General features: G+C 38.9%; 102 protein-coding genes and 5 tRNA genes (2 of these 107 running past the window's edge). 61 read left to right on the forward strand and 46 right to left on the reverse strand.

What is annotated here, in order from left to right; genetic code table 11:
• From miaA to BWX39_RS05385, 12 genes are all read right to left on the reverse strand, one after another.
• Positions 1-117, reverse strand: the 5' portion of a protein-coding gene (gene miaA, locus BWX39_RS05330; protein WP_028906151.1) for a tRNA (adenosine(37)-N6)-dimethylallyltransferase MiaA. Its footprint begins 783 nt before the window's first position; only the first 117 of its 900 coding nucleotides appear in the window; it begins with the start codon at positions 115-117; its stop codon lies off the left edge, out of view.
• Positions 118-123: 6 nt separating this feature from the next.
• Positions 124-894, reverse strand: coding sequence for an acyl-ACP--UDP-N-acetylglucosamine O-acyltransferase (lpxA, locus tag BWX39_RS05335; protein WP_028906152.1), 771 nt, complete (start codon positions 892-894; stop codon positions 124-126).
• An 8-nt stretch (positions 895-902) separates the two neighbouring features.
• The gene (locus BWX39_RS05340) at positions 903-2,291 is read right to left on the reverse strand and encodes a bifunctional UDP-3-O-[3-hydroxymyristoyl] N-acetylglucosamine deacetylase/3-hydroxyacyl-ACP dehydratase (RefSeq protein ID WP_004363166.1); all 1,389 of its coding nucleotides are present in this window, start codon (positions 2,289-2,291) and stop codon (positions 903-905) included.
• Positions 2,292-2,296: 5 nt separating this feature from the next.
• Positions 2,297-3,337 carry a UDP-3-O-(3-hydroxymyristoyl)glucosamine N-acyltransferase gene (gene lpxD, locus BWX39_RS05345; protein WP_028906153.1) on the reverse strand — a complete coding sequence of 347 codons (1,041 nt, stop codon included), beginning with the start codon at positions 3,335-3,337 and terminating at the stop codon, positions 2,297-2,299.
• 51 nt (positions 3,338-3,388) lie between these two features.
• On the reverse strand, positions 3,389-4,609 hold the full coding sequence (locus tag BWX39_RS05350; protein WP_023924657.1) for an HD domain-containing protein: 1,221 nt from the start codon (positions 4,607-4,609) through the stop codon (positions 3,389-3,391).
• A gap of 19 nt (positions 4,610-4,628) precedes the next feature.
• Positions 4,629-5,456: an orotidine-5'-phosphate decarboxylase gene (pyrF, locus tag BWX39_RS05355; protein ID WP_028906154.1), complete on the reverse strand. Its 828-nt coding sequence runs from the start codon at positions 5,454-5,456 to the stop codon at positions 4,629-4,631.
• Between the two features lie 246 nt (positions 5,457-5,702).
• Entirely contained in the window at positions 5,703-6,815 is a 1,113-nt protein-coding gene (prfA, locus tag BWX39_RS05360; RefSeq protein WP_028906155.1) for a peptide chain release factor 1, read from the reverse strand.
• Positions 6,816-6,835: 20 nt separating this feature from the next.
• Entirely contained in the window at positions 6,836-7,999 is a 1,164-nt protein-coding gene (locus tag BWX39_RS05365) for an AIR synthase-related protein (protein ID WP_028906156.1), read from the reverse strand.
• Between the two features lie 21 nt (positions 8,000-8,020).
• The gene (locus BWX39_RS05370; RefSeq protein WP_028906157.1) at positions 8,021-8,773 is read right to left on the reverse strand and encodes a shikimate dehydrogenase family protein; all 753 of its coding nucleotides are present in this window, start codon (positions 8,771-8,773) and stop codon (positions 8,021-8,023) included.
• Between the two features lie 13 nt (positions 8,774-8,786).
• Positions 8,787-9,521, reverse strand: coding sequence for a bifunctional demethylmenaquinone methyltransferase/2-methoxy-6-polyprenyl-1,4-benzoquinol methylase UbiE (gene ubiE / locus BWX39_RS05375; protein WP_023924649.1), 735 nt, complete (start codon positions 9,519-9,521; stop codon positions 8,787-8,789).
• Positions 9,522-9,564: 43 nt separating this feature from the next.
• Positions 9,565-10,515 carry a phosphoribosylaminoimidazolesuccinocarboxamide synthase gene (locus BWX39_RS05380; protein ID WP_028906158.1) on the reverse strand — a complete coding sequence of 317 codons (951 nt, stop codon included), beginning with the start codon at positions 10,513-10,515 and terminating at the stop codon, positions 9,565-9,567.
• A gap of 13 nt (positions 10,516-10,528) precedes the next feature.
• The gene (locus tag BWX39_RS05385; RefSeq protein ID WP_028906159.1) at positions 10,529-11,488 is read right to left on the reverse strand and encodes a PhoH family protein; all 960 of its coding nucleotides are present in this window, start codon (positions 11,486-11,488) and stop codon (positions 10,529-10,531) included.
• Positions 11,489-11,605: 117 nt separating this feature from the next.
• On the opposite strand from BWX39_RS05385, the gene mtgA reads away from it, so the two are divergent.
• On the forward strand, positions 11,606-12,295 hold the full coding sequence (gene mtgA / locus BWX39_RS05390) for a monofunctional biosynthetic peptidoglycan transglycosylase (protein WP_028906160.1): 690 nt from the start codon (positions 11,606-11,608) through the stop codon (positions 12,293-12,295).
• A 22-nt stretch (positions 12,296-12,317) separates the two neighbouring features.
• Positions 12,318-14,753, forward strand: a complete 2,436-nt coding sequence (locus tag BWX39_RS05395) for an ATP-dependent helicase (RefSeq protein WP_028906161.1) — start codon at positions 12,318-12,320, stop codon at positions 14,751-14,753.
• 332 nt (positions 14,754-15,085) lie between these two features.
• Here BWX39_RS05395 and BWX39_RS05400 read toward each other — a convergent pair whose 3' ends face one another.
• Positions 15,086-17,947, reverse strand: a complete 2,862-nt coding sequence (locus tag BWX39_RS05400; RefSeq protein WP_028906162.1) for a PD-(D/E)XK nuclease family protein — start codon at positions 17,945-17,947, stop codon at positions 15,086-15,088.
• A 17-nt stretch (positions 17,948-17,964) separates the two neighbouring features.
• The gene (locus BWX39_RS05405) at positions 17,965-21,309 is read right to left on the reverse strand and encodes a UvrD-helicase domain-containing protein (protein ID WP_028906163.1); all 3,345 of its coding nucleotides are present in this window, start codon (positions 21,307-21,309) and stop codon (positions 17,965-17,967) included.
• Positions 21,310-21,825: 516 nt separating this feature from the next.
• Here BWX39_RS05405 and BWX39_RS05410 point away from each other — a divergent pair.
• From BWX39_RS05410 to BWX39_RS05430, 5 genes are all read left to right on the forward strand, one after another.
• Entirely contained in the window at positions 21,826-22,896 is a 1,071-nt protein-coding gene (locus tag BWX39_RS05410; RefSeq protein WP_028906164.1) for an agmatine deiminase family protein, read from the forward strand.
• A 51-nt stretch (positions 22,897-22,947) separates the two neighbouring features.
• A complete protein-coding gene (locus BWX39_RS05415; protein ID WP_028906165.1) occupies positions 22,948-23,832 on the forward strand; it encodes a carbon-nitrogen hydrolase in 885 nt (294 codons plus the stop codon).
• Between the two features lie 13 nt (positions 23,833-23,845).
• Positions 23,846-24,355 (forward strand): GNAT family N-acetyltransferase, encoded by a 510-nt coding sequence (locus BWX39_RS05420; RefSeq protein WP_028906166.1) that lies wholly within the window; start codon positions 23,846-23,848, stop codon positions 24,353-24,355.
• Positions 24,352-24,912: a sugar O-acetyltransferase gene (locus tag BWX39_RS05425; protein WP_023924681.1), complete on the forward strand. Its 561-nt coding sequence runs from the start codon at positions 24,352-24,354 to the stop codon at positions 24,910-24,912. Before BWX39_RS05420 ends, BWX39_RS05425 begins: the two co-directional genes overlap by 4 nt.
• Before the next feature lie 124 nt (positions 24,913-25,036).
• The gene (locus tag BWX39_RS05430) at positions 25,037-25,936 is read left to right on the forward strand and encodes an RluA family pseudouridine synthase (protein ID WP_028906167.1); all 900 of its coding nucleotides are present in this window, start codon (positions 25,037-25,039) and stop codon (positions 25,934-25,936) included.
• Positions 25,937-26,442: 506 nt separating this feature from the next.
• On the opposite strand, the gene BWX39_RS05435 is transcribed toward BWX39_RS05430, so the two are convergent.
• Entirely contained in the window at positions 26,443-27,096 is a 654-nt protein-coding gene (locus tag BWX39_RS05435) for a DnaJ domain-containing protein (RefSeq protein WP_028906168.1), read from the reverse strand.
• Positions 27,097-27,212: 116 nt separating this feature from the next.
• Positions 27,213-28,376, reverse strand: a complete 1,164-nt coding sequence (nspC, locus tag BWX39_RS05440) for a carboxynorspermidine decarboxylase (protein WP_028906169.1) — start codon at positions 28,374-28,376, stop codon at positions 27,213-27,215.
• 68 nt (positions 28,377-28,444) lie between these two features.
• Here nspC and BWX39_RS05445 point away from each other — a divergent pair, with 68 nt between their 5' ends.
• The 10 genes from BWX39_RS05445 (at position 28,445) to hisS (ending at position 38,816) form a co-directional block, all read left to right on the forward strand.
• Positions 28,445-29,056, forward strand: a complete 612-nt coding sequence (locus BWX39_RS05445) for a thiamine phosphate synthase (RefSeq protein ID WP_028906170.1) — start codon at positions 28,445-28,447, stop codon at positions 29,054-29,056.
• 34 nt (positions 29,057-29,090) lie between these two features.
• On the forward strand, positions 29,091-30,029 hold the full coding sequence (locus tag BWX39_RS05450; protein WP_028906171.1) for a ribose-phosphate pyrophosphokinase: 939 nt from the start codon (positions 29,091-29,093) through the stop codon (positions 30,027-30,029).
• 221 nt (positions 30,030-30,250) lie between these two features.
• Positions 30,251-30,628 (forward strand): DUF2141 domain-containing protein, encoded by a 378-nt coding sequence (locus BWX39_RS05455; RefSeq protein WP_028906172.1) that lies wholly within the window; start codon positions 30,251-30,253, stop codon positions 30,626-30,628.
• Positions 30,629-30,693: 65 nt separating this feature from the next.
• A complete protein-coding gene (locus BWX39_RS05460; RefSeq protein WP_028906173.1) occupies positions 30,694-32,805 on the forward strand; it encodes an outer membrane beta-barrel family protein in 2,112 nt (703 codons plus the stop codon).
• Positions 32,802-33,422: a hypothetical protein gene (locus BWX39_RS05465; protein ID WP_028906174.1), complete on the forward strand. Its 621-nt coding sequence runs from the start codon at positions 32,802-32,804 to the stop codon at positions 33,420-33,422. The genes BWX39_RS05460 and BWX39_RS05465 overlap by 4 nt, the downstream gene beginning before the upstream one ends.
• Positions 33,412-33,714: a winged helix-turn-helix domain-containing protein gene (locus BWX39_RS05470; RefSeq protein WP_023924583.1), complete on the forward strand. Its 303-nt coding sequence runs from the start codon at positions 33,412-33,414 to the stop codon at positions 33,712-33,714. Before BWX39_RS05465 ends, BWX39_RS05470 begins: the two co-directional genes overlap by 11 nt.
• A 64-nt stretch (positions 33,715-33,778) precedes the next feature.
• On the forward strand, positions 33,779-35,056 hold the full coding sequence (locus tag BWX39_RS05475) for a S41 family peptidase (RefSeq protein WP_244271455.1): 1,278 nt from the start codon (positions 33,779-33,781) through the stop codon (positions 35,054-35,056).
• Positions 35,057-35,675: 619 nt separating this feature from the next.
• Entirely contained in the window at positions 35,676-36,173 is a 498-nt protein-coding gene (locus BWX39_RS05480) for a Fur family transcriptional regulator (protein ID WP_028906176.1), read from the forward strand.
• Complete coding sequence (locus tag BWX39_RS05485) at positions 36,160-37,437, forward strand: adenylosuccinate synthase (RefSeq protein WP_028906177.1); 1,278 nt, start codon at positions 36,160-36,162, stop codon at positions 37,435-37,437. Before BWX39_RS05480 ends, BWX39_RS05485 begins: the two co-directional genes overlap by 14 nt.
• Positions 37,438-37,442: 5 nt before the next feature.
• Complete coding sequence (gene hisS, locus BWX39_RS05490; protein WP_028906178.1) at positions 37,443-38,816, forward strand: histidine--tRNA ligase; 1,374 nt, start codon at positions 37,443-37,445, stop codon at positions 38,814-38,816.
• A 168-nt stretch (positions 38,817-38,984) separates the two neighbouring features.
• Here hisS and BWX39_RS05495 read toward each other — a convergent pair whose 3' ends face one another.
• The gene (locus BWX39_RS05495) at positions 38,985-39,206 is read right to left on the reverse strand and encodes a hypothetical protein (RefSeq protein WP_004362704.1); all 222 of its coding nucleotides are present in this window, start codon (positions 39,204-39,206) and stop codon (positions 38,985-38,987) included.
• A 116-nt stretch (positions 39,207-39,322) separates the two neighbouring features.
• On the opposite strand from BWX39_RS05495, the gene nth reads away from it, so the two are divergent.
• Positions 39,323-39,976: an endonuclease III gene (nth, locus tag BWX39_RS05500; RefSeq protein WP_004366229.1), complete on the forward strand. Its 654-nt coding sequence runs from the start codon at positions 39,323-39,325 to the stop codon at positions 39,974-39,976.
• 6 nt (positions 39,977-39,982) lie between these two features.
• Positions 39,983-40,693 (forward strand): DUF2461 domain-containing protein, encoded by a 711-nt coding sequence (locus tag BWX39_RS05505; RefSeq protein ID WP_028906179.1) that lies wholly within the window; start codon positions 39,983-39,985, stop codon positions 40,691-40,693.
• A 403-nt stretch (positions 40,694-41,096) separates the two neighbouring features.
• Here BWX39_RS05505 and BWX39_RS05515 read toward each other — a convergent pair whose 3' ends face one another.
• The gene (locus BWX39_RS05515) at positions 41,097-41,909 is read right to left on the reverse strand and encodes a hypothetical protein (RefSeq protein ID WP_014710111.1); all 813 of its coding nucleotides are present in this window, start codon (positions 41,907-41,909) and stop codon (positions 41,097-41,099) included.
• Positions 41,910-41,946: 37 nt separating this feature from the next.
• Positions 41,947-43,011 (reverse strand): LacI family DNA-binding transcriptional regulator, encoded by a 1,065-nt coding sequence (locus BWX39_RS05520; protein ID WP_028906180.1) that lies wholly within the window; start codon positions 43,009-43,011, stop codon positions 41,947-41,949.
• A 261-nt stretch (positions 43,012-43,272) separates the two neighbouring features.
• Between BWX39_RS05520 and BWX39_RS05525 the strand changes: the two genes are divergently transcribed.
• From BWX39_RS05525 to BWX39_RS12440, 17 genes are all read left to right on the forward strand, one after another.
• Positions 43,273-46,737: an ATP-binding protein gene (locus tag BWX39_RS05525; RefSeq protein ID WP_244271456.1), complete on the forward strand. Its 3,465-nt coding sequence runs from the start codon at positions 43,273-43,275 to the stop codon at positions 46,735-46,737.
• A 6-nt stretch (positions 46,738-46,743) separates the two neighbouring features.
• Positions 46,744-47,469: a DUF5932 domain-containing protein gene (locus BWX39_RS05530; RefSeq protein WP_014710109.1), complete on the forward strand. Its 726-nt coding sequence runs from the start codon at positions 46,744-46,746 to the stop codon at positions 47,467-47,469.
• Positions 47,459-48,094 (forward strand): hypothetical protein, encoded by a 636-nt coding sequence (locus tag BWX39_RS05535; RefSeq protein WP_028906182.1) that lies wholly within the window; start codon positions 47,459-47,461, stop codon positions 48,092-48,094. The genes BWX39_RS05530 and BWX39_RS05535 overlap by 11 nt, the downstream gene beginning before the upstream one ends.
• 682 nt (positions 48,095-48,776) lie before the next feature.
• A tRNA-Pro gene (locus BWX39_RS05540) sits at positions 48,777-48,850 on the forward strand.
• Between the two features lie 32 nt (positions 48,851-48,882).
• Positions 48,883-48,955: transfer RNA gene (locus BWX39_RS05545), tRNA-Gly, on the forward strand.
• Between the two features lie 47 nt (positions 48,956-49,002).
• Positions 49,003-49,082, forward strand: a tRNA-Leu gene (locus tag BWX39_RS05550).
• A 25-nt stretch (positions 49,083-49,107) separates the two neighbouring features.
• Positions 49,108-49,191: transfer RNA gene (locus BWX39_RS05555), tRNA-Leu, on the forward strand.
• Between the two features lie 27 nt (positions 49,192-49,218).
• A tRNA-Gly gene (locus BWX39_RS05560) sits at positions 49,219-49,291 on the forward strand.
• A gap of 33 nt (positions 49,292-49,324) precedes the next feature.
• Complete coding sequence (locus tag BWX39_RS05565; RefSeq protein WP_076123256.1) at positions 49,325-49,861, forward strand: hypothetical protein; 537 nt, start codon at positions 49,325-49,327, stop codon at positions 49,859-49,861.
• 35 nt (positions 49,862-49,896) lie between these two features.
• A complete protein-coding gene (locus BWX39_RS05570; protein WP_028906183.1) occupies positions 49,897-50,307 on the forward strand; it encodes a single-stranded DNA-binding protein in 411 nt (136 codons plus the stop codon).
• Positions 50,308-51,621: a gliding motility-associated protein GldE gene (gene gldE, locus BWX39_RS05575; protein ID WP_028906184.1), complete on the forward strand. Its 1,314-nt coding sequence runs from the start codon at positions 50,308-50,310 to the stop codon at positions 51,619-51,621. It begins immediately after the preceding gene.
• Positions 51,611-52,123 carry a 4'-phosphopantetheinyl transferase family protein gene (locus BWX39_RS05580; protein ID WP_028906185.1) on the forward strand — a complete coding sequence of 171 codons (513 nt, stop codon included), beginning with the start codon at positions 51,611-51,613 and terminating at the stop codon, positions 52,121-52,123. Before gldE ends, BWX39_RS05580 begins: the two co-directional genes overlap by 11 nt.
• 72 nt (positions 52,124-52,195) lie before the next feature.
• Positions 52,196-53,308 carry an MORN repeat-containing protein gene (locus BWX39_RS05585; RefSeq protein ID WP_028906186.1) on the forward strand — a complete coding sequence of 371 codons (1,113 nt, stop codon included), beginning with the start codon at positions 52,196-52,198 and terminating at the stop codon, positions 53,306-53,308.
• A gap of 18 nt (positions 53,309-53,326) precedes the next feature.
• Positions 53,327-55,390 (forward strand): alpha amylase C-terminal domain-containing protein, encoded by a 2,064-nt coding sequence (locus tag BWX39_RS05590; protein WP_028906187.1) that lies wholly within the window; start codon positions 53,327-53,329, stop codon positions 55,388-55,390.
• A gap of 5 nt (positions 55,391-55,395) precedes the next feature.
• On the forward strand, positions 55,396-56,361 hold the full coding sequence (locus BWX39_RS05595) for a hypothetical protein (protein ID WP_028906188.1): 966 nt from the start codon (positions 55,396-55,398) through the stop codon (positions 56,359-56,361).
• Positions 56,361-57,482 carry a glycerate kinase gene (locus BWX39_RS05600; RefSeq protein ID WP_028906189.1) on the forward strand — a complete coding sequence of 374 codons (1,122 nt, stop codon included), beginning with the start codon at positions 56,361-56,363 and terminating at the stop codon, positions 57,480-57,482. Before BWX39_RS05595 ends, BWX39_RS05600 begins: the two co-directional genes overlap by 1 nt.
• Before the next feature lie 250 nt (positions 57,483-57,732).
• Entirely contained in the window at positions 57,733-57,951 is a 219-nt protein-coding gene (locus BWX39_RS12440; protein WP_076123258.1) for a hypothetical protein, read from the forward strand.
• A gap of 103 nt (positions 57,952-58,054) precedes the next feature.
• Here the strand turns inward: BWX39_RS12440 and mltG are convergent, their stop codons facing one another.
• Complete coding sequence (gene mltG, locus BWX39_RS05610) at positions 58,055-59,089, reverse strand: endolytic transglycosylase MltG (RefSeq protein WP_028906190.1); 1,035 nt, start codon at positions 59,087-59,089, stop codon at positions 58,055-58,057.
• Between the two features lie 315 nt (positions 59,090-59,404).
• Here mltG and BWX39_RS05615 point away from each other — a divergent pair, with 315 nt between their 5' ends.
• The 9 genes from BWX39_RS05615 (at position 59,405) to rplT (ending at position 65,928) form a co-directional block, all read left to right on the forward strand.
• On the forward strand, positions 59,405-60,949 hold the full coding sequence (locus tag BWX39_RS05615) for a sensor histidine kinase (RefSeq protein ID WP_028906191.1): 1,545 nt from the start codon (positions 59,405-59,407) through the stop codon (positions 60,947-60,949).
• Positions 60,950-60,985: 36 nt separating this feature from the next.
• On the forward strand, positions 60,986-61,693 hold the full coding sequence (gene rprY, locus BWX39_RS05620) for a response regulator transcription factor RprY (protein WP_014710097.1): 708 nt from the start codon (positions 60,986-60,988) through the stop codon (positions 61,691-61,693).
• Between the two features lie 345 nt (positions 61,694-62,038).
• Positions 62,039-62,383 carry a 30S ribosomal protein S6 gene (gene rpsF, locus BWX39_RS05630; RefSeq protein WP_024998795.1) on the forward strand — a complete coding sequence of 115 codons (345 nt, stop codon included), beginning with the start codon at positions 62,039-62,041 and terminating at the stop codon, positions 62,381-62,383.
• 2 nt (positions 62,384-62,385) lie between these two features.
• The gene (rpsR, locus tag BWX39_RS05635) at positions 62,386-62,658 is read left to right on the forward strand and encodes a 30S ribosomal protein S18 (protein WP_004364847.1); all 273 of its coding nucleotides are present in this window, start codon (positions 62,386-62,388) and stop codon (positions 62,656-62,658) included.
• A gap of 17 nt (positions 62,659-62,675) precedes the next feature.
• Complete coding sequence (gene rplI, locus BWX39_RS05640) at positions 62,676-63,212, forward strand: 50S ribosomal protein L9 (protein WP_028906192.1); 537 nt, start codon at positions 62,676-62,678, stop codon at positions 63,210-63,212.
• A gap of 98 nt (positions 63,213-63,310) precedes the next feature.
• Positions 63,311-64,384: an AAA family ATPase gene (locus BWX39_RS05645; RefSeq protein WP_028906193.1), complete on the forward strand. Its 1,074-nt coding sequence runs from the start codon at positions 63,311-63,313 to the stop codon at positions 64,382-64,384.
• A gap of 162 nt (positions 64,385-64,546) precedes the next feature.
• On the forward strand, positions 64,547-65,236 hold the full coding sequence (gene infC, locus BWX39_RS05650; RefSeq protein WP_014710092.1) for a translation initiation factor IF-3: 690 nt from the start codon (positions 64,547-64,549) through the stop codon (positions 65,234-65,236).
• 112 nt (positions 65,237-65,348) lie between these two features.
• Positions 65,349-65,546, forward strand: a complete 198-nt coding sequence (rpmI, locus tag BWX39_RS05655; RefSeq protein WP_014710091.1) for a 50S ribosomal protein L35 — start codon at positions 65,349-65,351, stop codon at positions 65,544-65,546.
• A 37-nt stretch (positions 65,547-65,583) separates the two neighbouring features.
• A complete protein-coding gene (gene rplT / locus BWX39_RS05660; RefSeq protein ID WP_014710090.1) occupies positions 65,584-65,928 on the forward strand; it encodes a 50S ribosomal protein L20 in 345 nt (114 codons plus the stop codon).
• Positions 65,929-66,017: 89 nt separating this feature from the next.
• Here the strand turns inward: rplT and BWX39_RS05665 are convergent, their stop codons facing one another.
• Entirely contained in the window at positions 66,018-68,171 is a 2,154-nt protein-coding gene (locus BWX39_RS05665) for a Tex family protein (RefSeq protein WP_028906194.1), read from the reverse strand.
• 554 nt (positions 68,172-68,725) lie between these two features.
• Here BWX39_RS05665 and abc-f point away from each other — a divergent pair.
• The 10 genes from abc-f to BWX39_RS05715 all read left to right on the forward strand — a co-directional run bounded on the left by abc-f (position 68,726) and on the right by BWX39_RS05715 (position 82,421).
• Complete coding sequence (gene abc-f, locus BWX39_RS05675; RefSeq protein WP_028906195.1) at positions 68,726-70,693, forward strand: ribosomal protection-like ABC-F family protein; 1,968 nt, start codon at positions 68,726-68,728, stop codon at positions 70,691-70,693.
• Positions 70,694-70,816: 123 nt separating this feature from the next.
• A complete protein-coding gene (locus tag BWX39_RS05680) occupies positions 70,817-72,850 on the forward strand; it encodes a M13 family metallopeptidase (protein WP_028906196.1) in 2,034 nt (677 codons plus the stop codon).
• Between the two features lie 489 nt (positions 72,851-73,339).
• Positions 73,340-73,507: a hypothetical protein gene (locus BWX39_RS12235; protein WP_162147726.1), complete on the forward strand. Its 168-nt coding sequence runs from the start codon at positions 73,340-73,342 to the stop codon at positions 73,505-73,507.
• A 24-nt stretch (positions 73,508-73,531) separates the two neighbouring features.
• Positions 73,532-75,115, forward strand: a complete 1,584-nt coding sequence (locus tag BWX39_RS05685; protein WP_244271457.1) for a hypothetical protein — start codon at positions 73,532-73,534, stop codon at positions 75,113-75,115.
• Between the two features lie 353 nt (positions 75,116-75,468).
• On the forward strand, positions 75,469-75,891 hold the full coding sequence (locus BWX39_RS05690; protein ID WP_028906198.1) for an HU family DNA-binding protein: 423 nt from the start codon (positions 75,469-75,471) through the stop codon (positions 75,889-75,891).
• 198 nt (positions 75,892-76,089) lie between these two features.
• Positions 76,090-77,712, forward strand: a complete 1,623-nt coding sequence (locus tag BWX39_RS05695) for an ABC-F family ATP-binding cassette domain-containing protein (RefSeq protein WP_004364227.1) — start codon at positions 76,090-76,092, stop codon at positions 77,710-77,712.
• 109 nt (positions 77,713-77,821) lie between these two features.
• The gene (locus BWX39_RS05700) at positions 77,822-78,424 is read left to right on the forward strand and encodes a nucleotide exchange factor GrpE (RefSeq protein ID WP_028906199.1); all 603 of its coding nucleotides are present in this window, start codon (positions 77,822-77,824) and stop codon (positions 78,422-78,424) included.
• A gap of 71 nt (positions 78,425-78,495) precedes the next feature.
• Positions 78,496-79,653 carry a molecular chaperone DnaJ gene (dnaJ, locus tag BWX39_RS05705; RefSeq protein ID WP_028906200.1) on the forward strand — a complete coding sequence of 386 codons (1,158 nt, stop codon included), beginning with the start codon at positions 78,496-78,498 and terminating at the stop codon, positions 79,651-79,653.
• A 26-nt stretch (positions 79,654-79,679) separates the two neighbouring features.
• Complete coding sequence (locus tag BWX39_RS05710; protein WP_028906201.1) at positions 79,680-80,963, forward strand: bifunctional folylpolyglutamate synthase/dihydrofolate synthase; 1,284 nt, start codon at positions 79,680-79,682, stop codon at positions 80,961-80,963.
• 144 nt (positions 80,964-81,107) lie between these two features.
• Positions 81,108-82,421 carry an MFS transporter gene (locus BWX39_RS05715; protein ID WP_028906202.1) on the forward strand — a complete coding sequence of 438 codons (1,314 nt, stop codon included), beginning with the start codon at positions 81,108-81,110 and terminating at the stop codon, positions 82,419-82,421.
• 136 nt (positions 82,422-82,557) lie between these two features.
• Here BWX39_RS05715 and BWX39_RS12450 read toward each other — a convergent pair whose 3' ends face one another.
• On the reverse strand, positions 82,558-82,743 hold the full coding sequence (locus BWX39_RS12450) for a hypothetical protein (protein WP_076123262.1): 186 nt from the start codon (positions 82,741-82,743) through the stop codon (positions 82,558-82,560).
• 311 nt (positions 82,744-83,054) lie between these two features.
• On the opposite strand from BWX39_RS12450, the gene BWX39_RS05725 reads away from it, so the two are divergent.
• From BWX39_RS05725 to BWX39_RS05740, 4 genes are all read left to right on the forward strand, one after another.
• Positions 83,055-83,624, forward strand: a complete 570-nt coding sequence (locus tag BWX39_RS05725; protein WP_028906203.1) for an L-threonylcarbamoyladenylate synthase — start codon at positions 83,055-83,057, stop codon at positions 83,622-83,624.
• A 54-nt stretch (positions 83,625-83,678) separates the two neighbouring features.
• A complete protein-coding gene (locus tag BWX39_RS05730; protein ID WP_028906204.1) occupies positions 83,679-85,475 on the forward strand; it encodes a chloride channel protein in 1,797 nt (598 codons plus the stop codon).
• 36 nt (positions 85,476-85,511) lie between these two features.
• On the forward strand, positions 85,512-86,534 hold the full coding sequence (fmt, locus tag BWX39_RS05735) for a methionyl-tRNA formyltransferase (protein WP_028906205.1): 1,023 nt from the start codon (positions 85,512-85,514) through the stop codon (positions 86,532-86,534).
• A gap of 113 nt (positions 86,535-86,647) precedes the next feature.
• Positions 86,648-88,564 (forward strand): polysaccharide biosynthesis protein, encoded by a 1,917-nt coding sequence (locus BWX39_RS05740; protein WP_028906206.1) that lies wholly within the window; start codon positions 86,648-86,650, stop codon positions 88,562-88,564.
• Between the two features lie 541 nt (positions 88,565-89,105).
• On the opposite strand, the gene BWX39_RS05745 is transcribed toward BWX39_RS05740, so the two are convergent.
• The 24 genes from BWX39_RS05745 to BWX39_RS12765 all read right to left on the reverse strand — a co-directional run bounded on the left by BWX39_RS05745 (position 89,106) and on the right by BWX39_RS12765 (position 114,284).
• The gene (locus tag BWX39_RS05745; protein ID WP_028906207.1) at positions 89,106-90,215 is read right to left on the reverse strand and encodes a nucleotidyltransferase domain-containing protein; all 1,110 of its coding nucleotides are present in this window, start codon (positions 90,213-90,215) and stop codon (positions 89,106-89,108) included.
• 28 nt (positions 90,216-90,243) lie between these two features.
• The gene (locus BWX39_RS05750; RefSeq protein WP_028906208.1) at positions 90,244-91,590 is read right to left on the reverse strand and encodes a DegT/DnrJ/EryC1/StrS family aminotransferase; all 1,347 of its coding nucleotides are present in this window, start codon (positions 91,588-91,590) and stop codon (positions 90,244-90,246) included.
• Positions 91,591-91,599: 9 nt separating this feature from the next.
• Positions 91,600-92,664, reverse strand: a complete 1,065-nt coding sequence (locus BWX39_RS05755; protein ID WP_028906209.1) for a GNAT family N-acetyltransferase — start codon at positions 92,662-92,664, stop codon at positions 91,600-91,602.
• A gap of 13 nt (positions 92,665-92,677) precedes the next feature.
• On the reverse strand, positions 92,678-93,739 hold the full coding sequence (locus tag BWX39_RS05760) for a hypothetical protein (RefSeq protein WP_028906210.1): 1,062 nt from the start codon (positions 93,737-93,739) through the stop codon (positions 92,678-92,680).
• 1 nt (position 93,740) lies between these two features.
• Positions 93,741-94,379: a sugar transferase gene (locus BWX39_RS05765; RefSeq protein ID WP_028906211.1), complete on the reverse strand. Its 639-nt coding sequence runs from the start codon at positions 94,377-94,379 to the stop codon at positions 93,741-93,743.
• A gap of 8 nt (positions 94,380-94,387) precedes the next feature.
• A complete protein-coding gene (locus tag BWX39_RS05770; RefSeq protein ID WP_028906212.1) occupies positions 94,388-95,593 on the reverse strand; it encodes a glycosyltransferase family 4 protein in 1,206 nt (401 codons plus the stop codon).
• A 20-nt stretch (positions 95,594-95,613) separates the two neighbouring features.
• Entirely contained in the window at positions 95,614-96,726 is a 1,113-nt protein-coding gene (locus BWX39_RS05775; RefSeq protein WP_028906213.1) for a glycosyltransferase, read from the reverse strand.
• Between the two features lie 295 nt (positions 96,727-97,021).
• Positions 97,022-97,906, reverse strand: coding sequence for a glycosyltransferase family 2 protein (locus BWX39_RS05780; RefSeq protein ID WP_028906214.1), 885 nt, complete (start codon positions 97,904-97,906; stop codon positions 97,022-97,024).
• A 6-nt stretch (positions 97,907-97,912) separates the two neighbouring features.
• Positions 97,913-99,055: an EpsG family protein gene (locus BWX39_RS05785; RefSeq protein WP_028906215.1), complete on the reverse strand. Its 1,143-nt coding sequence runs from the start codon at positions 99,053-99,055 to the stop codon at positions 97,913-97,915.
• 175 nt (positions 99,056-99,230) lie between these two features.
• Positions 99,231-100,145, reverse strand: coding sequence for a glycosyltransferase (locus BWX39_RS05790; protein ID WP_244271458.1), 915 nt, complete (start codon positions 100,143-100,145; stop codon positions 99,231-99,233).
• A 102-nt stretch (positions 100,146-100,247) separates the two neighbouring features.
• A complete protein-coding gene (locus tag BWX39_RS05795) occupies positions 100,248-101,195 on the reverse strand; it encodes a glycosyltransferase family 2 protein (RefSeq protein WP_028906217.1) in 948 nt (315 codons plus the stop codon).
• Positions 101,192-101,770, reverse strand: a complete 579-nt coding sequence (locus BWX39_RS05800) for a serine O-acetyltransferase (RefSeq protein WP_028906218.1) — start codon at positions 101,768-101,770, stop codon at positions 101,192-101,194. Before BWX39_RS05800 ends, BWX39_RS05795 begins: the two co-directional genes overlap by 4 nt.
• A complete protein-coding gene (locus BWX39_RS05805; protein WP_028906219.1) occupies positions 101,770-102,873 on the reverse strand; it encodes a glycosyltransferase family 4 protein in 1,104 nt (367 codons plus the stop codon). The genes BWX39_RS05800 and BWX39_RS05805 overlap by 1 nt, the downstream gene beginning before the upstream one ends.
• The gene (locus tag BWX39_RS05810; RefSeq protein WP_028906220.1) at positions 102,870-103,904 is read right to left on the reverse strand and encodes a polysaccharide pyruvyl transferase family protein; all 1,035 of its coding nucleotides are present in this window, start codon (positions 103,902-103,904) and stop codon (positions 102,870-102,872) included. The genes BWX39_RS05805 and BWX39_RS05810 overlap by 4 nt, the downstream gene beginning before the upstream one ends.
• Positions 103,905-104,135: 231 nt before the next feature.
• A complete protein-coding gene (locus tag BWX39_RS12820) occupies positions 104,136-104,963 on the reverse strand; it encodes an acyltransferase family protein (RefSeq protein ID WP_076123264.1) in 828 nt (275 codons plus the stop codon).
• Positions 104,944-105,894 (reverse strand): glycosyltransferase family 2 protein, encoded by a 951-nt coding sequence (locus tag BWX39_RS05820; protein WP_244271459.1) that lies wholly within the window; start codon positions 105,892-105,894, stop codon positions 104,944-104,946. Before BWX39_RS05820 ends, BWX39_RS12820 begins: the two co-directional genes overlap by 20 nt.
• A gap of 351 nt (positions 105,895-106,245) precedes the next feature.
• A complete protein-coding gene (locus BWX39_RS05825) occupies positions 106,246-107,319 on the reverse strand; it encodes a polysaccharide pyruvyl transferase family protein (RefSeq protein ID WP_028906223.1) in 1,074 nt (357 codons plus the stop codon).
• Positions 107,316-108,482, reverse strand: coding sequence for a Coenzyme F420 hydrogenase/dehydrogenase, beta subunit C-terminal domain (locus tag BWX39_RS05830; RefSeq protein WP_080651571.1), 1,167 nt, complete (start codon positions 108,480-108,482; stop codon positions 107,316-107,318). Before BWX39_RS05830 ends, BWX39_RS05825 begins: the two co-directional genes overlap by 4 nt.
• Entirely contained in the window at positions 108,482-110,014 is a 1,533-nt protein-coding gene (locus BWX39_RS05835; protein ID WP_028906225.1) for an oligosaccharide flippase family protein, read from the reverse strand. The genes BWX39_RS05830 and BWX39_RS05835 overlap by 1 nt, the downstream gene beginning before the upstream one ends.
• Before the next feature lie 65 nt (positions 110,015-110,079).
• Complete coding sequence (locus tag BWX39_RS05840) at positions 110,080-110,268, reverse strand: hypothetical protein (RefSeq protein ID WP_028906226.1); 189 nt, start codon at positions 110,266-110,268, stop codon at positions 110,080-110,082.
• 29 nt (positions 110,269-110,297) lie between these two features.
• Complete coding sequence (locus tag BWX39_RS05845) at positions 110,298-111,551, reverse strand: hypothetical protein (protein ID WP_028906227.1); 1,254 nt, start codon at positions 111,549-111,551, stop codon at positions 110,298-110,300.
• A 13-nt stretch (positions 111,552-111,564) separates the two neighbouring features.
• On the reverse strand, positions 111,565-112,773 hold the full coding sequence (locus BWX39_RS05850; RefSeq protein WP_028906228.1) for a GDP-L-fucose synthase family protein: 1,209 nt from the start codon (positions 112,771-112,773) through the stop codon (positions 111,565-111,567).
• A 599-nt stretch (positions 112,774-113,372) separates the two neighbouring features.
• On the reverse strand, positions 113,373-113,882 hold the full coding sequence (locus tag BWX39_RS05855) for a hypothetical protein (protein WP_028906229.1): 510 nt from the start codon (positions 113,880-113,882) through the stop codon (positions 113,373-113,375).
• A gap of 222 nt (positions 113,883-114,104) precedes the next feature.
• Positions 114,105-114,284, reverse strand: a complete 180-nt coding sequence (locus tag BWX39_RS12765; protein WP_076123266.1) for a CIA30 family protein — start codon at positions 114,282-114,284, stop codon at positions 114,105-114,107.
• 220 nt (positions 114,285-114,504) lie between these two features.
• Here BWX39_RS12765 and BWX39_RS05865 point away from each other — a divergent pair, with 220 nt between their 5' ends.
• The gene (locus BWX39_RS05865) at positions 114,505-114,975 is read left to right on the forward strand and encodes a hypothetical protein (protein WP_244271460.1); all 471 of its coding nucleotides are present in this window, start codon (positions 114,505-114,507) and stop codon (positions 114,973-114,975) included.
• A gap of 66 nt (positions 114,976-115,041) precedes the next feature.
• Positions 115,042-115,343, forward strand: the 5' end (the start) of a protein-coding gene (locus tag BWX39_RS05870) for a DUF5715 family protein (protein ID WP_028906231.1). It continues 517 nt past the right edge of the window; only the first 302 of its 819 coding nucleotides appear in the window; the start codon lies at positions 115,042-115,044; the stop codon falls past the right edge of the window.

Below are 115,343 nucleotides of genomic sequence, written 5' to 3' on the forward strand. Positions count from 1 at the left end.
CTGTCTTGAATCAGCATTGATAATTTCTAAACCATAATGCTGTGCAATATCAAGTGTTAAAGCTGTTTTACCAACACCTGTTGGACCTGTCAATACGATAAGAGTTTGTATATTCAATGCTATTTACTTAATAATTCCTCTTGATGAAGCTTGGACAAATTCAATGATATGTTGGATTTCTTCTGTCATTGGTAAAGTTTCTTTTATCTTTTGGATATTTTCTTCGCGAGTACCTTCGCCATATAACAAACGATAAGCATTATGAATTTGGTCTATTTGTTCATTGGTAAATCCTTTGCGTCTTAGCCCAATGATATTAATACCTGCATATCGGATAGGCTCTTTGCCTGCAATAATATAAGGAGGAATGTCTTGAGAAAAACGACTTCCGCCTTGAATCATTACATTACAACCAATGTTACAGAACTGGTGGCAAAGAACGGAAGCAGAGATAATAGCATAATCCTCTACCTTAACTTCTCCTGCCAGCTTTGTTGAATTGCCGATAATGATATTTGAACCGACAATACAGTCATGGGCAATGTGCATGCTTTCCATAAAAAGATTGTTGCTGCCCACAATCGTTGTCCCCTTTGAAGCTGTACCACGCGAAATAGTTACGTTTTCACGTATAGAATTATTGTCGCCAATTTCGCAGAGACTTTCTTCACCACGAAATTTCAAATCTTGTGGTTTGGTAGAAATACTTGCTCCAGGGAAAAACTCGTTTCCATTGCCAATTCGTGCACCAGTGTGTATTGTAACACTATTCAGTAGTTTGTTGTTATCGCCAATTACGGTATTATCGTCAATATAACAAAATGGACCTATAATATTATTGTCGCCTATCTTTGCATTTGGATGTACGAATGCCAAAGGACTAATAGTATTCATAATTTTATTTATTTGTTTTTTACTATTTGTGCAGTGAATGTAGCTTCTGCTACAACATTGTCGCCTACAAACATATAACCTTGCATTGAACTGATGCCATGACGTACAGGGCTTAAAAGTTCGACACGGAACAACAGAGTATCGCCAGGAACAACTTTCTGACGGAACTTTACATTATCTATCTTTAAGAAATAGGTAGACCATCTTTCAGGCTCTTCTACTTGTGAAAGTACCAATAATCCGCCACACTGTGCCATAGCTTCTATCTGAAGAACACCTGGCATTACAGGCTCTTGTGGGAAATGTCCTTGAAAAAATGGCTCGTTAGCAGTAATATTCTTAACACCAACTATTGTTGTTGCTCCCATCGCTACTACTTTATCAACAAGTTGCATTGGATAACGATGGGGGAGAAGCTCGCGAATTCGGATATTATCCATTAACGGTTCATCGTTTGGGTCGTAAATAGGAGCTTGAATTTCGTGTTTGCGAATATCTTTACGAATCATTCTTGCAAACTTATTGTTTACGGTGTGGCCAGGTCGGGTTGCAACAATACGCCCTTTGATAGGTTTTCCTATTAAAGCCACATCGCCAATAATATCCAATAACTTATGTCTTGTACACTCATTATCCCAAATAAGAGGCTTGTTTTGTATATAGCCAATACTTGTAGCGTCCATATGTGGCACCTTAAGCAGGTCAGCCAATTGGTCAAGAGTGGGTTGGTCTACTTGTTTCTCATAAATAACAATCGCATTGTCGAGGTCTCCACCTTTTATAAGATTAGCTTGCAACAAAGGCATAATATCCCTAACAAATACAAAGGTTCGGGCAGGAGAAATCTCGTCAGCGAATTTATCAATATCGTCAAGTGTTGCAAATTGACTGCTAATGAACTTAGACTCAAAGGAACACATTGCTGTTATAGAGAACTGCTCATCAGGTAGGATTGTAATAATGCTACCACTTTCGTCCTTATACTCCATCTTTTTTCTAATGATGTAATAATCTTTTGGAGCATTTTGGTCTACGATACCTATTTCTCTAATCTTTTCAACGTACATTGCTGCTGAGCCATCAAGAATAGGAAATTCTGGACCGTTAATTTGAATTAAACAATTGTCTATTCCCATTGCATATAGAGCTGCCATACCGTGTTCGATAGTACTGACACGGGCTTCTCCTTTCGCTATTACCGTACCACGTTGGGTATCAATAACATTTTCTGCAATAGCATCAATGATGGGCTGTCCCTCCAAATCAATTCGTTGAATCTTGTATCCTGTATTATCTGGAGCTGGATTAAAAGTAACAGTAAGGCTTAATCCTGTGTGTAAACCTTTTCCAAAGAGGGAAAAGCTTCCCTTCAGTGTTTTCTGTTTTGTTGTTTCCATATATATTATTTATTCTTTTTCAATTCATCAACTTCTTTCTGTAAAGCATCTATCTGCTTATAAATCTCAGGAAGTCTTTGGAATATGACTTGTGATTTAAAATAGTTGCGTGGCTCAATTGCAGGGCTTCCCATAAGCGACTGATTATCTTTTAACTTGCTCAATACACCAGACTGTGCACCAAGGAAGACTTTATTACCAATATTTAAGTGCCCAGATATTCCAACCTGTCCACCAAACATACACCATTCTCCAACTTTAGTAGAGCCCGCAATACCAACTTGTGCGCTCATAACAGTGTTTTCGCCAATATCAGTATTATGTGCTATCTGCACAAGGTTGTCGAGTTTTACGCCTTTACGCACATACGTGCTTCCCATAGTTGAACGGTCAATACACGTGTTTGCTCCTATTTCAACATCGTCTTCTATAGTAACAATACCAATTTGTGGGATTTTATCATAGTTGTTTGTTTCTGCATTTGGGGCAAAGCCAAAACCATCTGCACCTATGACACTGCCAGAATGACAAATAACATTATTACCGATTTTACAATTATGGTAGATGCTGGCATTAGGATAAATGATGCAATTGTTTCCTAAAGTTGTATTGTCCATAATGGTTGTATGAGGATAAATCATACAGTTATCTCCAACAACCACTCCATCGCCTATATATGCAAAAGCACCAATATAGACATTCTTTCCTATTGTTGCTTTTGGAGAAATAAACGCTAACGAATCTATTCCTTGTTTTCTAGGCTTCATACTTTCATAAAGCTGAAGAAGCTTTGCAACACAGTCGCGTGCATTTTTTACACGTATTAATGTCGCTTTCGTTGGCTTCTTAATCTTTATGCTTTCGTCTACAAGAACTATAGAACATTCAGTTTCGTATATATAATGAGTATATTTCGGGTTTGCTAAAAAACTTATAGCACCATGCTTTCCTTCCTCTATTTTTGCGAAAGTACTAATGGTTGCTTCTTCATCGCCTTCTATGCTTCCTTGTATATATTCTGCGATTTGTTTTGCGTTAAATTCCATTCTATATAATAAATGATAAATGCTTGTTCGTGCAAAGATAACAAACTTTTGTTAGATTCTGTGATAACAAAAGTAATATTTACGAATTTTTTTAGATAATAGTTCTACGTTCAAAATCTCTGAAGCCTCTGTTATGTCTTTTAAACTACCATCTTTTGATAATATGCTAATACGGTCGTCGTTGATATCGTACATATCTTTTTGAACAGTATCAATCTGCATCAAGTAGCTGCTATCTTCTTCAGTAACGCCTAAGAAGTGGCAAATTCGTTCCTTACATTCGCCTATTTGTTCTTGTGAAATTGGTTCATCGTGAATTTCGACCTTGAAAAGTTTGCGATTGATAAAATCATCGGCAAGGAGTGATAGTATTTTATCTTCTGATTTTTGCCATACTTTTATAGCACTCCATAAGTCGCTGTCATCTAAACTCAAGTAATGTTTCAGTGTTTCTTCATTATTTTTGAAGTATTCTGCATTTACGTCGTTGTCAAGAAAGAAAGCTAAAGCAGGAGAGGCAAATAGTTTATATCCATCTTTCAGTAACTTTTTAGCTCTAAGCAATAAACTGATTAAGAGTTTTTCGTACCCAACCGTGGCTTTATGTAAATATACTTGCCAATACATTAAGCGGCGCGATGTAAGGAAATTCTCTATTGAATAAATACCTTTAGCATCTATTACCAAGGTATCGTCTACGACATTCAGCATTTTTATAATTCGTGCCGAACCTATGTTGCCTTCCGTTACACCTGTAAAAAAGCTATCTCGTTTCAGATAGTCCAACCTGTCCATATCAAGTTGGCTACTGATTAATTGATGAAGAAAACGCTTGGGGTATTCATTCTTGAAAATCTTAATAGCAAGATTAAGCTCACCATTCATTTCTTGGTTGATGCAATTCATTACCATTAAAGATATTTCTTCGTGGGTAATTCCTTTGATTAATGTATTCTCGAGCACGTGGGAGAAAGGACCGTGTCCGATGTCGTGCATCAAAATGGCTGCTTGAACTGCTTCTGCTTCGCTATCGAAAATGAAAACACCCTTTTGCTGCAGCGACAAGGTTGCCTCACTCATTAGGTGGAAAGCTCCCAATGAGTGCTGAAACCTTGTATGTTGAGCACCAGGGTAAACAACTGTAGTTAGTCCTAATTGTTTTATACGGGTTAAGCGTTGCATAAATGGGTGCTTAACAATATTCAAAAGAAGCCCCGATGGAATCCTGATAAATCCAAATACGGGGTCGCTTATAATCTTACTGCCACTCATGGAACGCTTCTCTTTTGAATTATTCTTTTAGTTTGTCAAGCTCTTTTTCCATTTCTTGCTGCAATTCTTTCGCCTTTTCTCCTGCAATTTCTGCAAAGTTTGCTTCTGAACTTGCATAGATAATACCTCGTGATGAATTGACCAAAAGACCGCAGTCCTTATTCATACCATATTTACAAACTTCTTGCAAACTTCCACCTTGTGCGCCAACTCCTGGTACTAAGAGGAAACTATCAGGGGCTAATTTTCGTATATCGGCAAACAAGCTTCCTTGTGTTGCACCGACAACAAACATTAAATTCTCTGTTGTGCCCCATTCTTGCGCCTTGCTCAGTATTCGCTCGAATAAGCGTACGCCATCTTTGTCTTCAAATAACTGAAAGTCGTGGCTTCCTTTATTGCTTGTTAGTGCAAGAAGAATAACCCATTTCCCCTCATATTCCAAGAAAGGCTTTACAGAATCTTCTCCCATATATGGAGCTATGGTAAGCGCATCAACATTATATTCTTTAAAGAATGTTTGTGCATACATCTTTGATGTGTTTCCAATATCTCCACGCTTGGCATCGGCTATTATGAAGTGATTTGGATATTTCTCTTTCAGATATGTTATTGTCTTTTCAAACGCCTCCATACCCTTCAACCCATAGCACTCATAAAATGCCAAGTTAGGTTTGTATGCTACACAATAAGGAGCTGTTCTGTCAATTATGGCTTTATTAAAAGAAAAAATAGGGTCTTCTTCGTTTAACAGAAACTTAGGAACCTTGTTTAAATCGGTATCAAGCCCGACGCAAAGAAACGATTTCTTTGTAAATATTTGCTCTATTAATTGTTTTCTCTCCATACTTATTTATGTTTATTCTTTAGTTTCAAACCACGAAATGGTATTTATTATTAACGTGGGTTTGACGAATTGTTTACAGACTTGAATGTTTATACTCAAAAATGGGGGCAAATGTTAATAATGACGAAAGTATATATTGTGCCCCACGAAAGTATATATTGTGCCCCACGAAAGTATATATTGTCGCATTCTCTGTCTACTATACCTGTGGAGATTAAATTTCTTCTTCTGTATTATGCCAATAACTTACAATTCTGTTTCTTTTAATTTTTCTGCGTTTTCTGCAACAATCAGTGCATCTATCATATCTTGGATTTCACCATTCATAAAACCAGGCAAATCGTGAGTCGTAAAACCTATGCGATGGTCGGTTACTCGACCTTGTGGATAGTTGTAAGTACGAATTTTAGCTGAACGGTCTCCCGTAGAAACAAGACTCTTACGTCTGCTTGCAATGTCGTTTACATATTTTTGATGCTCACGGTCATATATAAATGTACGCAATCTCGATAAAGCTCTTTCCTTATTCTTAGGTTGGTCGCGGGTTTCGGTACATTCTATTAGGATTTCTTCCACCTCTCCTGTATTAGGATTTTTCCACGGATAGCGCAATCGAACGCCCGATTCCACCTTGTTCACATTTTGACCACCTGCACCGCTCGAACGGAAAGTATCCCATTTTATGTCGCCTTCATTAATGTTTACTTCAAATTTATCGGCTTCCGGAAGTACGGCAACTGTCGCTGCCGACGTCTGCATACGACCTTGTGTATCGGTAGACGGAACACGTTGCACGCGGTGGACACCTGATTCGTATTTAAGAATGCCATATACGCCAGCACCTGCTACGGCAAAGTCTATTTCTTTAAAACCGCCAACAGTTCCTTCCGAAACCGATGTGATAGACAGTGTCCAACCTTTCTTGTCGCAGTAACGTTTATACATATTGAAAATATCGCCTGCAAATAATGCAGCTTCGTCGCCACCTGCTCCTGCTCTGATTTCCATTTGCACATTCTTGTCGTCTTCAGGGTCTTTAGGAACAAGTAAAAGCTTAATCTCTTCTTCAAGTTTTGGCTGCAACTCTTCATTCTCACTCAGTTCCAACCTTGCCATTTCTTTCATTTCAGGGTCGGTTTCATTGGTAAGAATATCTTTAGCTTCGTTTATTGTAGTAAGGCAATTTATATATCGTTTTCGAGCATTCATAATATCACCAAGGTCTTTATATTCCTTGGTGAGCTTGACATATCTTTGTTGATCGCTTATCACGTCTGGGTCGGTAATGAGCGTAGAAACCTCTTCGAAACGTGCTTCAAGTCCATCGAGCTTCTCTAATATACTATTCTTTTCGGGCATATATTTATTTCTGTTGTTGTTTAATAATTAAATTCTCCAAATTCGCTTTTGATAGTTAAGCTCTTTTCGCCTTCTTCAATATGACCGATAACTTGTGCATCGATATTGAATTCCTTGCTAATAGCAATAATCGAGTTTGCCATTTCGGGGCAGACATAAACTTCCATTCTGTGTCCCATATTGAACACTTGATACATTTCTTTCCAATCCGTACCGCTACATTCCTTTATAGCTTTAAACAAAGGAGGAACTGGGAACATATTGTCTTTTACTACTTTACAATTATCATTTACAAAGTGCAATACCTTTGTTTGTGCTCCGCCCGTGCAATGTACCATTCCGTGTATTTCGCTACGATATTCATCGAGTATTCGCTTAATTACAGGGGCATAGGTGCGGGTAGGGGAGAGTACCAACTCTCCTGCATTCAGAGGACTGCCTTCTACCGTATCGGTCAGTTTGTATTTGCCACTATAAACAAGTTCGTTGGGCACAGTGTGGTCGAAACTCTCTGGATATTTTTCAGCTAAATACTTTGAAAAAACATCATGGCGCGCACTTGTAAGGCCATTGCTGCCCATTCCGCCATTGTACTTCTTTTCATAGGTTGATTGTCCTGTCGAACTTAAACCAACGATAACATCGCCAGGGCGAATATTCGCATTGTCAATAACGTCAGAGCGTTTCATTCTGCAAGTAACGGTGGAATCGACAATGATAGTACGCACCAAGTCGCCAACATCTGCTGTTTCTCCACCAGTAGGATAAATGCCTATTCCCATCTCTCTCATTTCTGCCAGCAACTCATCAGTGCCGTTAATTATGGCAGATATAACTTCGCCTGGAACAAGCATCTTGTTGCGTCCGATAGTAGATGATACTAAAATATTGTCTACTGCACCAACACACAACAAATCGTCGGTATTCATAACTATGGCGTCCTGTGCAATACCCTTCCATACACTTAAATCGCCAGTTTCTTTCCAGTACATATAAGCTAAGGAGGATTTTGTACCTGCACCATCAGCATGCATTATATTGCAGTATTCCTCGCTACCTCCTAAGATGTCTGGAATGATTTTGCAAAAAGCCTGTGGGAAAATTCCCTTGTCTATATTCTTTATAGCGTTGTGTACATCTTCTTTGGCAGCACTAACGCCACGCATTGCATATCTGTTATTCATTGTCTCGACTATATTTTCAGATTATTTATCTTCTTTATCATTCCAAATATCCCAGCTTGCAAATGCTTGCAAAAGTAACATTTCCAATCCGTTCTTAACAACCGCACCATTCTCTTTGCCTTTTTCCATAAAGCGAGTTACGTTAGGATTGTAAAGCAAATCATATAAAAGTGTATGGCTATCCATGGCTTCGTATGGAAGTGGCAAACATTCCTCCACGTTTGGATACATTCCTACAGGTGTGCAATTTACAATTACATTAAACTCTTTTATTATCTTGGGAGACAAATCATTATAGGTCAAGACGTCTATGTTTTTGCGTCTTGAAACACATTTAGTCTCAATACCTAAAGATTTCAATCCATAGCATACAGCTTTAGAAGCACCACCTGTTCCTAATACAAGTGCTTTCTTATGATAGCGTTCCAATAAAGGCTCTATGCTTTTTGTGAAGCCTATAACATCGCTATTATAGCCTTTGAGATATGTTTTGTTGCCTATGTGTTCTATACGAATGACATTTACAGCACCGATAGCTTTTGCTTCAGGACTCAAAGCATCAAGATACTTAATAACTTGCTTTTTATAAGGTATGGTAACATTAAGTCCTTTCAATTCCGGATTCGTATCAATAATCTCCAAAAGGCTTTCAATAGATGAAATTTCATAATTATTGTACTCGGCATCAATGCCTTCGTTTTGAAATTTCTCATTAAAATATCCTTTGGAAAAAGAATGCTCTAACGGATAACCTATCAATCCATATTTGTCCATAAGTAACTAAATTTTATTTTTCAGCAATATACATTGTGCAGATACCAAAAGTCAAACGCTTAAAAGAGGTTTTAGCGAAACCAGCTTTCTGAAGAATTTTCATCATAGTTTCACCTTGTGGAAATGCAGCAATCGTTTTGTTCAAATAATCGTATGCGCTGCTATCTTTTGAAATCAAGCGTCCGTAAAATGGTAAAACCACCTTTGAATACACTTTAAAGAGTTGCTTCATAGGGAATGATATTGGTGTAGTGAGTTCTATAATACACAAATGCCCACCTTTCTTCAAAACCCTGTACATTTCTACAAGCCCTCTCTCAAGGTCTTGAAAATTACGAATGCCGAAAGCAGCTGTTACCGCTTCGAATGTATCGGAAGGGAAAGTAAGATTTAAACAATCTTCTTTTTGAAATGATATAATGCCTTCCAGCCCTTCATTTTTTACCTTTTGTCGCCCAATTTCCATCATTCCTTCGGAAATATCAGCACCTATAAGTGTATCAGGTAAAAGCATTTTGGCTGACAAAATAGCAAAATCGCCAGTCCCCGTTGCAATGTCAAGTATTGTTTTGGGCTTAAACGGTGAAAGTTGCTTTATAGCTTTCTTGCGCCAACTTTTGTCTATATTCCATGACAGCCTGTGATTTAAGGTGTCGTAGGTTGGGGCTATGTTGTCAAACATTTCCTCAACCACTTTCCCTTTTTCGTCCGTGCTGTTATAGGGCTTTATTTTTTCTTGATTATACACTTTGATGCCGATTGGTTTCTTGCGACTATTATCTTGAAGCCTTTTATTTTCTTGAAGCCAAATACTGGCTTACATTCTTTTCAATGCGTCCTGCCAAGTCAATTTCGTTATCAACTTTTACAAACGTTTCTCCTATGATATGCTCATAGAGCTCAATGTATCTGTCGCCTACGCTTGCTGCATACTCATCAGTTATTTCGGGCATAGTCTGTCCTGGCTCGTTCATAAAGTTGTGTTCTATCAGCCATTGGCGAACAAACTCCTTTGAAAGCTGTTTTTGTGGTTCGCCTTTTGCCAGCTTCTCTTCATAGCCGTCAGCATAGAAGTAGCGACTTGAGTCTGGCGTATGTATTTCGTCTATTAGGTAGCATTTGCCATCACGCTTACCAAATTCATACTTGGTATCAACAAGAATAAGTCCTTTTTGAGCGGCAATTTCCTGTCCGCGTGCAAAAAGTTTTCTTGTCCAATCTTCAATCGTATTGTAATCTTCTTCTGAAACGATACCTTGCTTGATGATTTCTTCTTTAGAAATGTTCATATCGTGGCCTTCGTCAGCCTTGGTGGTTGGCGTGATGATAGGCTCGGGGAAGCGTTCGTTTTCTTTCATTCCATTTGGAAGTTTCACACCACAAAGTTCTCTGCAGCCAGCTTTATATTCTCTCCAAGCCGAACCTGTAAGAATAGAACGGATAATCATCTCCACCTTAAAGCCTTCGCACTTCAATCCCACTGTAACCATTGGGTCTGGAGTCGCCAATTTCCAGTTAGGGCAAATGTCTGAAGTAAGGTCTAAAAACTTTGAAGCTATCTGGTTTAAAACCTGTCCTTTGAAAGGAATACCTTTAGGCAAAACTACATCGAAGGCTGAAATACGGTCGGTTGCGACCATTACTATTAAATCATCGTTAATATCGTAGACATCACGAACTTTTCCGTGATAAACATTTCTTTGTCCTTCGAACTTAAAATCGGTTTTAGTCAATGCATTCATAATTTTTATTGTTTTATGGAGTAGTTTTACTTTTCTTTGTTTTATCGTATGTATCGTAAGCAGTAACAATTCTCGTTACAAGCTTATGTCTTACAATATCTTTTTGGTCGAGCTTCACAACAGCTATTCCTTCTGTTCCAGAAAGTATTTCTATTGCTTCTTTCAGTCCGCTTTTCTGATTGTAGGGGAGGTCTATCTGTGTTAAATCGCCTGTTATTATCATCTTCGAGTTCATTCCCAATCGTGTAAGAAACATTCTGATTTGGGCTGTCGATGTGTTTTGGGCTTCATCAAGTATGACAATGGCATCGTTCAACGTTCTTCCTCGCATAAATGCAAGCGGAGCTATTTGTATGACGTGCTTGTCCATCATATCTTGAAGTTTAACTGCAGGAATCATATCTTCAAGCGAATCATACAAAGGTTGCAGATAGGGGTCTATCTTTTCTTTCATGTCGCCAGGCAGAAAGCCTAATTTTTCTCCAGCTTCGACCGCAGGGCGAGAGAGAATAATTTTCTTAACCTCTTTTGCTTTCAATGCTTTTACAGCAAGTGCAATACTCAAATAGGTTTTACCTGTACCTGCCGGACCTACCGCAAACACCATATCGTTCTTGTTGAAGGCATCAACCAATAGTTGCTGATTGTGAGAGCGACTTTTTATAGGCTTTCCCGAAACAGAGTAAACCAATACTCCTTTGCCTGCATCTGTTTTGGTTTGTCTTCCGTTTACAATGTCAAGAATATCTTCTTCGCTTATAACATTATACTTTAAAATATGTTTGCGCATATTCTCAACATCTTCTTCTAATTTTGTCATCTGCTCTTCGTCGCCCAATACCTTTATTACATTGTCGCGAGCAACGACTCTCACTTTTGGGAAGAGAGATTTTATCATTTGCAGATGTATATTACCAACGCCATAGAACACTACGGGGTCAATATCATCAAGAACAATATGTTTTTCTATCAATTTCTTTCACCTATTTTAATACTGCTGCAAAGTTAATATAAAAACGTGAACCACGCAAATAAATATCAAATCTTGTAAGTCGATTTAATCAAAAAATTACTACCTTTGTACTTCGGTATGGTAAAGAAAGTAATTAAGTTTGTTAAATGGATAGCAGCAATGTTGTTTGCTTCTACTATATTGGGTGTGGTGGCTTATCGCTTCATACCCGTTTATTTTACGCCCCTGATGTTTTCTCGCTGCTTCGAACAGATAATGAATGGTGAGAAAATAAAGTTGTACCACGATTGGATTTCTTTAGAAGAAATGCCAAAATCAATGCCTGTTGCTGTGATAGCAAGCGAAGACCAGCGTTTTCTCAGCCACCACGGATTCGACTATAAAGCGATAGAACAAGCTGCTAAAGAACACCTAAACGGTGGGAAGAAGCTGCGAGGAGGTTCTACCATATCGCAACAAACCGCCAAAAATGTATTTCTATGGCAGGGACGTTCTTGGGTGCGCAAAGGTTTAGAAGCCTATTTTACTTTTCTTATTGAGTTGTTCTGGAGCAAGGAACGCATCATGGAAGTTTACCTGAACTCCATAGAAATGGGCGATGGCATTTACGGCGTGCAGGCTTGTGCGGAGAGAAACTTCGATGTAGACGCCAAAAATCTGACTCGGTCGGACTGCGCCTTAATTGCTGCAACGCTGCCCAACCCTCGAAGATTCTCATCGAAATCGCCAGGACCGTATATGCGGAAGCGTTTAAAGCAAATAGAAGTCCAGATGAAACACATACCTGCATTCCCATTAAACAAGTAAGAAAGGATTATAGATTATTGCAATGCAAGAGAATACGGAAGAAAAGATAGAAGAACTGTTGTCGCAACTAAACGAGAACCAGCGCGAGGCAGTGGAATATTGCAACGGTGCATCGTTGGTTGTTGCAGGGGCAGGGTCTGGAAAGACGCGCGTTCTTACCTACAAGATTGCTTATTTAATAATGTATGGCGTTTTACCCTACCGCATTCTTGCGCTTACCTTTACCAATAAAGCTGCCCGCGAAATGAAGAGTCGTATCGGCTCGTTGGTCGACTATGAGAAGGCAAACCAACTGTATATGGGCACGTTCCACTCGGTTTTCTCTCGCATTCTCAGGGCAGAAGCACAGCATATAGGCTACAACAGCAATTTTACCATTTACGATGAAAACGACTCTCGCTCGCTTTTAAAATCCATTATCAAGACATTGGGCTTAGATGATAAGAAATATAAGCCTGCCACGGTGCACAACATCATCTCAATGGCGAAGAACCAGCTTATCACGGCAGATGCCTATGCCAACGACAAAGCTATCTGGGACCGTGATAGAAATATGAAACTGCCTGCCATTTCGCAAATATACACATCCTATCAGGCACGTTGCCGCCAGGCAAATGCAATGGATTTCGACGATTTGTTGGTGAATACGTTCCGCTTGTTCAACGATAATGCCGACATCTGCAATAAATATGCAGAACGCTTCCAGTACATTCTTGTCGATGAGTATCAAGATACGAACTATGTACAGGTGGCTATTGTGAAACTCTTGGCTGCACAACATCAGCGTGTTTGTGTGGTAGGCGACGACTATCAGAGCATTTATTCGTTCCGTGGAGCTAATATCGATAACATTCTCGACTTTCAAAACAAGTTCGACGATGTGCGAGTTTTCAAATTGGAACGAAACTATCGGTCTACGCAAAAGATAGTGGAAGCTGCCAATTCGCTTATGAAACACAACGCCCAACAGATACCGAAAGAAGTCTATTCGGAAGAAAACGAAGGAGCAAAAATAAGCTATCGACCCTGTTACAGCGACAAGGAAGAAGCTATGGTCGTTGTGAAGGAAATAAGCAAACTGAAGCGTTCGCAATCGTTTGAATATGATAGCTTTGCCATTCTTTATAGAACCAATGCTCAAAGTCGTAGTTTCGAGGACGAGCTGCGCAAGGCTTTAATTCCTTACAAGATATATGGCGGACTTTCGTTCTATCAGCGCAAGGAGATAAAAGACATTATAGCCTACTTCCGTTTGGTGGCTAATCCGAACGATGAGGAGGCTTTCAAACGCATCATAAATTACCCTGCACGTGGAATTGGCAATGCAACATTGCAGAAAATCATAGACTGTGCAAACAAGAATGAGGCAAGTTTGTGGGACGTAGTGGGCGATGTGCAGCATTACGGATTAGATGTGAATAAAGGAACGGCGACGAAACTAACTGATTTTGTAGAATTAATCAACGACTTTATTCGCCGGTTGGCTATGTCAGATGCCTATACCTTGGGTTCAGAAATTATAAGAGAAAGCGGTATTTCTGCCGATTTGGCACAGGGAACAATGCCAGAAGACGTGTCGCGACGCGAAAACTTGGAGGAACTTCTTGCAGGAATACAAGCATTTGTGGAGGACAGAAGGGAGGAAGGGCGTGAAGAAGAAACCTTCTTGACCGACTTTTTGCAGGAAGTGGCACTCTATTCTGACCTTGACAAGAAGGACGACGACAGCCCCAAAGTGTCGCTTATGACCATTCACTCTGCAAAAGGATTGGAATTTCCCGTAGTGTTTGTTGTTGGTTTAGAGGAAAACATCTTCCCCAATGCAATGGCTGCAAGCTCTCGTCGTGAGATAGAAGAAGAACGCCGACTGCTTTATGTTGCCATTACACGTGCCGAACGTTTTTGCTTTCTTACCAATGCGAAGAACCGTTACCACTTCGGAACGATACAGTTTAACAATCCGAGCCGTTTCCTGAAAGATATTGACGACGCTTATATAGAAACCGAAAGCGGACCATCGGTAGGCGGAGGTGGTAGAATGCCTTGGGATAAGCCCTATACAGACAGCCGTTGGCAGAACTCAAACCCTGTTGCAAGTCAGTTTAAGGCTGACCCTAAGCCCAAGATTACTGCACGCAAAATGCCCGAACGCGCCGTAGACCCTCTGTCGGAACGCACCAAGCAGCGACTGATGAGCGAAGGGGGAAACTTCAAAAGATTGTCGGCAGCAATTTCAAATGGTGGCAGACAATATGCAACAACTTCTCAGACAACCGCTTCAAACACTATTGCAGGGAATGGACTTACAGTTGGAGCAACTATTGAGCACCAACGTTTCGGTATAGGCGTGGTAGAAGCGATAGAGGGAACAGGAGAAAATGCAAAAGCAACCGTAGCGTTCCGCAATGCAGGAACGAAACAATTGCTTCTAAAGTTTGCTAAATATAAAGTATTGTAGGTAGATTCTAAAAATACTTTTGAAGGTTTTTAGCTTTTCTGTAAAGCGTTTTAGGTCAGTAAAAACATAACGGCTAAAACTTACCTTAATAACGAAAAGAAAGCGATAAAACTGTAAATATTTTTCACAAGCATAGCTATTGTGTAACTATCTTGTTATCAGTGTTTTGCAAAAGCTATTGTTTTGCATTCCAAAAGCGGCTGTTTTGCATGGTAAAAGCGTAGGTTTTGCGTTGCAAAACAGTCGCTTTCGCAATGCCAAAACGCAATTACTACTTTTTAAAGAAATAATCTTTACAAAACAGAAGGTGTTTTCAGCAACAACTTTAAGCGTTAGCCTCGCCCACAGAGTTGGCAATATGGGCAGAGAGAACACATTTTTAAGTCGGCTGTTGGTTCAAATGTTTCTTTCACAAATATCTCTTCCAATTTGTTTTTCAAGAAGTTATCGAAATCCTCTGCGTATACTATAGCATTCGTAATAGGCTTTCCGCCTAAGGTCAGTATAGGCGAATAGTCGTCAGCATTGGCGTGTTGAATGAAGAGCAGAGCAGGACTAACGGGTTTGTGGTTAGGGTTGTTGTCTGCATCTTCGGTCTGTTCGATAATGCTGTACAGTACCGCTTGGAAGATGTAATCGCTCTTGTCGGTCAATATTTTCTTCGAATCGAATATGGCTTCTATGTCTTTAAGCTGTTTTGCAACTTTGTTGCCCGTCTTGTAATCGACTACACGGAGCTGTTCTTGCGCTGTGCCTAACTTTACTTCGTCTAAACGGTCGATGCGTCCTCCCACCGAAATGGCTTTCTTCTTGCCGTTTACATCAATCGTTATAGTTTTGTAAACATCGAACTCGTGGCGTATTACACGTAGCGGGGCAGTGTGTGCATCGATGCGAAGAAGTTGGCGAAGAAACCTCTCTATCACTTCTTGGTTGATGAGTTGGAGTCCGTTCAGCTTCGGGTGTTTGGTACTGCCAGGTTTCTGAAGGAATAGTTCGCGGGCGAAAGCCTCGCTCACAATGTCGCTCATTGTAGCGTTCGCATTGCCTGTTGTGGGCGATTGTGCCGATTTTCCAGTCTTTAAAACATACTCGATATTCTCACGTGTTATGACCTCACGAGGCAAAAGCCGCTCGTACATCAGTTGTGCTGCGCAGTGGAAAATGTTTCCAAATACACGTCCGTCTACATCATCTTCGTCGTTGTCGTCGCTTTCCATCAGTTCAGCCACATATTTATAATAGAACTTAAGTTGGCAACTTTGGTAGGTATTGATGGCTGTTGGCGAGAAGTAAGAAATGCGATTGAGTTTGTTTTGCACTACTTCGTCCTTGATAATTATCGGTGTTGTCAGCTGCATTGGCTCTTGTCCAGCTTGCAGTGCCCACTGTTTAATGTTGAGTTTGCTCTCTACCAGCAGTTGCAACATAAAGCGGCTCATTTCGCCAGTCTTCGTTCCTTGGGTAGAATTGTTGTAGAGCAGTGTAATGTGTTTGGCGCGTTGCAACAGTCGATGGAAGTAATAACTGAAGATAGCGACCTTGTTGTCGATGGTGGTAAGACCGTAAGCCTTCCTTACAAAGTGCGGAATAAACGATACATCGTTTACACCTTTGGGCATATTACCCTCGTTGCAAGAAAGCAGCAATACATTGTCGAAGTCGAGATTGCGTGTTTCCAACACACCCATTATCTGCACTCCGCGAGCTGGTTCGCCGTGGAAAGGAATGCTTGTTGAGGCGATAAGCTGACTGAACAAACGGCGGAAGATAACGAAATCGGCTATTAAGTCGCCATCTTTCACCAGTTCCAAGAGTTTGTTCAAGAGTGTATACATACGGAAAGTAGATTCTTGGAACAGCTGGTCGTCGCTTTCTGCACCGTTGGTTGCAATTGTTCTGACCATATTAGACAGCCACGCCACCAATGCTGTTACAGGTGTACTTATGTGTTGTAGGCGTGTGCGTTCCACCTTTATATAATATTGCTTCTCCGCTTTTAGCTCTGCAAGCAGGTTGGCAGCATCTATGTTGAGGTATTTTCCGTAGGGGTGGCGCAACACGTGGGACAGATGTTGCAAGCGGTAAGCACCTTCTTGCGCAGAATAGCCCTCTGTTTGCAGTGCTATAAGTTGCCAAACCATAGAGGTGATAGGTGTTTGCGAAAGTGGGTAACCTGTTGTAACGTTCAGCAAATCGACCTCTGTTGGTATGCAGTGGATAACGGTTTGCAGCAACGCTTCGTTGCACATAACCACTGCTGTACGCTTCCCTGCTTGATAACGGTTGTTTTCGAGCAGCCATTCTGATATGTAACGAGCCTGCAAATTCTCGGTGGGTGCTGAAATATAACGCACTTCCTTTTCTTGTTCAAAACAATTGTAGAGTTCGTTTTCAGCATCAAATTCGTTGGGAAACTTGTCGAACCATTTATTAATATAGACACCAGCTTCGTTGGTTGCCTTCATATAATAGTGGTCGTAGTCCCAATAGAAGCGTGCTTTGCCTTCCTTCTTCAATGCCGAGAAGAGTTTTTGTTCCACCGCTTGCAAGACATTGAAGCCCACAAAAACGTAGGTATCGTACCGATTGGGAATGTTGTTGCGCTCTATAACATCGCGATAGAGCATACCTTCGTAGGCGAGTTCTTCAGCTTGCAGTTTTGCCTTGAAGTCGGAATAGACATCGTAAAGTTTGCTCCATAGATTGAGAAAGCGCTCTTTCAGTACGCTCGAATCGCCTGTGAAGTTGGCAAAAAATCGACTTAGTTCAGCTTTCTGTGTTTCAGTGAGATAGTCTATCGAGTCTAATTCGTGCAAATCGCGAATGTTGCGGAACACCTTTTCGGCGTCTGCCATATTCTTGTCTATGTCGTCGAAATCAGCTAAAAGCAACTGCCCCCAGCCGTAGAACTCGTCGAGAGTTTCGTTTCTGCCCGTCTTTTCTATGTATGCTTTATGGAGAACACAAAGACTTTTTATTGAGTCGGCTACGGTAAGGTTGGACTGTTGGCGGAATAGTTCGGAGATAGTGATGTAAGACGGACTCCAAATAGGGCCGTCGGAAAGCTTTGCCAACTCTTGATTAAGGAATAAGGAAGCTCTCTTGTTTGGAAAGACAATGGCTATATGTGCTAAGTCGTTGCCGTATTTTGCGATTAAATCTTTTGCTACTTCTTGCAGGAAAGTCTTCATATCATCAAGCATTTACATTAAACATTTACTTTAACAATGGTGTTGGTAATAACATACCACAAGTATCCTGAAACATTATTGCTGCCCATTTGCTTCAGTATTTCCATATAGCGTTGCACTTGTTGTTTGTATTCCTCGCGTTCTTTTCCAAACTTAAAATCGACCACTATTATTTCTTCTCCATTCGTCATAACACGGTCGGGACGATGTTCTCGCATTTCGTCCGTGTCTGAATCATATTCTAAAATGGTGCATTCGTTATAGAGTTTCCACTTATCGGAGAACCATTCCTGCACCTGTTCGTTCTTTATTGCATCTTCAATCTTTGTGCGTAGCTGTGCCGAAGTGATTTCGTCGTTGTATATAATGCCCTCTTGTTCTAATTCATTCAACTTCAAGGGTATGTCTGCCGTTGTGTAAATGGTAGAGAATAGTTGGTGCAGAACATTTCCAATCTTAATGTAACGCATCTTGTCTGTTGGGTCTATGTCTTCTCCTTTTATAAACTCTCTACTCTTATTACTTTGTCGGAAGTTTGCAGCCTGTGGGTATGTGGCAATGTTTACAATATGCTTTTCGGGCATAACGAGGAATGGATTGTCTCCCTTTTGCTTTTCTTCGGTTTCCGTTGCATTATCTAAAGTACCGTATTCAAAATGGATAGGGCTCTTTACATCGTCGGGGAAGTCTAATGAACTGCCCTCTAACAGTTCGCTTATTCTTTCCAAAACGACTTCAATCGCTTGTGAACGATTTTTTGACGGTGCATTGTTCTTTCTGTCTTTGAGTGCCGTTTCGCCCATTCTGCTACCTGAAATGAATAAGTTTTTCGATGCACGGGTGAAGGCAACGTAAAGCATATTCATATTGTCGATGGTATTCTGGAAATGCTCTTCTTTATAATCGTCCTCAAATATCGTACCGAGCAATCCTGTTTTAGTAAAGTCTATCGGCAGCAACGGTAGTTTATTGAAAGGTTTTGGTTTATTTGCCGTTTCGCACCAAAGTGTGTATGACTTCTCCAATTGCCAATCGCAGAACGGAATAATGATATTCTCAAACTCCAATCCCTTGCTTTTGTGAATGGTCATAATGCGTATTCCTTCTATCTCGTCGCTCTGAATGGTCTTGGACGACAGTGTATTTTCCCATTCTTTAATAAAGTCGTCGATGTCGGCAGTATGGTCTTGCAAGTAGTCGTTCAGTGTGTCGTACAGGGTGCAGATATACGAGCTCTGTCCTTCTAATTGGTCAAGGTTGAATAGCATAAAGAGTTTGTCTACCAAATCGATAATGGGCATTCCTAAAAGAAGTTCTCTGTTTTCAACATATTCCTTCGGTAATGCGCTGTTTAACTTCTCTACTTGTTGTTCGTAAGCTAATCTGCGCCTTTCTTTCTTGTCGGTTATTTCAGTGTCAGTATCGTCGTGGGTTGGCAACGAAACCAATAGGTCGGTATCGTTTATAGGCTTTTTCTGCACTTCTTGGTTGTAGAGTTTTACCAACTTTCCACGCGTAAGATTGTCTTCGGGGTGGGTGAGAAGGTGCAATGCGCTGATGATAACATTCACTGCCAACGATGCGTCCAAGCGGAAAGCCTCGTCGGAAACGATGTTTACTTCGCTGCCAAATGCTTCCAAAAGACGATTGACAATGTCTTGAATGACGTTGTTTGAACGAATAAGAATGGCTATTTTGCTCTGTTTCTTGCCCGAATATCCTTTGTCGAATAATTCACGAATGGTTTCTACAAGTTGGTTCAAGATGCCTTCTCTGTAATCCTTGCTTGGTAGCAGGTCTATTTTTACATAGCCTGAATCTTTTATTTTATGCGTTTTCTGTGCTACGTCTTCGTATGCTTTCCGCACGATTTCAGCCTTTTCTATCTTGCTTTGCTCCAGTTCTTCTGCTGTATCATTGACACATTCTTTCCAAAATGCGTTGTTGAAGTCGATAATTCGCTTTTCCGACCTGTAATTGTAATCAAGTGTTTGCAAGTCGATTTTTTGATTTGGAAATTCGTTTTCTATATCGTTCAATATGCGCCAATCGCCCTGTCGCCATCTGTATATGCTCTGTTTGATGTCGCCGACGATAAGATTTTGCGATAGTTCTTGCGCCATACAGTTGTTCAGCAGTGCCAGAAAGTTTTTCCATTGGATAGTACTTGTGTCTTGAAACTCGTCTATCATAATATGTTTAAGGCGCGCACCAATCTTTTCAAAGATAAAGGGAGTGTCGCTGTCGGAGATTAATTCCTTGAGCAACGTCTGTGTGTTGCTGAGCATAAACCTGTTTGAATCCTTGTTCAAGTTGTCTACCGCATCTGCAATGGCGTGCAATAAGCGTAGTTGCGACAGGTGCGACAAGGTTAATCGGATAGACTGGAACTCATTCCAATGCTCATCGTTATATTCTACCAACTCCTTCAGCTTGTTGCAAAGCGAACTTGCTGCAAGTGCTTTTATTATTTCCTTGTCGGCCTTTTCGCACTTGCTGCTTGCCCATTTGTCGGGATTTTCCATTGCTTTTTCCACGGCAGCTTTAAGTGCTTCGTTGGAAAGCGATGCCGTCGCGCAGGCTTCGATATAGGAATAAAGTCCGCGTGCAAAGTTGGCAGGTATGTCTTCGTTGGCATTTCTGAGGCTGTTCAGAATGTCTTTTGCAATTTCGTTGAACTCGTTTTTAATGGCATTTCTGCGGTTTCGCAGTTCCTTTTCATATTTTCCGAAGTCTTCGGTATCGCTCAGCAACACTTTCAATTCGGCTTCGTGCGCTTTGTAGAAGTCTTTGAATATGTTCAGACCAAATCTTTTTATCTTGCCGATGATGTTCCAACCCATATTGTCCTCAATGCTATTGTTGATGTAACTGCTAATCCATTGCAACACGGGCTGTCCTTGTTCAAGGCTTTCTATCATTTGGTCTACTGCCTTTCCTTCTATCTGTTCGTTGTCAAGGTCTATTCTCAGGTTGGCAGTTTGTCCTAATTCGTGCGCAAGATTGCGCAGTACCTGCTGAAAGAAGGCATCAATCGTTTGAATTCTGAAGTTGTTGTACTTGTGTATAAGCAGTGTCAGTGCAAAACGTGCATTGTTTCTAATCACGACATCGGGCATTCCCGTCTTTTCTCTAACCTTTTCAAAGTATTGTGCAGATGATTCCAATCCGTTTGCAATGCCATAAAGCTGCGAAAGTATTCGTATTTTCATTTCTTGTGTAGCCTTATTCGTGAAAGTTACCGCAAGGATTTGTCGGTAATTCTCAGGGTCTTTTACAAGTAATGAAATGTATTCAACGGCAAGGGTAAATGTTTTTCCTGACCCTGCTGATGCTTTATAGACAGTTAAATGTTTTTCCATTCTGCTTATGCGATTAATATAATAATTCAGTTGTAAAGTTAAGCATAAAAATTGAAATACTAAAAACAAACCGTATTTTATGTCTAAATAAGGGGGATAAAAGTGCCTTTTGGTAGGTTTTTTCGCTAAGATTTTGGAAACGTAACTACGTTCTACTAAAAAAGTATATAGGTTTTAATTGAAAAGTATATACTTTTTGTCGAAAAGGTATATACTTTTTTGCAAGAAAGTATATATTTTTTATGCAAAAAGTATATAGGTTTTTATTTGATGGGTTTTAGGAAGGTGTAGGAACGGTATTTCAAAAGCTGTGAAAGTAAAATGCTTTTGCAAATTTGTAGTTGAAAATCAGGTGTTTATGGTTAATCTTATAGGGCGAAAATAATATAAAAAAGCTATTCGGGTGAATAAAAGTATATAAAAAACTTGTTCACGATTTTATGTTGTTGTATCTTTGCAGTAAACGAACCAAAAAGCAATTGTTCGTTTGTGTATAACTTATTTAGACAACATAAGGTGAACAGAGTGAATAAATATACTTTCAGACTTCCTGCAGAGTGGGAAAAACAAAGTGGCATTATGTTGATTTGGCCACATAAAGAAACAGATTGGCAATCCTATCTGGAGGAAATAACAACAACTTATCTTGAACTCGCTGATGTTATAACACGGTACGAGAAGCTGTTGGTAGTGGCACAATACATAGAAGATGTGAAGGAACTGCTTGCAAGGCATCTGAAAGCAGAGCAATTCCAGCGAATAATCTTTCGCCAATGCAGCAATAACGACACGTGGGCAAGAGACGTTGCACCCATAACATTGCTTCCCGTGGCAGAAAACCTGAAGACGAGCATGGCTCCTCATCTGTTGGATTTCTGTTTTAATGGTTGGGGAGAAAAGTTTAAGTCGGATAAAGACAACTGTATTAACAGGCAACTTTACTTTATGGAAACCTTCAACGGAGTGTTGGAAAACCATAAAGACTTTGTTTTGGAGGGAGGTTCAATAGAAAGCGATGGCAAGCACACCTTGTTTACTACAACCTTGTGTCTGAATGCACCCCACAGAAACCAACCTTTGGCACAGGACGATATTGAAAGGCGTTTGCTTGAAATCTTTCCCGATATGCACCGTGTTGTCTGGATTGAACACGGAGAATTGCAAGGCGACGATACCGATGGGCACATAGATACCATATTCCGTTGTGCGCCCAACGATACATTGCTCTATATTGGCACCGACGATGTTGATGACATACACTACAACGACCTCAAAGCACTCGACCAACAAGTACAATCGTTGAGAACCTTGGAAGGAAAACCTTACCGTCTTTACAAGTTACCTCTGCCCGAAGCTATTTACGACGAGGGCGAAAGATTGCCTGCAACTTATGCGAATTTCCTGATTCTTAACGGCGCAGTAATTGTTCCGACTTACAATCAGCCCGAGAACGACAAACAGGCTTTAGACATCATACAGGAAGCTTTCCCCGATTATGATGTTATCGGAGTCGATTCGCAAACCATTATACGCCAACACGGTTCCATTCATTGTATCACGATGCAGTTCCCCGAAGGTGTTTTATAAAGAAATAAACTTACTTTCTACATTGTTTTAAAATCAAAAGCGTTAGATATTATGAGAGAATTGAAAATAGGAATGCTTCAGCTACACAATACAGCTGACATACAAAAGAATATAGAAAACCTTATCGAAGGTATCAAGGATTTGGCAAATCGTGGTGCAGAACTTGTTGTTTTACAGGAATTGCACAACTCGCTCTACTTCTGTCAGGTAGAAGATGTAGACAACTTCAATCTTGCCGAGCCTATTCCCGGTCCATCAACGGAAATCTATGGTGCGTTGGCAAAAGAATGTGGAGTAGTGCTTGTAACCTCATTGTTCGAGAAACGTGCGGCAGGATTGTACCACAACACCGCAGTGGTATTTGAAAAAGATGGCACAATAGCAGGAAAATACAGGAAGATGCATATTCCTGACGACCCAGCCTATTACGAAAAGTTCTACTTTACGCCAGGCGATATAGGCTTTAAACCTATCAATACGAGCGTTGGACGCTTGGGCGTACTGGTTTGCTGGGACCAATGGTATCCCGAAGCAGCAAGGTTAATGGCTTTACAAGGTGCTGAAATCTTGATTTATCCTACCGCAATCGGCTACGAAAGCAGCGATAGCGAGGAGGAACAGGAACGTCAGCGCGAGGCTTGGACAACAGTGATGCGTGGACACGCTGTGGCAAACGGTTTACCAGTAGTTGCTGTAAATCGGGTAGGGTATGAGCCAGACCCAAGCCAACAAACGAACGGAATACAGTTTTGGGGCAGTAGCTTTGTAGCAGGCCCGCAAGGAGAGCTTCACTATCGGGCTTGTACAGACGACGAAGAAAGCATCATCGTAAATATAGACCTTGAACGAAGCGAGAATGTGCGTCGTTGGTGGCCTTTCCTTCGCGACAGGCGTATCGACAGTTATGGCGAAATAACCAAGCGTTTTATCGATTGAAAAGGCAGAAAGTATGGGAATGATAAGGAAAGCACTGTTATCAGATTTGCCGATTGTCTTGTCAATAATACAGTATGGCAGAGAAAAAATGATAGCATCGGGCAACTCTCATCAATGGGGAAGTACGCACCCTTCTGACGAACAAATAAAGACGGATATAGAAAAAGGAGACAGTTATCTTGTCCTGTCAGACGATGGCTCGCCCATTGCAACCTTTGCTTTCATTCAAGGCACAGACCCAACTTACCTTAAAATAGAAGGAGAAGGGTGGCTGAACAACGAACCCTATGGTACCATTCACCGCATTGCATCTGTTCCAAACGTTCACGGCGTTCTTTCGGCGGTGATGGAATATTGCTTTCAAAAGGTTGAGAACATCAGAATAGACACCCACGAAGAGAATGTTATTATGCGCAATGCATTGAAGAAATTAGGTTTTACCTATTGTGGCATAATATATTTGGAGAACGGAGACCCACGATTGGCATTCCAAAGAACCATTGACAACAGCAGAAGTATATGACGGAAAAAGAGAAACAAGAGCAAGGGCTGCCTTATTACGGCTTAGACCCAGAAGTGTTGAAAGGACTGAGCGAGTGCGAGGAAGAGTGTTTTTACTTAAATCATCTCTCTCCTTCCAAGCGTGAGGAACGCACCGAACGGTTGAGAAAGTTATTGGGCAAGACCGGAAGTTGGTTTAGAATAATCCAGCCTTTCTTTTGCGACTATGGCTTCAATATAGAAATAGGCGAGAAGTTCTTTGCCAATACGAACCTTGTTATATTGGACGAAGCGAAGGTAACGTTTGGCGACAATGTTTATATTGCTCCGAACTGTTCCTTCTATACCGTTGGGCACGCCATCGACCCACAGGAAAGAAATGCAGAAATACAATATGCGTACCCCATAAAGGTTGGCAATAATGTTTGGATTGGTGGCAATGTAGTGGTTCTTCCCGGCGTTACCATTGGCAACAACGTAACCATTGGTGCAGGTTCGGTGGTAACAAAGGATATTCCCGATAATGTTGTTGCTGTTGGAAATCCGTGTAAAGTGATAAGGAAAATAGAGGTAAAATAAGAAAACTACTGTAAGTCTAAGCGTTGTTTACGATTGTTTTTCTACATTATATTAATAATCATTAACGCCTTCGGTAGTTACTATTCATTGTTTAAAACAGGAAACATTGTACCTTTGCGGCAGAATGAGGAAAGATAATTCATATAAGAAAAAGGAAAAGTACGTTCAGATGAACGTGCAAGACGATGCTCCGTTGTTGGAGTGGTTGTTGGAAAACGTAAAGCAAAGCAAGTCGAAAACAAAGGCAACACTTCAAAATCGTGGTATTAAAGTCAATAACAGAACCGTAACACAATTCGATTTTGCTTTGCATAAAGGCGATAAAGTATCTGTCAGCACAAGCAAAAAGAACGACCAATTTCAAAGTAAGTACGTAAAATTAGTTTACGAAGACAGATATTTGGTGGTGGTAGAGAAAAGCCACGGCATTCTTTCGATGGGTGTCGGACAGTCTTCTCTGAATGTAAAGACAATACTCGACGACTATTTCAAACGTTCTCGACAGAAGTGCACTGCACACGTGGTTCACCGTCTCGACCGTGAGACATCGGGTTTGCTGATTTATGCAAAAGATATGGAAACCCGCCAGCAGCTCGAACACGAATGGCATCATAGTGTTTACGACAGGCGTTACATCGCTGTGCTTAGCGGAAGAATAGAAGAGGAAGGCGGAACGGTAGCCAATTGGTTGAAGGAAAACAAACTGTACGTTACATACAGTTCGCCCGTAGACAATGGTGGCAAATACGCTGTTACGCATTTCCACGTTTTAAGAACCACCGATACACATTCGTTGGTAGAGTTTAAGTTGGAAACAGGGCGCAAAAATCAGATACGTGTACACGCTGCTGATATAAACCACCCTGTATGTGGCGATACAAAATATGGCAATGGCGACGACCCTCTGAAGCGTTTGTGTCTGCACGCTTACATTCTTTGTTTTTATCACCCCGTAACACATCAGCCTATGGAGTTTAGTACACAAATCCCAACAGGCTTTAAACGTATTTTTGGAAAGGACTAAGTAAATGGAAAATATAGGAAGCTATTTAGGCATAATTCTTCTTTTTATAGTTGGCGTAATCGTTGTAAAGAAGGTTACGAGCTGTGTTCTGAAATTGGTATTTGGTGTTTTGATACTACTTGTAGCACTTTGGCTTTTAAACGTTTTTAGTATATAAACGTTTTGGGTAGTCTACTTGCTGTCAGTATAACATAGTCTGCACTTACAATATACAGATAGTTGGACGACAGATTTTCACTTCGGTTTTGTAAAGATAAATCCGTTAAAAAGTGGTAACTGCGTTTTGACGTTGCGAAAGCGGCTGTTTTGCGATGCAAAACAGCCGCTTTTGGTTGGTAAAAGAGCCACTTTTGGATTGCAAAACAATAGGTTTTGCAAAGCATTGATAACGAAGTAGTTATGCAATGGTTGTGGCTATAAAAAATATTTACACTTTTTCTCCCTTTTTCGCTTGTATTGCTAAGATAATAGTTGTGCTTTGGCAGTTATCCTACGGCGATAGTTCATTATGCATTGTTGCGCATTTGTAGGAGATGCTCCTTTTGGTTTTCGGTCAAGACAGTAGGGAGCTTTACATTGTATTTCAATATTGTATCGCCCGAATTGTCTTTGCTTTTTATCCTAACCTTTGTGCCGTTCTGCGTGTAAGGCTTTACTTTCAGCTTCACTTTCTTGCCTTGTGGAAGCATAACGACAATCTCGCCACCGAGCAAAGCCGTGTATAGGTCGATGCTGACCTCTACTTCTTGAGATTGTGGAGCGGTTCTGCCATAGCTTGTCTGTTTTCTGAAGCCACCTCTCGAACCACCTCCGAACAAGTCTTGGAAGAAACTGCTGAAGCCGCCACCCATTCTGCCGAAGTCGAAACCCTCGAAGGCTGTATTGTAGTTGCCACTATTTTGCCAACCACCACCAAAACCTTCGTAGGCTTCGGCATTGCGCCACTGTTCGCCATACTTGTCGTATTTGGCACGCTTTTCGGGGTCGCCAATTACTTCGTAAGCCTCAGACAATGCCTGAAACTTTGCTTTTGCCTTTGCATCGTTAGGGTGAAGGTCGGGGTGAAATTGCTTTGCGCGCTTGCGATAGGCTGCGCGGACATCTTTTTGTGGTATGTCTTTCTTTACCCCTAATATCTTATAATAATCTATAAATGCCATTTTTACTTCCTCCTGCTTTATGTTTTCTTCATTATATGAAAGCAAAATATATGCCATAGCGTTTAAAATCAATATTTTGGCAGATGTTTTTATAAGAAAATAGCATTTACTTCGCCTTAATCCATACGTTGCTTATAGTCGTTGTAAGTAAAGTTGCGCAGTGTTTCCAACTCTCCGTCTTGTTTCAGTAAAGCAATGTCGGGGTGGGTGATGCCGTTGAACATATTGGTTTTAACGGTTGTGTAGTGCAGCATATCTTCAAAAACAATGTTTTCGCCTATCTGCAACTCGTGGTCAAACTTCCAATATCCCAACCAATCGCCGCTCAGGCAGCTGTTTCCTCCCAGACGATAAACGTTCTTTGCGTGCTGTTCGTTGTCTTCAACGTGCTTGGCTGTACGCACATCGGGGTAGTAGGGCATTTCCAAACAGTCGGGCATGTGGCAAGTAAAACTGACGTTTAAGATGGCAGTGCTTATCCCTTTGTCTTCTACAATGTCTACAACTTGCGATACAAGAGGGCCTGTTTGCCAAGTAAATGCACTGCCTGGTTCTAATATTACTTTAAGATGTGGATACTTTGTTTTGAACTTTTTCAGTATGCTGATTAATCGTTTTATGTCGTAATCCTTACGTGTCATAAGGTGTCCGCCACCGAAATTTATCCATTTAATCTGTTCGAACCATTGCGAAAACTTGTCCTCAATATGTTGCAGTGTACGTTCGAAGACGTCGCTACCATTTTCGCAGTGGCAGTGAATGTGGAAACCTTCAATGTCGGCAGGTAGCTGTGGGGGTAGCTTGTCGGCTGATACACCGAAGCGGGTGCCCGCTGCGCAGGGGTTGTAAAGTAATGTTTCTACTTCAGAATATTCTGGATTGACACGCAATCCAATACTTATGTTGCTGTTGGCTTGCTTTGCTCGTAGGTGAAACTGATTGAACTGCGAGAGCGAATTGAACACCAAATGCGATGAGCATTGTGCTATTTCGTCTATTTCGTAATCGGTATAAGCAGGCGAAAAGGTATGTGTAGGTGCGCCAAACTCGTTGTAGCCCAGCTTGGCTTCGTAAAGCGACGATGCTGTTGTGGCGTTAATATATTCGCGGAAAATAGGGAATGTCTTCCAAAGGGCATAGGCTTTGAAAGCCAAGATGATTTCAATATCAGCCTCTTTTGCTATGGACGATATAAGCGACAGGTTGTTGCGCAACTTCGCTTCTTCTAATACATAGACGGGGCGATGCAACTCTTCAAATGTTATTGTGTTTATTTTCATTTTGCAAATATACAGAAAAGTTTGTAAAACTCGGAAATAATATCTACCTTTGCAACAAATTACTGGGTATGAAACTGGTCGTTATGACTAAATCCACATATTTTGTGGAAGAAGATAAAATATTGACTGCACTCTTCGAGGAAGGACTTGACAATCTCCATATCTCGAAGACCGAGAAATCTACCCTCTATTTAGAGCGGTTGCTATCGCTTATTCCAAACACCTATCATAGGTACATCACTGTTCATCAGCATTATCACCTAAAAGCCGAAAAATCGTTGACAGGTATTCATCTCGATACCGAAAACGCTGTTCCACCTATCGGATACAAAGGACAAATAGGAAGAACGTGCAGAAATTCTATGTTGCTGAAAGAAATGCGGAGAAATTCTGACTACGTATTTTTAGCCAATATATATAACAGCGGGCGTAATAATTTCGACGAAGAACATACGTTTTCCGATTTGGAACTGAACGAACTGAAAGACCAAGGACTGCTTGGGAAACGTGTTTATGCTATGGGAGGAATAACTTTGGAACGGCTTCCAGATATAAAGCAATATGGATTTGGAGGCATCGTTGTAGGCGAAGAGTTTTGGAATCAGTTCGATTTGCATGCCGACATCGATTTTAAAGGTATCATAAAGTACTTTCAGAAACTTCAACAAGCAATAGAATAATCAACATAACACCTACATTTAACAACTAATAGAAATGAGTGAAGAAAACTCTTTTTTAGTATTCTCGGGAACAAAGACGAGATACTTGGCAGAAAAAATTTGTGCAAGTTTGGGTTGTCCTTTAGGCAATTCGTTAATGACACGCTTCTCTGATGGAGAGTTTGTAGTTTCTTACGAGCAAAGTATTCGTGGAAAAGACGTATATCTTGTGCAAAGTACATTCCCTAACTCTGACAATCTAATGGAGCTGCTCTTGATGATTGATGCAGCAAAGCGTGCATCTGCCCGCAACATCATTGCCGTTATTCCTTATTTTGGTTGGGCGCGTCAGGACAGAAAAGACAGACCACGTGTGAGCATTGGTGCAAAATTGGTTGCCGACTTGCTCAGTGTAGCAGGTATTGACCGTCTTATTACAATGGATTTACACGCAGACCAGATTCAAGGATTCTTCGATGTGCCTGTGGATCACCTCTATGCAAGCGGTGTGTTGCTTCCATATTTACAGAGCCTACGTTTGAAAGATATGGTAATAGCCAGTCCTGATGTTGGTGGTTCTAAGCGTGCAAACACATACGCAAAGTATCTTGGCTGTCCGTTGGTGCTTTGCAACAAAACACGTGCACGTGCCAATGAGGTTGCAACAATGCAGATTATCGGTGATGTAAAGGACAAGAACGTTGTTATTGTAGACGATATGGTAGACACCGCAGGCACTATGACGAAGGCTGCTGATATTATGAAGGAAGCGGGAGCGAAGAGTGTACGTGCTTGTGCATCGCACTGCGTGATGAGCGGACCTGCCAACGAACGTGTAGAAGCATCTGCAATAGAAGAGATTGTATTTACCGATTCTATTCCATACACCGACAGATGTTCAAAGGTTAAGCAGATTTCGGTTGCCGATATGTTTGCAGAAACAATCCGTCGCGTTGTGAACAACGAAAGTATATCAAACCAATACCTTATTTAATATATAGTATTTGGTAAGGTAACAGCTTGACTACTAATCTTCAGAAGTAGTCAGAAACAACATAAACAACAAGAGGATACACCGTTTAAATGGTGTGTCCTCTTGTCGTTTATGTGTGTTAAATAAAGTTATAACACTCTTGTAATCAGTTATTATATTTGGTTTATATTATAAACTACATTATATTTGCAGTGTAATTAATAAATTAAAGGAAACCAATTATGAGACGATTACTATTATCTATTATTACTTTTGCCGTATGCGCATTGTGTAGCGGTAAAACCGTAACGTTATCCATTAACGGGATTAGAGAAACAGAAGGGACGCTTTTAATAATGGTAGAGACTTTAGATGCGACCGATAATGCTGCTAAACCTGTAATGTTGATGCAAGCAGTGAGTGGGCACAAGATGGAAATAGCACTTGAAATGCCCGAGTGGAGTAAGTTTAAAGTAAGTGCTTTTATTGATGCGAATGGAAATAAACAGTTGGATAGGGACGAGTACGGCCGCCCAACGGAAGGGTTTATACTGCAGGTTTTCACTGAAAAAGATTTGAAGAAAGGCGTGCTTACTGCAAAAGTTACCTATCTTCAATAAAACCACTGAAAGGGTATCTTGAAAGAAAGATGTTTGAAAACATTTAATAAAAGAATGAAACGGCTATGCTATTTTTGAATATTATGCTCTCTGTGTTTGTGTCGTTCGCTGATACTGTTAATGTATCGAAGCAGCATTTGCTGCAGGAAGTTACTGTTGTTGCAAGCAGAACAATGAATAAAGGCAACAAGATAATCGTGCAAATGCGTGAAGACGAAAACAAAACAATGGACGAAGTGTTGGCATCTGTTCCTCACGTGGCAGTAACCGAGAGTGGTATTAGCATAGACGGAAGAGGGAAAGTGAAAGTCCTTTTCAATGGGCACGAGGTACGAATGGAAGGCGCAGCATTGATAAGCTACTTGCAAAGTCTGCGTTCTTCTGATGTCAGCAAGGTGGAAGTCCAGACGGTTGCCGATGCTTCGCAAGATGCCAACGTGCAGGGCGGAGTGATTAATATTGTTCTTCGGAAGCAGAAAGATAACGGAGTGAATGGCTCAATAGAAAACCGTTTGAACGTTGCCAACACATTTTTCCGCAATACTGCAGCCGTTTCGGTGTTTTCAAGATGGAACAACGTAAACCTGTATGCTTCGTTTTCCAACCCCATTACTGCCAAGAATAATGGCGAAGGGCGCATAAAGCGAGTTTTCAACCTACCTTCATACGATTATAATTCTATGAGTAACAATCGTATTCCAGCGAGAGACTATTATTGGAGAGTAGGCGGATTTGCCGATTTAAGCACTCGTTGGAATATCGGAACAGAGTATGCGTTCACGCTGAACCGTTTGAAAAGAACAACCAACGACCGCACATCTATGCAGACACCAGAGATAAATATGCACGATGTATTGAGTACTTACACGCAAAAGCTACGAAATCATTTGCATTCTCTGCAGGCAGATATTTCATATAAGGTAGATGATGAAGGCTCAAAAGTGAAGTTTTCTACTTCGTATGATGTCAGACGATTGCGTGGCGATAATGTAAATCTGTTTGAAAACAAGTGCGATTCGAGCAACACGGCATCTATATATAAGGTATTGGCAATGGATTTATCGGTGTTCAAACAGTTTACAAAGAACAGCAATCTGTTGTTTGGAGTGAAACACAATGCCATATCGGCAGACAACAATACGCTGTATGGCGGCGTTTCGTCAGACCAGAGCGGCAACAGCAATGCCGCTTTTGAGCAGAAAGAACGCATATTTGCAGGCTATGCACAGTTTACAGCTGCTTACAAGAAACTGAATTACGAAGTGGGACTGCGATATGAATATGTAGCCACCAAAGAGCTTCCTACGAACATAAAGCGAAATTACAGCGACTTGTTCCCTTTCGTTTCGATGGGCTATGACATAGACGAGTACGGCAAATGGAAAGTTATCGCATCGTATTCTCGAAAGATAGCCCGCCCATTGTTCAGTCAGCAAAACCCTACGAAGACGCAGACATCGTTGTTTACTTATACGATAGGCAATATTGCCTTGCGCCCTGAATACGTAAACAGCCTTCGTTCGACGCTCGTTTACAACAATGTGTATTCGCTGACGTTGGGTGTTGATATGCACAGCGACCTGATTAGAGAGTTCTCTTTTGAAACACCAGACAACCCTATGGACAGTTATGTTACTTACATCAACCACCATCAGGAAAACCATTGGTACGCTTATCTTAGCTTACCTTTCCAGCCTTGCTATTGGTTCAACATAAACTTCAATACGCTTCTGTGCTATCAAACCATTCAGATAACGAAGGGCGAAAGCATAAAAGGACATTTCCTATATATGAACAACACGAAGGCAACTTTCCGACTGCCGCACAATTTCAATGTGGAAGTATCGTTAAACGCCACTTCGCGCTTGCATTCGGGCAACTCCATGATTAGGTCTTATCAGCGTGTAGACCTACTGTTGTCGAAAGCTTTCAAGCCAAGAGTAAATCTTTCGTTGGCGGTGAAGAATGTATTCAACAAACAGTACGGATTCATTGAAGCGCACAGCCGTTACTCCAACTTCTACGATACGATGCAAGGAAGCAACAGTAGGAACATTCAACTTACGCTTACTTACAACTTTGGCAAAGGAAAAGGCGGCAGAAAGCTGAAGCGCGACGACAATGGCGAGGCGGAACGCTTGAACGATTTCAATAAAAACAACAATATAAAACTATGATTATGAAAGAAAAAGAACTAACAGCAGCAGAGAGTCTGAAACTCATTGAGAGAACGATAGAGCAGAGTAGGAGAGATGTTGCCAAGGCTTCGGCACAGCCGTTGCTTGTTTGGGGCGGATTGGTATTATCTACTTCCCTCATCATTTGGTTGCTCATAACGAACACACCAAAGGGAGAAGGCGGTGGTCGATGGTATTTGCTTTGGATATTGATGTCGCTGATAGGTGGCGTATATCAGTATAAATACAACCAGTTGCGTTCTGTTCCCGACAGCATCGTCAGCCGTACCATTGGTTATATGTGGGGCGTATTCGGAATATCGGTATTTGTCTTGTGGGCAATCAATATATGTGCGATAACTTTTGGTGGAATCTCCGTAAGGCAAGTCATACCGATGACGCCAACCATCATTCTGCTCATGGGTTTGTCGGTTGCTGTTACAGGATTGATGATGAATCGCTTGTTCATCTCCATTATTGGTGCGGTGGCGTGTGCGATATGTGCTTACTTCTCACTTGTTAATCAGGGTGTGAACGAATTGCTATGTGTAGCTGTTACAGCCGTGTTCACACTGATAGTTCCGGGTTTATATTTAAAGTTCAGCAATGGCAGATAACGATTTCCTCCCCCTCGACCCTTTGCTGAACAACGAATTGCGTTTGGCAATTATGTCGATACTGATGAGTGCCGACAGTGCCGACTTCACCTACATAAAGAACACTACGAAGGCTACATCGGGCAACATAAGTGTACAGATAGACAAGTTGGAAAAGGCGAAGTATATAAAGGTGAAGAAAGGCTACAAGGGCAAAGTTCCCCAAACCGTTTGCCGTATAACCCCACAAGGAATACAGGCATTGGCAAACCACGTACAGGCGTTAAAGTCGTATTTGAATTTAAACATATAATAATAGTATTGAAATGAAGCGTTTTTTCTTAATTCTTACATTCGTGCAAACATTTATTTGCACAATGAATGCTGGTAGTACAGACAATGGGAAACTGAGCAGACAGCAAGCCATTGACGACTTAGACAGTTTGGTTTATATGTTGTGTGAGGTGCACCCCAATGTGTTCTCTGTGTGTACACCTACCGCATTCCTTTCACAAGCGATTGCCATCAAGCAAGCATTCCCAGATAGTCTGACCACGCTCGACTTCTATCGGAATGTTGCACCCTTAGTGGCTGCCGTTGGCGATGGACATACAGCACTTTACTTTCCTTACAAAGATGCTTTCGAAAAGGATATGCCACGTTTTCCTTTAATGGTTTCAGTTGATGCCAACGATTCTACGATTACTACACGCGGAACCTTGTTCGGCGTTCCTGAAGGAGCGAAGATAGTTTCGATTAATGGAGTAAGCAGCAAGGAAATGATTGAAAAAATGCTACCTTATGCGTCAGGTGAACGGACTTTCTTTAGGCTAACAAATGTGAACAATGGGTTTCTTGCTTGGTTCTATATGTTGTATAATGCTGCTGAATATGACATACAATACATTGAGAATGGCAAAATTGTTAACCGAAAGATGCATAGCGTTTCGATAGAAGAGAAACAAAAGGAGATGAAACGTGGTATGAAAGAAGTACCACAGAATGATTTTGCGAGTTACCGCATTATCAATAAGAAAGCTGCTTTAATGACAGTTCCTCACTTTATGAATGCGCAAGAACTTGCAGATGTATGCCGTAAGATGGTGGCAGACTTGAATACACGCCATATTGAGAACCTGATAATCGATATTCGCAATAATGGCGGAGGAACTTCAATGGCAGGTGATACTTTGCTTTCATACATTGCAAAAACGCCATTTACGCAGTACGAAAAGGTCTGGACAAAAGTAACACCGATTACGCAAAAGATGACACGCCGACATTACAAGCAAGGAGTAAACTTCTATATAATTGATAAGAAAAAACAGCCACAAGCAAATGCTGCGCAACGTTTCAATGGGAAAGTATGGGTGCTTGTCAATCATCATTCTTTTTCAGCAGCAGCAAGTTTCGCTTGGACTGTCAAGGCTTTTAAAATCGGTACACTTGTAGGCGAAGAAGCAGGTGGAATGAATGTTTCCTATGGCGATGTGGTGGGTTATGTATTGCCCCATTCCAAATTACAACTCAGTATTTCTTTCAAACGTTTTTGGCTTTTCGGTGCTGATGAAAACAATATACACGGTGCATTGCCTGATATAGAAGTTGAAAGTAATAAGGCTTTAGAAGTCGTATTAGATAGGATTTCGCACTAATACAGATTGCTTATCTTCTTTTTCCGTGTTATCGACACCTATTTTAGTGCTATACACGCACTTGTTTCACGTTTCCAAACCTCATAGATATATAGGTTTGGAAACGTTTGTCGTATATATCTTCCCTTCCCATAAATAAGGACTTATTTTCTTTTTCTTATCTTTTGTACCTTCATTATTATATAGAAAAGAAGATAAGAAAGCTGTAAATATTTTTCAGTAGAACTTCTATTGTTTAACTCTCTTGTTATCAATGCTTTATAAAACCTATTGTTTTGCGTTCCAAAAGCGGCTGTTTTGCACGGTAAAAGCGTAGGTTTTGCCTCGCAAAACAGCCGCTTTCGCAATGCCAAATCGAAATTATCGTTTTTCTTTGGAATTATCTTTACAAAGACAGAGCAAATTTGAGGCATATCCTTGATAAGGGAAACAAAATATTTTTAAAGAATCTTATAACGATTGGAAAAAACTTTTTATTCTAAAGGATTAAACTGAATGGTAACTATTCGCCAAGTTTCCATTCTTCCATTTTGCCCCTATCTTTAACTTTTTTTTATTTCCCTTATTTAGATTTTGTTCAGAAAAAGCCTTAACTTTGTGGAAATTTAATCAGTGAATCGTGACTAAAGACATAGTCAAAGAAAAAGTTAGGGGCATACTTGATAGCTACCTTGAGATGAACAACCACAGAAAGACCACGGAAAGATTTGCCATTCTCGATGCGGTCTACGGTATGCAGGGGCACTTCTCGCTCGAAGAATTGGGCGAAAAAATGCTGGAAGAGAGCTTCAGAGTATCGCGCGCTACACTTTATAATACAATGCGTCTCTTTATAGAGTTGCGCTTGGTTGTGCGTCATCGTTTTATAGGGCAAACCAAATACGAGGCTTGCTACAATAACGACGACCACATACATCAGATATGTACCGTTTGTGGAGTTGTAACGGAGATAGAATCGACACCGATAACGGAGGCTATTGCCGAAACAAAGTTTACACGTTTTCGCAAAGACGGCTTCTCCTTATATATATACGGCGTCTGTTCACGTTGTCAGGCAAAGCTCTCACGCGAACGTAAAAAAGTAAAAAACAAGATAAAAACTAATGGAAACAGGTAAAGTTGATGTCCTATTGGGATTACAGTGGGGCGACGAAGGAAAGGGAAAGATAGTCGATGTGCTTACACCGCGCTACGATGTTGTGGCACGCTTTCAAGGAGGCCCTAATGCAGGGCACACTTTGGAGTTTGAAGGCGAGAAGTATGTGTTGCGCTCTATTCCCTCTGGCATCTTCCAAGGTGGAAAGACAAACATTATTGGCAATGGAGTTGTGCTTGCGCCAGACTTGTTTATGAAAGAAGCAGAAGACTTGGCTGCATCGGGACACCCACTCTTCGAACGACTTTACATTTCCAAGAAAGCCCACCTTATCATGCCTACCCACAGAATATTGGATAAGGCAAGCGAAGCTGCAAAGGGTAAGGAACTTGTGGGAACCACCGGTAAGGGCATCGGCCCTACCTATACGGACAAGACGAGCAGAAACGGTCTGCGTGTGGGCGATATACTAAACGACTTTGAGAATAAATATTTGAAGCACAAGGAACGCCACCTTAAATTGTTGAGTTCAATGGGTTGGACAGACTTTGAAGGTTTTGAGGAAACCGAAAAGCAATGGTTGGAAGGTGTGGAATATATGAAGAACTTCCGCTTTGTCGATTCGGAACACGAGATAAACCATACACTTCGTGCAGGCAAGCGCATTCTTTGCGAGGGTGCACAAGGCACAATGCTCGATATAGACTTTGGCTCTTATCCTTTCGTTACTTCGTCGAACACCATTTCAGCAGGTGCTTGCACGGGCTTGGGTATAGGGCCAAACAAGATAGGCAACGTGTTTGGCATTATGAAAGCCTACTGCACTCGAGTTGGTTCAGGACCTTTCCCAACCGAACTCTTCGATGAAACAGGCGACAAGCTGTGCGACTTAGGGCACGAATATGGTGCGGTTACTGGCAGAAAGCGTCGTTGCGGTTGGATAGACTTGGTGCAACTGCGCTATTCGATAATGGTGAATGGTGTAACAGAGCTCATTATGATGAAGAGCGATGTACTCGACACATTCGACACGATTAAGGCTTGCGTTGGCTACGAACTGCCAAATGGCGAAACCACCGACGAGCTGCCATACGATATCAGCAACGTAAAGCCAATTTACAAAGAACTGAAAGGCTGGAATACAGATATGACACGACTTACAGACGAAGCACAGTTCCCAAAGGAATTTAGCGATTATGTGAAGTTCCTTGAAGACTTCTTGGAAACAAGAATTGGTGTTATCTCAATAGGTCCAGACCGAGAACAAACTATAATAAGAAAATAACGACGATGGCAAACAAACCTTCTATCCCAAAGGGAACGCGCGATTTCGGTCCCGATGAGATGGCAAAACGAAATTATATATTCGATACCATAAAGAGCGTGTATGCGCTTTATGGTTTTCAACAGATAGAAACGCCTGCAATGGAAACGCTCCAAACCCTGATGGGAAAGTACGGAGAAGAGGGCGACAAGTTGCTTTTCAAGATTCTAAATTCAGGCGATTTCCTTAAAAGCACTACCGATGAGGAACTTTTAGCACGCAATCCGTTGAAGTTGCAGACCAAGCTTTCAGAGAAAGGATTGCGCTACGACCTTACCGTTCCTTTTGCACGATATGTTGTAATGCACCGCGAAGAGTTGCAAATGCCTTTCAAACGCTATCAGATACAACCCGTTTGGCGTGCCGACCGACCACAAAAGGGGCGTTATCGTGAATTTTATCAATGCGATGCCGACATTGTTGGTTCAGATTCCTTGCTCAATGAAGTGGAGTTGATGCAGATTATCGACACCGTTTTCACCAAGTTCGGAATCCGAGTACAGATAAAAATAAACAACCGCAAGATACTTTCAGGTATTGCAGAAGTCATTGGCGAGCAGGAAAAGATAGTCCAAATTACAACAGCCATCGATAAACTCGACAAGATTGGGCTTGAAGCGGTGAATGCCGAGCTTGAAAAAGAAGGATTGTCAAAGGCTTCCATAGAGAAACTGCAACCTATAATACAGTTAAGTGGCAGCAACGACGACAAGCTGGACACGATAGCCGAAGTGCTCGCAAATAGCGAAACAGGACTAAAGGGAGTGGAGGAAACAAGATACATTCTTGATGTTTTGAAGCAAATAGAGCTGAAAAATGAAATACAACTCGACCTGACTTTAGCGCGTGGACTGAACTATTATACAGGCGCAATATTTGAAGTGAAAGCTTTGGACGTTGAAATCGGTTCCATTACAGGTGGCGGACGCTACGATAATCTTACAGGAATATTCGGAATGCCTAACCTCTCGGGTGTTGGTTTCAGCTTTGGTGCAGACCGTATCTACGATGTTCTCAACACGTTAGACCTTTATCCGAAAGAAAGTATCAGCGATACACAGTTGTTGTTTATCAACTTTGGCGATAAGGAAACAAGCTACGTGTTGCCGTTTGTAGCGAAAGCACGGCAGGCAAATATCAGAACGGAGATTTTCCCCGACACTGCAAAGATGAAAAAACAAATGACTTATGCAAATGCAAAGCACATTCCGTTCGTTGTTCTTGCAGGCGACAACGAAATAGAACAAGGCAAAGTTACTTTGAAGAATATGAATACAGGCGAGCAAATACTCGTTTCACCCGACGATTTGATAGAGAAAGTAACATCAAGCAACCCTTGAGTCAAGGGACATAAGATTCTTTAGTACGAAAAGCCACCTGCTGTTTCTCGCCACAGAACTTGTAACTTTCAGAAATACAAAGAGCCGATTCTCAATAAGAGAGTCGGCTCTTTGTGTTTTGTTAGCTATAATAGCAACAAACACATTTGAAGGAAAGTGGAAGAAAGATTAAATAGACTCGTAGCCTCTTGTATAGTTTTTCTTCAGCAAGTCTTTCAAAGACAGTTCCTTGCCACCATCATGTTCGTATGCTTCACGCATCTCTTCATATCCTTCTTCTTCCTCTTTAGAGTGTGTAAACTCTATTGCTTTGCTTTTTGCTTCTGCTATTGCCCAACCGATTATTGCAATTACGAGTAAGGCAATCAATCCTATTATAGGTGTTGTCATAATGCTACGTTTTTATTATTTATACTGCAAAAGTACGTTAAGTTTACCAAAACACCAAATTTTCAATAACTTTTTGTACCTTTGTCTCACATTAGAAAGAAACTATAAACGACAAGATGACAAGAAAAGAACGCTATAACTACATATTGGATTATTTCAGGAAGAACGTTGGCGAAGTATCTACCGAATTGATGTTCGGTTCGGCTTTCCAGTTATTATGCGCAACTTTGCTTTCAGCACAATGCACCGACAAACGCATAAATGCCATTACTCCCGCTTTGTTTGCCAAGTTTCCCGATGCGAAAGCTATGGCTGCTGCCGAAGTAGAAGACGTTTTCGAGCTTGTGCGCAGCGTTTCTTACCCAAATTCAAAGGCAAAACATTTGATTGAAATGGCACGTATGGTTGTAGATGCATACGGTGGCGAAATACCTTCAGACCCTAATGAATTGGTGAAACTGCCTGGAGTAGGGAGGAAAACCGCAAATGTGTTGCAGGCAGTATGGTTCGGAAAGCCAACTTTGGCAGTAGACACGCACGTCTATCGTGTCAGTCATCGGTTGGGATTGGTGCCTGCCGATGCCAACACACCACGTAAGGTGGAAGACTATCTGATGCGTAACATTCCTTTGAACGAGGTGTCTTCAGCCCACCATTGGATACTCCTGCACGGCCGATATATCTGCAAGAGCCTGCGTCCGATGTGCGAAAAATGCCCATTTGAGTTTTTCTGCCCTAAGAATATGGATAATAGCAAACTAAATAAGTAAACGAAAATGAATACAAAAATAATATTGGCATTTTTAAAGAACATAGCTGCCAACAATAATAGAGAGTGGTTTCAAGAACATAAGTCTGAATATGAAGCCGTAAAAAAGGAGTTTGAGGCAGGCGTTGAAGAAGCTATAACAACCTTGACGACAATTGATAGCGAGATAGCCCACCTGAAAGTAAAGGATTGTACCTATCGTTTCTATCGTGATACACGCTTCTCGCCCGACAAGAGTCCGTACAAACGACACTTGGGTGCCTTTATTTGCGCAAAGGGACGAAAGGCTTTGCGAGGTGGCTATTACATTCATTTAGAACCGAACAACTGCTTGGTTGCGGTGGGTTCCTATTGGTTGCCAACCAACATACTAACCTCGTGCCGCAACGAAATAATGGCGAATATCGACCAATGGCGTAAGATTGTCGAAGACGGAAAGTTTATAAAGACTTTCGGTTATCCCAACGACGGACAATGGGAGAACGACGCTGTTTCTGAAAAAGGTTTTGGTTTGGCAGCTTTGAAAACAATTCCGAAAGGTTTTCCACGCGACTATGAGTTTGCTCAATATCTTCGTATGAAAGACTATTGTTGCTGGGTGAAAGTCCCCGATAGTTTCTTTGAAGGCAATGAATGGAAGGAGAAGCTAATCGAAATAGCTAAAACAGGAAAGCCAATGATGGATATGATGAACAACGTAATAGACGATTACGAGTAGAATATCAGCACATTATTGGAGAAACAGAGCTTCGGTGGGAGAGAATAGTATAGCTTGACCACACCATAAACAGAAAGAATCTTTCTTGTTTTATGGACGGGAATAAGGCGATAGGGGTGTAAATATTTTTCACAAGCATAACTATTGTGTAACTTACTTGTTATCAGTGCATTGCAAAATCTATTGTTTTGCATTCCAAAAGCGGCTGTTTTGCACGGTAAAAGCATAGGTTTTGCGTTGCAAAAGAGCCGCTTTCGCAATGTCAAAGCGCAGTTATCACTTTTTAAGAAAAAAATCTTTACTAAATTATCTCGTTTAAGCAACGAGAAGAAACGTTTATTATTAAAAAGGTACAGGGCAGTTTTGTCAATGCGTAAACATAGACATCGAAAGCAAAAGGGTATTATTCTTCTATCTCAGAGAGTCCTCTGATAAAGCCGTTAATAAAGTTGCTGGTTGTTTCCAATGGGGCATAGTTTATGTACTTGTAGCTTCTGCGAAGGTTTCTGCGCAACATCTTGCCATTGTTTTGCACAAAACCTGCAGAGTTCTGCCTAAAGTGCCATTCGCCCGCAGTATCTTTAACAAGGTTTGAGATTATCTTTATCGTCAGCTTGTAGGCTATTGGCTCTTCCTTTTTTACGAAGTCTATTTCGTCTTTTTCAAATCCAAATACTGCAATAAGAATGCTGCCTTGGAGTTGTGCCATACGCTGTAAATGGAGCGACGACAGCCAGCCTTCCAATTTCAAGAAGTCTACCTTGTCGCCTTTCTTCCTTAAATATTGTCCTAACCGTATGATGCTGTCAAGATTAATGCCGTGATTGAGCATTGCGTTAGTGTTGGAAACGATGAGTTTCAAAATGTCTAACGTTTCAACAGATGTGTCAATGCTGTGCAATTCGTTGTGGATTATCTTGTGATACTTCTTGTTTAGCAATCCGTTGCTAAGGTTTATACCGTTGTCGGTTGCCTTTCTTTCTTCTTGTTGGTCTAACTTCTTCTGAATTTCCTCTATAAGTTCGGCTGGTAAGTTCAAGTTCTTGTCGTTTGCGTAGTTGTTTACGCCACGCACAAAGTAGTCCAACACGTTTTGAAACAGCACAATTTCGTAAAGTCTTCTCCATTTAAATGGCGACATAACTTCAATAATCGACTTGTCGTCGAAAGCCCCCGAACGGATAAGTTTAAAGAAATTGCGTTGTATAATGTCCATTTTTATTCTCTTGGTTTATATCATTCAGATAGGAAATCTAAATTCGCGTGCGATGATAGAAGTCCATATTTTCTTTCGATAAAAGTTCTATCGACATATAGTTGATAGGACGAACGTCTTTCTTTAAGACAATCTTCTGAAACAATGTATCCACACTTGAAAAGCCTTGTTGGTAAGCGTGCTGTGCGATAAGGAAGGAAATACTGCCTTTTCGCATACATTCTGCGTTTCGGGGAACCATATCGTAGCCCATAATCTGCACGTTTTTTCGGTTTGTTTCTAAAATGAAATCGCCTACAATGTATGCCTTTGAATTGATGGTGAAACAATGATGAACATCAGGATTGGCAGTGAAAAAGTCTTCCAACATCGCATTGTAGGTTGCCTTGTTTTTACCCATAGGCAAATCCAGTACCTTTATTTCAACTTTCGGATAGAACTTTTCCATATAATTGCGAAATCCCACCTCGCGGTTCTCCTGCTGTCGGCTCGTAATTTTCCCTTCAAAGGTTTGCCTCATCAACATTATCGACTTTTCTTTTTGTGCAATCAGCATCAGCATCTTTGCAGCAAAATAGCCACTTTGAAACGAATCCTGTCCATAAAACGACAGTGGGTTCAAGTCGGGCATATACGAATCTAACAATACAAACGGGATATTGCACTTGTGGAGTTCGTCGGCAAAGACCTTTGTAGCCTCTAACGTTGTTGGAACCAATATAACTCCATCGGGCTTTTCGTCCAAACATCTTTGGCAAGTTTCCAAGTACGATTCTGGTTGGAGGCGGCTAAAATGCCTTAACTTTATGTTCAAATGAAAGTCGCGTCTGAATTCAACGGCCTTTATTGCTCCTATTTCAATCTCTTGCCAATAGGCTTCGCTCGTGTGTTTGGGCAATATGCAATATAAAGTATAGCTCTTGTTGTATGCCAATGCGCTTGCGTAAACATTGGGTTGGTAGTTTATTTCCTTCAAAACCTTCTCTACTTTCTCCAATGCAGACTTAGAAACATTAGGGCGTTTGTGCAGAACTCTATCCACAGTACCAACGCTCACGCCCGCCCTTGCAGCTATATCTTTTATTCTTATTCTATCACCCATACGGCGTTTCCTATTTTATTTCTTGCAAAAATAATAATAATAGTTGGGAATTAAGGTGTATTGAAGCCTCTTTTTCAGCCAAAGCAATATAAAAAATGAAACTATTTGGTATTTTATCCAATTATCTTTTGTATTTTTGTATCAAATATAAGAGTTATCTTACAAACGAGGAAACATAAACCAGGAACATACCTTATAATTATATTTATATTGGTTTTATGTTCTTTTCTTTCGGCTTGTTCACGAGTAGATACGGATAAAGTGGACAGGTTGAATAGTATTTCCTATTCTTACCACTATCGGAATATAGACACAGCATACGTGTATGCTAAACGTGCATTGGAACTTTCAAAAGGCTATGATGCAGGAAAGGCAGAGGCATTGAACAATCTGGCCTTTGTTGATATAGTAAGAATGAATTATAAAAGTGCCTATGAGAAGTTGGACAGTGTGCTTTCCATAACGAACAATCAGGTAGAACTTCTGATTGCCGATGTTCAGTTGATGCGTCTATGTCAGAGAGAATCGAAGAATAAAGACTTCTATGACTTCAGAGAAAAGGCGATTAGGCGGCAAAAGCGTATTGCTGAAGAGGAGAAACTGCTGACGGAGCATCAGCGAAAACGAATGGTTTATGCCAATTCCGAATTTAGTATTGTGTCTTCTACCTATTATTATTATGTGGGCTTGCGTGCACAATCGGCGCAAGCTATGGAAGATATAAACGAAGAACTGATAGCTCGTGACGATACGGCACAATATCTTAATTATCTTTATAATATTGGTGCCGGGGGCATTATAAACAAGGGGACACAGCAAGAAGTCAGCCAACAGGAGTTTGATTATTTGATGCGATGCTTCATAGCAGCACAACAGCATGGCTATATATACTGGCAGGCGAACTCGTTGCAAGGTTTAAGCGAACATCTTATTATATCTGAAATGCGTGATAAATTAATAGCAGACAATTATGCGTCTATCCGATTTATCAACGCAGATAATGTTCCTGACAGCTTGTTGGCAGGAAACTTAGCAGAAAGAGCTACCGATTTATTCATAAGATATGGTGATGTGTATCAAATTGCGGGTGCTTTTAGAACGTTGGCGTCGTGTTATTGGCAAATCAACAATTATCCATCTGCCATCATTTGTCTGCAAGATGCATTGGAAAAGAACAAAGCTATCAATCAAGCACCCGACTTGGTGGCTTCTATTCGCGAGCAGTTGAGCGTGGTTTATGCAGCTGTAAACGACAAGCAAGGCAGCGATTTTAACCGCAATATCTACCTCGACTTGCAGGAACAAACACGCCAAGATAGGTATTTGGAGTCGCGTGCAGGAATCCTTGAATCAACTTCGCAACAGCTGAATCTTATGATAGTTGCTGTCTTGGTAATGATAGCATTGGTGCTGGGCTTGCTTTTACTATTCCATTATCTAAAGAAAAGAAATACAAATGGCAACTCATTAGACGACCTACTGCTACCATTGAAAGAGTGGCAAGTGCAAAACGAGAAAGAACTTGAAGACCTTGAGGAAGAGTATCAGGAGGTACAAGAAGCCTCTTATATAACGCATACCAACGTAGTAAAGAATAAAAAGCGAAACATAGAAAAGCGTGCGAAACTGTTTCTTGTCAATACACTGAACCCTTTGATTGATAGAATGATTCACGAAATCAAACAATTGAAAACCAACAAAGGGACAGAGGCATTAAGAAACGAACGATATGCCTATATTGCAGAACTCACAGACGACATCAATAAATATAATAATGTATTGACGCAGTGGATTCAGTTGCAACAAGGAGAACTCTCTTTGCACATTGAGAGTTTCTCGTTGCAGCAAGTGTTTGATGTTGTAGCAAAGTCGAGAAAGGCTTTTGAACTGAAAGGTATAACATTAAACATAGAGCCAACGCAGAGTATAGTGAAAGCCGATAGGGTACTCACGTTGTTTATGATAAACACGTTGGCAGAAAATGCTCGCAAGTTTACGGCTGAAGGGGATATGGTTTCCATATCTTCAAAGGAAGAAACAGATTTCATTGAAATATCTGTGAAAGACACAGGGGTAGGGATTGAACCTGAAGCATTGCATCATATCTTCGACCGAAAGGTAATTGTGGACAATAAGGAAACAAACTCTCACGGCTTCGGGCTTATGAATTGCAATGGCATCATTAATAAATACAAGAAAGTAAGCAAGCTGTTTGCCATATGTTCGATAGGTGTAGACAGTAAATTGGGCGAAGGCAGCAGGTTCTATTTCCGTCTTCCGAAAGGAATTGCTCGCATTTTGGTATTGCTTTGCCTGCTCTCCACTTCTTTGCTTTCGTATGCCAACGAACCTGATATACCTGTAAATGCAGACGCAAGCGAGCAGAATAATTCTTTAAGAGAGTTGGACATTGCGAATATGTATGCCGATTCGGCTTACTTCAGTAATATAAAAGGAGATTATAAGCGAACTTTAGACTTTGCTGATACCTGTCGTTACTACTTGAACAAGTATTATTTGCGATTAAATCCGAATGGCAGACATCTGATGAAACGCATTGCCGACGACAACATTACGCCTGCAGAAGTGCAATGGCTGTACGATGATTTGCCAACAAACTTCAGTATTATACTTGACATTCGTAACGAAAGCGCAGTCGCAGCATTGGCTCTTCACGATTGGGCGTTGTACAGATACAACAACAATGTATATACATTATTATTTAAAGAAAACTCAGCCGACAAGAATTTGGGCGAGTATTGCCGTATGATGCAACGTTCGGAATCGAACAAAAACGTAGCTATTGTTTTATTGATATTGCTTCTTTTATCCATATTCCCGTTGTATTATTTTATGTATTATCGACAACGGTTCCGTTTTCAGTCATATGTTGAGAGCATTCGGCAGATAAACGCAATACTTTTAAGCAACGGAACGCCCGTCGAGAAACAGCAAATGATAAGTGCCATTGCAACAAACAAATTCCCAGAGAGCTTGAAAGAAATAACGCAGAAGATTAACGAGGCACTGAAAAAGTCTATTGAAAGTTATAATACAAGCTCAACAAACATAGAGTTGGCGCAAGACGAATTGCGAAGAATGGAGTTTGAAAACAACAAGCTGCACGTAAGTAACAATATATTAGATAATTGTCTTTCTACATTGAAGCACGAAACAATGTACTATCCATCAAGAATAAGTCAGCTTATTTCCGAGAAAGACGCCGAATTGGAAACGATTGACGAGCTATCCGTATATTATAAGGAACTCTATTCTATGCTGAGTATGCAGGCTATGCACCAAGTTTCGGTTATCAAACCAGTGTATAGGCGCATAGAAGTCAGCGAACTGCTTGCCAAAAATATGGAACTTTCATCGCCGGAAATGGGAAAGTTAGCCGTCTTGGGCGATGTAGATTTACTGAAATACCTATTTGAATTGTTACAGAAACAAGATGCTAACGAACGCATCAAAGTAGATGTGGAAAGTTTATCGCCCGAATATCTAACACTCCATTTATATATGTCGCAGTTGCAACTGTCCGATGAAGCCTGTGCAAACTTATTCGTTCCAAGCATCGAGCATTCACCTTATATGATATGCAGGCAGATTGTACGCGAGAATGGAGAATTTTTCAACCGCCACCGTTGTGGAATCATCGCCCACAACACCGACAGGGGGACCACATTGAGTATAACATTATCACAAGCAAAGAAAGAACAATAAAAAGATATGGAAGATTTTAAAGTAATTATTGTTGAGGACGTACCTTTAGAACTTAAAGGAACAGAAGGCATTTTTCGTAACGAAATACCAGAAGCGCATATTATAGGTACTGCCGAAAACGAAGTAGCTTATTGGAAACTGATGAAGGCTGAGTTGCCCGATTTGGTATTGTTGGACTTAGGTTTGGGTGGTTCGACGACAATCGGCGTAGAAATTTGCCGTCAGACAAAAGAGTTATATCCCAACCTAAAGGTATTGATTTTTACGGGCGAGATATTGAACGAGAAACTATGGGTAGACGTTTTAGATGCTGGAGCTGACGGAATTTGCCTGAAAAGTGGGGAACTTCTCACACGAGGCGATGTGTCAAGCGTTATGAGTGGAAAACGTTTGGTTTTCAATCAGCCTATTTTGCAAAAGATAGTAGAGAAGTTTAAATACAGCATTAACAACCAATTGATGCGCCAAGAGGCATTAATCGACTACGAAATAGACGAGTACGACGAGCGTTTCCTGCGCCATTTGGCTTTGGGTTACACCAAGGAACAGATTACAAATCTGCGTGGTATGCCTTTCGGGGTAAAGAGTTTGGAAAAACGCCAGAACGAACTCGTGCAGAAACTATTTGGCGACGACCGTAGAGGACAGAGTGTTAATGCTACTCGTTTGGTAGTGCGTGCGTTGGAATTACGGATTATAGACATAGACAACTTGTATTCAGATGAAGAATAAGTATGGAATTATAGCATTGGGCTTAATGATGATGCAGTTGCTAACCGTGTTTGGTTCATGGTTGGTAACTGCAGCATTCCCCGATGTCAATATTAATTCTTTACTCAGCGGCAGGGGCTTTCGATGGTTTGTAGGGCAGTTTACGAACAATCTGAAGAGTGATATGCTTGTGTGGCTGTTACTTTTTTCTATTGCTTGGGGCGTCTATAAAACAAGCGGACTCCACGATATGTTATGTAAATTGATATGCAGGAAAAATAAGTTTGCCGATTTCCGTTATAGAGAGAGGGTAGGGATAAGGCTTGCCTTGTTCGATTTCGTATTCTTCATAGCATTGAGCATCATCTTCACGATGTTGCCCGAATCCCCTTTGCTAAGTGTTACAGGAAGTCTGTTCCCCAGCAGTTTCTCTTTAGGACTTATTCCAGCCCTGTCTTCCATCGTCATTGTTTCTTCTTTATCGTATGGCGTTGCGTGCGGAAAACTGAAAACCCTGTCGGAAGCGTACGACTCTATTTCAAGTGGTTTGGTTTTTTGCAGCAAACTGTTTCCTATGTATATTTTAGTTGTTCAACTATTTTATATGATAGCCTACGTATTCAATTTGAACCTATCAATATATTAATATGGTATAAACGATTGTGCTTCCAATAAACAGTAATACTTGTCAGTGCTCGTTTTTCTAATTTTTTTGCTTCTTGGTTCATACACCATTATAATTTCGTTTATAGGGTATTGAATTTACCTTTTTTGCTCAATGCAGATGCTGGAAATAACTCTTACATTGTAAAGATAATTCTGAAGAAAAACGATAATTTCGATTTAGCATTGCGAAAGCGCCTGTTTTGCACGGTAAAAGCGTAGGTTTTGCATCGCAAAACAGCCGCTTTTGGAATGTAAAACAATAGCTTTTATAACGTGTTGATAATTAATGTATTACACAATAGTAAACCCTGTGAAAAATATTTACACTCTTTTTGTCTTCTTTTTCCCTATTAAATAACTTATTTACTAAAGTTTTACTCTTCATTGTCTACTCGGTTCTCCATAGCAAAAAATCTTCTGCGTTTTCAGTACAACAATACCATATAAAAACAGTGAAAACACTAAAATGAAGCCAAAGCAAGAATAAAATATGAAGTTTTTGTATTTGTATAACTTCCTCAAAACTACCAATATAGTTGAGAAAGCAGTTTTTATCCATAAAGAAAGTATGAAAAAAAGCGTAGTAAAATTTGGAGGAATAAAAAGAATACAGTACCTTTGCACTCGCAAATCAGAAATAGAGTAATCTATGAAGATAGCAGCGGGGTGTAGCGCAGCCCGGTAGCGCGCCTGGTTTGGGACCAGGTGGTCGCAGGTTCGAATCCTGTCGCCCCGACTATTTAAAGCATTTGGTGAAATGTTTGTTTTGCGGAAATAGCTCAGTTGGTAGAGCACAACCTTGCCAAGGTTGGGGTCGCGAGTTCGAGTCTCGTTTTCCGCTCTTTTTTGAAATATTGGTATAAGTAGATAGAGACCTGTTCTCAAAATGCCCAGGTGGCGGAATTGGTAGACGCGCACGTTTCAGGTGCGTGTGTTTATACGTGCAGGTTCGAGTCCTGTTCTGGGCACTACTACTTATATAGCAAAATACTTGGAGAGGTGGCGGAATTGGTAGACGCGCTACTTTGAGGGGGTAGTGAAAATTGCTTCGTGGGAGTTCGAGTCTCCTCCTCTTCACTTAATAAGAGAAATCTTATTTGTTTTGCGGAAATAGCTCAGTTGGTAGAGCACAACCTTGCCAAGGTTGGGGTCGCGAGTTCGAGTCTCGTTTTCCGCTCTTATTTTAGAGAAACATACTAACACCGACTAAATGAATTTATACTTAAGATATTTCGATAACGAAACATTAGCATATAATGTTGAAGAAGCTTTAGATTTTTTAGCATCAATTCCTGATATTCAGCTCACACCTGAATTGGAAGACGATATACGTTTATATGCCGAAAGCGATGTTTACTATCCAAAGCGTTACAAAGTACGCCCACGTATTTATTTCATTATCATTAAGACCGAAGCTGAAACAATGCTCGATTTCAAGCAGAAAAAAGCTGTAAGAACGGGTGGGGTGGCATTGAAGAAAGACAATCCAACCATAATGCATCTTAACGAAGAACGCGATGGCTGGTACGAAGGTACTCTGAGTTTCAAGCGTGTGGTTTATATTGCAGCAACAGGAAAGCACGAATATCGTGATACAACATTTGTAGCGCAGTGCAAATCTGTTTCTGGTATCGATTGCTGTAATCGTATTGTCGATTATCTGAAAGACCGTGTAGATTCTCGTAGCCAGTTCCCTTCTGCCAAAGGCAAGAACTTTAGCTTCAGATACCTTGGTATGTGGAAGTAATTCCCACTATCAAGTAAACAATAAAATATTCACCCATGAACAAGGTTATGTTAATAGGTCATGTAGGAAAAGACCCTGAAGTGCATTATTACGATGCCGATCAGTGTGTGGCGTCTTTCCCTTTGGCAACAACCGAAAGGGGCTACACTTTAGCAAATGGAACGAAAGTTCCCGATCATACCGACTGGCATAATATCGTATTGTTCAAGAGTTTGGGTAAGTATGCAGAGAAATACATTCATAAAGGCGACAAGCTGTATGTTGAAGGGCGTGTAAGATACCGAAGTTATGACGATAAGAAAGGTGTCCGACGACAGACTACGGAGATTTATGCCGACTCTTTGGAATGGTTAGCTGCACCTAAGAAAGCGGAAAGTTCTAATGTTGAGAGTGGAGAAACATTATCAACGATGGACGAAATGGAAAATTCCAAATTACCATTTTAAATGAACGATTTAGTTACATTTGTTACTTCCTCCGTAGAAATTCATACACCAACAGTAGGAGTTGTTATTGCAGCAATATTAGTGTGCCTGCTTCTTTATGTTTCAGGCTTTGCCAGTGGCTCTGAAATCGCTTTTTTCAGTTTGTCTCCAAACGATATTGACGAACTTGAACCAACAAAAAGTAGTACCGATAAGAATATTCAAATACTGCGAGACGATAGTGAGCGCACATTAGCAACTATCCTGATTTTAAACAACTTAGTGAATGTTACAATCGTTATGCTTTCAGGTTTCGTGCTGAGAGAGGTTGTTGAGTTCAAAGTTGCTTGGGTAGAAATATTGTGTGCTACCGTTCTGCTTACTTTCCTTCTTCTTCTTTTTGGCGAAATAATGCCGAAAGTGTACAGCAGTATGAATCCTTTAAGATTTTGTCGGCATGCAGTTGGTGGAATAATGGTTGCCCGCAAACTCTTTTGGCCAATCGAAAATGTATTGATGCGCAGCAGCATTCTTGCTGAGAAAATGCTGAAGCAAGAAAAGCGAAAGCTGTCAATGGGCGAAATAGAGCAGGCATTGGAATTGACAAACAAGAACGAAATAAGCAACGAGCAGGAAATGCTTGAAGGCATTATTCGTTTTGTTGATGAAACAGCCAAGGAGGTTATGACATCGCGTCGAGACATTGTAGACCTTGATATACGTTCCAACTATGCGGAAGTTTTGAAGTGTATAGTAGAAAACAACTACTCGCGAATACCTGTTTATCAAGATAACGAAGACAACATACGAGGAATCTTATATATCAAAGACCTTTTGCCGTACTTGAATAAGCCTGCTAATTTCAGGTGGCAGAGTTTGATACGTCCTCCTTATTTTGTTCCCGAAACTAAAAAAATCGATGATTTGTTGCGTGAGTTTCAAGATAATAAGGTGCATATAGCAATCGTTGTTGATGAGTTTGGAGGTACGAGCGGACTTGTAACGCTTGAAGATATACTCGAAGAAATTGTGGGCGAAATTAACGACGAGTTCGATGACGACAAATCGTTTTATCGGAAGCTATCGCCTGGAGTATATTTGTTTGAGGGAAAAACATCTATTGGCGACTTTACAAAGGTACTTGATTTAGACGATGATACATTTGAAGAACTGCAGGGTGATGCCGATTCTATGGCAGGATTGTTGCTTGAGTTGAAGGGCGAATTTCCTGTTCTGCACGAAAAACTAAGCTATAAGAACTTCCTTTTTGAAGTAATGGCTATTGAAAATCTTCGTATTAGCAAAATCAAAGTAACGATTCAAGATGAAAAGTAGCATTAGTTACCCTGCTGAAGATATTGTTTTAGGTATTCTTGAAATAGAAAACGGCAGGGAAGCAGAGAAGCAAGGCGAGCGAGAACTGCTTAAACAAATGTTAGGCTACGATGTTGTATTGAATCACAATGAAGATGGAAAGCCTTTTATAGAAGGATATAATATCAGTATTTCACATACGAAAGGCTTTGTTGTCATACTCTTGTCAAAGGGTTTAGAAGTAGGAATTGATATTGAATACCATTCGGACAGAATACAAAAGATAGCCCAAAGGTTTCTACGACCAGATGAAACATACACCACTACTTCCGATTTGTTAATTGCTTGGTGCGCTAAAGAAGCTGCATACAAGCTTTTTTCTGAAGAACATCTCACTTATCAGGAAATGAAAGTAAATATATCTGAGAACCAATTAATAGATTTAAAGACAACCGTTACCATAAATTTTATTCCTTTAATACATTCTGAATACGTAATTGTAATGTGTTGGGCAAATAAGTGAAAAAAAGTTTAGATTCTTGGAAAAGCCACTTGAAAAGCGTATCTTTGCAATTAGAGACAATTATAAATGCAAATGAGGAATCTATATATCACAATAATATTTTCAGTAATGCCATTCTTTGCTATGGCGCAAAGTGGAGAAGTAAAATCTATTGTTTCAAAAACTGGCGACCGATACAAAGGAAATGTTGCAAACGGCAAACCATCGGGACGTGGCAAGACAACTTATAAGAATGGTGATGTTTACGAAGGTGAATTTGTAAAAGGAAAACGCCAAGGAGAAGGTACTTATACTTTCTCAGACGGAGAGAAATATACAGGACAGTGGTTTCAAGACCAACAACACGGCAAAGGTGTATTTACATTTAAGAATGGAAATGTATATGACGGCCTTTGGTACAAGGATTATCAACAAGGACGTGGAATAATGCGCTATTACAATGGCGATGTATATAATGGTGAGTGGGTAATGGACAAGCGAAATGGTATGGGACGTTACACATTTGCCAATGGAGCGTATTATGATGGAATGTGGAAGAACGATGTTAAAAGCGGACACGGTCGCTTCGTATGGAGCGATGGCACAACCTATGTGGGCAATTGGGTAAACAATGTCAAAGAAGGAAAAGGCGTTTATATTTATCAAGGTGGCGAAGAATATAATGGCGATTGGAAGAACGACTTACGTAACGGAAAGGGAGTGTATAAGTTTAGCAATGGCGACATCTACGAAGGCGACTACCTTGATGACGAACGAACAGGACAAGGTATATTGCGTTATAAAAATAGTGAGCACTATACAGGACGCTTCTTGAAAGGCTTAAGGTCAGGAACAGGAACAATGGCGTGGAAGAACGGCGATGTTTATGTTGGAAACTGGGAGAATGGTTTACAAAGCGGACAAGGAAAGCTGACCAAGAAAAATAAAGATGTCATTGAAGGGCAATTCCGTAATGGCAAGATGGACGGTCAAATTATAATCCATTATGCAGACGGAAGCAAGTTCCGTGGTATGTATCGCGATGGAAAGCGCAACGGAGCCGCCATAGAGCAAGATAAAAAAGGAATACGTTTTGAAGGTTCTTACCGTAATGATGTGCGAGATGGGAAGTTTACTGAAACTGACCGCAATGGAAAAGTAGTCGCACAGGGTTATTACGAGAATGGTATTCGACACAATAATTAATAGCAAAACGAAATGATTATGAAGGTTCAGGGTAGAGCAACTGCTGCAAAAAGGGCAGAAGATAATACTCACTTGATGGGTATAGTAAAGAACGATAGTTATTTAGCTCCTTTTAATGAAGCTATTTCTGGCAGACATAATCATGCCGTAGAACGCATTAAGGAACTTACCAATGGAGGAAAGCAGACTCTTTCCGAATTTGCTAACGGATATAATTATTACGGATTGCATAAAGTAAATGGTAAATGGATATTCCGTGAATGGGCACCCAATGCCACAAATCTATATTTAATAGGTGATTTTAATAATTGGGAACGCAGCGAAGATTACCAATGTAGAAGAATAGAAGATACTGCTGGTGATTGGGAATTAGTGCTTGATGAAGAGAAAATACATCACGGCGACTTGTTTAAGATGTATGTCTTGTGGAATGGGGGAGAAGGCGAACGTATTCCCGCATGGGCACAACGAGTCGTTCAAGATGAAGAAACAAAAATATTCTCTGCTCAAGTATGGTGTCCTGAAGAAGAATACCAATGGAAACATAAGACCTTTAAGCCAAACAAATCTCCACTTCTTATTTACGAATGCCACATCGGAATGGGGCAAGATGCAGAGAAAGTTGGCACCTATGTTGAATTTAAAGAGAACGTATTGCCTCGAATAGTAGAAGAAGGCTACAATGCCATTCAGATTATGGCAATTCAAGAACATCCCTATTACGGGAGTTTTGGCTATCATGTAAGTTCGTTTTTTGCCCCCAGCTCTCGCTTTGGCAAACCTGAAGAACTTAAAAAACTTATCGATGAAGCACATTCCAATGGCATTGCAGTCATTATGGACATTGTTCATTCGCATGCTGTGAAGAATGAAAGAGAAGGATTGGGAAACCTTGCTGGCGACCCTAACCAATATTTTTACCCTGGCGAACGCCACGAACACCCTGCTTGGGACTCGCTTTGTTTCGATTATGGCAAGAACGAAGTGTTACACTTCCTCTTGTCGAACTGCAAATACTGGCTTGAGGAGTATCATTTCGATGGTTTCCGTTTTGATGGTGTTACATCAATGTTGTACTACAGCCATGGCTTAGGCGAAGCATTTTGCAATTACGCCGATTATTTCAACGGACATCAAGACGACAATGCCATTTGCTACTTGACATTAGCGAATTGCTTAATACATGAAGTAAACAGCCACGCCATAACAATTGCCGAAGAAGTTTCGGGTATGCCAGGATTAGCAGCAAGATTTAAAGATGGAGGCTATGGCTTCGATTACAGAATGGCAATGAACATTCCAGACTATTGGATAAAAACAATAAAGGAATTACCCGACGAAGCGTGGAAACCCTCGTCTATATTCTGGGAGGTAAAAAACAGGCGTAGCGATGAACGGACAATATCTTACTGCGAGTCGCACGACCAAGCTTTGGTTGGCGACAAGACTATTATATTCCGCTTAATAGATGCCGATATGTATTGGCATTTCAAGAAAGGCGACGAGAATGATAGGGCAAGGCGTGGTATTGCATTGCATAAAATGATACGATTGGTTACTGCTGCTACCATCAATGGTGGATATTTAAACTTTATGGGTAATGAATTTGGACACCCAGAATGGATAGATTTCCCCCGAGAAGGCAATGGCTGGAGCCATAAATATGCACGCCGTCAATGGAATTTAGTAGATAACAAGGAACTCTGCTATCACTTCCTTGGCGATTTTGACAAGAAAATGCTGGAGGTTATAAAGAGTGAGCCTAACTTTAGTGATACACCTTTGCAAGAAGTATGGCACAACGACCTTGACCAAATACTGGCTTTCAGCCGTAACGATTTGTTATTTGTTTTCAACTTCTCGCCTTCACGTTCATTTTCCGATTATGGTTTTCTAGTTCCTTATGGAGTTTATAATGTAGTATTGAATACTGATTCATGGGAATATGGTGGTTTTGGTTTTGTTGACGAAAATGTAAAGCATGCTACTTTAGCTGATCCACTTTACGAAAAAGAAGGAAAGGGTTGGTTAAAACTGTATATTCCTGCTCGCAGCGCATTGGTTTTAAGAAAGAGAAAATAGTACTAATGAGATTTGAAAGTAAGTTTATGCGCATCTCTTGCGCCATTGTTTTTTGTGTGTTCACATTCTGTTATCTGTACTTTTATCAGGCAGATATCTTAGTACTTACACAGCATTTGGCATCAAATGGGCAAACTCATTACGTTCCGTGGTTAGGTGCAATCTTAATAACACTTGTGTTGCAACTATGCCAAATTGGTGTTAATTCCTTGTTGAAATTGAGCAAGCGTGGCTATGCACTCACTTACTTTCCCTCTGTGCTTTTGCTAACGATACTCACCGCCATTAGTTCAGATGTAACAACATCAATTACTTTTGGAGTTTGGGCGTGGCTTGCTCCGTTATTGTTAATTCTTTATGTCGTGCTCGTGCTGTATGTACGACGTTACGAACCATACGAACCAGAAGTACGTGGCGTAGGATTTATTTCTCAGCTATTGTGGATAAACCTCGGTACGATGTTTGCTTTTTTCTTGTTTGTTGGAGTGTTTAGCAATTCCGACAAGCATTTTCACGAGAAAGTAAAGGTAGAAGTTTTGGTGCATAACCACAAGTATCGCAATGCTTTGCGTACTATAAGGCAGATGCAAACTGTGGATTCTTCCACCACAATGCTTACAATATATAGTGTAGCTCGCATAGGACATCTATCCGATAGCCTTTACGAATACCGTCTTGTTGGTGGCAGCGATGTGTTGCGTCCTGGCAAAGTACATTCATTGCTATTACCCGATAGCGTTATTAACAAAGCAACCAAGAACTCCATACATTATCAGTTAACAGGTTTCTTGCTTGACCGAAACTTACCGAAATTTACTCGTTTCGTAACGAAATACTATCCTGTTGATAGTATTCGTCCTCGATATTATGCAGAAGCCTACAAGTTGCATACGCTATTGTCGAAAGGCTTAACACCGAAACCACCGTATGCTAAAGGCAGCTACGCTCACTACTACTTTGCAAAGAGATAATGAAAGTAGTACTTGCTTTCGATTCTTTTAAAGGTTCGCTCACCGCAAAGCAAGCAACAGACGCAGCTGGTATGGGCATAACAGATGCCTTTCCAACAGCCGAAGTCGTATGTTTGCCTATGGCAGATGGGGGTGAAGGCACTACCGAAACGCTTGTTCGCCACATAGGGGCGGAATGGACGACGTGTAAAGTCCACGGCCCTTTAATGCGCCCTCTTGTTACTCGCTATGCTATTGAAGTAAATCGACGTGTTGCAATTATGGAAATGGCAACGGTAGCAGGACTTACACTCTTGCAAACGAATGAGCAAAACCCGATGAAAACTACTACTTTCGGTGTAGGCGAAATGCTTCTTGACGCTGTCAGAGCTGGGATTCAACATGTTCTTATTGGAATTGGCGGAAGTGCCACAAACGATGGCGGAACAGGAATGCTGGCTGCCTTAGGTGCCAAGTTTTACATAAACAATCGTGTCATTGATTGTCCAAGAGGGGGCGACCTTATACATTTAACTTCCGTAGACCTTTCTTCGCTTGCTGCTTTCCGCAATGTTCAAATCGAAGTTCTTTGCGATGTCAGCAATCCCTTATTTGGTTGTAATGGTGCTGCATACGTTTATGCGCCCCAAAAAGGAGCAACTCAAGACGAGGTAAAACTATTAGACAGTGGTTTACGTAACCTTGCTCGTCTCTGCAAAGCAGACCCTTCAATACCTGGTTGCGGTGCAGCAGGTGGCTTGGGGTATGCGTTTTGTTTACTCGGTGCGCAATTGCGTAGAGGCGTAGATGTTATTTTGGAGACGGCAGGTTTAGCTACTCACTTACACAATGCTGACCTTGTGATAACTGGAGAAGGTAAAATAGACAGTCAGACATTGAACAACAAACTCCCCTTTGGCGTAATGTTAATGGCCAGAATCTACAACATTCCTACAATAGCACTTGCAGGTTGCGTAGCCAATCACGACCTATTGGTGTCGGCAGGCTTCCATAATGCTGTTGGAATTAATCCGCCAGACTCTCCTCTTAGCAAAGCTATGAAAACCGAAGTAGCTGCTCATCGTTTGCGTAATACAACAAAAGAAATTATAAAAGAAATGTTCTTAAATGGTAATCATTAAGCGAAATACAGCTAACAAATATAGAAATAAAACTTATCAAGTATTGTTATGGCTCTTTGAAAGAAACGAAAACTTTCAAAGAGCCATATTTTTTTATAAAAACTATTCGTGGTATTGTCGAAATTCGGCGAAAGATAAATCCCATAGTCGAATCCGTCTGAATAGAAAGTACTCTTTTGTCTGCTACTTGCTTTTCTTTCTCTTACACCTTGTTATATATAGGGAAATGAAATAATAAAGCTGTAAAAATATTTCACAAGAATATCTATTATTTAACTCGCTCGTTGTCAACGCTTTACAAAACCTGTTGTTTCGCATTTCAAAAGCGGCTGTTTTGCACGGTAAAAGCGTAGGTTTTGCATCGCAAAAGAGCCGCTTTCGCAACGCTAAATCGAAACTATCGTTTTTCTTCAGAATTATTTTTACAAGTATAAGGGAAAATGTCGAGCAAGAGAAAGGAGCTTGTTAGTCATACAGAACTTCTACCAAGCTTAAATATTATAATATAATTATGGCTCTTTGAAAGAAATAAAAGCTTTCAAAGAGCCATATTTTTTTAATACGAGAATTGCTTATTCTATTCCTCTTGCGGTTAATGCTTTAGCATATTTTTCTGCATTAACCGAATGTTCCTCGTAGGTTTCTGCAAAGTTGTGTGTACCGCTGAAATCTTCTTTTGCGCACATATACAGATAGTTGTGGTGCACATAGTTTAAAACAGCATCAATAGCAGCAACGCAAGGAATGCGGATAGGGCCTGGGGGAAGTCCTTTATATTTATAAGTATTGTATGGACTGTCGTAGCTTAACCATTTGTGATAGATACGATGCGCCTCGAATTTTCCGAGTGCAAACTTCACTGTAGGGTCGGCTTGTAGAGGCATTTTTTTGTTTAGACGGTTGATATACATACCTGCAATCTTGGGCATTTCGCCCTCGTTGTCGGTTTCTTCGTCTACAATACTTGCCAAAGTCATTACTTCTTCTTTGCTGAAACCATTGTTTTCAGCTTTTTGGGTGCGCTCGAAAGTCCAAAACTTCTTGTTTTCTTTTTCCATTTTCTTCAAGAAAGTTGAAATAGAAGTGTCCCAATAGAAATCGTAAGTGTTTGGTACGAACATAGCAATAATATTTTCACGGGTATAGCCATATCTTTTACAAACGGCTTCGGAAGTGAGTGAATCCATTAACTCTCTCTTTGAGAACATCAGCTTTTTGCTTACATCGGAAGCCAAGTCGCCCAGCGTACGAACTGAACGTATGGTAAGCGAGATAGAGGCTTGTCTGCCATTCTTAAAGTTGCGAAATGTCAACAATGCGCCCGAGCTGCCAATGGTGTATCTGCCTGGCTTGATGTTATCTTTATAAGAGAATACGGCTGCCATTTGTTTGAAAGCCCATAAGCTATGCTTGGTAGATACTTTTTCCAACTTGTGGTAAACAGAGTCTATGTTATCGTTGTGGTCGATAAAAATATACTCGGTTTTACCGCTGCTCGACATAGAAGAGAATAAGAAGAAGTAAGCTACTAAAATACCGATACCGACGATAGTGCCAACTATCTTCAGACTTTTATGATTGTTCTTTTTACGTTTCGATTTTGCCATACTGCTGTTTTTATAATGCGTGCAAAGATAAGCATTTTTGTATGAAATCTGTACTAACTTGCAAATCAAAAGAAGGCTATTTTTCTTCTTTTAAGTTCTTTTTAAGGTAATATCAGTATCTATTTTAACCTTTTAGATTGATAAATGTTAATTATAATTTCATTTTATAGTTAATATAAATAAATATAGCAGTGATAATTAACTTTTGATTGTTAATGGCTTAAGAATTTTATTACCTTTGCTTCCAGTTAAAACAAATGTAAGCATTACGTGGGCGTAGCTTAACGTTTTCAATGTAAGTTGTAGGTAAATAATATGAATAAAAAGACGATTTGGACAATTGCAATCATAATGGGACTCTCGTTCCTTGCCCTTCTTTCGCTTCAACTCAATTATATTGAGGAGATGGCAGAGATGAAGAAAGAGCAATTCGACGAATCGGTGAACCGCGCACTCTATCAGGCTTCTCGCAATATGGAACTTAACGAGACGTTAAGATTCTTGGAGAAAGATGTGAACAATAACGAATTGAAATCCACAAAAGCTGATTCTGCACAACGAAAAGATATAGCGGGGGCACATCAGGTACCAACTATAACCGATGAAAGTGATTCTTATTCTTCGTTTGAATCGAAATTGGCGCAAAGCAACCCCTCGCTGAGAATGAAGGCAACCATACTTCGCAACGATACAGGAACCATTTCAGCAACCAAACGGAAGATGCAGGAAGTGGTGCGAAATCGCTACGTTTATCAGAAAGCCTTATTGGAAGAGGTGGTTTACAACATTCTTTATGCTGCTTCTGACAAGCCTTTGAATGAGCGTATTAACTTTAAGATGCTCGACCAAGACTTGAAAGCGGAGATGATGAACAACGGAATTAATATTCCTTACCACTTTTCGGTGCTGACACAAGATGGACGCGAAGTGTACAAGTGTCCCGACTATGTTAGCGATGGGGAAGAGAATAGCTATTCGCAAGTGCTTTTTCGCAACGACCCACCAAACAGAATGGGCGTGGTAAAGGTGCATTTTCCAGAAATGAACAGCTACATCTTCTCGAGTGTTCGTTTTATGATTCCGTCAATCATCTTCACCATAGTATTGTTGGTAACGTTCATTTTCACGATTGTGATTATCTTCCGACAGAAGAAATACTCGGAGATAAAGAATGACTTTGTAAACAATATGACGCACGAACTGAAGACGCCGATAGCAAGTATATCGTTGGCGGCACAGATGATGAACGATAAGAGTCTGACAAAGTCGCCCAAAATGATAGAGCATCTTGGTGGGGTGGTGAACGACGAAACCAAGCGTCTGCGTTTCTTGGTAGAGAAAGTGCTACAGATGAGTATGTACGATAGCAAGAAAGCCGTGCTGAAGAAGAAGTATGTGGACTTGAACGAGATGGTGGAAACCATTGCCCATTCGTTCACACTGCGTGTAGAGCATACAGGTGGCAAGGTATATACAGAAATAGATGCAATAGATTCTAAGATGTATGTAGACGAAATGCACTTCCAAAACGTAATATTCAACTTGTTGGATAATGCTGTAAAATATGCAAAAGCAGACCAACCGTTAAATGTTTACTTGAAGACTTGGAATACAAACGACCACCTCTATTTATCAATACGCGATACGGGGCAAGGTATAAAGAGAGAGAATTTGAAGAAAGTGTTTGAAAAGTTCTATCGTGTACATACGGGAAACCGACACGATGTGAAAGGCTTCGGGTTGGGTTTAGCATACGTTAAAAGAATGGTAGATCTGCACGAAGGCGAGATAAGAGTAGATAGCGAATACGGCAAAGGTACAAAATTCACAATCATTTTGCCAGTGCTGTTAGACAAATAAACAAGAATAAACAATTTAAATTAAAGGAGAAAAGATATGGAAGAAAATTTCAAGATTTTATTGTGTGAAGATGATGAGAATCTCGGAACATTGTTGAGTGAGTATTTGCAGGCTAAGGGCTATCAAGCAGACCTCTGTCCTGATGGTGAAATCGGATATAGAACATTCTTGAAGAATAAGTACGACATCTGTGTACTCGACGTGATGATGCCAAAGAAAGATGGTTTTACATTGGCACAGGAAATCCGTCAGACAAATGCAGAAATACCAATTATCTTCCTGACAGCCAAGCAGCTTAAAGAAGACATTCTTGCTGGCTTCAAGATTGGTGCAGACGATTATATCACGAAGCCTTTCTCAATGGAAGAACTTGTATTCCGTATTGAGGCCATTCTTCGTCGTGTACGTGGAAAGCGAACAAAGGAATCAACGCTCTACCAAATTGGACGATTTGCGTTCGATACACAAAAGCAGTTGCTTACACTCGACAACGACCCAGAGAAGGCAACTAAGCTTACGACAAAAGAGAACGAATTGCTCGCTCTGCTTTGCGCACACTCCAACGAAATTTTACAACGCGACTATGCCTTGAAAACAATTTGGATAGACGACAACTATTTCAATGCACGCTCAATGGACGTTTACATTACCAAGTTGCGCAAGCATTTGAAAGCCGACGACCAAATCGAAATTATCAATATCCACGGTAAGGGATACAAACTCATCGTACCAGACGAAGAGTAAACCATAAATACAAAAAGCTCAATGGACAATTTCATTGAGCTTTTTGTTTGTAATATACGCTACACTATGAGTGTTTTTCTAATTTTACATAGGCGATTGTTCCGCCTATTACCAATGTTAATCCAGAAAAAAGCAGACTATTCCCTTTTATATTTAATAAGATGTGAATGGCAAACAACATAATGCCTGCCAGCACGGAAAATAGTCCTAAATATTTGATATATCCTTTCATAGAATGCAAAAGTACGAAAAACATTTGGTTAGTTCATAAAAAAACAGTACTTTTGCACCGCATTTCAAAATAGAGGTGCATATTTTTAATAAATAAATTATTCAATAAGTAGTATGAATCAATACGAAACCGTTTTCATTTTGACTCCCGTTTTGTCTGATGAACAGATGAAGGAAGCGGTCGCTAAATTCAAGAAACTGCTCACCGACAAAGGTGCTGAAATCTTGAACGAAGAGATTTGGGGTCTCAAGAAGTTGGCTTACAACATTCAGAAGAAGTCTTCAGGCTTCTACGCTATGTTGGAGTTCAATGCAGAACCATCAGTTATTAAAACTCTCGAAACAGGCTTCCGCCGCGACGAGAAAGTTATTCGTTTCATTACCGTTAAGCAAGACAAGTACTCAGCAGCATACGCTGAGAAGCGTCGCGCTAAATGGGCAGCTAAAAAGGAGGCTTAATTATGGCAGAGCAGAAAAAGACAGAAATTCGTTATTTGACCGCACCGTCTATTGACACTAAGAAGAAAAAGTATTGTCGTTTCAAGAAGAGCGGTATTAAGTACATCGACTATAAGGACGGCGAATTCCTTAAGAAGTTCTTGAACGAACAAGGAAAGATTCTTCCACGTCGCATTACTGGAACATCTTTGAAGTATCAGCGTCGTGTAGCACAGGCTGTTAAACGTGCTCGTCAGATTGCTTTGCTTCCATACGTAACCGATTTGATGAAATAAAAGAGGAGGCTAAAGATATGGAAATTATACTGAAAGAAGATATTATCGGACTTGGTTACAAGAACGATATTGTAAATGTAAAAAGCGGATACGGTCGTAACTACCTTATTCCAACAGGTAAAGGTGTAATCGCTTCTCCTTCTGCAAAGAAGCAATTGGCTGAAGACTTGAGGCAGCAAGCTGCAAAGATTGCTGCTAAGAAAGCTGACGCTGAAAAGCGTGCTGCACAACTTGATGGTGTAGAGTTGGTAATTGCAGCAAAAGTATCTGCAACTGGTGTAACTTACGGTTCTGTTAATACTGCCATCGTAGCTGAAGAATTGGCTAAGAAGGGTATTGAAATCGACCGCAAGATTATCACAATGCGCGATATTAAAAAGGTTGGGACATTCGAAGCTACTATTCACTTCTTCAAAGATGTTGAAGTTAAGCTCCCTGTAACAGTTGTTGCAGAGAACCAACCAGAATCTAAAGCTGAAGAAGTAAAAGAAACTGTTGAAGCTCCAGTAGAGGAAGTTGAAACAGCGGAAGAAGAAGCTCCAGCAACTGAATAATATAAATTCTCGAAAGAGAGTTTGTGCAGATTGATTTTTAAAGCACTATAATAAAATTATCCCTTTCATCTTTAATAGGTGTAAGGGATATTTGGTTTATGAAGAAAATAGTACTTACAGGTGGACCGTGTGCAGGTAAAACGACCGCCTTGGTGAAAATTATGGAACACTTTTCGAGCATAGGCTACAAAGTGTTCATTATTCCAGAGCTGCCTACATTATTCTTGCAGGCGGGTATGGACTATCTTACCGACAATAAAGACTTCTTTTATGAAGGCGAGAAGGCCACTTTAGAAATGCAAATTGCATTGGAAGATAAGTTCCAACAAATGGCGAAAAGTATAAAGCAGCCCGTTCTCATCGTATGCGACCGCGGAACGATGGATATTTCAGCCTATATGAAACCAACTCTTTGGGAAAGTATTACATCTGCAGTTGATACAAACAATGAAATATTGCGCTCTCGTTACGATGCCGTTTTACACTTGGTAAGTGCAGCAGATGGTGCAGAACAGTTTTATACAACAGCTACGAATAAGGAAAGAACGGAAGGCATTGAATTGGCACGCGAACTCGATAAGAAGGTTATCCATGCTTGGTCGGAGCACCCTCATTTGCGTGTTATCAATAATCACGAAAAGTTTGAGACTAAACTTGAAAGAGTTTTGCAGGAAATTTCCGATGTACTGGAAATCCCACGCCAAGCTATTCAAGAGCGAAAGTATATTGTTCGTTTAAAAGGAGAGATACCTGAAGTAATAACAAGTAAGATTATACAGACCTATCTTACTTCAGACCCGCGCAGCGAAGTCCGTTTGCGTCGTCGCACACTGAATGGTATTTCTGTCAATGTGCGCACTACGATAAAAACGTTGCCAAACAACGAACAGGTAGAAACCGAACGACAGATAGACAATAATCTTTATGAATCGTTACTCAGACAAGCCGACCCATACCGTCAAACAATTCATAAGACACGTCAAACTTTTATTTGGAAAGGACAGTTCTTTGAATTAGATTCCTTTATCCAACCTTATAATGGTTTGCAGATATTAGAAACGAAAGGAGTTATCAAACACGAAGACATTATTTTTCCTCCATTCATAGAAGTGGTTGAAGATATTACAGGTATAACAAAATATTATAATTACAATTTAGCCTTAAAGAAATAAGACTTAAGGATAATATTGGTATAAAATATGGTGAAATAGCAAAAAGTGGCTTTCTATCAATGAATTGAAGATAAAAATAATACTAAAAATTTGGCTAATCATTGTAAAAGCCGTATCTTTGCAGCCGTTTAATAACAAAAAATAAAACTTTAATATAGTTGAATGAAGAATGACAAAATGAAGTTACAGTACCGTGTGAATGAACAAATCCATGCACGGGAAGTACGTGTGGTAAGCGAAGGTAATGCAGAAGTAATGCCTACTCGCAAAGCATTAGACATTGCTCGCAAAGAAGGTGTAGACCTTGTAGAAATATCTCCTAACGCACAACCTCCAGTTTGTCGTATCATCGACTATTCAAAGTTCCTTTACCAGCAGAAGAAACATCAGAAAGAGATGAAGCAGAAGCAGGTGAAGCAGGATATTAAAGAGATACGTTTCGGGCCTCAAACCGATGAACACGACTATCAGTTTAAGCTGAAACACGCACAAGAGTTCCTCAATGAGGGTAATAAAGTGCGTGCATACGTGTTCTTCCGTGGACGTTCAATTCTCTTTAAAGAGCAAGGAGAAGTACTATTGCTGCGTTTTGCCAACGATTTGGAAGAACTTGCAAAGGTAGAACAGTTGCCAAAGCTCGAAGGAAAGAAGATGTTTCTTTACCTTTCACCCAAGAAAGCAGGCATAACGAAAAAGAGCCAACAGCGTCGCGACCGCGAAGAAGCAGAAGGCGCAGCAAAGAATGCCGAAGCTGCCAAGGGCGAAAATAGCAATAATAGTAATGTTGACAATGGTCTTTTTGCAAATGCGAAGAACGGTTCTGCAGCACTTGACAAACTAAAGAATGAATAAGAAAGCTTGATGTATCTTTGAAGAGAAGACGCAGAAAAGTGCCTGTGCGTAACGTCTTGGTATATACGTTGCCACAGATGAATATCAATAATAATTTTAAAAATTAAGAAAAATGCCAAAACAAAAGACAAACTCTGGAGCAAAGAAAAGATTCAGCTTCACGGGAACAGGTAAGGTAAAGCGTAATCGTGCTTACCACAGTCACATCTTGACTAAGAAGACAAAGAAACAGAAGAGAAATCTCGTTCACAGTGCAATCGTGGACAGTAGCAACATGAAGCAGGTACGCGACCTGTTTAATCTTCGTTAATAAACATTAGTCAAACAAATTAAAAGGAAAGAAAACTATGCCAAGATCAGTAAATCATGTTGCTTCTAAAGCAAAGAGAACAAGAATTCTTAAGAAGACTAAGGGTTACTTTGGTGCCCGTAAGAATGTTTGGACAGTAGCTAAGAACACCTATGAGAAAGGTTTGACTTATGCTTACCGCGACCGCCGTAACAAGAAGCGCACATTCCGTGCACTTTGGATTCAGCGTATCAATGCTGCTGCTCGTCTTTACGATATGAGCTACAGCCAATTGATGGGCGCATTGCACAAGTCAGGTATCGAAATCAATCGCAAGGTGCTTGCTGACCTCGCTGCAAATAACCCTGAAGCATTCAAGGCTATTGTAGAAAAGGTTAAGTAATTAATAGCTTAAAAGCATAAAATAAAGGTTGTAAATCGCAAGATTTGCAACCTTTTTTCATTTATTAATCTGATGCAGTAAACGCTTGTTTATTGCTTTACATTCTTCATACTCAATCCTATTCGGTTGCGTTTATAGTCTATTTGTGTAACCCTAACACGCACGTGCTGATGCAAATGTACAACAGTGTTGGGGTCAGAAACAAACTTATTGCTTAGTTGCGAAATGTGAACAAGTCCATCTTGGTGGACACCAATATCTACAAATGCACCGAAATTTGTTATGTTCGTTACGATTCCAGGCAGTTCCATACCTTCTTTAAGGTCGTCGATGGAGTGCACAGAAGTATCAAACTCAAATTCTTCCAATTGTTCGCGTGGGTCGCGCCCTGGCTTTTCCAACTCTTGCAGAATATCGTTCAGCGTTAGTAGTCCTACTTCATCTGATACATAACGATTTAAGTCGATACGCTTAATAATTTCTTTATTGCTGATTAGCTCACTAACACTGCATTTCTGCTCTTCTGCCATTGCCTCAACAATGTGGTAACTCTCTGGGTGTACCGCCGAATTGTCGAGCGGATTTTTTGCGTTTGGTATGCGAAGGAAGCCTGCACATTGCTGGAAAGCCACTGCGCCAAGGCGTGGCACCTTCTTCAGTTGCGCGCGCGAAGTAAATGCTCCGTGTTCTTTTCGATAATCGACAATATTCTGTGCCAATGCAGAACCTAACCCACTGACATACATTAATAGATGTTTTGAAGCTGTATTAAGGTTCACTCCCACCTGGTTTACGCAACTTTCCACCGTTTGGTCTAACGAATGCCTTAGTTTTGCTTGGTCTACATCGTGCTGATATTGCCCCACGCCGATATTCTTAGGGTCGATTTTCACTAATTCTGCTAATGGATCCATCAGTCTTCGCCCAATAGAGACAGCTCCACGCGTCGTTACGTCCTCATCGGGAAACTCTTCTCGTGCTGTCAAAGAGGCAGAATAGATAGATGCACCGTCTTCGCTGACTACAAATACTTTCGGTGTTTCCTTTCCTTCTTCAGCTAAATGCGACAGACAATCGGTTATGAACTCCTTCGATTCGCGGCTTGCCGTTCCGTTTCCTATTGCAATTGCCTCGATATTGTATTGGCGAATCATTCGCAATACAGCTACAGTAGCTTGTGCGTAGAGTCGTTTTGGTGGGTGCGGATAAATAATTTCGTGGTGCAAAAGGTTGCCCTGTGCGTCTAAACACGCTATTTTGCAACCATTGGCAAATCCTGGGTCAAGTGCCAATACACGCTTTTGTCCGAGTGGGGCAGACAGCAACAGCTGACGCAAGTTTTCGGTAAACACCTTAATAGCTTCCTCGTCGGCTCTTTCTTTGCTCAATCCTGCAAACTCGTTTTCAATGCTTGGGTTGATTAAACGCTTGAAACTATCTTCAACTGCTTCTGCTACCAAAGTCTGGCAAGCACCTCTGCCGTGTACGAACTGGCGGTTCAGACGGTCGATACATTCCTCTCCGTCAATCGAAATACTTACCCGTAAAATGCCCGCAGCTTCTCCTCGCCGCATTGCCAACAGACGATGGCTATTGCAACGACGCAACGGTTCAAAGAAATCAAAGTAGTCTGAAAACTTTTGTGCTTCGTCCGTATCTTCTACTTTCTTTATCACCCTTGACGAAATCATCGCTTCACGCTTGTAAGCATTGCGCACCGTGTTGCGTGCTTGTTGGTCTTCGCTCACCATCTCAGCAATAATGTCCTTTGCACCTTGCAGTGCTGCCGCCTCGTCCTGCACATCGTCCTTTACAAAACGCTTGCTGGCAGCCATTGGATTCTGCTCTCTTTGCATCAACAGCAGTGTTGCAAGTGGTTCAAGTCCTTGTTCGCGTGCTATCTGTGCCTTTGTTCTGCGTTTTGGCTTAAAGGGCAAATACAAGTCTTCCAGTACGGAATTGTCCCAGCAATTCACGATTTTATTTTCTAATTCTTCCGTCAGTTTTCCTTGTTCGCTTATTGTTTTCAGAATGGTTTCCTTACGCTTGTCGGTTTCCATCAAGCGATCGTTCATTTCTGCAATACGTGTAATCTGCACTTCGTCAAGGTTTCCTGTGCGTTCCTTTCGGTACCTTGCAATGAAAGGTATGGTGCAACCGTCATTCAGCAATGTTAGCGTTGCATCGACGTTTTTCTCCGATAGATTAAGCGTTTGCGCTATATGCTTTGTATATGCGTTCATCTTATGCGATTTTTGGTTTTATACAAAGATACTGTTTTTCTTTATATATTGCATTACCTTCGCCGATATTTTAAGAAAAATAAGCGAAAGCATCGTTGTTCTTTTGCTTCAATAGAAAGATATTGGTGAAGTAAGGATTCCCTTCCTTGTTTAAAGAAGATTCTGAAAACCACCCTGATTTTGTAAAGATAATTCTCTTAATAAGTGATAACTTCGTTTTGGCATTGCGAAAGCGGCTGTTTTGCGATGCAAAACCTACGCTTTTACCGTGCAAAACAGCCGCTTTTGGAACGCAAAACAATAGGTTTTGCAACGCATTGACAAGTAGATAGTTACACGATAGATTCTCTTATAAAAAATATTTACACTTTTATCCTCTTTCTTTTCTCCATAGAACAGGTTATTGAAACTGATTTCCCATTGTTTCATTCTTTTTCCTTGATTTTACCGCAACGCATCTGCGCACTAATAAAAGTAAGGTTGGTTGCGGTCAGTTACAAAAATATTGCGTATCTTTGCAATTGCAAATTAAGAAGAAAAGAGAATAGGATAAGATGCTGTCAATCGAAGGTTTAAAAGTTGAGTTTGGTGTAAAACCACTCTTCCATAATGTTTCTTTTGTGGTAAACGACCGCGACCGCATAGCGTTGGTGGGTAAGAATGGTGCAGGAAAATCTACAATGCTTAAAATTCTTTGTGGTTTACAACGCCCCACAGCAGGTGTTGTGGCTGTTCCGAACGATACTACCATTGGCTATTTGCCACAGGTAATGAAACTGTCGGACGATACTACGGTAAAGGAAGAAACACGCAAGGCATTTGCAGATGCTACCAAAATGAAAGAAAAACTGGAGCGTATGCAGCAAGAAATGGCTGAACGTACCGATTATGAAAGCGAAAGCTATGCTGAATTGGTAGAGAAGTTTACGCAGGAACACGAACGCTTTATGCTGCTTGGCGGTGAGAACTATGAAGCAGAAATAGAGCGTACACTTGTCGGTTTAGGTTTCGAGCGTACCGACTTCGACCGTCCTACATCTGAATTTTCGGGTGGTTGGCGTATGCGTATCGAATTGGCTAAGATACTTTTACGCCGTCCCGATGTACTGTTACTTGACGAGCCTACCAACCATTTGGACATCGAGTCAATACAATGGTTGGAACAGTTTCTTGCTCAAAGTGCCAAAGCGGTGGTGTTGGTATCTCACGACCGTGCCTTCATAAATAATGTAACGAACCGTACATTGGAAATAACTTGCGGCAGGGTAGAGGATTACAAGGTGAAATACGACGAGTATCTTGTCTTGCGCAAAGAGCGTAGAGAGCAGCAACTGCGCGCATACGAAAACCAACAAAAGGAAATAGCCGATATAAAAGCCTTTGTAGACAGGTTTCGCTATCAGGCTACGAAAGCCGTTCAGGTGCAACAACGCATAAAGCAATTAGAGAAAATCGTTCCGATAGAAGTAGACGAGGTGGACAATTCGGCTATGCGCTTAAAGTTTCCACCGTGTTTGCGAAGTGGCGATTATCCCGTTATCTGCGACAATGTACGCAAGGAGTATCCGCCACGCCTTGTATTCGACAAGGTAGACATGACCATTAAGCGAGGCGAGAAAGTAGCTTTTGTAGGCAAGAATGGTGAAGGCAAGTCTACTCTTGTAAAGTGTATTATGGGCGAAATACCTTTCGATGGCAACTTAAAGATAGGGCACAACGTGCAGATTGGTTATTTTGCACAGAATCAAGCCCAGCTTTTAGACGAGAGCATAACTATTTTTGAAACCATCGACCAAGTAGCGAAAGGCGATATGCGCTTGAAGATAAACGACCTTTTAGGTGCGTTTATGTTTGGTGGCGAAACGTCTGAGAAGAAAGTCAAAGTGCTTTCGGGTGGCGAACGTTCGCGTTTGGCAATGATAAAACTGCTGCTGGAACCTGTTAATCTCTTAATTCTCGACGAGCCTACCAACCACTTGGACATAACTTCAAAGGAGGTTTTGAAAGAAGCGATTAAGGCTTTCGATGGAACAGCCATTATCGTTTCGCACGACAGAGAGTTCCTTGATGGTTTGGTAAGCAAGGTGTATGAATTTGGCGGAGGCAAGGTGCGTGAGCATTTGGGTGGCATTTACGACTATTTGCGTGCCCACAATGCCGAAACAATACAAGAAAGTTTAAGCAAGGCAAGTACGAATACCGTTGCTTCCGTAGCAGAAAACGCTGCCAATGCGAAGCCAGAAACCACTGTTCAATCAACATCGGGTGCAGCATCGTACGCCGAACACAAGGAACAACAAAAGAGAATAAGAAAGACGCAGCGTGCCGTAGAAGATTCGGAAAAGAAGATTGCCAAGATGGAAGAGCGCAAAGCCGAACTCGACGAACTGCTGATGGCGGCAGAGAATGCATCGAATATGGAACTCGTTACTGAATACACCGATCTGCAACGCCATTTAGACAAGGAAAACGAACAATGGCTTGAACTTTCCGAAGCATTGGAGGCATTGCTGAATGAATAAATTAGAGTAAACAAAATCAATAAATAATTCAACCAACTTTGTTCGCTTATATGAAACTTTTAAAACGCATACAGGTTTAAAAAGAGAAGTATAACGAGAAGTTTAAAACTAAAAACTTTTAAAATGAACATTAAAACAATCTTACCGATGATGATGATTGCTGCTGTTCCACTGACGGGTTTTGCACAAAAACAAGCTGGAATCAAGGAAAGCAATCTCGACAGAACGGTTCGTCCTGCTGATGATTTCTATCAGTTTGCGACAGGTGGCTGGCAGAAAAACAATCCATTGCCAGCAGCTTATTCACGTTATGGTTCGTTCGACCAGTTGGGCGAGGACAACAACAAGCGTATCAACACCATTCTAACAGGTTTGCTTAAGACGAAAGCAAAGGTTGGAAGCGTGGAACAAAAGCTGAGCGATTTCTACAAACTCGCTATGGACTCTGTGCGCCGAAACAAAGAAGGCGTTGCACCCGTAATGCCGTTGCTCAACGAAATGGAAGCTGCCAAGACGTTGGACGACCTTCGTGCCATTCAGCTGAAGTATGCAAGTCGCAGCTATGGTGTGCCCGTGAGCTACGGATTTGGTGCTGACGAGAAGAACGCAAAGATGAATATCCTGAATATCCGACAAAGCGGGCTCACGTTAGGACAGAAGGATTACTATCTTGACAACGACAAGTCTACCACCGAAATACGCAATGCGTTCAAACAGCACATTGTAAATATGTTCAAGCTTTTCGGCTTCTCGCAGGCTCAGGCAGAGATGAAGAGCAAAGCCATTATGCGTTACGAAACTGCCATTGCGTTGATTTCAAAGAGCAGAACCGAACTTCGCGATTCGAAAGCCAACTACAACAAGATGACTTTGGCAGATTTCAAGGCTAAATATCCTAATATCCGTTTGGAACAATTGGTAAATGCCGACGGTGTAAAGTCTGAATATATACAGGAAATGATAATTGGTCAGCCAACCTTCTTGGCAGGTGTAGACAAGCTTACAGAAACCGAAACAGCCGATGAGCTTCGTGCTCGTATGGAGTGGGAGGTAATGCTCGAAGCGGTAAATTATCTCAGCGACGATGTTCGTGCCGAATACTTCAACTTCTTCAGCAAGACAATGCGTGGCACAAAGCAAGATTACCCACGTTGGAAGCGTGCCACACAGCAGGTTGAAAGCCAGATGGGCGAAGCACTTGGCAGAATCTATTGCGAACGCTACTTCCCAGCGAGCAGCAAGCAACGTATGGAGGAACTCATCAAGAACCTTCAAGTAAGCTTGGCTGAACGCATCAAGGCACAAAGCTGGATGAGCGAGGAAACAAAGCAAGCAGCACTCGAAAAGTTGTCTACTTTCTACGTTAAGGTGGGTTACCCTAACAAATGGCAAGATTTAAGCCGTCTTGGCATCGACCCGACAAAGTCATACTACGAGAACGTAATGAACTGCCGCAAGTTCTGGCACGAAGTGCATATTGAGGAAACGGCAGGTAAAGCGGTAGACAAAGACAAGTGGTATATGAACCCACAAACGGTAAATGCGTATTACAACCCTACGACCAACGAGATATGCTTCCCAGCTGGTATTCTTCAATACCCATTCTTCGACCCTAAGGCAGACGATGCCTTCAACTACGGAGCTATCGGTGTTGTGATTGGACACGAGATGACACACGGCTTCGACGACAACGGCCGCAACTACGACAAGGACGGAAACATGAAAGATTGGTGGGCAAAGGGCGATGGCGACAAGTTCAAGGCACGCACAACACCATTCGGTCAGTTCTTTAGCAACATCAGCGTACTGCCCGACCTCAAGGCAAACGGAAACCTTACAATGGGCGAAAACCTTGCCGACCATGGCGGTCTGATGGTTTCTTTCAACGCATTGAAGAATGCAATGAAAGGCAAGAAAGCACAAAACATCTACGGCTTCACACCCGAGCAACGCTTCTTCCTTGCCTATTCAGGCGTATGGGCGGCTAATATAACAGAGGCTGAAATCCGCAATCGCACCAAGAGCGACCCTCACTCGTTGGGAGAATGGCGCGTGAATGGTGCTTTGCCACACATCGATGCTTGGTACGACGCTTTCAACGTGCAGCCAAACGACAAACTTTACTTGCCAAAAGAGCAGCGTCTCGACCTTTGGTAATTCGCAAATCCAAACATATTGCTTTCATTAAGCACTGACAAAGAAGCAATATTATTCCTATAAGCCCTAATAAGAAAGCTTATTAACAAACACTTATTAGGGCTTTTTATTCAAAAAACATAGCACCACTTTAACTTTTTTATGTTATTAGTTTGTAGGATTCGGAAACTTTAACTATCTTTGCAGTCAAATTATAATTAATAGAATGTGAATGTATTAAGGAGACAGTATAAACCACTGAATTTTTCTCCATCTTTTAAAAAGATGTGTGTAAAACGAGAAAAATAGTACACGTCTCTATTTCTTTTATTATACATAATGTTATCACGCATACGAGCGCGAAGAACTACCGCAAATTACAAGATACAAGGTAATCCCAATGGATTTCTTTGCAGATATTTTCGTGTTGTTTTGTTTCAATGCAAAAGAGAGAATAAACCAACCACTTACGTAATATTACACCCATAAATTCAAATTAAAATGAAAGAAATGCAATTAAACAGAAAGGCTTATCTTAAGCCGGAAGTCGAAGTAATCGGTGTCAATGTGGAAAACTTACTAACTACGGTTAGCGGTGATCATGAACACATTGGACAGGGAGGCATCATAGAAACTGCCAAGCAAGGAGAGTTCGATGAAGAACAATTCGGAAACTAATTAATAACAAATAACAAAATGGAAATGACAATGAAGACAGTCAAATTATTCTTCAAAACCACATGTCTGTTTACGGCAGCGATATTGACTGGTTGCACTGCCGATGTGGCACAAGAAGAGGAAAAAAACAAAGAACCGAACCCCGCGGCTACTAACATAACTTTCACAAGTGAAAATCCATCTACCCGAACCTCGATCACCCATTCTATTGGCAAAGGTGCGACACCATTCTGGTCAACAGGAGACAGGATTTGGGTAAAAAATATTAGTAATCAATGGCAACAAAGTAGCGCGGGAACATTCAGCAGCGATATGTCTAATGGTGTATTCTCGTTTTCATCGGGTACATTCAAAGACAATTGTGAAGTTCATTACACTGGTGCTAATAGTACAGCAGGAGATAAGGTAACGATTGCCAATGAACAAACGCAATCTACTCCCAATGACTTTAGTCATGCCGGAGCGTCAGGCGACTGTGGAGTAGGTAGAGCTAAGGGAAACGGGGAGAGATTCAAGTTTAAGCTTTCGCATAAGTCTTCTTACCTTTGTTTTTTGCCGACAACTTCCAATGAGTTGTTGGAGAAAAATGGCAAGCTGTTCAAGATAGAGGTAATATCTAGAGATAATATTGCAGGCACATACAATTTCAGCAACGGTGTACTTTCCTATACACCTACGCGGATTAATAATAGTGATAAAATTATTACACTATTCATCAAGGGGGACGGATTTTCTATTGAAGGTTCAACCAATATTGAAAAAAATGGTTCCTATATCGTTATTGCACCGGGAGACCATGAACTGACAGTACGTTATTGGTTACGCTATAAAGAAAATAGTTATAGTGAAGAAATAAAAGGAACTGTAACCAAGACTTTTAAGCTTAATTGCGAAGCTGGTAAAATCTACGATATCAAAGCCAAATTAGACCCAACCGATTATTCAGATAAAAAATATTATATGTGGGATTGCGACAACGGACAACACTATTGGAAAGGATATGAGAATGAGCAACCCAAGACCACCTATGCCCTCCCTGGAACACATTATCCTATGAGTGTTAAAGATCCGCGTTGGTATAATGAAAAAGCGTTCCCTGCCCCAGCATATCGCAGTTGCAAAGACTGTCCGAACGTTAATGAAGCTTGGTGGTATATTCAACACGGCGACCCGCATTGGGATTCGGAAGAACTTTGGGTGATGTACAAACATTTATATACTGGCGGAATGTGGTTTAAGAAGAAAGACTATATCAGTCCGACTTTCAGTTCTACATCTGCTCCTAATGGAACAGATTATACCACACAAGCAATATCAGCTTCTTATGACAACACTAATGTGCCATTTGGTCGTCCCGATGATATAAAAAAATGTTTCTACCTCCCAGCTTTGGGTGGTTATGATAATGGTCGTTTCTATAACATTGGAGAAGTCGGCAACTATTGGACTTGTACTCCTACTCCATTGAACAATTCGCCTGGCGTTGCTACCAGAGGTGCATATTATCTTTACTTCTATATAGATGATAAAGATCCTAAAAAAGTTACTGCATCTATATACGGTGGTGAAAATCGTTATAAGGGATTTACTTGGTGGGAGAAAAAGTAAAAAGACAAAAATATTTATCTAAATAAAAATAATAGCGGCAGATTTCCCAATTGGAAATCTGCCGAATGAAAAATGAAAAAGCGTAACAGAATTTTCCTACGGTTGGAAGAAAATTTCTCTACGGTGAGAATTTTACGTGACTACGGTCGGAAATAAATTTTCCTCAAAGAAAAATTTTCTTCCGACCGCAGGAAAATTCAAATACTATGAGAGTGCACAAAAAACAGATACTGTGAAAAGTGCCAAAGGCGACATGAAAACAAAAAACGACGGAAGAGCACGGAGCGGAAATGGTTCCTCGGAAAGCTCGGAAGTCGTGTAACATTTAATATAAATTCTTAAAACAAATTACTATGAAGATCAAGCTTCAAAAGAAAAAGAATCCGCAGAAGCGGTCAGAGGAAAAGTATTATGCAAATCCTGTGAACTTAGGACGGAAAACACTACGCGACATTGCGCACGACATTGCCGGACGTTCGTCGCTGACGCGAGGCGACATCGAAAACGTGCTTTTAAACTTTATCGACTGTCTGCCCCACTATCTGCGCGACGGTTTCAGCGTGCAGTTGAGCGATTTCGGCACGATGCGCCTGACGCTCTCGAGCGAGGGTTCGCTGACGGAAAAAGCTTTCAAGACGGAGAGTATAACCCCCCGTGTAACCTTTACACCAGGCGTGGAACTGAAAGCTACACTCAGGGACAATTCGTATGAAACGGTGAAGGAGAAAGACAAGAAAGAAAAAGAAGGTGGAGGCGAAACGCCAAGTCACCCATAGAACTTTGCCACTTAACAAAGTCCCCGTTCCGTGAGGAGCGGGGGCATTTTTTCGCATGACTGTCTGCTGTGTGTGCGTCGTCTGCCGTAGGGGCGTATTTCTTGTATTTAGCTGCTACTAAGAACCGTTGTTCTTGCAAGTATCACATTATTATTGTACCTTTGCGCCCAAATAAGAAAATAGGATTTAAAACAAACAATGATTACACTTTCAAACATTGCCGTTCAATTCGGAAAAAGAGTTCTGTACAAGGACGTTAATATCAAGTTTACTCCGGGAAATATCTATGGCGTTATCGGAGCTAATGGCGCAGGAAAATCAACACTGCTTCGTGCCATATCTGGCGATTTGGAGCCCAACAAGGGAACCATTACGTTAGGAACAGGAGAACGTTTGTCGGTATTGGAGCAGGACCACTTTAAGTACGATGAATTTAAGGTAATGGACACCGTGCTTATGGGGCACGAACCGCTTTGGAAGAATATGAAGGAGCGCGAGGAGCTTTACGCTAAACCGGAAATGACAGAAGAGGACGGAAACCGCGCTGCCGACTTGGAACTGAAGTTTGCCGAAATGAATGGTTGGGAGGCCGAAAGCGAAGCTGCCCAGTTGTTACAGCACTTAGGCGTGCAGGAAGACGCCCACCAGAAACGAGTTGGCGAACTGTCGAATACGGAAAAGGTGCGTGTAATGTTGGCAAAGGCATTGTTCGGAAAGCCCGACAACCTTTTGCTCGATGAGCCTACCAACGACCTTGACCTTGAAACGGTGGAATGGTTGGAAGATTATCTTGGCGAAATAGAAGAGACACAAACGGTGCTTGTTGTATCGCACGACCGCCACTTCCTTGATGCTGTAAGTACACAGACGATTGATATCGACTTCGGTAAGGTTACGGTGTTTGCCGGTAACTATTCGTTCTGGTACGAAAGTTCGCAGTTGGCTTTGCGTCAGGCACAGAACCAAAAGTTGAAAGCTGAAGAAAAGAAGCAGCAACTGGAAGAATTTATCCGCCGTTTCTCTGCCAATGTGGCAAAAAGCAAGCAGACTACTTCGCGCAAGAAGATGCTTGAGAAACTGAATGTAGAGGAAATCCGCCCGTCAAGCCGTAAATATCCAGGCATCATCTTCCAAATGGAGCGCGAGCCGGGAAACCAAATCTTGGAAGTAGAAGACTTGAAAGCCGTTGATGAAGACGGAACAGTATTGTTCGACCACGTGAATTTCAATGTCGAGAAAGAGCAGAAAGTAGTGTTCTTGTCTCGCAATCCGAAGGCAATGACGGCTTTGTTCAACATTATCAATGGTGAGCGAGAAGCCCAGGCTGGCACTTACAACTGGGGCATAACCATTACAACGGCTTATTTGCCACTCGACAATACTAAATACTTCGACTGCGATATGAATCTTGTCGATTGGCTTTCACAATATGGTCCGGGTAACGAGGTTGTGATGAAAGGCTTCCTCGGTCGTATGCTGTTTAAGCAGGAAGAGGTAGAGAAGAAAGTCAATGTGTTGTCTGGAGGCGAGAAAATGCGTTGTATGATAGCACGTATGCAGTTGCAAAATGCCAACTGCTTGATACTTGATACTCCTACAAACCACCTCGATTTGGAGAGTATTCAGGCATTCAACAATAACCTTGTTGGCTTTAAGGGTAATATTCTCTTCAGTTCTCACGACCACGAATTCATCGGAACTGTTGCCAACCGTATCATCGAATTAACACCGAACGGTACGATTGATAAGCTTATGAGCTACGATGAGTATATTCACGACGAGCAGATAAAGGAACAAAAAGCTAAGATGTACCAAGTTTAAATTAGCAAGATAATAGTTCAAGGACTGCTGACGAATTGTATTTGTCGTGCAGTCCTTGCTATGTTGGCACACTATTTGTATAGTTTTGTTGAAAAAAGAATACATTATTATGAGCAAAAAGAATAAGAAGATAGAAATAGAAGACGAAGAAACAAAGTTGCAGGACGAAGAAACCGTGCAAGAAGAAAATACTGCTTCAGAGGAAGAAATATTGTCAGAAGCTGATAACGAAGAAACTTCGGAAGCTGAAACCAATGAAGAAGACGAAGCAGAGCAGAAAGACGACAGCGCAGAAGCTGAAGAGTGGAAAGACAAGTATATTCGTCTTTATGCTGAATTTGAGAACTATAAGAAGCGAACGCTGAAGGAAAAAGCAGAGCTTATACTTAATGGTGGCGAGAAAACCATTACAGCAATTCTTCCTATTCTCGACGATTTTGAACGCGCCATTACAGATAAGACAGAAGATGCAACAGCCATTAAAGAAGGTTTCGACCTTATTTTCAAGAAGTTCTTAAAGACTTTGGAAGGTATTGGCGTAAATAAGATTGAAACAGAAGATAAAGATTTCAATGTAGATTATCACGAAGCAATTGCAATGGTGCCAGGAATGGGCGATGACAAGAAAGGCAAAATCATTGATTGTGTACAAACTGGCTATATGCTGAATGATAAAGTAATTCGCCACGCCAAGGTTGCAGTAGGACAATAATATATAAAGAAGTAAATAACCTTAGAGTTTTTAGAACTTCAGGAGTTTACAAAACTCACAACAATTAAGGAATGGCAAAAAGAGATTACTACGAAGTCTTGGGCGTGGAAAAGAATGCTTCGGACGACGAAATAAAGAAGGCGTATAGAAAGCTCGCTATTAAATATCACCCAGACAGAAATCCTGACGATGCAAAAGCAGAGGAAAAGTTCAAGGAAGCTGCAGAAGCATACAGCATTTTGAGCGACCCACAGAAGCGACAGCAATACGACCAGTTCGGATTTGACGGACCAAGCTTTGGTGGTGGCAATCCATTTGGTGGCGGTGGCTTCTCAATGGACGATATATTCTCTATGTTTGGCGATGTCTTCGGTGGGCATGGCGGTAGTGGCTTTGGAGGTTTCGGCGGTGGAAGCCGTCAGGCTCCTAAATATAAAGGTGCCGATTTGCGCCTGAAAGTCAGACTTTCATTGCAGGAAGTAGCTACGGGGGTTACCAAGAAGTTCAAGGTACGCAAAGATGTAGCCTGCGAACATTGCCACGGAACGGGTGCCGAAGGCGGTAGTGGCACAGAAACGTGTCCTAATTGCCATGGTAGCGGTATGGAAATTCGTACCCAGCAGAGTATCTTCGGTATGGTGCAGACACAAACAACCTGCCACGTATGTGGTGGAGAAGGTACTGTTATAAAGAACAAATGTACACATTGCCACGGCGACGGTGTAGTGAAAGGCGAGGAAGTTGTTGAAATCAACATTCCTGCAGGTGTTGCCGAAGGAATGGTCGTGAATGTTCCAAACAAGGGAAATGCAGGTAAACACAATGGCATAACAGGCAATATACAAGTTTATATCGAAGAAGAAGACAACGATACATTCATTCGTGATGGACAGAATGTTATCTACAACTTGTTACTCGACTTCCCCACGGCTGTCTTGGGTGGTCAGGTTGAAATTCCAACAATAGATGGAAGTTCTGTGAAAATAAAGATAGAAGAAGGCACACAACCTGGCAAAACGCTTCGTTTAAGAGGCAAAGGACTTCCTGCCGTGCAGGGCTATGGCAGAGGAATGGGCGACCTTATCGTACAAATAAGTGTTTATGTGCCAAAGACACTGTCAAAATCAGAACGCAATGCCATTGAAGAATTTAAGGAAAGCGACAACTTCAAGGGAGATAGCTATACGAAACGTTCCATTTTTGATAACTTCAAGAAACTATTCAGCTAAGTTGTAAAGACTGAAAAGTAATGAAAATGACTTACAAGGAAACAACAGAATACTTATACAACAGCACCCCCGTCTTTGAGCACGTGGGTGCTTCTGCTTATAAGGAGGGTTTATCTACAACCCTCGCATTGGACGAATACTTCGGGCGACCGCATCAAAACTTCCGTTCTATCCATATTGCAGGAAGCAACGGAAAAGGTTCTTGCTCGCATACATTGGCTGCAATACTCCAAGCCGATGGCTATAAAGTAGGGCTTTACACAAGTCCACACCTCATAGACTTCAGGGAACGCATCAGGGTGAACGGCAAGATGATTTCCGAACAATACGTAATTGATTTTGTTGAAAACCATCGTAACTTCTTCGAACCATTGCACCCATCGTTCTTTGAACTGACTACTGCAATGGCTTTCAAGTATTTTGCCGAACAACAGGTAGACTTTGCCATTATAGAAGTGGGCTTGGGCGGTCGGTTGGATTGCACCAACATTATCAATCCCTTGCTCTCCATCATTACCAACATTTCGCTCGACCACACCCAATTCTTGGGCGATACATTATCAAAGATAGCATACGAAAAGGCTGGCATTATAAAACAAGGCACTCCTGTCGTAGTTGGCGAAGCACTACCCGAAACCCGTGTCGTGTTTGAAGCAAAGGCACAGGAGATGGACGCAATGATTGTATTTGCCGAAGACATTCCTATGGTACAATCGGCAAGTGTCAATCCGAAGAGGGGACGCATATACCAGACCCGCTTATTCGGTACGATAGAGGGCGAATTGGGTGGAATCTACCAAGACAAGAATACCAACACGCTGCTAACGGCAGTGATGCAGCTTTACAATAAGCAGATAATCAGGAACATAGACAGCGTTGCAAAAGGTTTCTCAAATGTGTGTGAAGAGACGGGATTAATGGGTAGATGGCAGCAGATACAGCAAAACCCGACTGTCGTCTGCGACACTGGGCACAACGAAGCAGGCTGGAAAGACTTGTCATTGCAAATTAAAAGTCAAAAGTATCGCACGTTGCGCATTGTCTTTGGTATGGTAGACGACAAGGACATAGAGGCTGTTATGGCACTTCTGCCTGAAAATGCCATTTACTATTGGACACAACCCAGCACAAAGCGTGCATTCTCGGCTGACAAGGTAGCAAGAATAGGCAAACAATACAACCTTGAGGGCAGGACGTTTGTAGATGTTGCAGAAGCTTACGAGCAAGCATTGAGCGAGGCAGAAAGCGACGACTTCATATTTGTAGGTGGTTCGAGCTATATTGTTGCCGACTTTTTAAGCAAATTCTAATAGCAATATAATTCCCATTAAAGGCAGGATTTTTCAATCTTGCCTTTAATTGTTTTTAACACACAACAAATCTCCTTTTGACTTAAAATAGTTTGTCGTTATCATTTATTTTTGCTTTCTTTGCAGAAAATAAATTGCTAAACAATGAATAATACTAAACAAAATGGAAGCATCATTGCGATTATTACAATGATGTTTCTTTATGCAATGATTTCGTTTGTAACAAATCTTGCTGCTCCAATCGGAGTTATTTGGAAAAATATCTTTGGTGGCGAAAGTGCCAATACGGTGGGTATGCTTGGCAATGCTATGAACTTTCTTGCCTATTTCTTTATGGGAATCCCCGCAGGAAAGATGCTTGTGCGTGTAGGATACAAGAAAACGGCTCTCATTGGTATTGCCATTGGTTTCTTCGGCGTACTGACTCAGTTCTGCTCGGGCTTCTTTACCGATGCGAAGATTACAGGATTTGTTATTTATCTCTTAGGAGCGTTCATCTCAGGTTTCTGTGTTTGTATGCTGAACACAGTGGTTAATCCGATGTTGAACCTTATCGGAGGCGGTGGAAATCGTGGAAATCAGCTTAATATGATAGGTGGAACGCTCAATTCGCTGTCGGGAACCCTTACGCCGCTTTTTGTTGGCTCGCTGATTGGAGAAGTAACAAAGAACACATCTATCATTGACGTTAATCCAGTTCTTTACATTGCAATGGGTGTATTCGTGGTAGCATTCGTTATTCTATCGTATATTCCTATTCAAGACCCAAAGAACAGCAAGACAGGAACCAATGTTACATTTGAACATTCTCCTTGGAACTTCCGCCATTTCGTATTAGGCGCAATCGCTATTTTCGTGTATGTGGGCGTAGAAGTAGGTATTCCTGGAACACTTATTTACTACCTTTCTGATACGACTGCCATTGGTGGAGGACTTCCTAAGGCTACAGCCACAGCCATTGCAGGTTCTGTTGCTGCAACCTATTGGTTCTTAATGCTCATAGGACGTTTCATTGCAGGTTTCATTGCCAGCAAAATTTCGAGCAGGACATTAATGTCGTGCACCACCATTCTTGCTATGATACTCATCACCACAGCTATTGTATTAGGTAAGAGCGCAGCCGTTTCGATGCCTGTATTCACTGGTTCAGCTTTCAATATGGTAGTTGTACCTGTTTCTGCATTGTTACTTGTACTTTGCGGACTGTGCACCAGCGTTATGTGGCCGTGTATCTTCAACCTTGCAACCGAAGGTCTTGGAAAATACACAGAGCCTGCTTCGGGTATATTTATGATGATGGTAGTAGGTGGTGGCTTGCTTCCGTTGCTCCAAAACTTCATAGCCGACCAGTCTGGCTATCTTGTTTCATACTTTGTTCCACTCGCTGGTGTGGCTTATATGTGCTTCTACACTCTGATAGGCAGCAAGAATGTAAACAAGGATATTCCTGTTGATTAAAAAAGAAATACATTGTAATATTACTTATAAAAGGCGTTATACCATTGGTGTAACGCCTTTTTCTAATCGTGAAGATAGAGCTGAAGCAAAACGTTTTTGGAAAAATAGTTTTCTTTTTTGCTGCTTGTGTCAGATACTAAAAACACTTTGGCTTTGTAAAAATAATTCTGATGAAAAACGATAATTTCGTTTTGGCATTGCGAAAGCGGCTCTTTTGCGATGCAAAACCTACGCTTTTACCGTGCAAAACAGCCGCTTTTGGAATGCGAAACAATAGGTTTTGCAAATCCCTGATAATTAAATGGTTATACGATAAATATATTTACGAAAAACATTTACACTTTTATGCCTTGTTTTTATTTAGAAAACGAATAATGGAGGCGAAATAAAGTTGCACCTAAAGAAGTTTGTATGTTCGGAAAAATAAAGCAATGTACTTCGCCATAGTAAATATTGCTTACTCTGAAAATAGCTTTGTACATATACTTTTAACGATGAAAGAAAACGAAAAAGATGACAGCTTTTCTCCTCTTTTGATAGGTACTGAATACTATCAACTTTATTTTTGTCTTATAGATTTGTCGGTTTCCTTTTTTTTTCCTACTTTTGTATTTCTCTATTGGTTATAAGAAAATGATACAACAAGAAGATATTAGAAAGGCGGTTGAAGTGTTGCAAAAGGGTGGGGTGATACTCTATCCAACCGATACTGTATGGGGAATTGGCTGCGATGCCACCAATCCCGAAGCTGTGGCTAAGGTTTATGAGATAAAACGTCGCGATGATTCCAAGGCATTGGTTTGCCTTGTCGATTCCGATGCACGCTTGCAACGATATGTACGCAATGTTCCCGATGTGGCATGGCAACTTATTGATGCCGTGGTAAAGCCGACGACATTGATACTTGACGAAGCTGTAAACCTTGCGCCCAACCTTATAGGCGAAGATGGTTCTATCGGTATAAGAATAACCAACGAACCTTTCTCGAAAGAGTTGTGTTACCGTTTTCAGAAAGCAATAGTCAGCACATCGGCAAATATTAGTGGCGAACCTGCTGCACAGAACTATCGCGACATTTCAGAAGAAATATTGTCGGCTGTAGACTACGTTTGTACTTCTCGCCGACAAGAGCATAAGCCACATCAACCATCTACGATAATAAAGGTTGGTGCGACAGGCGAAATAAACATAATAAGAAAATAAATCATCGTAGCAGCCTTATATATACATATCTATATAGAGGAGCAGGCTTGAAAAATGGCAAACGAGAATAATAGCAATATAATCAGTCGAATAGACGAATGGCGTAAGACAAATATTTCCGACCGCCAGTTTGTATTGGTGCTTGCGTTTATTGTTGGCTTCTTGGCTGCCGTGGCAGCATACGTACTTCATATTATTATTGGCGAAATAGAAAAACTCATTACGTCAGGATTTCGTATGACTACCATCAACTGGCTGTATCTTCTTTATCCAGTTATTGGTATTTGGCTAACCAGTTTGTTTGTTAAGTATGTTGTCCGCGACCAGATTTCGCATGGAATTACGCGTGTGCTGTATGCAATTTCCACAAAACGCTCTAAACTGAAGGCGCACAATACGTGGACTTCCATTGTAGCATCGGCTATTACAATTGGTTTTGGTGGGTCGGTAGGAGCAGAGGCTCCTATTGTACTGACAGGGTCTGCCATTGGCAGTAACCTCGGCAGGATTTTCAATATGGACCGTCGAACGCTGATGCTATTGGTTGGTTGTGGTGCTACAGCTGCTGTTTCGGGTATTTTCAAAGCACCGATAGCAGGACTGGTGTTTACTTTGGAAATACTGATGGTAGACCTTACCATGGCATCTCTGTTGCCCATCTTGATAGCTTCGGTTACAGCCACTTGTTTTTCATACTTCTTTACAGGTGGCGAGCCAATGTATAACTTTAAGATGGACTATCTTTGGAGTCTTAGTAAAGTGCCGCCAACCATACTTTTAGGTATAGGCTGCGGTTTCCTTTCGCTTTACTTTATGCGTGTTATGTCGTGGTGCGAAGACCGATATGCAAGTCTTTCCAATCGTCCTTACCTTAAACTGTTGGCAGGTGGCTTGGTTTTGTCGTCGCTTATCTTTTTGTTTCCTTCCCTTTATGGCGAAGGTTATAGCAGCTTGCGCCTTTTTATAGAAGGTAATGGCGAAGCCGACTGGAATCAGGTGCTGCGAGGTTCAATGTTTGCAGGGCAAGCAAAGTTCTTGTTATTGTATGTTGGATTGGTAGCATTGATAAAGGTTTTTGCCACCAGTGCGACCAATGGGGCTGGCGGTTGTGGTGGTACGTTCGCCCCATCGCTGTTTATTGGCGGATTCGGAGGTTTCTTTTTTGCACGACTTTGGAATGTCCAACAGATAGGCGAGTATATTCCTGAAAAGAATTTTACGCTTTATGGTATGGCAGCAGTTATGGCAGCAGTTATGCATGCGCCATTGACTGGGGTATTCTTAATAGCCGAGCTTACAGGTGGTTATCATCTTTTCATTCCACTAATCATTGTAACCATCAGTTCGTATCTTACCATAAACATTTTTGAACAGCACAGCATTTATGCCGTTCGCTTGGCTCGACAAGGAAAACTCTTAACGCACCACACCGACAAGGCTGTAATGACAATGATGAACATGCAGAACATTATCGACCGCGACTATACTTCGGTAGAGCCAAGTATGGAAATGGGAAAACTTGTACACGCCATTAGCTCAAGTCGCAACAATTATATTCCGGTTCTTAACGATGGTGGAATACTATTAGGAGAAATCGACATTACAAAACTTCGACATATAATTTTCCGCACCGAACTGTACCATCGGTTTTTGGTGGAGCAGCTTATGACACCTCCACCGGCAACAATAGGCGTGAACGACCCAATGGCGAGCGTTATGAAAGTGTTTGAAAAGACAGGAGCACAGGTATTGCCTGTAACTGAACTTGACGGCAGACTTGTTGGTTATATTTCGCGTGCACGACTGTATAACCTGTATCGACAGCTGGTAGCCGACTTCAGTGAGGAATAGTTTGCAAGTTTATTTCTATAATTTTAAATGAGCAGTATGGACAAGAAAGATATGAGAATCGTTTTTATGGGTACACCGGAATTTGCCGTAGAGTCGTTGAAGGCTTTAGTAGAAGGTGGTTATAATGTTGTGGGAGTTGTAACACAGCCCGATAAACCCGTAGGACGACATCAGGAAACACTCCAACCACCTGCCGTAAAGGTATATGCCGAATCGGTGGGTTTGCCAGTATTGCAACCTGTTAAAATGAAAGATGTTGAGTTCTTAGAGCAGTTGCGTGCTTGGAAGGCTGATTTGCAAGTGGTTGTAGCTTTTCGTATGCTTCCCGAAGTGGTCTGGTCGATGCCACGTTTTGGAACATTTAATGTTCATGCAGCCTTGTTGCCCCAATATCGTGGCGCAGCCCCTATAAACTGGGCAGTGATAAATGGTGAAACCGAAACAGGGGTAACAACTTTCTTCCTCGATAAAGATATTGACACGGGGCGAATTATAAATCGAAAGTATTTTCCTATTCCAGATAGCGCAAATGTAGAATATGTTTACGATGGACTGATGCGGTTAGGAGCAGAGTTAGCCATTGAAACGATAAACCTTTTGTGTGAAAAGGTTGCAGATGATTTTGATGCAGATAAAATCCTATCAGTGATGAACGAAATAACCGAAGCACAAGACGAATCATCAGACTTGCGCCATGCGCCGAAGATATTTAAAGAGACTTGCGAAATAGATTGGAAACAGAAAGCAAGTACAATTTATAACTTCGTTCGTGGACTTTCGCCTTATCCAGGATCGTGGTCAAAGATGGTTTCATTAGACAATACCGCTGTTCCAGCCACTAAAATGGTCTTGAAAATATTTGAAGTTGCAAAAACAGAGAAAGCTGTAGTAGCTGAACCAGGCACGTTTATAGTAGAAAATAAAAAGGTATATGTAAATACAAACGATTTTCTATTAGAATTAAAAGAATTGCAGCTTTCAGGCAAGAAACGTATGGATAGCCGTTCTTTCTTGAATGGCTTTAAACAGGTTGAAGAGTATAGATTAGAGAAAGAATAATTAAAGTTGTATTAATTATAATTTTATAAAAGTGTGTATTAATAAGAAAAAAATTGTACTTTTGCATTTATTATAAACTATAACGAAATAATTATTTGACAGATTAGTAAAATATGAAAATTATAGATAAAATCTTCCAATGGTATTTTACAAAGAATGCCCTGCCATATTGGGTAGTATTGGCTATCGATATTTTTATTTGTTATTTGTCTGGAATACTTGTGTTCTGGTTCTATTATCATGGAGCCGTTGACTTTTCTAATCTGTCTATACTTACGAGGACTATATTTGTTTATATGGTTTTCGCACTTGTGGGTTTCCGAGTCTTTAAGACTTATTCTGGTATAATACGTTATTCTTCTTTTGTAGACTTACAGCGTGTCGGCCTTGCTATGCTTTTATCGTTAGTCATAGCAGAAGTAATGCACTATGTAATGTATTCTTGGGATATTAAATTTGTGCGTTTTCAAGGTCGCCAAATTGCTGTTATGTATCTTGTTGCTACCATTGGATTGGTTGTTTTCCGTATTTTAGTAAAGGCAATTTATGATGCATATTTAAACCCCAATAGGCGAATTAGAACGCTGATATACGGTGTTAAGGAAGGTGGAATAGGGATAGCAAACAATATTTGCAACGATAGAAATACCAACTTTATGTTGAAAGGGTTTATATCTCATGATGATTTATATTCTGGAAACACGCTGATGGGCGAGAAAATATACACGATAAATGATAAGCTGGAAGAAGTTATAGAATCAAATGATATAAGGGCTGTGCTTGTTTCGCCCATGCAAGTAGATAGATTTCGAGCTAATACAACATTGCAGGACATACTCATTAATGCCAATGTCAAGATATATCTGACAGAACATACCAAAGAGTGGACAGGCGAAAACGATTTGGAACATGTGCAGTTCAAGGAAATAAACATCGAAGACCTGCTGCCACGCGATGAAATAGTTGTAGATATGGACGCTATTGGCAACTTGTTGAATGATAAGTGTATAATGATTACAGGCTCAGCAGGTTCCATTGGCTCGGAAATAGTACGACAGATTTCCATTTATAAGCCTGGAAAACTGATTCTTATCGACCAGGCAGAAACCCCACAGCACGATATCAGGTTGATGATGGGCTTTGATTATCCTAATATTAAGGTTGAAACCATTGTTGCAAACATAACCAATCTTGACAGAATGGAAACCATTTTCAAGCAGTATAAGCCCGAATACGTCTTCCATGCTGCCGCTTACAAGCACGTTCCAATGATGGAAAATAATCCTTCGGAAAGTATTCAGAACAATGTTTGGGGAACAAAAGTCATTGCAGATTTAAGTGTAAAGTATGGTGTAAGAAAGTTTGTAATGGTTTCTACCGATAAAGCCGTGAACCCTACAAATGTTATGGGTTGCTCAAAGCGTATTTGCGAAATATATTGTCAGAGCCTAAATAAGAAAATAGATAAAGAAAGTAATAAAGAAGTATCAACACAGTTTGTTACTACCCGCTTTGGTAATGTCTTAGGTTCAAATGGTTCGGTTATTCCATTATTTGAAAAGCAAATAAAGAATGGTGGCCCTGTAACAGTAACCGACCCTAATATTATTCGCTTCTTTATGTTAATTCCAGAAGCTTGTAAGCTAGTACTTGAGGCTGGAACACATGGAAAGGGTGGGGAAATATTTGTGTTTGATATGGGTAAACCTGTCAGGATAGCTGATTTGGCAAAGAGAATGATAAAGCTTTCAGGAGCGGAAAATATAGAAATAGAATATACTGGTCTACGTGCAGGAGAAAAACTTTACGAAGAAGTGTTGAGTACAACAGAGAACACACTACCAAGCTTCCACGAGAAAGTGAGGATAGCGAAAGTGCAAGAATATGATTATGATGTCGTAAACCAACAAATAGAAAAACTCCTTCAAATAAGCCGTACATACGATAGTATGCAAATCGTAAAGATGATGAAAAGCATTGTTCCTGAATATGTCAGCAACAACAGTATTTATTCAGTATTAGATAAGTAGTAAAACAAAAAAACAAAAAAGCGCGAGTGTATCCCTCTTGATACACTCGCGTTTAACATTCTATAGAAGTATATATCCAAATCTTTAGTTCTGATACACATTCATTATCATCAGTATGATAATAGATAGTCATTAGTATGACAATTGATTGTCATCGGTATGATAATAGATTGTCATTAGTATGATAATAGATTGTCATTAGTATCATAATAGATTGTCATTAGTATGATAATAGATTGTCATTAGTATGATAATAGATTGTCATTAGTATCATAATAGATTGTCATTAGTATGATAATAGATTGTCATTAGTATGATAATAGATTGTCATTAGTATGATAATAGATTGTCATTAGTATGATAATAGATTGTCATTAGTATGATAATAGATTATCACCAGTATGATAACAGACTTTTGCCAGTGAAATAAAAAAGGCAACCAAGCATCGTTACTTAGCTGCCTCAACAAAAATTATTCTTATGAAAAGAGTGTGTAAAGATTTTCTTTTTGTTTATTGGTTGTTTTATATTACTGTACGTATCACCTTTTTATTGCTTGGAGAATCTTTTTAGGAATCTCTTTCGCAATAAGTGCAATGTTTTCTTTTCTGCTAAGATTAAACAGATGATAATAATGAGATAGTTTTATATTCGTTTGCTCAATATAATACTTTATCCCTGACCTTACTTTTGTTGTGCGACCATATTTCCCAAAGTTTCCTCTCTTATACACAAGATTAAGAATGTATTTCTTTCTTTTATAATCTTTCTTCGTCAGTGTATAGGGAAATTCTGCTTTTGGCAAACCTATCTCGTCTACGAGGACTGTTCCAATTGCAGTAAATGCCTTGAGGAAATCTAATCGTGTTAGTATTTCTATAAGCTTTGCTTTATCAATACAATTCTTTCTGTCTCCTTCTTGTTCAGCCATCGCAGCTATGTGGCACAATATTGCAACATCGCAGAATTGACGAAGCCCCACACCTAATTCTATAAGGTGATGAAACAGATGAAGAAAAGTATAAGCAAGATTTAGTGTTGGATTTAAAGTTGGGATTTTTTTATTATCAATGAATGTATAACTCAGCGGCTCGGAGTTTATCAGATTATCGAAATATTGTTGATTTTCTGTATTTGCAAACTTGTAAAGTGTAAAATGTAGTTCGAATAAGGTTTTATTAAATAGGAAAGTATAATGCTGTTCCGATTCATCACGTTTCGGTTCTACATTTAATTCTTTATGCAATATATTAAGTAATCTTTCTAAATCTTCAGCAAAACAGTAGAAATCAATATCTCCACCTACTCGATGAAGTGGGCGAGGGTAGGAGTTTGCTATTGTTTGTCCTTTTACAACAAAGAACTTTATATTATGTTTCTCTAATAATTCGGTAAGGAATATTAGGTTTTTATTAAGGAGTAGATTTGCTTTCTTGGTGTTTTCCAAACTTCCAAACGCAACCAAAGCTTCTTGTTGTGGAAGTTTTACGTTGTTGTTGATAAGTGAAGAATATACCAACCCATTTACAGTCTGCATATTTGCAATATTCTGTAAAGCAGAGAAATCCTTTTTATCTATTGACGAAAAACTAAGCTGTTCGCCCCATAGTTCATTCTTTATTAACTCCTTTAGCAGTTTAGTAACACACATAAAGTTATTATTGTAGAAGTATAGAAGTTTATTCTATGATAGATTGTTTTATCGACTCGATAATAAATCTTGCATCTTCATCACCAATCATTGGACCAGAAGGAAGACAAAGACCTGTCTTAAAGAGTTCTTCACTTATGCCATTAATGTAGGCTGGAGAGTTTTTATAAACAGGTTGTAAATGCATTGGTTTCCAAAGAGGACGACTTTCTATACCTAATTTATCCAATGCCATACGCATCGCCTCGACATTTGTGTTTGGTTCGCAATCGGTATGAGCCTTTCCTGTTGAGTGAACTACACCAGCGGCACCGCCAACAGCACCAGCAATTGCTTCGTTATAAGCATTTTCTTGACCTATAACCTTTAAATCTTTATCTAATGTGATGGTATTCAACCAGAAATTAGAATCATATTCTTCATTTGGATTGTTATGGAATGTAATGCCTTTTACATCTTTAAATCCTTCTTTATAGAGATTTGCCAGATGTTTATGATGCGCAATATGTTCATCAAGTACCGTCATTTGTCCACGCCCTATACCTGCACAAATATTACTAAGACGATAATTATAGCCAATTTCTTCGTGTTGGTAGTATGGAAAAGCCTCGCGTGCCTGTGTTGCAAAGAACATGATACGTTCTTCCGCTTCTTTGTTAGGACAAATTAATGCACCGCCACCGGAAGTGGTTATCATCTTATTGCCATTGAAACTCATCACACCATATTCGCCAAATGTACCGATAACTTGCCCATTATACCGACTGCCAAGTCCTTCAGCAGCATCTTCAACGATAGGAATACTGTAGTGTTCTGCAATTTCTATGATTTCTTTTATCTTTGCAGGCATACCATAAAGATAGACTACGATAATGGCTTTAGGCTTTCTACCTGTCTTTTCTATTCTATCCTTAATTGCTCTTTGGAGTAATTCTGGAGACATGTTCCATGTATCAGCTTCAGAATCTACAAAGACAGGGGTTGCACCAAGATACATTACGGGATGAGAACTTGCACAAAAAGTAAAGCTCTGACAAATAACTTCATCGCCAGCCTTAACTCCTAAGTTTACCAATGCTAAATGAATAGCTGATGTGCCAGAACATAGTGCAACAACTTCTTTGTTCTCCAACTCTTTATATCCATCGTTCCATAGTTCATCAGGATTATCGTTGTGTGCCTGAATACTTTGTGGATAAACTTCATTAGAGAAATCTATATTGTTTGGTTTGGATTTACAAAACCTTGCTAATTCTTCTTCAAATGCATTCACATTTGGACCTAATGGCACCACCCAATTTGTGTCAAATGCTTCTTGAATATATTTCTGTTCGTTGCCACTCATATGGGCAAGACATAGATATTTTCTTTCCATCTCTATAATTTATTTTATTCTATAAGCAGGGAAGAATGAAGTTGAAGAGTCAAATGTCGGATCTTTTTTCTTCCTAAGCTCTACTAGATATGAATATTTATTTTCATCAAAACAATCCTTTGATATACAAAATCCAATATCTCCATTTTTGTTAAAAGCTTTTTTAAACTTGTACAATGGATCCTCACCACTACCAACTCCTCCACCAAGGTGTAATAATTTATAACTATGTTGAGCTCCATATTTTGCAGCTTCATACAAAATAAGATTAGTGGCATTAAGATTACGGAATTCCATAACACTACCAGAAAGATGATAATGCATTCTTCCATTACACATAAGCATAATACTCATTGCAATGATTTCTTCACCAAGTACTGCATAAAAGAACTCCCACTTTCCTTGTAAGTTCTCTGTCATAGATTTATAGAACTCTGGCTTAAAATAATAATAATCATCTGCATTATCTTTATCCATCGTTGCATTGTATATAGAATAGAATTTTTCAAAAAGAGTTGTATCGTCACTATGTTGCACGACTACACCATTTTTAATAGCTTTTCTTATAGTAGCACGATCCTTACTCTTTATATTTTGGAAAATACCTTCTTCCGATGTACAATCAATATAAATAGTATTTCCTAAATCGATAATATTCGACCAACCTCTTAAGTATTCTTGATTCTTTAACCAAGGACTCCATCGAGTAAAAGCATTAATAATATGTTGCTCATGCATAAATGTTTTTACTTCTTTCCAGAAAATATCTATTTTTTCTTTTGAAACATTTCCATCTAACAGCCATCCTCCATATCCGTACGGAGTTATCGCATCAAAAAACACTCCTCTATCAATATAACCTTGCGCCCATGTCTCATTTGATACATCTCTAAGCATAAAAGCACAAATAGCTCTTAGTCCTTCTCCTTGATAATAAATCAAAATAGGCATACCATCTCCATGTACTTCGAATGGAGCTAAATATCCACTAAGATAATATACATCATGATTAGGAAAGGAAAGAACTATTTTATCCCATTCCATTCTATGCTCAAAATTTATAATCTTCAGCATTTATCAAAATGATTTAAAAAAAGTTGTATATAATATTTCCCATCTCTTTTATATCTTCACTGCTGTACCTTCCATCACAATGTATTGAAAGCATTTTGTTCGATATATCTTTAGACCTATTCGAACAACTTTCTGGCAAATTCCATAGGATTGCTGGATAAATAAAATGCTTTATTAAATGTAATCTAAACGAATCTCGCTGTTGAGTAGTGCGAAACAATAGTACAAAAGAAAACAGAATACATTTCTCACTGCTTGGATAGAAAATACGAATGTCTTTGGACATTAAAATTTTTGAAAGTGTATGGATAAGTAATTGCCAATTCCGTAATTTTCTATTATACCATTCTTTAATATCAAATTTTTCTAAGAAAAGCTTATCAAGTGTAGATATACTGCTGATAGGCAAGTGATCTAATTCTTCTTCTGTTTGTATATATTTTGCTCTGAAAGAATCCTTTAGTTTTAAATTGCATTCAGTCTCATTTATATTAAGATAGTGAGCTTTTTCTTCCATTGCTTGCCATCTTATTCTTGCAAGTTGCTCGTTTTGCTGAGAATCCTCTATAAGAGTTGATAATTTTGATAAATCATGAGAGTTACTCCAAATCATTCCACCTCCAGCTAATGGAAGAGTTTTTCTCAATGAGGCTATGCAGAAATCAGCTTTACTATTCCGACTCCATTCATTGAAAATATTGTGTGAATGATCTTCAATTACAGGAATTGAAATATTAAGACAATCTCTATATTGTCTTAACCCAAAATAATTCATTCTAAGTAAGATATCACCGTCTATAAATGGAAGCTTTTCCACAAGATGAAGTCTCTCATTTAAGGGGTTGTCAAAATATGTTTTAACTTCTATTTTACAACGACGTTGAATATATTCAATGATTTCCCAACAGAAATATTCTGGTACCCAAATTCGTTTCCATTTATAATGAATGATTAATAGTTCTATAGCCTGTCTCCCATCTGCTAAAAACAAGGCATTGGGATAATAAGAAAAAATGGTATTATCATATACTTCAGAAGTATTCAAAGCATGAAAATCAGAACCAAACTCTTTCATATTACTCCTCTTTCAGTCTTCTTAGTTTCTCACCAAATCCAAGATCGTCTACCAACTCGTCTTGAACTTCTCCTTCTCCAACGCCCTCTCGCTGTATGACGTTGAGAAAAGTTTTCCAGAGAATTTTAATATCAAGTCCAAGAGAGAGATGGTCTACATACCATATATCATATTCAAATTTCTTACTATACTTTACAAAGTTTCTGCCATTAACTTGAGCCCATCCTGTTATACCTGGTCGCACTTCATGCCTTCTGATTTGAACTTCATCGTAACATTTCAAGAAATCATCGTACAATGGGCGTGGTCCTATTAAGGACATATCTCCCTTAAGTACATTAAACAACTGGGGAAGTTCATCTAGCGATGTACTGCGCACGAAACGACCAACTTTCGTCAACCTCTGACTATCAGGTAATAGGTTCCCATTCTCATCTTTTTCATCGGTCATTGTTTTAAACTTAATAACCTTAAAAACTCTATTATTCCAACCTGCCCTAGAATGGAGAAAAAAGGAACCGCCTCCCTTATTGGCAAAATGCAACCATATTGTAACTATTAATAGTAAAGGAGAAAAAATAACCAATGCTATAAATGAAGCTATAAAATCTATTAATCGCTTAAAAAAATGTTTATACATAATGAACTCTAATTAAGTGATTTATACATATCCAACAGTGCTTTCCATACTTTTTCCTGTTCATACCTTTCCTGAATGAGCCTCCTGCTATTATTTGCCATATGCTCAACATCAAATAAGTGTGTCAGCATCCAGTCCATAGCAGAGAAAAGAGATTCCGAATCACGAGGTGGTATAATTCTACCATTAACTCCTTCCTTTATAATTTCATTGCAACCATTAATGTCGGTAACAATTGAAGGTAATCCCATACAACCTGCTTCAAGTACAACATTGGGAAAGCCTTCTCTATAAGAAGGAAACACTAAGGCATCTGCAGCCGCAAGATAAGGACGTACATCTTTCTGATAATCAACAAATAGAACAGAACTATTATTTTTAAAGAAACTTTCATCTTCAGGGGATAAAGGATCTAACTTAGACTCAAAATCTCCAACTAATAGTAATTTGGGAGTTAAATGATAGTTCTTCTTAAGCAGGGATTGCATAGCCTTAGACAGTTCTTTCATTCCCTTATCATTAACTATTCGCCCGACAAAAATAAAAACAAAATCATTTGCAGTAATATGTAATTCCTTTCGTAGTACGTCCTTAACAGACTCTTCTTGTCGGATACTCAATCGCTTGTTTCCATTTTCCAATTCACAATTCTCGTACAAGCTTTCCACACTAAAAAAGGACGTATCTTTACCATTTATATTACCATTCAAAATAACTTCTAATGGTTTACTGGTAATATGGTCATTCTTCAAAGTTTTTAAAACACCTTGCCCCTCTGGAATCACCTTAGTTGCACAAGCACAAGTTATTCGCTCCATTGTTTGTAAGATAAACTTAAACTTTCCAGTAGCACCTTGATATCTAAGCCCTGTAACAGTATAAATACGATGCGGGACGCGACAAATCCATGCCGCTATCATTGCTAATAAAGATCCCTTTGGGGTATTAGCATGCACACACCATGGTTTCTCTTGCTTGAAGAAATTTATCAACCATCTCAATGCAATAATATCCTTTGATAAGGAAATAGGACGCTCAATAGGAGCATCTACAACTCTAACTCCTTCCCGCTCTCTTACTTTTTGTAGGCGTCCGTCATCTTTTGCAACTGCAATAATATCAAAGTATTGATTTAAATACTTTAGTTGTCCTATTAAAAGGTCATCTAAACTTTCGCCAGCAGTGGTCAATCTTATTATTTTTTTCTTATCCATAGCTGTATACTTATATCAATCTATTCAAAGTTTCCAATTACTTTCTGATAGACTTGATTATAGCCGTTTACCATCTTACTAATATCAAATTCCAATGCTCGATTATAACAGCGGTTGGCAACTTCATCATAATATTCCTCGCTTTCTGCTAATTGTTTAATCTTATTAGCCAAAGCCTTGGCATCTTCATGCGAAAAGAGAATACCATATTCTTTTGTAACCTCTCGTAAGCCATTTACATCAGAGGCTATAAAAGGTTTATGCGCACTCATACCTTCCACATTACTAAGACTCAAGCCTTCCCAGTGAGAAGACATAACGATAATATCTGCAGCCTTCAAAACATTTGGTATATCTGTTCTTAATCCAAGAAACCGAACCCTATCATCTACACCTAACGACTTAGACAACTGTTGAACCTCTTCCATACGTTCGCCAACTCCAGCAAACCAAACTTCAAATTTATCTTTATCTAATTGGTTTACTGCACGAAGAATAGTATCTTGATCTTTTTGTTCACGAAAGCCAGCCACCATTAGAATAGCCTTACGTGTCTCTTTCTTACTTAATAGATCCTTGCAAGGAAATGCTTGAGAAATTGCATTGACATCAATTCCATTATTGATAGTAGTAATTGTTTTATATCTATTTGAAGATTGAACAATCCATTCTCCTTTCATATATTCTCTCAACCTTTCTTCTGCAATCTTACTAATGCATATAATATGGTTGTACTTCCCATACATCCAACTCTCAATAGGACGATACCACTTCCAGTTACGCTTGCGGTTTGACGTATTATGTTCTGTAGATATGAGTTTTGTATGGCGATACAAATTCGCAATTGCAACAAATAACTGTGGTGAAGAATTATGTGTATGAACAATATCATATCCTTTCATAATCTTCATCAACTTTAATATATAAAGTGGATTGTATACACTATGTCCCAATGCATATATCTTCGTCTGTGGACTTTCAACTTTCAATTTTTGCATTAATGGTGTTTCCGTACCATTAAAGATACATAAATCCACTGTATGCCCTAATGCGCAAAATCTTGGAATCAAGTTAACAACCAAGGTTTCTGCACCTCCTATTTCTAATGATGTAATGACTTGAAGGATTTTCATCTACTCATATTAAGTTAAAGAATTTAAGCTTTAAATGTCTCTTCTTGAACAGTTTTAATAATGGAAGAAAGAAGTATATTTTGTAAAAAGAATTTTATCAAAATACAATAAATTCATTTTGGCAATACAAAAGCGGCTGTTTTGCGATACAAAACCTACGCTTTTACCGTGTAAAACAGCCGCTTTTAGGATGCGAAACAATAGGTTTTACAATATCTTGATAAACAACAAGTTAAGCAACAGCTACGCTTGTGAAAAAGATTTACAACTATCAAGCCTTTTTCCCATCTATAGTTTACTTCTTTTTAATTCTTATTCGATCTTTTATATGAAAAGCCCAACCTATTGGTAATAGTCCTAGCCACAAAAGATTTATTCTTTTTCTTATTTTCGATTTATCTTCAATGCAAAAATAGAATCTCCAATAATTTATAGCTGCTTTTATTTTACTTTTAATTGGAATATGTAAATCTAACATTTCACCATAACATATCGTCGTTGCAATTGGGCTCTTCATTCTGATTTCAATAATCTTAGATGTAAGTCCACCTTCTTGATATTCTACTTGATAAATCGGTTGATTGATATATCGTAATTTATATTTTTGTGCTATTCTATTCCAAACTAAAACTTCTGGCACAAAATGCTCATTGACAATCTCAGGGAATGGAAATTCCTTTAATACATTTGTATAGAAAACTTCTTTTAAATCGCCTGTAACGTGATGATAATTTCGTATTTCAATGGAATTACTATCTATAAAATTCTTCTTTAAACCTGTCCCAATTATCTTCCCATTAGCATAACAATCCAAACCACAAATACCTCCAAAATCTTTGTTTTCTTTTATTTTAGAATACTGTTGATATACTATTTCTAAAGAATTAGGCAGCAGGACATCATCGCTGTCTGCTATAAAAAAGAATTCTCCTTTCGCTTCTTTTACACCTTGGTTTATTGCTGTATGTTTCCCCCCATTCTCTTTATAGAAATATCGAATTGGAAAAATATTCCTTTGCTCTATTATTATTTTCTCTATAACTTCTTTTGTATTGTCGGTACTCCCGTCATCAACAATAACCCACTCAAAGTCTTTATTAGTTTGCTCTTGCAGGCTTTTATGCAACCTTGGAAGCAGTTTTGCCCTGTTATAGGTTGGAGTGAATACGGTTATCAGCATATAGTATTACTTATAAAATTTATCTTTGTCGTAATTATAATCGTATTCATATCTTTCAAAAATATAATCATTTTCTCTATGCCCATTAGTGAGAAACGTTTTATACGGATATAATAGAACTCCCCATGAAGTGAGAATACGCAAGAAAAGAACAAAACTAACAATAGAAAGCTGTAAGCCCATCTTTATTTTTTTTCCATAGCTGGTAGTTGATAACTGTGTCAGTGAAAATATTAAACCATATACAAAATACCAACTTAAGCGTCCTCCGTTTTCAGACCGAATAAACAATAATAAAACAGCACAAAATGCTAAAGCTATGTTGTATAAAACTATACTTTGTTTGGTATCTGGTAGATGACAATAAGACCTTATAAGGAAAAAGAGGAAAAATCCGACCTCTAAAATATAGGCTATTCGCGCATCTCCTTGAGTTGCATAATCACTATGTGCAACACGAGTTGACACATTATCGAAAAGATTATAGAGGCTACTTGATATTCCTGTCACACCTATAATAAAGCATACAGACATTAATAATAATATACGTGCTTTTGAGTATTTCTTATTTGCAATGAAATACATGGGGAAGAAAATAATAGCAGAATTATGGAATGAAAATGCTGCGACGATAATTGCACAATACTTTAAAAACTTTCTTTCAATGATATATTTAATAGAAAGTCCTATAATAGCAGCAGCAAACATTTGTCGAAGATATGTAAAGGAAAAATAAAATACTAATGCCATAAACAAGATAGATGCCAAAGGATAATTTTTAGCATACTTTCTAAAACTATGTAAAATAATGGCATACATACAGATAGTATAGAGGAAAATAAAAATATATCTGTTGCTTGTTATATGAGCTATTGCCCAATTAAGTCCTATATAGCCAAATTCAGTATTATATGCTTGATAAATACTGGAAGATGTTATTGGAATCCCTATTTTTAACTGGTCTGCTAGATTATCAAACAGGTCGCCATAGATATAGCGGTCGTAGCCACCTAGCATATCTCCCAATCCAACAAATATAGCTAATGAAATAAAAAAGAATAAAAAGGGTTTGTAAGAAGCCAGTTTATCATTTTTATAATAGAAATATAAGATGACTGGAATAAAAAAAAGAATGATATATATAATCATATTAAATATTATTTAAGTAGCTAAATTAGCAAACTATTTAACTCTATGAAAACAATCCAAATACTCCTTCAAACCTTTTCTCTGTTATATCTGACTATTTTCAGATTTTCTACTTCCAACTGTAACTACTTTATATTTTAAGGATATTGAATATTATTTAAATGGAGTGGATATATTATCTCTTTATTACGAACATATCCAACATTCTCTTTACAAAGAGAACTATCACTTCGCAATTAACCAACAGAACAAACAAGTTGGCTTTTCTGCTATATGTAAATTTTACAGGATAAAGTCCCTGGGCACGATATTTATTTATTGCTCGACGTAAGCTGTTTACGGAATATAGCCTCATCAGGCTATATAAATGACCAATAATGCTAAAATTCTCTATAGACAATAAAACTTCTCGTTTCTTTCCATCTTTGGTATCAAGATAGTGTTTCAAGGCTGTATGTATAGTAAAAGAGTCCTGATTTAATTTTACGAGGTTCCGATTATCCCTGCGACGAGAAGTTGACGATATATTAAGATTATTGTATGCATAGCCATGTATAGGTTTACAAAGAATGTTATTCATATTAACAATAACCTCCAAACAAAAGAGCATATCTTCTATATTTTTAGTACCATTTAAAAAACGAACATTACCAATTGCAGAACGTTTAAAAATTTTATCCCACAAATATAATCGATGGTGAAGCTTTAGATATCCAACACCATCATAAGATATTGACTGGCAAAAGTTTTCAATTTTATCTTTAGATTTTTCGTTTTCAACATAGTAGTTAAAGCAAAGCAAATCAATATCGTCAAATGAGTTTAACTCTAAATTTAAGATAAACTCTCTTGCATCAGATTCTATCTTGTCATCAGCATCAACAAACCAGATCCATTTACCCTTAGCAATATTTAATCCTTTATTTCTTGCAGCAGAGGCTCCGGCATTTTTCTGACTCAACAAGTAGAAATTAGAATGAGACGTCTCATACTCTTTGCAGATTGAACTACCATCATCGGTACTACCATCATCAACTACTATGACCTCAAACTTATCTTCGGCTAAATTTATTGTATAAATGCTATCCAAACATCTTGTAATAAATTTCTGGCAGTTATATAATGGTATTATAAAAGAAAGCAACATAGTATAATTTGTAAAAGTAGAGAGTTTTTAATAAACGGAAAATATTTAATTTACAAATCCTAAATGATATTTGATGAAGTTCGAGATTTTCCATAGATAGGCTATTACTCTTACAAAAAAAGAAGATTTAACATATAATAATAACCATTCAGAAAAAGAGCAATGATAATGATATCGCTCTATATCATTCATAAGCTTCTTCATGTAGGGATGCTTTTTTTTACAGATAGTCTTTGGATTACTAATTGCCACTGATACTAAACCATTTATCCTACTATGTAAGATAGAAGGCATATATGTATCTCTCAAAGAAGAAGGAATGGATAGAGAACGGACAGAGTCAAATATATCTTCATGTTCTATACTACATTCTTTTGTATGTGAAACACTTATTGTATTACGTCGGAAATTATATACCTTTTTAAATATAAAGCGAGGAGCACGATCTATTTTAAAAAATAATCGGATATTCATAATCATATCCTCTTCTCCGTCTATTTCTCTAGGAAAATCAAAAATATCATCAGACAGTATAGATTTTCTATATAGCTTTGCCCACGGAGTTGGTGGTATTCTTCCTCCAGAGATAAGAAATTGTCTGCATTCCATAAGTGTTAACTGCTCTTTATGTTGAGGAATCTCAGGAAATCCTATAACAATATCAGTATTATCTGTAAAACGATACATATTACTTAATGCATCTTGTGGTAAAGAATCATCATTATCGCAGAAGCAAACCCATGTACCTTTAGCCTCATGAACTCCACGTCTTCGAGTTGCATTTATACCTTCATTTTGTTTATGAATAATACGAATACGTTGATCTCGTTTTGCATATTCATCGCATATTTTTCCTGATTGGTCTGAGCTTCCATCGTCAAGCAATATCAGCTCAAAATCACAAAAAGTTTGATTAATAATACTATCCAAACATTCATGAAGGTAGCGTTCTCCATTATATACAGGAACAATAACAGATATTTGTGGATTCATTCTTTACTATATTTATTCCATTTACGATTCCATCTTTTCCAAATAAGAAGTCCAGATTTCTTATGTGATATGACCTTTGCTGGATTCCCTGCTACTGTACATCCTGCCTTAACATCTTTGACAATGACAGATCCCGCACCAATAGTTGCACCATCACCAATTTTCACATTTTCTACAATACATACAGAAGGCCCAATATAGACATTATTTCCAATCTGTGCTGCATGCATAAACATACTGCCAATAGTAGTATTTTGATAAATATCAACATTGTCACCTATGATTGCAGAAACATTTATAACGATTGGACCATTATGCACAATTCTAAACCCATAACCAATCTTAGTGTGTCGTTGTATGGATATATGCATAATAAGTCCTATAATTTGATAAAGTAACCTACCTGCCAATCCTAATAAAATATTATTATAATTAGAGAGACGTAGCCAAAACAAGAAATGAAAGCCTCCGTCAAGAATGGTTGTAAACCACATTCTAAAGATACCAACATCTTTCTTTTCTGTTATACGATAATAGTCACTCCGAATATAATCTAAGCATTCTATGTATTTCATTATTTTAATAAATCATTTATTAACTGAAGCCATTTGTTCTTAATGGATTCTCTACTGAATCTTTGTGAATAGTCTGTAGCTTTCTTTCCCATAGATTCTCGAAGTTCTTTATCCTCTATTAACGTACAAATACGGTGTGAGAGACTATCTATATCCCCAACAATATTAATGATGAAACCATTTTCACCATCTACTATAATTTCTTTTGGTCCTTGGGGACAATTAAATGAAATTAATGGTAATCCACAACTTGAGGCTTCAAGTAAAACTAGTGGGAAACCTTCTGCACGCGAACTCATTATATAAAAAGAGTGGTTACAATATTCTTGTTCTATATGTTTAGTCACCCCGCAAAGACTTATATTACCTTTCAAACCATAGTTGTCAATTTTTTCTTGTAACATATCCCTATCTGGTCCATCTCCATAAATATCCAAATGCCAATCTGGATGCTTAGTTGCCACTATTGCCCACGAATCAACAAGATAATCAAAACCTTTTTGCCAAGATAACCGTCCAACAGCTATAGCTGACTTACTAGAAGTATTCGAAGTAGACATTCCTTTTATTGTAATAGGATTATAAATGTAAGTAACATTATTACAGAATTTACTCCATGAATTGTAATCAGCTTTAGATAGCACAACTAATTTGTCGAATTTTTTTGCATAATATATTCGACGGAAAGTATGTAAATAATATAAGAGTTTCAACTTTCCCCCATGGTATCTCTCACTTAGAAACATATGGGAAACATCAAAGGCAAAATGAAACCACATAACCTTTTTACTCTTATCTTTAATTTGGGGCAAGAAAAACATCTCCAAACCAGCTAAAGAAAATACGATATCAAAACTATGATTCAAAAGATATTCAGATAGGACCTTCTGATATTGTAGTTTATAATCTTTCAGCCCAATATGTAAATCAACTACTTGAATATTTTCAGACAATTCGTATGCATAAGGCTTATTACACTGGTTAGCTATTATTAAAGTTATTAAATGGTGTTCAACTAACAGGTTAGCACAAACGGATAGTATACGTTCCATTCCGCCACTATTGTGAAAGGATTCTATACAATATGCTATCTTTCTTCTCATTCTGATTGAACAAATTTAAGGCAACGATCTTTCAAATTTGATGCAAGCTTACGCCAAGACTCTTTATTGGTAAATTTAGTATCTAAAGAAATAGGCAATGTAATTGGAAATAAAGGATGTAAAAAACCATTATCGTTTTCTATTATATTAAACAAGTCCCTTATTCCATCTAAACGGCAAGAGCTAGTTTCTGATTGTTGCACATTCTCAATATACAAGACAGGAGTTTCAACTCCAAGACAAGGCAGAGCACAATGAATTCTTGATGTTACAACATATCTTGCTTGAGAATATTCTTTTACTAACCGTTGTGCTTCTGAAAAACGTTCCTCTTCTGTTTTGAAGTTCTTTCTATACCGTCTACTCTCTTGGCAGACATACTCCGCATTTAATAATACCTCTTTTGAAAATAACTGAATATACTGTCGATAGAAAGATGTTATTACAAGTCTATGGAAGAGCCCACGATGCCAGTAGTACTCAAATCTATAAGCTATTGAACTAATCACTTTCCAGTGTTTCAGTAGATAAACAATATTGCTAAGAAAATCTCTAAAAGAAGAAGGTTCCTTAAAATAAGGATCTACAAAGAAAACCTTATTATTTTTAGTATTAGAATGATACTGATAGCCTAAAGTTAATGTCATACATCCTGAGAAATATGCATCAATCCCCTTGTCTTTCAACATATTTACTGTATAATAATCCCTACACCCTATAGGTTCGTACCGCTTTAAATATTTTACAGATGCCTTTGAAAGAAGTTGTTCTTTAAAATTGGAATTAATATGTAATGCTACAAATAATGGAAGAATTTGTTTTGATGGAGGCCAATTTTCAGGATAATGCATATACCAACCATTCATTATTACTTTAGATAGTTCTCCTTCATATTTGCTAACAAGTTCTCTGTCTATAAATCCATCTAGATGTGGAAGGAACTGTGCAGAAGCAACTCCTTGTATATAATCACCTATATTTATAAAATCGGTAGGTAACTTCTTTCCTATAGATAATATTTGATATCTCATTCTATCTAAAATTTTCTTTATTCACAACTTTATACTAAGTATTCACTTTATACCTCTCTTTATTTTTCGTATTTAATAGTTTTAAGAGAGGGGCACAGATAAGTATTCTTATCCTATCAATAACTATTGCACATAAGAAAATGCCAAATAAAAGGGTTATAAACCCAAGTATAATTAAACCCTCATTGGAAAGATTATACATATATTTACTCAATCTATAAACAAGTGCAGCTACCCCCCCCTATTTGAAAAAAGATAAACAGCCAACATTGATTTTGCAATCTCATTAATAAACTTAATATCCTTTATTTTTAATCGTACAAACCAACTAAAGACACAAATAGCAGAGATAAGCACAAAGGGAGAGTTATAATAATGAAAATTCCAAGATTTGGATCCAATATAGCTTAACACTATAGTTATCAATGAAGAAATTACCCATAGTAACACTATATACTTTTTATTTATTTTACATAAGAACGGAAAATATTTATGTATTAAGTATCCTAAATAGTATACATACAAGAATTGTGATAAGTTATATCCACTACTATTAACATCATTATGTAAGAAAAAACCCAGGTATACATTAATAACAGAAAGGCAGATCAAGACCAAAAGATCCATTTGCAGATTCATTTGCTTGAATGCACTATTAAGTAAAGGTGAAACCAAAACAAGACAAAAGTACACATTCATAAACCAACCTCCAGGATGACTAAACGCCATAAAAGCTTTAATATAATCACTTACGGAATGTTCTATACTAAATACACTTAAATCTAAAAATATATGGAGAAAATTGTAAAACAGGCATAATAACACAAGATTAAGTAACGATTGCCACTTTAACTTTATAGAGAAATATCCTGATATTAGTAGGAAGACATTAACTCCAATAATAGATATTGAATCGATAATTTTTATCACTAAATTACCATCTTTTATACCATAAATACATAAATGGTGCATGACTATTAATAACATTGCAACGATCCTTAGGATCTCTATATTAGATTGTCGAGAGATACACTTACTTTTATTTAAAGAATCGATCATATATATATGCAAAAATATTAATAATAGGTTTTAAAATATTTGTTTTCCAAGAAAAACACGTTCCTTTAAGAGGAAGAAGATGCTGTATGTAAGCATTACTTATAAACAGCTTCTTAAAATTTTGGTCTAATGCCTTGTTTCTGACAAGATTTAAACACAACCCAATTAACATTGAGTTTGAAATTTTAATATAAAACAATTTAAGCTCATTGTTTACATGGTCTTTAAAACTAAAATCTATTAAATCTCTACATATTTGCATATCTGATAGCATTGAATGTTTTTGCTTATTAATATCCATTAGCCGATCAGTTGACTCTGGATTATAGTAATACGTATAAACAAATATATGGCAGAACATAAAACGCTGTATATAAGAAAATAACTTAAGCTGAAAATCTACATCTTCATGCATAATATTTGTTAGAAAACGAATGTTAGATTTAAGTAAAAATTTTCTTTTAAAGAAATGTGCACACACAGAAGCAGGAAAATAGTTATGTAAGAGTAGCCATGGTCCCGTATAGACTTTTTCATCAGAGAATTTATACTTTTTTATAGGGATATCAGCAGGTTCACCAGATGGTAATAAACGTCGAATACGCATACAGCAGACATCTAGATTATTATCTATTGTCTTTTCTAAACAACTTTTAATTTGATAATCTATTAAATAATCATCAGCATCTATAAACATTATATAATCACCTGAGGCCATTTCAATGCCTAGATTTCTTGCACTTCCCTGTCCACCATTTTTTTTATTAATAATAGATAAGTTTGAGAGATATGTCTCCATATCCTTTACAAGCGCAGGAGAGTTGTCTGTGGATCCATCATTAATAATAAGTACTTCAAAGTCTTTAATATTTAGACCTTGATGATATACAGAATCAATACACCGTTCTATATATTTTTCTGCATTATACATAGGGATGACAAAAGACAGTTTTAGCATTTACTTATTTTACTAAATATAAGAAGTTTATTTTCTTAGAGAGGATTAATAATTATACTAATAGAAAATACTTTTTAATGTTATGATAATATCTTTTATCAAGTTTCTATACCAGAAAATCTTTATATAAATTTGTTAAGATTATACTGTATGTTTTATATTCTTGGCTTGCTCTATATTTTTGCTTCATATACCTATGTTATAAATGTTTCTTTATGATTGTTTGTCTTGGAGCTATATTAGCATTATAAGCATTTACACTCATTTACTTCTTGTATAGCCTGTTTACTTTAAAAGAATGAACATAGGTTAATACATATGCTTTCAATTAAGTGCTATTTTTAAATATTCTGTAGAAAGTTCTACTTCTTTATCCAACTTTTCATTTACTTTTGTATAGTTTATTGTTTCAAAATTAGGTTCTTCACCTATTTCTAAGAAACGATTTTCTAAATTTAATTTATTCAGTAAAGATAATAATCGCAAATCAGCATCTGAATTTTGTTTTAAACAATAAAATTCTTTATTGTATGTAATAGCGAATGCTAATCCATGGAAAGATGTTGTAACTATGAAAGAAGCATTTTGAAAATATCCTATAAATTCACTGGGAGAAGCCATTTGAATTAGTCCCTTTCCAGGGATTATTGGGTGTGATGTAATTTCTATAACTTCTATATTTAATTTTTCGGCAATTTTAACTGCCAATGTTTTTAGTTCTTTCCATCGTCCTATTTGGTATAAAAGAAGATATTTGTTCTTTTTAGGGGGGATAGCTATCTTATCAAATATTCTTCTACCAGCTAGAAGGGTTGGGTCAACTACTGTCGTAATTTTTTTATTAACTAAGGGCTGTAATAGATTACATAGAGAACTCTCCCTTACACTAATATGTTTTAACTTAGAAAGAGAGACTGAAAAAAAGTTCTTTTGTTGTTTAGATAATTTTTCAAATCTACTGCTTGCAGCATAAGAAACAATGTTGCATTTAGCGTTACTTCCAAAATAAACCCCATCAAAATTTCCACCAGTTATTCCTGGATTCCAAATCTGATCACTTCCTAATACCAATGTATGAAATTCCAAATAATCCTCATTCTTATTGTAAGGATACAGCTCTAGAGATTTATTCATAAAATCTTCAAAAGCATACCATCGTTTAATTCTTATTGGTTTTATAACCAATTCTATAAATAGACGTATAATACATTTATAAGGGTTTCTTGATAGCCAATATCTAAGATTAATTTTTCTATATGCATTAACTATGTAGCATGGTCTATAGTTAATTATGTTTACGGAGTGTCCTAATGATTTTAAATATTCTTTTAGAGCATAAGCCTGCAAAACTGCTCCATAATTATGCGCACATTGAAAAGTAATAATTCCTATTTTCATAATTTCTGTTTAACTGTTAAAAGTATCTTTGCTATAAAAATTTTAGTTTTATAAATGTATCCTAAATCCCCATATTTATAAGCTACATATTTAAAACCTTTTTTCTTATAGTCTTTTAGAAAGTTTTTGAGATTTATATTAGGTTGTATACATTTTCTTAAGACATCCTGCATACACTCTTTAGTATTGCTTGGTATTATATCTAACATATTTGAAGCTTCGTTAAATAAGGTTTTTCCTATTGATGAATTTATAAACATTAATGATATTCCCTTATTATCTCTAAATTCTTTATGCACTGTTTCCTCCCAATGCCAGAAATCACCTAATGATATATCTCCTACACGTTTTAAATTGGTATAAGGGCAATTATAACAACTCTCTCTTTGAATAAAATGTGAGAAGTATAAATAAAGGTAAGATTCTGTGATAATTTTCTTTTTATTATTAAAGATATATGTTTCAATTCCACCTCTCCAACCTAAGAGTTTATCTCTCATATTTACTTTTTGTAGACGAGAAGAATGTTTTTTCTCAAGATAATGCAAATAATCCTCCCATATTTTAGGAGCACCTACACCATGGCATAATATATCAATGGTTACTAATTTCCCTGTTTTAATTCTTTCAGTTTGTTTTCTTAAATTCTCGACTTGACAAGGTGCTCCTGAGAATAAAACTAATTTATTATTTTTTAGCTCATTAATGACATCTATAAATATACCATCTAAATTGCTTTGTACATATTTAGACCCTTTTATAGAATTGAGTGCGTCTATGTTTGTTACTTTACAATGATTTACTTTAAAGTTTTTAGAGTAAGACACACCATATACAATACCACCTTGTGCAAGTATCGTTTCTGCAATGGCCGAAAATGCGCCACCACTTTGGCTTTGGCTTAATTTCTCTTCATCTTTAAGTCGAGCCGCATATACGAGTGGCTCTTCTAAATTATTAAATACTTTATATGATGTTGTGAACTGGCAATCTTTGAAGCATTTCCCACAATTTGTACATAAGTCGTTATCTATTAATGGATACTTAAACCCCAATTCATCAGGAATCATTTTTATAGCTCCAAAAGGACATGAAACTACACATGCGGTACAGCCACAACATTCTTGAGGTGTTTTATTATCAACTCTCAACATATTATTCATTAAATAAGTTTCTTATATAATTTAAATAATACATTTTTTATCATACTTCTTTCAGAAGTAGAACAACCTATACTATAAATAACAAGTAAAGTCGCAGTCAGTGTTATTCCTGTTATAACAATGAAAGATAAGAAATTATCAGATAAACTTAATGACAAATATATAGGTAAAGCAGAAGCAATTACAGCCACTAAACAAACTTTTAAAAGAACATTCTTTATATAATTTCTTACTTTTAATCCTATTACACTTCGTAATAAAATTAATCGTACAACAAGGCAACATAAATTTAAAACAAGTGCAACTATAAAAGTAATTTCTGGAAAAAAATCTTTTCTTAAAAGAAAGTAAGAAATCGGTAAACAAAGAAACTGAAAAGCTCCTATCATTAACTGATAGTTTCTAATATTACCTGTGGCAAGGATTGCAGTAATTAATGGTCGAGATGCAGAATCGAATAAAGCATAAAGAAGGATTAGCCTTACAAACCATATTGTATGTTCAGGAACTATTTTTAGCCAAATTGTTAATATATATGGTGTCTCTACCATAATAGGTAAAGATAATAATAATAATAAGAACATTGAAAATTTTGCACTCTTATAAATTAAGTCCAACATATATTCTTTTTCATTAGCTGCATACGATTTTGTTATTTGTGGATTTACAGCCGTCATAAAATTAGAGGCAAAACTATTTACAGCTCCATTAACCTGTTCTGCTATACCACGAGCAGCATTTACAACTGGACCTACATACAAATTCAGCAAGATATTTGAACCCTGATCTCTTAAAATTGCAGATGACGATCCTATAAAAGTCCAACCCGAAAAAGCAAACATTTCTTTCATTAAAGTTTTGTCTATATAAAAGTGCCAATTCGTTTCTGTAAAATGGCGTTTGCAATATATACCATTTAAGAAGCGTATAATTATATAGGTAGACAAAAGAAGAAAGGAATAAAATATTAACTTATCAAAAGAGAAAAATGGTAATATAAGTACTATCGCTAATTTTAATAAAACGTGAATAATCCCCAAATAGGCAAATGCCTTCATATGTTCATGCGCTACTATAATAGCATTATAAGGAACCGTTATAAGGTCAAGTATAAGTACAATAACAGATGTGTGGAATACACATTTCGCTGCAAACATTCTGCTTGGCTCTATATTCATCTTTTCAGTTAGGAACCATAAGCCCAAAGATTCTGATATAATAATAATTAAAATAGATAATATTACTTGAATATTAACTGATGTGCAAAATACTTTATTTACTTTATCAATATTTCCCTTGCCTAATTCAAATGTTAAAAACCTGCTAATAGCCCCTGATAGCGATGAAGACAATATTGTGAACATTCCTACAAAACCACCAACAACATTATATATACCATAATCAGTGATGCCTAATTCATTCAAAATGATTCGACTTGTGTAAAGAGATACAAGTAACGAAAAAAATGTCCTAAAGTACAGTGCTAGTGTGTTTTTTGCAATTCGTTTATTGTTAGATGAAATATCTGACATTATTAATAAATCCTAAACAATATTCCAGAAGGGAGTGATAATTTAATAAGGACAAATAATAAAAACTACTCCCCAAAATCAAATGGTTTGGCGTGCGCACCACTTGCTCCACCTTCTTCTGGATTAATATTTATTTCTAAATCTCCTTTTTTGTTTACACCACTATTTTTAGATGGTGAAGTTGTGAGAAAATGAGAGTTTATAATATGTATTGTTGTTGAAGTTGGTTGCTCGTATACTTTTGTGTGTTTCATTTATTGGTAAGGATTTTACGGTTTTAAGATTAATGGACATATAGTTTTTTACCGTTTTTGATATATATGCCTGCTTTTAAATTATAAGTAGAATGTACTTGCCTACCATCTAATGTGTAGATTTTCTCTTGTGTTGAGAGTGGAGTGGTATTTATGTTGGGCAACAAAATAAACGTAGTTTCGTCTATGGATATACTGTATTGCGATTGTCTTGCCTGAGATATGTTATTCTTTATTCTGAAGAATGCTCGCATACCATTTATTGTTTTGTCGTTTGCGAAAGGCTTGTAAAGAAAATCTTTATCGCCAAGAAACAATTCTGTGCCGTCTGTCTTTAGTTCGGTAGGGCTATAAGTTCCTATAAAAGAGTAGTTTTTTGATTGGTCGTCTGTTATTATTTGGGGTTCTATTTCTGTAACAATAACATTGCGGAATGTTGGATTTACAACATCTTTTGATGGCTTTATAATGTATGGTATACCAGCTTTGATTTCCTTTGCATCTCTGAACTTCATTGTTGTACCATCAATCTTTCCTGAAAAATCTTTCAATTCTGGATTATTTAAAAGCAATTTTACAGAATCTTCGTTTACATCAAATGGTAGACAGAGTGTGTTCCAATAATCTTTCGACAGCGTGCGGGTTATTTGTATAGAGTTGCCTTTTATATCTTTATTGTTTGTAATCGTAATGGAATTATCTTCCTTTTCATTAATTTCATTTACGATTTCTATGCTTTTAATAATAATAAAACTTTCTTTCTCTTTTTCAAAAAATAACTTTATTTCCATATTACCATTTGTATCTACCTCATTAAATAATATGGAACATTCTCCAGGATTTTCATTGAAAAGAGGCTTTTGCTGTGTATATGGTTTACCGTTTATCTTTAATTCACCTTTTAGAAAAGCAATGTTATTAACGCTTGTACCCGTATTGACGATAATTCTTTTTATTTTTGAATTTGTGAAAGATGTTTTTAAAAGTAGGAAAGTAGCACCAGCACCTTTTGCAGTTGTACCACTTTTAAAGCGTTTATTATCATTTATCCTTGCATCTGTCTCTACTTCCCAAGTTTTATTATTTGTTTCAACTTTGCAAAAAGAATATGTTTTTCTGTTTTTGATATCTTCTTTATTTTCTTTTATAGTATATTGCTTTGCTTCAAAACTATACAGCTGTGCAAAGGAACTACTAACAACAAAATTGCATAAAATAAAGATTAAGAAAAACTTTAAAGTTTTCCAATAACAAATATCTGTATGTAGCTTTAGTGATACCATATTATATAAGATATTAATTCTTTAACGAATCTTGATACCAGTTATATAGTTTCTTCACACCTTCTTCGATTTCTACTTTATGTTTCCAACCTAAAGAGTGGAGCTTGTCTACATTAATGAGCTTTCGTGGTGTGCCATCGGGTTTTGTTTCGTCCCAAACGATGCTGCCTGTAAAGTCTGCAACCTTTGCTACTAATATTGACAAGTCTTTAATGGTTAGCTCTTTTCCTGTTCCAACATTGATGTGGCAATTTCGTATTTCTCCGAGTTTTGGTATTGCACCACCACGCCCATCGCTATTGTTGCGGTCTACTTCTCCATCGGCTTTTACTCCGTAGAATACGCTTGAATACTTTTCAATGCCAATGATGTCTTTAAAGTCTACATTGAGCAATACGTGTACCGAAGCGTCTGCCATATCTTCACTCCACAGAAATTCGCGTAAAGGCGAGCCTGTTCCCCAAAGTGTTACTTTGTTATTTTCAATTCTATAAAATGCTAACGCCTTCAGTATGCGTTCCTTAGGGGAGTTGCCATCAACATTCTCACTGCCAATTTGTTCGCTGAGTTTGGTAACAGGGTTGATGGGGCGTTTGTTCATATCCACCTTTATAGCGTCCCAATTCTCCTCGTGAATGAGTTTTGCAAGATAAACCTTGCGCATCATTGCTGGCATTACGTGGCTATTCTCTAAATGGAAATTATCGTTTGGTCCGTAAAGGTTTGTCGGCATTACTGCTATATAGTTGGTGCCGTATTGCAGGTTGTAGCTTTCACACATCTTTAGTCCTGCAATCTTTGCTATGGCATACTCTTCATTGCTATATTCCAATGGCGAAGTAAGCAGAGCTTCTTCCTTCATTGGCTGTGGTGCATTTTTCGGATAAATGCACGTAGACCCCAAGAAAAGTAGCTTTTTTACCTTGTATTTATATGCACACGAAATAACGTTGCATTGCATTTGCATATTTTGCATTATGAAGTCGGCACGGTAAAGGCTGTTTGCCATAATGCCGCCAACAAATGCTGCTGCCAAGACTACAGCGTCTGGGCGTTCTTCTGCAAAGAAATCTTCAACAGCTTGTTGGTTGGTAAGGTCAAGTTCGTGGTGTGTACGTCCTATAAGATTGTTGTATCCACGTGCTTTCAGGTTGCTCCAAATAGCTGAACCTACCAAGCCCCTGTGCCCAGCAATATATATCTTTGATGATTTTTCCAACATCGTAATAGTGTGTAGTTTATGGATTTCTTATAAATAACTTTGCTTTATTTATTCCAGAGAATGTGTTGTTAGGTAATTTATGAGTTGTTTTGAGAATACACCTCTTCCTCCCTTTCTAATATTTAAAAAGGTTAGAACAGAATTCTCTAACACATTCTCCACCTATAGGATTCAATGAAGCCCGCAGAGTTATTTAGTCAGATTCTTTATTATAATGTGTGCAAAGATACGAATTTTATTTTATAGTAACAATTTTCTTATGTAGAAATTAAAAAAGTACAATACATTGTGTACTTTACAGCCTGCTATGAATATAGAAAAACTTTAGCAAACAATCTCAATTATGCTTATTGTAAAACCTTAATATATAGATTTTTAAGTGATTTCATTAAATAGGAGGTAGATATTCAATTTGTTTTATAACTTTAATAGTTTACTTTTAGAATTTGTTTACAAGGGAGAAAAATAGAGGACACATCAAATTAATATGCCCTCTATCTTATTTTTTAAGTTTAATAAACTCTTGAATATCACCTATGCAAACATTGTAGCTTATTCTTATCTTATTTATAATAATGGTATTTCAAAATGAAACACTTTTAACTCTCAGGTAATATCAGTGGTGTACTAAAAGTAACAATTGTCTTTTTGTTCTGTGCAATGTTAATCTTTCCATTATATGCTATATACCTTTCGTCGTATTTCATACCTGGACCTGCACAATAAACTTTCAGTTGGTAACTGCCAGGCACCAGTTTGCTCATCTTGAAACTCACGTCGTACTTGCAAATACAATCGGCAAACGCTTCAAGCACATTGTTATAGACAACAAGTGTAATTTGCTTGTCTTGGTTGATAACCTTTACATAGATGTTTCTTACTGCGCAGTTGGCTTCCACATCTTGGAATGAACATTGGGCAATACCATCTTCTCCCAATTCAATACTAAGGATTGTTGGAGTTGCGTTACGTGTTTCTTCTTTTGACATTGTCGTCTTACAAGCCGAGTTAGACACATCGTAAACTTTTAATGCCTCAAGGGCAATATTTTCCGATGAACACGCTGATAATGCAATAATACATATCAGACTGTAAAATACTTTTCTCATAATAAGATGAATTAAAATGTTATAACTATAATATGAATGCAATTATGGTCGTATAACCTTCTTCGAACGTTTCTTTGTCCGCTATTCATACAAGCGGTAACTCTTTATTATGCACTTCTCAAAAGTAACATTTTTCTATTAAATAAAAGTCGGTTTGCTTCAAAACATTGCATGGTTTAACATTCTTTTATTTTAATTTGTTGTTTACATAAGTATTTACAATCAGCGATAAAACACGGCATGGTTTGTAAAAATAATTCCGTTAAAAAGTGATAACTGCGCTTTGGCATTGCGAAAGCGGCTGTTTTGCGATGCAAAACCTACGCTTTTACCATGCAAAACAGCCGTTTTTGGAATGCAAAACAATAGGTTTTGTAATACGTTGATAATAAGTTTGTTAATCTATAATTACTCTTTTGAAAAATTTTTATATGCTTTGTGGTAAATATTCAAGTATTAACGGTAATTCTTTTGAGTTAGTTAAGTGAATTAAACGAAAAGGTTATAGCTTTTCTTGGCTACACTTTACCTTTTTGTTATATTTGCACCGAAGACATCTGAACACGCAGAAGTATGTACGGAGAAACAGAGTATATTTATCGAAAATAGATGAAATTGCGATATGACAATATGTGAAGAATGTTACACTGGCGATAGTCGGATTACGCCATTGCTCAACCCTTTAGACTGCCTAAAGCACCATACACAATATATATGCGGTAGCTGTGGAAGGTGCATCTGCATAGAGCACGACCCGAAGCGAGGATTGCAAAGGTGGAACTTTCCGTTCAGGTCGGTGGAGATAGCACGGCTGTATCTGCGTACTGCAGACTACACGATGAAAAAGCCCTGCGGTATCTACGAAATAAAGAACGAAAAGGGTAGGTGTTCGTATAAAATCTTTGCAGACAGGGAAGACTTGGAACTATATTTGAAGAAGAGTAGGGGAAAGACTTGCGATGCGATGACTCCGCTTTTTCGTATGGAGGAATACAAGGAATTTACAAATACACAGGTGAGAAAGCTGACTGCAGAGGAAATAAATCAATATCTTTCAGAACGGAAAACAAAATCCTGCAAAGGTGGTTTTTAGAACCCACCACCAAAAATATGAAGTTTTTGTTTGGGAATTATCTTTTTTGTGTCTATATTTGTACCAATGAAAACAAAATGGAAGATAACAAAGAATAATTTCTTAATAGGTTTTATGGCTACAACAGCTTTTTTGGCAGTTGTCAGGCTTATTTTTCCTTCCGTGGCTAAACCGTCTTACAATGTTAAAGAAAAGACTTCGATAAACGATACAACGCACATACAATCAGTAATTTCTGAAAGTAATAAACCAGCAGATGAAGCCAAAGCAGAAATTCAATCTTTTGCGCCAAGTAATGGTTTGACACAGTTTTTTGATGCAAACGGAAAAGAAATAAAACACCGTATCATTGGTGTGGCAAACTATGA

It is taken from the genome of Prevotella intermedia ATCC 25611 = DSM 20706 (assembly GCF_001953955.1).
Lineage (GTDB): Bacteria > Bacteroidota > Bacteroidia > Bacteroidales > Bacteroidaceae > Prevotella > Prevotella intermedia.

Excerpts from the sequence above, each read along its gene's own strand:
- rprY (WP_014710097.1), top strand. The coding sequence starts at position 60,986 with ATGGAAGAAAATTTCAAGATTTTATTGTGTGAAGATGATGAGAATCTC.
- mltG (WP_028906190.1), bottom strand. The coding sequence starts at position 59,089 with ATGGCAAAATCGAAACGTAAAAAGAACAATCATAAAAGTCTGAAGATA.
- BWX39_RS05840 (WP_028906226.1), bottom strand. The coding sequence starts at position 110,268 with ATGAAACACACAAAAGTATACGAGCAACCAACTTCAACAACAATACAT.
- BWX39_RS05425 (WP_023924681.1), top strand. The coding sequence starts at position 24,352 with ATGACGGAAAAAGAGAAACAAGAGCAAGGGCTGCCTTATTACGGCTTA.
- rpsR (WP_004364847.1), top strand. The coding sequence starts at position 62,386 with ATGGCAGAGCAGAAAAAGACAGAAATTCGTTATTTGACCGCACCGTCT.
- infC (WP_014710092.1), top strand. The coding sequence starts at position 64,547 with ATGAAGAATGACAAAATGAAGTTACAGTACCGTGTGAATGAACAAATC.
- BWX39_RS05825 (WP_028906223.1), bottom strand. The coding sequence starts at position 107,319 with ATGAAAATAGGAATTATTACTTTTCAATGTGCGCATAATTATGGAGCA.
- fmt (WP_028906205.1), top strand. The coding sequence starts at position 85,512 with ATGGACAAGAAAGATATGAGAATCGTTTTTATGGGTACACCGGAATTT.
- BWX39_RS05615 (WP_028906191.1), top strand. The coding sequence starts at position 59,405 with ATGAATAAAAAGACGATTTGGACAATTGCAATCATAATGGGACTCTCG.
- BWX39_RS05465 (WP_028906174.1), top strand. The coding sequence starts at position 32,802 with ATGATTATGAAAGAAAAAGAACTAACAGCAGCAGAGAGTCTGAAACTC.
- BWX39_RS05760 (WP_028906210.1), bottom strand. The coding sequence starts at position 93,739 with ATGAAAGAGTTTGGTTCTGATTTTCATGCTTTGAATACTTCTGAAGTA.
- BWX39_RS05595 (WP_028906188.1), top strand. The coding sequence starts at position 55,396 with ATGAGATTTGAAAGTAAGTTTATGCGCATCTCTTGCGCCATTGTTTTT.
- BWX39_RS05780 (WP_028906214.1), bottom strand. The coding sequence starts at position 97,906 with ATGCTGATAACCGTATTCACTCCAACCTATAACAGGGCAAAACTGCTT.
- BWX39_RS05565 (WP_076123256.1), top strand. The coding sequence starts at position 49,325 with ATGAATTTATACTTAAGATATTTCGATAACGAAACATTAGCATATAAT.
- BWX39_RS12235 (WP_162147726.1), top strand. The coding sequence starts at position 73,340 with ATGCAATTAAACAGAAAGGCTTATCTTAAGCCGGAAGTCGAAGTAATC.
- dnaJ (WP_028906200.1), top strand. The coding sequence starts at position 78,496 with ATGGCAAAAAGAGATTACTACGAAGTCTTGGGCGTGGAAAAGAATGCT.
- BWX39_RS05580 (WP_028906185.1), top strand. The coding sequence starts at position 51,611 with ATGAAAAGTAGCATTAGTTACCCTGCTGAAGATATTGTTTTAGGTATT.
- BWX39_RS05350 (WP_023924657.1), bottom strand. The coding sequence starts at position 4,609 with ATGAGTGGCAGTAAGATTATAAGCGACCCCGTATTTGGATTTATCAGG.
- BWX39_RS05380 (WP_028906158.1), bottom strand. The coding sequence starts at position 10,515 with ATGAATGCATTGACTAAAACCGATTTTAAGTTCGAAGGACAAAGAAAT.
- prfA (WP_028906155.1), bottom strand. The coding sequence starts at position 6,815 with ATGCCCGAAAAGAATAGTATATTAGAGAAGCTCGATGGACTTGAAGCA.
- BWX39_RS05445 (WP_028906170.1), top strand. The coding sequence starts at position 28,445 with ATGAAACTGGTCGTTATGACTAAATCCACATATTTTGTGGAAGAAGAT.
- BWX39_RS05700 (WP_028906199.1), top strand. The coding sequence starts at position 77,822 with ATGAGCAAAAAGAATAAGAAGATAGAAATAGAAGACGAAGAAACAAAG.
- BWX39_RS05845 (WP_028906227.1), bottom strand. The coding sequence starts at position 111,551 with ATGGTATCACTAAAGCTACATACAGATATTTGTTATTGGAAAACTTTA.
- BWX39_RS05415 (WP_028906165.1), top strand. The coding sequence starts at position 22,948 with ATGAGAGAATTGAAAATAGGAATGCTTCAGCTACACAATACAGCTGAC.
- BWX39_RS05570 (WP_028906183.1), top strand. The coding sequence starts at position 49,897 with ATGAACAAGGTTATGTTAATAGGTCATGTAGGAAAAGACCCTGAAGTG.
- BWX39_RS12820 (WP_076123264.1), bottom strand. The coding sequence starts at position 104,963 with ATGATCGATTCTTTAAATAAAAGTAAGTGTATCTCTCGACAATCTAAT.
- BWX39_RS05680 (WP_028906196.1), top strand. The coding sequence starts at position 70,817 with ATGAACATTAAAACAATCTTACCGATGATGATGATTGCTGCTGTTCCA.
- BWX39_RS05745 (WP_028906207.1), bottom strand. The coding sequence starts at position 90,215 with ATGTGTGTTACTAAACTGCTAAAGGAGTTAATAAAGAATGAACTATGG.
- BWX39_RS05710 (WP_028906201.1), top strand. The coding sequence starts at position 79,680 with ATGACTTACAAGGAAACAACAGAATACTTATACAACAGCACCCCCGTC.
- BWX39_RS05750 (WP_028906208.1), bottom strand. The coding sequence starts at position 91,590 with ATGGAAAGAAAATATCTATGTCTTGCCCATATGAGTGGCAACGAACAG.
- BWX39_RS05470 (WP_023924583.1), top strand. The coding sequence starts at position 33,412 with ATGGCAGATAACGATTTCCTCCCCCTCGACCCTTTGCTGAACAACGAA.
- BWX39_RS05600 (WP_028906189.1), top strand. The coding sequence starts at position 56,361 with ATGAAAGTAGTACTTGCTTTCGATTCTTTTAAAGGTTCGCTCACCGCA.
- BWX39_RS05365 (WP_028906156.1), bottom strand. The coding sequence starts at position 7,999 with ATGAATAACAGATATGCAATGCGTGGCGTTAGTGCTGCCAAAGAAGAT.
- BWX39_RS05850 (WP_028906228.1), bottom strand. The coding sequence starts at position 112,773 with ATGTTGGAAAAATCATCAAAGATATATATTGCTGGGCACAGGGGCTTG.
- BWX39_RS05520 (WP_028906180.1), bottom strand. The coding sequence starts at position 43,011 with ATGGGTGATAGAATAAGAATAAAAGATATAGCTGCAAGGGCGGGCGTG.
- BWX39_RS05690 (WP_028906198.1), top strand. The coding sequence starts at position 75,469 with ATGAAGATCAAGCTTCAAAAGAAAAAGAATCCGCAGAAGCGGTCAGAG.
- BWX39_RS05370 (WP_028906157.1), bottom strand. The coding sequence starts at position 8,773 with ATGGACAAATATGGATTGATAGGTTATCCGTTAGAGCATTCTTTTTCC.
- BWX39_RS05645 (WP_028906193.1), top strand. The coding sequence starts at position 63,311 with ATGAAGAAAATAGTACTTACAGGTGGACCGTGTGCAGGTAAAACGACC.
- BWX39_RS05810 (WP_028906220.1), bottom strand. The coding sequence starts at position 103,904 with ATGAGATATCAAATATTATCTATAGGAAAGAAGTTACCTACCGATTTT.
- BWX39_RS05515 (WP_014710111.1), bottom strand. The coding sequence starts at position 41,909 with ATGGACATTATACAACGCAATTTCTTTAAACTTATCCGTTCGGGGGCT.
- BWX39_RS05765 (WP_028906211.1), bottom strand. The coding sequence starts at position 94,379 with ATGTATAAACATTTTTTTAAGCGATTAATAGATTTTATAGCTTCATTT.
- rpmI (WP_014710091.1), top strand. The coding sequence starts at position 65,349 with ATGCCAAAACAAAAGACAAACTCTGGAGCAAAGAAAAGATTCAGCTTC.
- BWX39_RS05725 (WP_028906203.1), top strand. The coding sequence starts at position 83,055 with ATGATACAACAAGAAGATATTAGAAAGGCGGTTGAAGTGTTGCAAAAG.
- BWX39_RS05430 (WP_028906167.1), top strand. The coding sequence starts at position 25,037 with ATGAGGAAAGATAATTCATATAAGAAAAAGGAAAAGTACGTTCAGATG.
- rplT (WP_014710090.1), top strand. The coding sequence starts at position 65,584 with ATGCCAAGATCAGTAAATCATGTTGCTTCTAAAGCAAAGAGAACAAGA.
- BWX39_RS05485 (WP_028906177.1), top strand. The coding sequence starts at position 36,160 with ATGGAAACAGGTAAAGTTGATGTCCTATTGGGATTACAGTGGGGCGAC.
- BWX39_RS05805 (WP_028906219.1), bottom strand. The coding sequence starts at position 102,873 with ATGAGAAGAAAGATAGCATATTGTATAGAATCCTTTCACAATAGTGGC.
- BWX39_RS05785 (WP_028906215.1), bottom strand. The coding sequence starts at position 99,055 with ATGATTATATATATCATTCTTTTTTTTATTCCAGTCATCTTATATTTC.
- BWX39_RS05585 (WP_028906186.1), top strand. The coding sequence starts at position 52,196 with ATGAGGAATCTATATATCACAATAATATTTTCAGTAATGCCATTCTTT.
- BWX39_RS05770 (WP_028906212.1), bottom strand. The coding sequence starts at position 95,593 with ATGGATAAGAAAAAAATAATAAGATTGACCACTGCTGGCGAAAGTTTA.
- lpxA (WP_028906152.1), bottom strand. The coding sequence starts at position 894 with ATGAATACTATTAGTCCTTTGGCATTCGTACATCCAAATGCAAAGATA.
- BWX39_RS05450 (WP_028906171.1), top strand. The coding sequence starts at position 29,091 with ATGAGTGAAGAAAACTCTTTTTTAGTATTCTCGGGAACAAAGACGAGA.
- BWX39_RS05340 (WP_004363166.1), bottom strand. The coding sequence starts at position 2,291 with ATGGAAACAACAAAACAGAAAACACTGAAGGGAAGCTTTTCCCTCTTT.
- BWX39_RS05535 (WP_028906182.1), top strand. The coding sequence starts at position 47,459 with ATGAAGAATAAGTATGGAATTATAGCATTGGGCTTAATGATGATGCAG.
- BWX39_RS05730 (WP_028906204.1), top strand. The coding sequence starts at position 83,679 with ATGGCAAACGAGAATAATAGCAATATAATCAGTCGAATAGACGAATGG.
- BWX39_RS05590 (WP_028906187.1), top strand. The coding sequence starts at position 53,327 with ATGAAGGTTCAGGGTAGAGCAACTGCTGCAAAAAGGGCAGAAGATAAT.
- BWX39_RS05830 (WP_080651571.1), bottom strand. The coding sequence starts at position 108,482 with ATGAATAATATGTTGAGAGTTGATAATAAAACACCTCAAGAATGTTGT.
- BWX39_RS05865 (WP_244271460.1), top strand. The coding sequence starts at position 114,505 with ATGACAATATGTGAAGAATGTTACACTGGCGATAGTCGGATTACGCCA.
- mtgA (WP_028906160.1), top strand. The coding sequence starts at position 11,606 with ATGGTAAAGAAAGTAATTAAGTTTGTTAAATGGATAGCAGCAATGTTG.
- BWX39_RS05665 (WP_028906194.1), bottom strand. The coding sequence starts at position 68,171 with ATGAACGCATATACAAAGCATATAGCGCAAACGCTTAATCTATCGGAG.
- gldE (WP_028906184.1), top strand. The coding sequence starts at position 50,308 with ATGAACGATTTAGTTACATTTGTTACTTCCTCCGTAGAAATTCATACA.
- BWX39_RS05755 (WP_028906209.1), bottom strand. The coding sequence starts at position 92,664 with ATGCTGAAGATTATAAATTTTGAGCATAGAATGGAATGGGATAAAATA.
- hisS (WP_028906178.1), top strand. The coding sequence starts at position 37,443 with ATGGCAAACAAACCTTCTATCCCAAAGGGAACGCGCGATTTCGGTCCC.
- BWX39_RS05505 (WP_028906179.1), top strand. The coding sequence starts at position 39,983 with ATGAATACAAAAATAATATTGGCATTTTTAAAGAACATAGCTGCCAAC.
- BWX39_RS05775 (WP_028906213.1), bottom strand. The coding sequence starts at position 96,726 with ATGAAAATCCTTCAAGTCATTACATCATTAGAAATAGGAGGTGCAGAA.
- BWX39_RS05455 (WP_028906172.1), top strand. The coding sequence starts at position 30,251 with ATGAGACGATTACTATTATCTATTATTACTTTTGCCGTATGCGCATTG.
- abc-f (WP_028906195.1), top strand. The coding sequence starts at position 68,726 with ATGCTGTCAATCGAAGGTTTAAAAGTTGAGTTTGGTGTAAAACCACTC.
- BWX39_RS05715 (WP_028906202.1), top strand. The coding sequence starts at position 81,108 with ATGAATAATACTAAACAAAATGGAAGCATCATTGCGATTATTACAATG.
- nth (WP_004366229.1), top strand. The coding sequence starts at position 39,323 with ATGACAAGAAAAGAACGCTATAACTACATATTGGATTATTTCAGGAAG.
- BWX39_RS05835 (WP_028906225.1), bottom strand. The coding sequence starts at position 110,014 with ATGTCAGATATTTCATCTAACAATAAACGAATTGCAAAAAACACACTA.
- BWX39_RS05855 (WP_028906229.1), bottom strand. The coding sequence starts at position 113,882 with ATGAGAAAAGTATTTTACAGTCTGATATGTATTATTGCATTATCAGCG.
- BWX39_RS05685 (WP_244271457.1), top strand. The coding sequence starts at position 73,532 with ATGACAATGAAGACAGTCAAATTATTCTTCAAAACCACATGTCTGTTT.
- BWX39_RS05420 (WP_028906166.1), top strand. The coding sequence starts at position 23,846 with ATGGGAATGATAAGGAAAGCACTGTTATCAGATTTGCCGATTGTCTTG.
- rpsF (WP_024998795.1), top strand. The coding sequence starts at position 62,039 with ATGAATCAATACGAAACCGTTTTCATTTTGACTCCCGTTTTGTCTGAT.
- BWX39_RS05820 (WP_244271459.1), bottom strand. The coding sequence starts at position 105,894 with ATGTATAATGCAGAAAAATATATAGAACGGTGTATTGATTCTGTATAT.
- BWX39_RS05530 (WP_014710109.1), top strand. The coding sequence starts at position 46,744 with ATGGAAGATTTTAAAGTAATTATTGTTGAGGACGTACCTTTAGAACTT.
- BWX39_RS05695 (WP_004364227.1), top strand. The coding sequence starts at position 76,090 with ATGATTACACTTTCAAACATTGCCGTTCAATTCGGAAAAAGAGTTCTG.
- BWX39_RS05400 (WP_028906162.1), bottom strand. The coding sequence starts at position 17,947 with ATGAAGACTTTCCTGCAAGAAGTAGCAAAAGATTTAATCGCAAAATAC.
- BWX39_RS05740 (WP_028906206.1), top strand. The coding sequence starts at position 86,648 with ATGAAAATTATAGATAAAATCTTCCAATGGTATTTTACAAAGAATGCC.
- BWX39_RS05435 (WP_028906168.1), bottom strand. The coding sequence starts at position 27,096 with ATGGCATTTATAGATTATTATAAGATATTAGGGGTAAAGAAAGACATA.
- BWX39_RS05460 (WP_028906173.1), top strand. The coding sequence starts at position 30,694 with ATGCTATTTTTGAATATTATGCTCTCTGTGTTTGTGTCGTTCGCTGAT.
- BWX39_RS05475 (WP_244271455.1), top strand. The coding sequence starts at position 33,779 with ATGAATGCTGGTAGTACAGACAATGGGAAACTGAGCAGACAGCAAGCC.
- BWX39_RS05395 (WP_028906161.1), top strand. The coding sequence starts at position 12,318 with ATGCAAGAGAATACGGAAGAAAAGATAGAAGAACTGTTGTCGCAACTA.
- BWX39_RS05405 (WP_028906163.1), bottom strand. The coding sequence starts at position 21,309 with ATGGAAAAACATTTAACTGTCTATAAAGCATCAGCAGGGTCAGGAAAA.
- rplI (WP_028906192.1), top strand. The coding sequence starts at position 62,676 with ATGGAAATTATACTGAAAGAAGATATTATCGGACTTGGTTACAAGAAC.
- lpxD (WP_028906153.1), bottom strand. The coding sequence starts at position 3,337 with ATGGAATTTAACGCAAAACAAATCGCAGAATATATACAAGGAAGCATA.
- BWX39_RS05795 (WP_028906217.1), bottom strand. The coding sequence starts at position 101,195 with ATGAATCCACAAATATCTGTTATTGTTCCTGTATATAATGGAGAACGC.
- nspC (WP_028906169.1), bottom strand. The coding sequence starts at position 28,376 with ATGAAAATAAACACAATAACATTTGAAGAGTTGCATCGCCCCGTCTAT.
- BWX39_RS05800 (WP_028906218.1), bottom strand. The coding sequence starts at position 101,770 with ATGAAATACATAGAATGCTTAGATTATATTCGGAGTGACTATTATCGT.
- BWX39_RS05495 (WP_004362704.1), bottom strand. The coding sequence starts at position 39,206 with ATGACAACACCTATAATAGGATTGATTGCCTTACTCGTAATTGCAATA.
- pyrF (WP_028906154.1), bottom strand. The coding sequence starts at position 5,456 with ATGGAGAGAAAACAATTAATAGAGCAAATATTTACAAAGAAATCGTTT.